The sequence below is a fragment of the Rhizobium mesoamericanum STM3625 genome, from assembly GCF_000312665.1.
Classification (GTDB): Bacteria; Pseudomonadota; Alphaproteobacteria; order Rhizobiales; family Rhizobiaceae; genus Rhizobium; species Rhizobium mesoamericanum.
In genome coordinates this window covers 2,095,744-2,210,171 of record NZ_HF536772.1, presented here as the reverse complement: position 1 = coordinate 2,210,171, position 114,428 = coordinate 2,095,744, and the positions used below count along the sequence as shown (strand labels likewise).

At 59.0% G+C, this 114,428-nt stretch carries 107 protein-coding genes, 1 tRNA gene and 1 pseudogene (2 of these 109 only partly in view); 53 read left to right on the top strand and 56 right to left on the bottom strand.

The window, feature by feature from the left end; all coding sequences use genetic code 11:
* The 3 genes from prfB to BN77_RS10715 all read right to left on the bottom strand — a co-directional run.
* Positions 1-771, bottom strand: a protein-coding gene (gene prfB / locus BN77_RS10725; protein ID WP_155951230.1) for a peptide chain release factor 2 whose coding sequence is annotated in 2 segments (ribosomal slippage) — positions 1-701 and positions 703-771 — 1,131 coding nt in all; it reaches 361 nt to the left of the window's first position. Because the reading frame shifts where the segments join, the coding sequence is not laid out codon by codon here.
* 100 nt (positions 772-871) lie between these two features.
* Complete coding sequence (locus BN77_RS10720) at positions 872-3,319, bottom strand: penicillin-binding protein 1A (protein ID WP_007531518.1); 2,448 nt, start codon at positions 3,317-3,319, stop codon at positions 872-874.
* A 243-nt stretch (positions 3,320-3,562) separates the two neighbouring features.
* Complete coding sequence (locus BN77_RS10715) at positions 3,563-4,684, bottom strand: N-acetylmuramoyl-L-alanine amidase (protein ID WP_425280234.1); 1,122 nt, start codon at positions 4,682-4,684, stop codon at positions 3,563-3,565.
* A gap of 776 nt (positions 4,685-5,460) precedes the next feature.
* Here BN77_RS10715 and BN77_RS10710 point away from each other — a divergent pair.
* Positions 5,461-8,304: an Rne/Rng family ribonuclease gene (locus BN77_RS10710; protein WP_007531514.1), complete on the top strand. Its 2,844-nt coding sequence runs from the start codon at positions 5,461-5,463 to the stop codon at positions 8,302-8,304.
* 382 nt (positions 8,305-8,686) lie between these two features.
* On the opposite strand, the gene BN77_RS10705 is transcribed toward BN77_RS10710, so the two are convergent.
* Positions 8,687-9,790, bottom strand: coding sequence for a COX15/CtaA family protein (locus tag BN77_RS10705; protein ID WP_007531512.1), 1,104 nt, complete (start codon positions 9,788-9,790; stop codon positions 8,687-8,689).
* Between the two features lie 113 nt (positions 9,791-9,903).
* Between BN77_RS10705 and BN77_RS10700 the strand changes: the two genes are divergently transcribed.
* Both BN77_RS10700 and BN77_RS10695 read left to right on the top strand, forming a co-directional pair.
* Complete coding sequence (locus BN77_RS10700; protein ID WP_007531511.1) at positions 9,904-10,113, top strand: DUF2842 domain-containing protein; 210 nt, start codon at positions 9,904-9,906, stop codon at positions 10,111-10,113.
* A 118-nt stretch (positions 10,114-10,231) separates the two neighbouring features.
* Positions 10,232-11,473, top strand: coding sequence for a GNAT family N-acetyltransferase (locus tag BN77_RS10695; RefSeq protein WP_007531510.1), 1,242 nt, complete (start codon positions 10,232-10,234; stop codon positions 11,471-11,473).
* On the opposite strand, the gene BN77_RS10690 is transcribed toward BN77_RS10695, so the two are convergent.
* Positions 11,474-13,615, bottom strand: coding sequence for a GumC family protein (locus BN77_RS10690; RefSeq protein WP_007531509.1), 2,142 nt, complete (start codon positions 13,613-13,615; stop codon positions 11,474-11,476). It lies immediately after the preceding gene.
* Between the two features lie 183 nt (positions 13,616-13,798).
* On the opposite strand from BN77_RS10690, the gene BN77_RS10685 reads away from it, so the two are divergent.
* From BN77_RS10685 to BN77_RS10665, 5 genes are read left to right on the top strand one after another with little or no spacing between them, the layout of a single operon-like run.
* The gene (locus BN77_RS10685) at positions 13,799-14,374 is read left to right on the top strand and encodes a polysaccharide biosynthesis/export family protein (RefSeq protein ID WP_007531508.1); all 576 of its coding nucleotides are present in this window, start codon (positions 13,799-13,801) and stop codon (positions 14,372-14,374) included.
* 6 nt (positions 14,375-14,380) lie between these two features.
* On the top strand, positions 14,381-15,550 hold the full coding sequence (locus BN77_RS10680; protein WP_007531507.1) for a glycosyltransferase family 4 protein: 1,170 nt from the start codon (positions 14,381-14,383) through the stop codon (positions 15,548-15,550).
* Positions 15,551-15,606: 56 nt separating this feature from the next.
* The gene (locus BN77_RS10675; RefSeq protein WP_007531506.1) at positions 15,607-17,169 is read left to right on the top strand and encodes an undecaprenyl-phosphate glucose phosphotransferase; all 1,563 of its coding nucleotides are present in this window, start codon (positions 15,607-15,609) and stop codon (positions 17,167-17,169) included.
* Positions 17,166-18,440, top strand: coding sequence for an O-antigen ligase family protein (locus tag BN77_RS10670; RefSeq protein ID WP_007531505.1), 1,275 nt, complete (start codon positions 17,166-17,168; stop codon positions 18,438-18,440). Before BN77_RS10675 ends, BN77_RS10670 begins: the two co-directional genes overlap by 4 nt.
* 10 nt (positions 18,441-18,450) lie before the next feature.
* Entirely contained in the window at positions 18,451-18,744 is a 294-nt protein-coding gene (locus BN77_RS10665; RefSeq protein WP_007531504.1) for a helix-turn-helix domain-containing protein, read from the top strand.
* Positions 18,745-18,768: 24 nt separating this feature from the next.
* Here BN77_RS10665 and BN77_RS10660 read toward each other — a convergent pair whose 3' ends face one another.
* The 3 genes from BN77_RS10660 to BN77_RS10650 all read right to left on the bottom strand — a co-directional run bounded on the left by BN77_RS10660 (position 18,769) and on the right by BN77_RS10650 (position 19,661).
* Positions 18,769-18,981, bottom strand: a complete 213-nt coding sequence (locus tag BN77_RS10660) for a hypothetical protein (RefSeq protein ID WP_040677691.1) — start codon at positions 18,979-18,981, stop codon at positions 18,769-18,771.
* Between the two features lie 168 nt (positions 18,982-19,149).
* The gene (locus BN77_RS10655) at positions 19,150-19,365 is read right to left on the bottom strand and encodes a hypothetical protein (RefSeq protein ID WP_007531502.1); all 216 of its coding nucleotides are present in this window, start codon (positions 19,363-19,365) and stop codon (positions 19,150-19,152) included.
* Positions 19,366-19,584: 219 nt separating this feature from the next.
* Positions 19,585-19,661 (bottom strand) — tRNA-Pro (locus BN77_RS10650).
* Positions 19,662-20,109: 448 nt separating this feature from the next.
* Between BN77_RS10650 and BN77_RS10645 the strand changes: the two genes are divergently transcribed.
* Together BN77_RS10645 and BN77_RS34105 are read left to right on the top strand one after the other, a co-directional pair.
* Positions 20,110-20,493: a hypothetical protein gene (locus BN77_RS10645; RefSeq protein ID WP_007531500.1), complete on the top strand. Its 384-nt coding sequence runs from the start codon at positions 20,110-20,112 to the stop codon at positions 20,491-20,493.
* Positions 20,494-20,652: 159 nt separating this feature from the next.
* Positions 20,653-20,802 (top strand): hypothetical protein, encoded by a 150-nt coding sequence (locus tag BN77_RS34105; RefSeq protein ID WP_007531498.1) that lies wholly within the window; start codon positions 20,653-20,655, stop codon positions 20,800-20,802.
* A gap of 6 nt (positions 20,803-20,808) precedes the next feature.
* On the opposite strand, the gene BN77_RS10640 is transcribed toward BN77_RS34105, so the two are convergent.
* From BN77_RS10640 to BN77_RS10610, 7 genes and pseudogenes are all read right to left on the bottom strand, one after another.
* Positions 20,809-21,474 (bottom strand): HAD family hydrolase, encoded by a 666-nt coding sequence (locus tag BN77_RS10640; protein WP_007531495.1) that lies wholly within the window; start codon positions 21,472-21,474, stop codon positions 20,809-20,811.
* Between the two features lie 126 nt (positions 21,475-21,600).
* Positions 21,601-22,143 (bottom strand): MerR family transcriptional regulator, encoded by a 543-nt coding sequence (locus BN77_RS10635; RefSeq protein WP_007531492.1) that lies wholly within the window; start codon positions 22,141-22,143, stop codon positions 21,601-21,603.
* 219 nt (positions 22,144-22,362) lie between these two features.
* Complete coding sequence (locus BN77_RS10630) at positions 22,363-22,701, bottom strand: integration host factor subunit alpha (protein WP_007531489.1); 339 nt, start codon at positions 22,699-22,701, stop codon at positions 22,363-22,365.
* Between the two features lie 106 nt (positions 22,702-22,807).
* Entirely contained in the window at positions 22,808-23,779 is a 972-nt protein-coding gene (locus BN77_RS10625) for a beta-ketoacyl-ACP synthase III (protein ID WP_007531487.1), read from the bottom strand.
* Positions 23,780-23,798: 19 nt separating this feature from the next.
* Entirely contained in the window at positions 23,799-24,845 is a 1,047-nt protein-coding gene (gene plsX, locus BN77_RS10620) for a phosphate acyltransferase PlsX (RefSeq protein ID WP_007531485.1), read from the bottom strand.
* A gap of 102 nt (positions 24,846-24,947) precedes the next feature.
* Positions 24,948-25,502 carry a YceD family protein gene (locus BN77_RS10615; RefSeq protein WP_007531483.1) on the bottom strand — a complete coding sequence of 185 codons (555 nt, stop codon included), beginning with the start codon at positions 25,500-25,502 and terminating at the stop codon, positions 24,948-24,950.
* Between the two features lie 9 nt (positions 25,503-25,511).
* Positions 25,512-26,103: pseudogene (locus BN77_RS10610) on the bottom strand (ubiquinol-cytochrome C chaperone family protein).
* Positions 26,104-26,282: 179 nt separating this feature from the next.
* Here BN77_RS10610 and BN77_RS10600 point away from each other — a divergent pair.
* Positions 26,283-26,819 (top strand): outer membrane protein assembly factor BamE, encoded by a 537-nt coding sequence (locus BN77_RS10600; protein ID WP_028746174.1) that lies wholly within the window; start codon positions 26,283-26,285, stop codon positions 26,817-26,819.
* A 65-nt stretch (positions 26,820-26,884) separates the two neighbouring features.
* Here BN77_RS10600 and BN77_RS10595 read toward each other — a convergent pair whose 3' ends face one another.
* The 3 genes from BN77_RS10595 to ribH form a co-directional block, all read right to left on the bottom strand.
* A complete protein-coding gene (locus tag BN77_RS10595; RefSeq protein WP_007531477.1) occupies positions 26,885-29,020 on the bottom strand; it encodes a sodium-translocating pyrophosphatase in 2,136 nt (711 codons plus the stop codon).
* Between the two features lie 207 nt (positions 29,021-29,227).
* Complete coding sequence (gene nusB, locus BN77_RS10590) at positions 29,228-29,710, bottom strand: transcription antitermination factor NusB (protein ID WP_007531474.1); 483 nt, start codon at positions 29,708-29,710, stop codon at positions 29,228-29,230.
* Positions 29,711-29,713: 3 nt separating this feature from the next.
* The gene (gene ribH, locus BN77_RS10585; RefSeq protein WP_007531472.1) at positions 29,714-30,169 is read right to left on the bottom strand and encodes a 6,7-dimethyl-8-ribityllumazine synthase; all 456 of its coding nucleotides are present in this window, start codon (positions 30,167-30,169) and stop codon (positions 29,714-29,716) included.
* Between the two features lie 781 nt (positions 30,170-30,950).
* Here ribH and BN77_RS10575 point away from each other — a divergent pair.
* Positions 30,951-31,454: a cupin domain-containing protein gene (locus tag BN77_RS10575; RefSeq protein ID WP_007531470.1), complete on the top strand. Its 504-nt coding sequence runs from the start codon at positions 30,951-30,953 to the stop codon at positions 31,452-31,454.
* 25 nt (positions 31,455-31,479) lie between these two features.
* Positions 31,480-32,016, top strand: coding sequence for a GNAT family N-acetyltransferase (locus BN77_RS10570; protein ID WP_007531467.1), 537 nt, complete (start codon positions 31,480-31,482; stop codon positions 32,014-32,016).
* Here BN77_RS10570 and BN77_RS10565 read toward each other — a convergent pair.
* The 8 genes from BN77_RS10565 to BN77_RS10530 form a co-directional block, all read right to left on the bottom strand.
* Positions 31,979-32,599 (bottom strand): riboflavin synthase, encoded by a 621-nt coding sequence (locus BN77_RS10565; protein WP_007531466.1) that lies wholly within the window; start codon positions 32,597-32,599, stop codon positions 31,979-31,981. The two genes, BN77_RS10570 and BN77_RS10565, sit on opposite strands and share 38 nt — an antisense overlap.
* A complete protein-coding gene (ribD, locus tag BN77_RS10560; RefSeq protein ID WP_007531464.1) occupies positions 32,599-33,708 on the bottom strand; it encodes a bifunctional diaminohydroxyphosphoribosylaminopyrimidine deaminase/5-amino-6-(5-phosphoribosylamino)uracil reductase RibD in 1,110 nt (369 codons plus the stop codon). The genes BN77_RS10565 and ribD overlap by 1 nt, the downstream gene beginning before the upstream one ends.
* A gap of 3 nt (positions 33,709-33,711) precedes the next feature.
* On the bottom strand, positions 33,712-34,188 hold the full coding sequence (nrdR, locus tag BN77_RS10555) for a transcriptional regulator NrdR (RefSeq protein WP_007531462.1): 477 nt from the start codon (positions 34,186-34,188) through the stop codon (positions 33,712-33,714).
* Between the two features lie 9 nt (positions 34,189-34,197).
* On the bottom strand, positions 34,198-35,496 hold the full coding sequence (gene glyA / locus BN77_RS10550; RefSeq protein ID WP_007531460.1) for a serine hydroxymethyltransferase: 1,299 nt from the start codon (positions 35,494-35,496) through the stop codon (positions 34,198-34,200).
* A 150-nt stretch (positions 35,497-35,646) separates the two neighbouring features.
* The gene (locus BN77_RS10545; protein ID WP_040677023.1) at positions 35,647-36,951 is read right to left on the bottom strand and encodes a L,D-transpeptidase family protein; all 1,305 of its coding nucleotides are present in this window, start codon (positions 36,949-36,951) and stop codon (positions 35,647-35,649) included.
* Between the two features lie 383 nt (positions 36,952-37,334).
* Positions 37,335-38,180: a hypothetical protein gene (locus BN77_RS10540; protein ID WP_007531453.1), complete on the bottom strand. Its 846-nt coding sequence runs from the start codon at positions 38,178-38,180 to the stop codon at positions 37,335-37,337.
* A 183-nt stretch (positions 38,181-38,363) separates the two neighbouring features.
* Complete coding sequence (ldtR, locus tag BN77_RS10535) at positions 38,364-38,879, bottom strand: transcriptional regulator LdtR (RefSeq protein WP_007531451.1); 516 nt, start codon at positions 38,877-38,879, stop codon at positions 38,364-38,366.
* Between the two features lie 131 nt (positions 38,880-39,010).
* Positions 39,011-39,448 (bottom strand): DUF6163 family protein, encoded by a 438-nt coding sequence (locus tag BN77_RS10530; protein ID WP_007531449.1) that lies wholly within the window; start codon positions 39,446-39,448, stop codon positions 39,011-39,013.
* Between the two features lie 133 nt (positions 39,449-39,581).
* Between BN77_RS10530 and hemB the strand changes: the two genes are divergently transcribed.
* The 4 genes from hemB (at position 39,582) to BN77_RS10510 (ending at position 42,975) form a co-directional block, all read left to right on the top strand.
* Positions 39,582-40,595, top strand: a complete 1,014-nt coding sequence (gene hemB / locus BN77_RS10525) for a porphobilinogen synthase (protein WP_007531446.1) — start codon at positions 39,582-39,584, stop codon at positions 40,593-40,595.
* 78 nt (positions 40,596-40,673) lie between these two features.
* Positions 40,674-41,132, top strand: a complete 459-nt coding sequence (locus BN77_RS10520) for an RDD family protein (protein ID WP_007531444.1) — start codon at positions 40,674-40,676, stop codon at positions 41,130-41,132.
* Positions 41,133-41,310: 178 nt separating this feature from the next.
* Positions 41,311-42,087, top strand: coding sequence for an arginyltransferase (locus BN77_RS10515; RefSeq protein WP_007531442.1), 777 nt, complete (start codon positions 41,311-41,313; stop codon positions 42,085-42,087).
* Positions 42,088-42,975, top strand: a complete 888-nt coding sequence (locus tag BN77_RS10510; RefSeq protein WP_007531440.1) for a DMT family transporter — start codon at positions 42,088-42,090, stop codon at positions 42,973-42,975. It abuts the gene before it with no gap.
* Here the strand turns inward: BN77_RS10510 and BN77_RS10505 are convergent.
* Together BN77_RS10505 and parC are read right to left on the bottom strand one after the other, a co-directional pair.
* A complete protein-coding gene (locus tag BN77_RS10505) occupies positions 42,914-43,447 on the bottom strand; it encodes an SRPBCC family protein (protein ID WP_007531438.1) in 534 nt (177 codons plus the stop codon). The genes BN77_RS10510 and BN77_RS10505 overlap by 62 nt on opposite strands.
* A gap of 134 nt (positions 43,448-43,581) precedes the next feature.
* On the bottom strand, positions 43,582-45,837 hold the full coding sequence (parC, locus tag BN77_RS10500; protein WP_040677021.1) for a DNA topoisomerase IV subunit A: 2,256 nt from the start codon (positions 45,835-45,837) through the stop codon (positions 43,582-43,584).
* A 236-nt stretch (positions 45,838-46,073) separates the two neighbouring features.
* On the opposite strand from parC, the gene BN77_RS10495 reads away from it, so the two are divergent.
* Positions 46,074-47,261, top strand: coding sequence for a YdgA family protein (locus BN77_RS10495; protein WP_007531434.1), 1,188 nt, complete (start codon positions 46,074-46,076; stop codon positions 47,259-47,261).
* Between the two features lie 144 nt (positions 47,262-47,405).
* On the opposite strand, the gene aspS is transcribed toward BN77_RS10495, so the two are convergent.
* Positions 47,406-49,196, bottom strand: a complete 1,791-nt coding sequence (aspS, locus tag BN77_RS10490) for an aspartate--tRNA ligase (RefSeq protein WP_007531432.1) — start codon at positions 49,194-49,196, stop codon at positions 47,406-47,408.
* A gap of 260 nt (positions 49,197-49,456) precedes the next feature.
* On the opposite strand from aspS, the gene BN77_RS10485 reads away from it, so the two are divergent.
* From BN77_RS10485 to BN77_RS10470, 4 genes are all read left to right on the top strand, one after another.
* A complete protein-coding gene (locus BN77_RS10485; RefSeq protein ID WP_007531430.1) occupies positions 49,457-50,845 on the top strand; it encodes a multicopper oxidase family protein in 1,389 nt (462 codons plus the stop codon).
* Positions 50,846-50,928: 83 nt separating this feature from the next.
* Complete coding sequence (gene rnd, locus BN77_RS10480) at positions 50,929-52,074, top strand: ribonuclease D (RefSeq protein WP_007531428.1); 1,146 nt, start codon at positions 50,929-50,931, stop codon at positions 52,072-52,074.
* Between the two features lie 145 nt (positions 52,075-52,219).
* A complete protein-coding gene (locus BN77_RS10475; RefSeq protein ID WP_007531426.1) occupies positions 52,220-53,287 on the top strand; it encodes an adenylate/guanylate cyclase domain-containing protein in 1,068 nt (355 codons plus the stop codon).
* A 45-nt stretch (positions 53,288-53,332) separates the two neighbouring features.
* The gene (locus BN77_RS10470; RefSeq protein WP_040677020.1) at positions 53,333-54,691 is read left to right on the top strand and encodes an esterase-like activity of phytase family protein; all 1,359 of its coding nucleotides are present in this window, start codon (positions 53,333-53,335) and stop codon (positions 54,689-54,691) included.
* A gap of 106 nt (positions 54,692-54,797) precedes the next feature.
* Here the strand turns inward: BN77_RS10470 and BN77_RS10465 are convergent, their stop codons facing one another.
* From BN77_RS10465 to BN77_RS10445, 5 genes are all read right to left on the bottom strand, one after another.
* A complete protein-coding gene (locus tag BN77_RS10465) occupies positions 54,798-55,769 on the bottom strand; it encodes a DMT family transporter (protein WP_007531420.1) in 972 nt (323 codons plus the stop codon).
* A 72-nt stretch (positions 55,770-55,841) separates the two neighbouring features.
* Positions 55,842-57,365 carry an exopolyphosphatase gene (gene ppx / locus BN77_RS10460; RefSeq protein WP_007531418.1) on the bottom strand — a complete coding sequence of 508 codons (1,524 nt, stop codon included), beginning with the start codon at positions 57,363-57,365 and terminating at the stop codon, positions 55,842-55,844.
* Between the two features lie 12 nt (positions 57,366-57,377).
* The gene (locus BN77_RS10455) at positions 57,378-59,582 is read right to left on the bottom strand and encodes an RNA degradosome polyphosphate kinase (RefSeq protein ID WP_007531416.1); all 2,205 of its coding nucleotides are present in this window, start codon (positions 59,580-59,582) and stop codon (positions 57,378-57,380) included.
* Between the two features lie 65 nt (positions 59,583-59,647).
* Positions 59,648-60,361 carry a DnaA regulatory inactivator HdaA gene (gene hdaA / locus BN77_RS10450; RefSeq protein ID WP_007531414.1) on the bottom strand — a complete coding sequence of 238 codons (714 nt, stop codon included), beginning with the start codon at positions 60,359-60,361 and terminating at the stop codon, positions 59,648-59,650.
* The gene (locus tag BN77_RS10445) at positions 60,358-61,479 is read right to left on the bottom strand and encodes an AI-2E family transporter (RefSeq protein WP_007531412.1); all 1,122 of its coding nucleotides are present in this window, start codon (positions 61,477-61,479) and stop codon (positions 60,358-60,360) included. The genes hdaA and BN77_RS10445 overlap by 4 nt, the downstream gene beginning before the upstream one ends.
* Positions 61,480-61,725: 246 nt before the next feature.
* On the opposite strand from BN77_RS10445, the gene purM reads away from it, so the two are divergent.
* Positions 61,726-62,799, top strand: coding sequence for a phosphoribosylformylglycinamidine cyclo-ligase (purM, locus tag BN77_RS10440; RefSeq protein WP_007531408.1), 1,074 nt, complete (start codon positions 61,726-61,728; stop codon positions 62,797-62,799).
* Entirely contained in the window at positions 62,796-63,470 is a 675-nt protein-coding gene (gene purN, locus BN77_RS10435; RefSeq protein WP_007531406.1) for a phosphoribosylglycinamide formyltransferase, read from the top strand. Before purM ends, purN begins: the two co-directional genes overlap by 4 nt.
* Before the next feature lie 3 nt (positions 63,471-63,473).
* Here purN and BN77_RS10430 read toward each other — a convergent pair whose 3' ends face one another.
* The 3 genes from BN77_RS10430 to BN77_RS10420 all read right to left on the bottom strand — a co-directional run bounded on the left by BN77_RS10430 (position 63,474) and on the right by BN77_RS10420 (position 67,463).
* Positions 63,474-64,637 carry an alpha-D-ribose 1-methylphosphonate 5-triphosphate diphosphatase gene (locus BN77_RS10430; RefSeq protein ID WP_007531404.1) on the bottom strand — a complete coding sequence of 388 codons (1,164 nt, stop codon included), beginning with the start codon at positions 64,635-64,637 and terminating at the stop codon, positions 63,474-63,476.
* Between the two features lie 97 nt (positions 64,638-64,734).
* Positions 64,735-65,328 carry an NUDIX domain-containing protein gene (locus BN77_RS10425; protein ID WP_007531402.1) on the bottom strand — a complete coding sequence of 198 codons (594 nt, stop codon included), beginning with the start codon at positions 65,326-65,328 and terminating at the stop codon, positions 64,735-64,737.
* Positions 65,325-67,463: a molybdopterin oxidoreductase family protein gene (locus BN77_RS10420; protein ID WP_007531400.1), complete on the bottom strand. Its 2,139-nt coding sequence runs from the start codon at positions 67,461-67,463 to the stop codon at positions 65,325-65,327. Before BN77_RS10420 ends, BN77_RS10425 begins: the two co-directional genes overlap by 4 nt.
* Positions 67,464-67,546: 83 nt before the next feature.
* Between BN77_RS10420 and BN77_RS10415 the strand changes: the two genes are divergently transcribed.
* Together BN77_RS10415 and BN77_RS10410 are read left to right on the top strand one after the other, a co-directional pair.
* Positions 67,547-68,416 carry a 23S rRNA (adenine(2030)-N(6))-methyltransferase RlmJ gene (locus BN77_RS10415; protein WP_007531397.1) on the top strand — a complete coding sequence of 290 codons (870 nt, stop codon included), beginning with the start codon at positions 67,547-67,549 and terminating at the stop codon, positions 68,414-68,416.
* Between the two features lie 57 nt (positions 68,417-68,473).
* On the top strand, positions 68,474-69,076 hold the full coding sequence (locus tag BN77_RS10410; protein WP_007531395.1) for a glutathione S-transferase: 603 nt from the start codon (positions 68,474-68,476) through the stop codon (positions 69,074-69,076).
* Here the strand turns inward: BN77_RS10410 and BN77_RS10405 are convergent.
* Positions 69,043-69,966 (bottom strand): LysR family transcriptional regulator, encoded by a 924-nt coding sequence (locus BN77_RS10405; protein WP_007531393.1) that lies wholly within the window; start codon positions 69,964-69,966, stop codon positions 69,043-69,045. The genes BN77_RS10410 and BN77_RS10405 overlap by 34 nt on opposite strands.
* A gap of 112 nt (positions 69,967-70,078) precedes the next feature.
* Here BN77_RS10405 and BN77_RS10400 point away from each other — a divergent pair, with 112 nt between their 5' ends.
* On the top strand, positions 70,079-70,912 hold the full coding sequence (locus BN77_RS10400; RefSeq protein WP_007531390.1) for an oxidoreductase: 834 nt from the start codon (positions 70,079-70,081) through the stop codon (positions 70,910-70,912).
* A 160-nt stretch (positions 70,913-71,072) separates the two neighbouring features.
* Here BN77_RS10400 and BN77_RS10395 read toward each other — a convergent pair whose 3' ends face one another.
* On the bottom strand, positions 71,073-71,705 hold the full coding sequence (locus BN77_RS10395) for an outer membrane protein (RefSeq protein WP_007531388.1): 633 nt from the start codon (positions 71,703-71,705) through the stop codon (positions 71,073-71,075).
* Between the two features lie 362 nt (positions 71,706-72,067).
* On the opposite strand from BN77_RS10395, the gene BN77_RS10390 reads away from it, so the two are divergent.
* The 5 genes from BN77_RS10390 (at position 72,068) to BN77_RS10370 (ending at position 76,292) form a co-directional block, all read left to right on the top strand.
* Positions 72,068-72,835: an SDR family oxidoreductase gene (locus tag BN77_RS10390; protein WP_040677687.1), complete on the top strand. Its 768-nt coding sequence runs from the start codon at positions 72,068-72,070 to the stop codon at positions 72,833-72,835.
* Positions 72,832-74,871, top strand: coding sequence for an excinuclease ABC subunit UvrC (uvrC, locus tag BN77_RS10385; RefSeq protein ID WP_007531385.1), 2,040 nt, complete (start codon positions 72,832-72,834; stop codon positions 74,869-74,871). The genes BN77_RS10390 and uvrC overlap by 4 nt, the downstream gene beginning before the upstream one ends.
* Before the next feature lie 110 nt (positions 74,872-74,981).
* The gene (gene pgsA, locus BN77_RS10380) at positions 74,982-75,572 is read left to right on the top strand and encodes a CDP-diacylglycerol--glycerol-3-phosphate 3-phosphatidyltransferase (RefSeq protein ID WP_007531383.1); all 591 of its coding nucleotides are present in this window, start codon (positions 74,982-74,984) and stop codon (positions 75,570-75,572) included.
* The gene (moaD, locus tag BN77_RS10375) at positions 75,569-75,823 is read left to right on the top strand and encodes a molybdopterin converting factor subunit 1 (RefSeq protein ID WP_007531381.1); all 255 of its coding nucleotides are present in this window, start codon (positions 75,569-75,571) and stop codon (positions 75,821-75,823) included. The genes pgsA and moaD overlap by 4 nt, the downstream gene beginning before the upstream one ends.
* 1 nt (position 75,824) lies before the next feature.
* Positions 75,825-76,292, top strand: coding sequence for a molybdenum cofactor biosynthesis protein MoaE (locus BN77_RS10370; RefSeq protein ID WP_007531379.1), 468 nt, complete (start codon positions 75,825-75,827; stop codon positions 76,290-76,292).
* On the opposite strand, the gene BN77_RS10365 is transcribed toward BN77_RS10370, so the two are convergent.
* Positions 76,293-77,189 carry a branched-chain amino acid ABC transporter permease gene (locus BN77_RS10365; RefSeq protein ID WP_007531377.1) on the bottom strand — a complete coding sequence of 299 codons (897 nt, stop codon included), beginning with the start codon at positions 77,187-77,189 and terminating at the stop codon, positions 76,293-76,295.
* Between the two features lie 63 nt (positions 77,190-77,252).
* Between BN77_RS10365 and BN77_RS10360 the strand changes: the two genes are divergently transcribed.
* Positions 77,253-77,804, top strand: coding sequence for a CGNR zinc finger domain-containing protein (locus tag BN77_RS10360; RefSeq protein ID WP_007531375.1), 552 nt, complete (start codon positions 77,253-77,255; stop codon positions 77,802-77,804).
* Entirely contained in the window at positions 77,801-78,304 is a 504-nt protein-coding gene (locus tag BN77_RS10355) for a hypothetical protein (RefSeq protein WP_007531373.1), read from the top strand. Before BN77_RS10360 ends, BN77_RS10355 begins: the two co-directional genes overlap by 4 nt.
* Before the next feature lie 70 nt (positions 78,305-78,374).
* On the opposite strand, the gene ndk is transcribed toward BN77_RS10355, so the two are convergent.
* Positions 78,375-78,797: a nucleoside-diphosphate kinase gene (gene ndk / locus BN77_RS10350; protein WP_007531371.1), complete on the bottom strand. Its 423-nt coding sequence runs from the start codon at positions 78,795-78,797 to the stop codon at positions 78,375-78,377.
* A 203-nt stretch (positions 78,798-79,000) separates the two neighbouring features.
* Here ndk and BN77_RS10345 point away from each other — a divergent pair, with 203 nt between their 5' ends.
* The 4 genes from BN77_RS10345 (at position 79,001) to BN77_RS10325 (ending at position 83,986) form a co-directional block, all read left to right on the top strand.
* Positions 79,001-79,516, top strand: a complete 516-nt coding sequence (locus BN77_RS10345) for a DinB family protein (protein WP_007531369.1) — start codon at positions 79,001-79,003, stop codon at positions 79,514-79,516.
* A gap of 144 nt (positions 79,517-79,660) precedes the next feature.
* Positions 79,661-80,710 (top strand): GGDEF domain-containing protein, encoded by a 1,050-nt coding sequence (locus BN77_RS10340; protein ID WP_007531367.1) that lies wholly within the window; start codon positions 79,661-79,663, stop codon positions 80,708-80,710.
* A 193-nt stretch (positions 80,711-80,903) separates the two neighbouring features.
* Positions 80,904-82,790 (top strand): ABC-F family ATP-binding cassette domain-containing protein, encoded by a 1,887-nt coding sequence (locus BN77_RS10330; RefSeq protein ID WP_007531365.1) that lies wholly within the window; start codon positions 80,904-80,906, stop codon positions 82,788-82,790.
* Positions 82,791-83,059: 269 nt separating this feature from the next.
* A complete protein-coding gene (locus tag BN77_RS10325) occupies positions 83,060-83,986 on the top strand; it encodes a Gfo/Idh/MocA family protein (protein WP_007531362.1) in 927 nt (308 codons plus the stop codon).
* 36 nt (positions 83,987-84,022) lie between these two features.
* Here BN77_RS10325 and BN77_RS10320 read toward each other — a convergent pair whose 3' ends face one another.
* On the bottom strand, positions 84,023-84,472 hold the full coding sequence (locus tag BN77_RS10320; protein WP_007531360.1) for a DNA polymerase III subunit chi: 450 nt from the start codon (positions 84,470-84,472) through the stop codon (positions 84,023-84,025).
* The gene (locus BN77_RS10315) at positions 84,469-85,962 is read right to left on the bottom strand and encodes a leucyl aminopeptidase (RefSeq protein WP_007531358.1); all 1,494 of its coding nucleotides are present in this window, start codon (positions 85,960-85,962) and stop codon (positions 84,469-84,471) included. Before BN77_RS10315 ends, BN77_RS10320 begins: the two co-directional genes overlap by 4 nt.
* 228 nt (positions 85,963-86,190) lie before the next feature.
* On the opposite strand from BN77_RS10315, the gene BN77_RS10310 reads away from it, so the two are divergent.
* The 7 genes from BN77_RS10310 (at position 86,191) to rsmA (ending at position 94,635) form a co-directional block, all read left to right on the top strand.
* Positions 86,191-86,916 (top strand): phosphatase PAP2 family protein, encoded by a 726-nt coding sequence (locus BN77_RS10310; RefSeq protein WP_051177179.1) that lies wholly within the window; start codon positions 86,191-86,193, stop codon positions 86,914-86,916.
* Positions 86,917-87,017: 101 nt separating this feature from the next.
* The gene (gene lptF / locus BN77_RS10305; RefSeq protein WP_007531353.1) at positions 87,018-88,196 is read left to right on the top strand and encodes an LPS export ABC transporter permease LptF; all 1,179 of its coding nucleotides are present in this window, start codon (positions 87,018-87,020) and stop codon (positions 88,194-88,196) included.
* Positions 88,193-89,281 (top strand): LPS export ABC transporter permease LptG, encoded by a 1,089-nt coding sequence (gene lptG / locus BN77_RS10300; protein ID WP_007531351.1) that lies wholly within the window; start codon positions 88,193-88,195, stop codon positions 89,279-89,281. The genes lptF and lptG overlap by 4 nt, the downstream gene beginning before the upstream one ends.
* A complete protein-coding gene (locus BN77_RS10295; protein ID WP_007531348.1) occupies positions 89,281-91,638 on the top strand; it encodes an LPS-assembly protein LptD in 2,358 nt (785 codons plus the stop codon). Before lptG ends, BN77_RS10295 begins: the two co-directional genes overlap by 1 nt.
* Positions 91,639-91,826: 188 nt before the next feature.
* Complete coding sequence (locus tag BN77_RS10290) at positions 91,827-92,777, top strand: SurA N-terminal domain-containing protein (RefSeq protein ID WP_007531346.1); 951 nt, start codon at positions 91,827-91,829, stop codon at positions 92,775-92,777.
* A 5-nt stretch (positions 92,778-92,782) separates the two neighbouring features.
* The gene (pdxA, locus tag BN77_RS10285) at positions 92,783-93,808 is read left to right on the top strand and encodes a 4-hydroxythreonine-4-phosphate dehydrogenase PdxA (RefSeq protein WP_007531345.1); all 1,026 of its coding nucleotides are present in this window, start codon (positions 92,783-92,785) and stop codon (positions 93,806-93,808) included.
* Complete coding sequence (rsmA, locus tag BN77_RS10280) at positions 93,808-94,635, top strand: 16S rRNA (adenine(1518)-N(6)/adenine(1519)-N(6))-dimethyltransferase RsmA (RefSeq protein WP_007531343.1); 828 nt, start codon at positions 93,808-93,810, stop codon at positions 94,633-94,635. The genes pdxA and rsmA overlap by 1 nt, the downstream gene beginning before the upstream one ends.
* 101 nt (positions 94,636-94,736) lie before the next feature.
* Here rsmA and gmk read toward each other — a convergent pair whose 3' ends face one another.
* The 7 genes from gmk to fabD form a co-directional block, all read right to left on the bottom strand.
* On the bottom strand, positions 94,737-95,402 hold the full coding sequence (gene gmk / locus BN77_RS10275) for a guanylate kinase (RefSeq protein ID WP_007531341.1): 666 nt from the start codon (positions 95,400-95,402) through the stop codon (positions 94,737-94,739).
* A gap of 3 nt (positions 95,403-95,405) precedes the next feature.
* A complete protein-coding gene (locus tag BN77_RS10270) occupies positions 95,406-96,293 on the bottom strand; it encodes a YicC/YloC family endoribonuclease (RefSeq protein ID WP_007531338.1) in 888 nt (295 codons plus the stop codon).
* 15 nt (positions 96,294-96,308) lie between these two features.
* A complete protein-coding gene (mltG, locus tag BN77_RS10265; protein ID WP_244426210.1) occupies positions 96,309-97,505 on the bottom strand; it encodes an endolytic transglycosylase MltG in 1,197 nt (398 codons plus the stop codon).
* A gap of 156 nt (positions 97,506-97,661) precedes the next feature.
* Positions 97,662-98,924 carry a beta-ketoacyl-ACP synthase II gene (gene fabF / locus BN77_RS10260; RefSeq protein WP_040677682.1) on the bottom strand — a complete coding sequence of 421 codons (1,263 nt, stop codon included), beginning with the start codon at positions 98,922-98,924 and terminating at the stop codon, positions 97,662-97,664.
* A gap of 93 nt (positions 98,925-99,017) precedes the next feature.
* A complete protein-coding gene (locus BN77_RS10255; protein WP_003547058.1) occupies positions 99,018-99,254 on the bottom strand; it encodes an acyl carrier protein in 237 nt (78 codons plus the stop codon).
* 291 nt (positions 99,255-99,545) lie between these two features.
* Positions 99,546-100,283, bottom strand: a complete 738-nt coding sequence (gene fabG, locus BN77_RS10250; protein WP_007531298.1) for a 3-oxoacyl-[acyl-carrier-protein] reductase — start codon at positions 100,281-100,283, stop codon at positions 99,546-99,548.
* A 29-nt stretch (positions 100,284-100,312) separates the two neighbouring features.
* On the bottom strand, positions 100,313-101,254 hold the full coding sequence (fabD, locus tag BN77_RS10245) for an ACP S-malonyltransferase (protein ID WP_007531296.1): 942 nt from the start codon (positions 101,252-101,254) through the stop codon (positions 100,313-100,315).
* A 206-nt stretch (positions 101,255-101,460) separates the two neighbouring features.
* On the opposite strand from fabD, the gene BN77_RS10240 reads away from it, so the two are divergent.
* The 6 genes from BN77_RS10240 (at position 101,461) to rplI (ending at position 107,190) form a co-directional block, all read left to right on the top strand.
* Entirely contained in the window at positions 101,461-102,504 is a 1,044-nt protein-coding gene (locus tag BN77_RS10240) for an aldo/keto reductase (protein WP_040677680.1), read from the top strand.
* Positions 102,505-102,705: 201 nt separating this feature from the next.
* On the top strand, positions 102,706-104,481 hold the full coding sequence (locus BN77_RS10235; protein WP_007531291.1) for an adenylate/guanylate cyclase domain-containing protein: 1,776 nt from the start codon (positions 102,706-102,708) through the stop codon (positions 104,479-104,481).
* 254 nt (positions 104,482-104,735) lie between these two features.
* Positions 104,736-105,194, top strand: coding sequence for a 30S ribosomal protein S6 (gene rpsF, locus BN77_RS10230; RefSeq protein WP_007531289.1), 459 nt, complete (start codon positions 104,736-104,738; stop codon positions 105,192-105,194).
* Positions 105,195-105,206: 12 nt separating this feature from the next.
* The gene (gene rpsR, locus BN77_RS10225) at positions 105,207-105,455 is read left to right on the top strand and encodes a 30S ribosomal protein S18 (RefSeq protein ID WP_007531286.1); all 249 of its coding nucleotides are present in this window, start codon (positions 105,207-105,209) and stop codon (positions 105,453-105,455) included.
* A 155-nt stretch (positions 105,456-105,610) separates the two neighbouring features.
* A complete protein-coding gene (locus tag BN77_RS10220) occupies positions 105,611-106,594 on the top strand; it encodes a DUF2232 domain-containing protein (protein WP_007531282.1) in 984 nt (327 codons plus the stop codon).
* Between the two features lie 20 nt (positions 106,595-106,614).
* Positions 106,615-107,190, top strand: a complete 576-nt coding sequence (gene rplI, locus BN77_RS10215; protein ID WP_007531280.1) for a 50S ribosomal protein L9 — start codon at positions 106,615-106,617, stop codon at positions 107,188-107,190.
* A gap of 61 nt (positions 107,191-107,251) precedes the next feature.
* On the opposite strand, the gene BN77_RS10210 is transcribed toward rplI, so the two are convergent.
* Genes BN77_RS10210 through BN77_RS10200 form a run of 3 tightly spaced genes read right to left on the bottom strand, consistent with a single transcriptional unit; the run spans position 107,252 to position 110,463 of the window.
* Positions 107,252-108,316, bottom strand: a complete 1,065-nt coding sequence (locus BN77_RS10210; protein WP_007531278.1) for an HlyD family secretion protein — start codon at positions 108,314-108,316, stop codon at positions 107,252-107,254.
* A gap of 16 nt (positions 108,317-108,332) precedes the next feature.
* Entirely contained in the window at positions 108,333-110,009 is a 1,677-nt protein-coding gene (locus BN77_RS10205) for an MFS transporter (RefSeq protein WP_007531276.1), read from the bottom strand.
* A 10-nt stretch (positions 110,010-110,019) separates the two neighbouring features.
* The gene (locus tag BN77_RS10200) at positions 110,020-110,463 is read right to left on the bottom strand and encodes a MarR family winged helix-turn-helix transcriptional regulator (protein ID WP_007531274.1); all 444 of its coding nucleotides are present in this window, start codon (positions 110,461-110,463) and stop codon (positions 110,020-110,022) included.
* A 341-nt stretch (positions 110,464-110,804) separates the two neighbouring features.
* Between BN77_RS10200 and BN77_RS10195 the strand changes: the two genes are divergently transcribed.
* On the top strand, positions 110,805-112,301 hold the full coding sequence (locus BN77_RS10195) for a replicative DNA helicase (RefSeq protein WP_007531272.1): 1,497 nt from the start codon (positions 110,805-110,807) through the stop codon (positions 112,299-112,301).
* A gap of 6 nt (positions 112,302-112,307) precedes the next feature.
* On the opposite strand, the gene BN77_RS10190 is transcribed toward BN77_RS10195, so the two are convergent.
* From BN77_RS10190 to BN77_RS10180, 3 genes are all read right to left on the bottom strand, one after another.
* On the bottom strand, positions 112,308-112,610 hold the full coding sequence (locus BN77_RS10190) for an AzlD family protein (RefSeq protein ID WP_007531270.1): 303 nt from the start codon (positions 112,608-112,610) through the stop codon (positions 112,308-112,310).
* Complete coding sequence (locus tag BN77_RS10185; RefSeq protein WP_007531269.1) at positions 112,607-113,311, bottom strand: AzlC family ABC transporter permease; 705 nt, start codon at positions 113,309-113,311, stop codon at positions 112,607-112,609. Before BN77_RS10185 ends, BN77_RS10190 begins: the two co-directional genes overlap by 4 nt.
* A 68-nt stretch (positions 113,312-113,379) precedes the next feature.
* Positions 113,380-114,201, bottom strand: coding sequence for an AraC family transcriptional regulator (locus tag BN77_RS10180; protein ID WP_040677678.1), 822 nt, complete (start codon positions 114,199-114,201; stop codon positions 113,380-113,382).
* 179 nt (positions 114,202-114,380) lie between these two features.
* Between BN77_RS10180 and alr the strand changes: the two genes are divergently transcribed.
* On the top strand, positions 114,381-114,428 hold the start of the coding sequence (alr, locus tag BN77_RS10175; protein ID WP_007531265.1) for an alanine racemase. 1,119 nt of this gene lie beyond the right edge of the window; the window shows 48 of its 1,167 coding nt (coding positions 1-48); the start codon lies at positions 114,381-114,383; the stop codon falls past the right edge of the window.

Sequence of the window (114,428 nt, the reverse complement as noted above, 5' to 3'; positions counted from 1 at the left end):
GAGTCGGTCGTGTTGACGTGCTGGCCACCGGCGCCCGACGAACGGTAGGTGTCGATACGGCAATCGCTTTCGTTGATCTCGATATTGATCGAGTCGTCAACAACGGGATAAACCCAGATCGACGAGAAGGACGTATGTCGGCGTGCGTTGCTGTCGTAGGGCGAAATACGAACAAGGCGGTGAACGCCCGATTCCGTCTTCAGCCAACCGTAAGCATTGTGGCCCTTAATCAGCAGCGTCGCGGACTTGATGCCGGCTTCTTCGCCATCGTGGACTTCGAGAAGCTCCACCTTGAAGCGCTGACGTTCCGCCCAGCGGGTATACATGCGCAGAAGCATGTTTGCCCAGTCCTGGCTTTCCGTGCCGCCGGCGCCGGAGTGGACCTCAAGATAGGTGTCGTTACTGTCGGCTTCGCCCGAAAGCATCGCTTCGACCTGACGGCGGGCAGCCTCGGCCTTCAATCCCTTGAGCGCGTCCTCAGCGTCTTTGACGACGCTTTCGTCACCTTCTTCCTCGCCCATCTCGATGAGCTCGATATTGTCGGTCAGCTCCTGTTCGAGCTGCTTTACGCCATTGATGCCGTCATCCAGCTGTTGGCGTTCGCGCATCAGCTTCTGTGCTTCCTGCGCATCGTTCCAGAGGGTCGGATCCTCTGCCTTGTTGTTCAACCAGTCCAGTCGTCTTACCGCCTGGTCCCAGTCAAAGATGCCTCCTCAGCAGGGTGATAGCCTGCTTGGTTTCATCGACCACGTTCTGGATTTCCGCTCGCATTTTCCTGCTTCTTTGCGTTGTTACGAAGGTTGCCCGTCAGATAATTGTGGCGGCTGCGGATGTAAAGAGCCGCAGCCGCCACAGCAGTTTTGGGGAAGATTTAGTACAGTCCGCCGGCGCCAGACTGAACTGCTTGGTTCGCCTGCGGAGAGGTTCGAAGAATTTCCTCTGGCGCCATCGCATTGTCCATGCCGATGACCGAGAAGCTATCGGCAGGGCCAGTCCCAGGCTTGAAGGCTTCTATGATGGTATTCGGGTCGCCCTGAACGGCAGCCATACCGGTCTTTCGGTCGATAGGAATGAGGTTCATGCCAGCCGGAATGACAAATTTCGATTCAGGCATATCCTTTACCGCGACCTGCATGAATTCATTGAAAATCGGCGCTGACAACGAGCCGCCCGTACCGCCGCGGCCAAGCGTCGACGGCGAATCGAAGCCGATGTAGAGGCCGGCGACAAGGTCCGGCGTGAAACCGACGAACCATGCATCCTTTTCGTCGTTGGTCGTACCGGTCTTGCCCGCGACGTCCCGCCCACCGAGATCGATCTTGCCGGCCGCCGTGCCGCGCTGAATGACGCCCTGCAGCATCGACGTGATCTGATAGGACGTCATCGGATCGAGAACGGTTTCGCGATTATCGACAACGTTCGGCTCGTCTTGGTTTTGCCACTCGCTGGCATTGCAGCCCTCGCAGACGCGCTCCTCGTGCTTGAAGATCGTCTTGCCGTAGCGGTCCTGGATTCGGTCGATCAGCGTCGGCTTGATCTGCTTGCCGCCGTTGGCGATGACCGAATAGGCCGACACCATGCGCATGACCGTCGTCTCGCCGGAACCCAACGACATCGCGAGAACCGGCATCATATGATCGTAGATGCCAAAGCGTTCGGCATATTCAGCAACGGTATTCATGCCGAGGTCGTTGGCAAGGCGGACCGTCATGCGATTGCGCGAGTGCTCGATGGCGAAACGCAGCGTGTTGGCCCCCCCGCCCTCGCCTTCGTAGTTATCAGGTGCCCACACCTGACCATTACCGGTCTGAATCGTGAGCGGATCATCGCTGACAACCGAAGCCGGCGTGTAGCCATTGTCCATTGCCGCCGCGTAGACGAACGGCTTGAAGGACGACCCCGGCTGGCGCATAGCCTGAGTGGCACGGTTGAATTCCGACTGTGCATAGGAGAAGCCGCCGACCATGGCAAGCACGCGACCCGTCTTCGGATCCATCGCCACCAGACCGCCCTCGACCTTCGGCGGCTGACGAAGCCGGTAGGAATTTGCCCCCTCTTCACCAAGCCGCTCGACATAGACGACGTCGCCGGCCGAGAGGACACCCGCGGGCGACTTCGCCGTCTTCCGGCCGGCGTCAGAGCGATACGCCCATTGCATGTTCTTCGCTTCTATAACGCCGCGCTCGCGCTCTGCGGGAATCTTGCCTGCGCCATCCTTCGGCGGCTGCAGTCCGATGTCGACGCTGTCGTCGGATACCGCCAGTACAACAGCCAGCCGCCACTCGGGCACGTCCGTCAGCGCTGGAACATCGGCCAGCGCCTTGCCCCAATCGGCTGTCGTGTCGATCTGCTTGATCGGACCGTGGAAGCCACGGCGCTCGTCATAGTTCGTGAGGCCATCCTGAAGGGCCTTGCGCGCAAAGACCTGCAACGCCGGATCAAAGGAGGTGCGAACAGACAAGCCGCCCTCGTACAGCATCTTTTCACCGTACTGGTCAATCAGCTGGCGCCGGACCGCCTCGGCGAAATAGCCGGATGCAAAGAGCGAAGGCCCGCTGCTACGACCGGTGACACCGAGTGGCTGCTTCTTGGCCTCAGCGCCATCGGACTGGCTGACATAGCCATTCTCGACCATGCGATCGATAACCCAGTTGCGGCGGGTGACCGCTGCTTCGGGATGGCGGAAGGGATGATAATTGGCTGGGCCCTTCGGCAGGGAGGCAAGGTAGGCCGCATCGGCGATCGTCAGCTCGTTCACCGATTTATTGAAATAGGTCAGCGAGGCGCTCGCGATGCCGTAGGAATTCAGGCCGAAGAAGATCTCATTCAGATACAATTCAAGGATCTTGTCCTTGCTGTAGGCCTGCTCGATGCGGAAGGAGAGGATCGCTTCCTTCGCCTTTCGCTCCATCGTCTGCTCGCTGGAAAGCAGGAAGTTCTTGGCAACCTGCTGCGTAATTGTCGAACCGCCCTGTGTCGGGCCACCCGTCAGATAAGCGACCACGGCACGCGCAAAACCGGTAACGTCGATACCGGGATGCTGGTAGAAATTCTTGTCTTCAGCAGACAGGAATGCAGCCTTGACGCGATCGGGAACAGCCTGGATCGGCAGGAAAAGTCTGCGCTCCTTGGCATACTCCGCCATCAGCGCGCCGTTGCCTGCATGGACGCGGGTCGTCACCGGCGGCTCATAACTACTCAGCACTGCGTAATCAGGAAGATCCTTCGTGACAGTCGCCAAGTAGATGGCAACAACAGCCGCCACGCCCAGGAATAGGACGCAAGCCACTCCGAAGAAATATCCAAGAAGTCTAATCATATTTAAGCTACCGGTATCTCAATCATCGATCGGCGCGAGCATAACAATCGCATGGATCGGGGCATCTTGCACGTTGGGCGACTTACTCCATGAGCGTTTTCGCCACAAGCCGATTCCGTTTCACCTTTGGAAACATAAGGCTGAGTAACGGCGTGAATGTGAGTAAAATAGGGCCTTGCAGCGCTATTCCCAGATTGCAATCGCGTTACCCAAGCTAGTGTCACATCTACGCCACGGCTGCAATCAGCCACCATTTGCAACCATCGCCGTGCGATAGTGCTTTACCGCTTCCGTCAGCAGGTCCGCCATCCTTCCCCGCCATGCCTCATCGAGCAGGAGTTTCTCGTCATCCTTGTTCGAAAGGAAGCCTAGTTCCAACAGGATGGACGGCACGTCCGGCGCCTGCAGAACGCGGAAGCCGGCATGGCGGTGCGGATTGTTGATCGTCCCCACCTGATCCCTGAAGGACGCAAGGACGCTCTCCGCCAGAGATATCGAGAAAGCCTGCGTTTCGCGGCGCGTCAGGTCGAGGAGAATATCAGCGACCTCAGGGGGCTCGGCCACGGTCTCCTTGCCGGCAATCTGATCGGAGAGATTTTCGCGATCGGCAAGATCGGCGGCAAGTTTGTCGGAGGCCTTGTCGGAGATCGTGTAGACCGTCGCGCCGCGAATATCCTTCTGTTTCAGGGTGTCGGCATGCATCGAAATGAAGAGGCCCGCATGATTCTGGCGGGCAATCTCCACACGTTCAGACAGCGACAGGAAAGAGTCGTCACTTCTGGTCAGAAACGCCTTGATGCCGTCCTCGCTATTAAGGCGACCGACCAGCGCCTTGGCAAAAGCCAGCGTCACGTCCTTCTCTTGCGTCTTGGTATCGATGCCGATCGCGCCGGTATCGATCCCTCCGTGACCGGCATCGACAGCGATAACGAAATCGCCGTTGGCCGGTTTCTCGGGCGTTGGAATGGCGCTCGTGGTCTGCTGGGAGGAAGGATCGCTCCATGATTGGGCCTTGACCAGTTCGGCAAACTTGTCCTTGTCCGTCATCGCAGCATCGAGCACGAGGCGATGCCCCTTGCCGTTCTCATCTTCCTGAACCTTGGCGACTTCCAGCTTCACAGGCTTTTTGGCCGTCAGCACAATGCGGGCGCTGTCCTCATCCATCTTGCCATAACGGATGTCCTTGAAGAGACCCCTCGCCTCGAGGTCGCCGGCTGGGAACCCGAAGGCCGTTGCCGGAAGATCGATCACGACACGTTCGGGATTGGCGATGTAATGGACAGAAAAGTCCGGGGCGCGATCGAAATCGATAACAATCCGGGTGCGGGCGTCGTCGCCGATGATGCGGGCACCATAAGCGAGCAGCGGATCGAGCTTGGCCGCGTCATCTGCTCTTACGTCCGGAAGATATGCAAATACCGTCGCCGCGGCAGCGATGAATACACCCGAAATTTTTCTCCTCCGCCATCCGGATATCACCGTCGCGGGCCGTACCCTCTTAAACAATTGACCGCCACACCTTAAATAACATTCCGATCAAGTTCTCCCGCTGAGCGCGAAATCGCCGTCGCGGCACCTTTCGCAGCCCGGAGCCCGAGTCGGCGCCGTTAATCCCCAACCTTTGTATGCCTTTTGAAATCCATCAATATTATGGCACATTTGGCTTTTCCCTTGCTATTGTGACAGAGAAAACATACAAGGATTTTTAGGGTAGAAGTGCTGACGGGATAGAGTCGCCTGCACGGCAGCCAAACCATTAAGGAACTGGCGCCACAACCGGCAATCGTCCGCCGTCATATGTGTTTCCACTCGAAATTGGATCCTGAATTTTCCGGCGTATGCGGGAACTTCATCGGTGGATAGCCACCAACCGCTCTTTACAGAGAGAGCAAACTCATCGGACCTGAACAAGGTCTTAGTTTTGTCGATCTCGCTTGGTCTTTGATGGTGTCGCAGCAGGTTTTATCTGAAGTCTACAGGCCCCGGGAGAACATCTCCCCCGCTGCTGTCTGGCTGCTGCCTTCCACACCGCACCAATCGCGACTTTCATTATCCGGCGCTGCAATGGCGAGCCGCACCTCTTCTGTCTCATCGACGCAAGGGGATGCCGACGTTCGGCCGCGCCGAGGAGCACAGCTTACATGGCAGACAAGATGCTTATCGACGCGTCTCACGAGGAAGAGACGCGCGTTGTTGTCGTTCGCGGAAACCGCATAGAAGAATTCGACTTCGAGTCACAGCACAAGAAGCAGATCCGCGGCAATATCTATCTCGCAAAGGTAACGAGGGTTGAACCCTCGCTGCAAGCCGCCTTCGTTGATTACGGCGGCAACCGGCACGGTTTCCTGGCCTTCGCCGAAATTCACCCCGACTACTACCAGATCCCGCTTGCCGATCGTCAGGCACTGCTGCGCGCCGAGGCCGAAGAGCATCGCCGCGACGACGACGTCGAACACGTCGAGACGGCGCCGATCGATCTCTCCGCCCAGGAACAGCCTGACGTTGGCGCGGCCGCAACTGGCGAAGCACCGGCAGCGGAAGCCGCTGCTGAAAACGACGCTGCCGCGGCAACCGAGACGGTCGAGGCCGTTACCGAAGCTGCCGAGGAAACACCGGCCAAGAAGGCAAAGCCCCGCCGCAGCCGCAAGAAGGCTGCACCGGTCGCCGAAGCGCCGGCAAGCGACGAAGCCGCCAGCGAAGTTACGGTCGACAGCGACGACGGAGGCTCGTCGGGCAGCGAGATGGCAGCCATGGTCGAAACGGACTCGATCTCCGAAGAGGTCGACGCCCGCCGCCGTAGCGATGACGACGATGACGACGATCACGACCATGAAGAGGAAGTGATCGAATCTGTCGGCGCCGAAGACGCCATGGAGGAAGTTCCCGATCGCGTCCAGCGCAAGCCGCGCAAGCAGTATCGCATCCAGGAAGTCATCAAGCGCCGCCAGATCCTGCTGGTGCAGGTGGCAAAGGAAGAGCGCGGCAACAAGGGCGCTGCCCTGACGACCTATCTTTCGCTCGCCGGTCGTTACTCCGTCCTCATGCCGAATACCGCGCGTGGGGGCGGCATCTCTCGCAAGATCACGAATCCGCAGGACCGCAAGCGGCTGAAGGAAATCGCGCGCATGCTCGAGGTGCCGCAGGGCATGGGTGTCATCCTGCGCACCGCCGGTGCCAACCGCACCAAGGTCGAGGTCAAGCGTGACTTTGAATATCTGATGCGCTTGTGGGAGAACGTGCGTACGCTGACGCTGCAATCGACGGCTCCATGCCTCGTCTACGAGGAAGGTTCGCTCATCAAGCGCTCGATCCGTGACCTCTACAACAAGGATATCGGCGAGATCATCGTAGCCGGTGAGGAAGGCTATCGTGAAGCGAAAGACTTCATGAAGATGCTGATGCCGAGCCACGCCAAGGTGGTTCAGCCCTATCGCGACATCCACCCGATCTTCTCGCGTTCTGGCATCGAGGCACAGCTCGACCGCATGCTGCAGCCTCAGGTAACGCTGAAGTCCGGCGGCTATCTGATCATGAACCAGACGGAAGCGCTGGTTTCGATCGACGTCAATTCCGGCCGCTCGACGCGCGAGCACTCTATCGAAGATACTGCGCTCCAGACGAACCTCGAAGCAGCGGAAGAAATCGCTCGTCAGCTTCGCCTGCGCGACCTTGCCGGACTGATCGTCATCGACTTCATCGACATGGAAGAGAAGCGCAACAACCGCGCCGTCGAGAAGAAGCTGAAGGAATGCCTGAAGAACGACCGCGCCCGCATCCAGGTCGGTCGCATTTCCCATTTCGGTCTTTTGGAAATGTCGCGCCAGCGCATCCGCGCTTCCGTTCTCGAATCGACAACGCAGGTCTGCTCGCATTGCGGCGGCACCGGCCACGTCCGTTCGCAGTCCTCCGTTGCGCTCCATGTCCTGCGCGGCATCGAGGAGTACCTACTCAAAAACACCACCCACAACATCACGGTTCGCACGACGCCCGATATTGCGCTGTACCTGCTCAACCACAAGCGCCAGACGATTGTCGACTACGAAACACGTTTTGGTGTCGCGATCATTATCGACGCGGACGGCTCGGTCGGGTCGCAGCACTTTGCGATCGACCGCGGCGAACCGGTCGAGAACCCGGTCAAGATCGAAAGTCTGTTCAACTTTGCTGCCATCCCCGATGACGAAGACGACGATATCGTGATCGAAGTCGACGAGGAGGAAGACGCGGAACTGGAGACCAAGCCGGCCGCAGCCGAACGTCCCACCCAGCGCGCCGAAGGCGATGGTGAGGGCCGCAAGCGCAAGCGTCGCCGCCGTCGTCGCGGCCGGAATGGCCATGGAGAGGCCGTCGCTGCCGACAGTTCCGTTGATGCCGCAGAAGGCGACCAAGCCGACAGTGATGATGAGGACCAGGGCGACGAAAGCATTGCCGCGTCCGTTGACATGCGTGACGAAGGCGATGAAACCCAACGCCGCAAGCGCCGCCGCCGTGGCAAGCGCGGCGGTCGCCGCAATCGAGAGGAAGGCAGCGAGCAGGAGGCTTCTGCCGCCGAAGGCGCAAATGACGGTGCTGACGATGGCGAGACAGAATTGACCGCCGTAGAGGTCATCGAATCTGTCGGCGAAGAAGCCGTCGAAGCTCAGCCGGCAATGGCCGCTGTTGAAACCGGCGCTTCGGTCAGGGAGGACGTGAAGCCGAAGCGCGCGCGTCGTAGCCGCGCGGCATCGCCGGTCGAGGAACCTGTGGTGGAAGAGGCGCCGGCGGCAACAGCACCAGCCGCAGAAGCTGAAGCCGAGGCGGCGGCGGCGGCCGCAGACCTAGCCGCGCCGGCCGTGGAAGATGCGAAGCCTGTCCGCGCCAACCGGGAGTCGAACATCTCTTCGTCGGAGCCGACGGTCAAGTCAACGCGCAGCGACGCCGCCGACAGCGACGGTGACGGCAAGCCGAAGAAAGCTGGCTGGTGGCAGCGCCGCGGTTTTTTCTAAGACTGATTTTCGGCGATGAGTAATCCGATCCGGCTGCGGCGACGCAGCCGGATTTTTTAAGGTCTCGTGAGAGAACGCTCATAAGCTATTCGGAAAGGTAACCGCACCGGCTTGCGCGAACTCTGCAAATAACTGCCGCGGCGAACGAGACCATGTCCCTGCCCTCTGGTCGGCTGGGGTGCGAGTAGGCAGCGGTAGGTGTCATTGCGAATCAGCCGCGTATCGCTCCGTCCGGTCCCAGTCATCGTTCGCAGCAATACGATCTTCGGCAAACTGTTCATTCCGTCCCGCGCGATCGGGCTACGTTCTCCGGCAATCCGCTCGGCCAACAGAAGGCTGCTGCTTGACTTTCGAGATGGCGATCTTGACCGCCCCGTCGGGTTCAACCCTTCTCGACGATCATGGTCTCGCGCGGGTACTCTCCGTAGAAACCCCGCCAGTTTGCAATAGCGAAACCAAAGACCACGAGGGCACCCGCTTGATGCAGCAGCCCCCAATGAAGCGGGACGTGCAGCAGTAAGGTAGCAATACCGATCGACGCCTGAACCATCACCAGCCCGAACAGGACGATCGTGCGCCGTGCATGCGTTGTCGACGGTGCTGCCGCGAGAGCGATGATCATGTTGACCAGCGTCAGCGCAAGAAGCGTGTAGGCCCCCAACCGATGGATGAACTGCACCGTCTTGGGATTCTCGAAGAAATTGATCCAGGCGGGCTGCTGGATCAACAGATCAGATGGCACGAGGGCGCCATCCATCAGCGGCCAGGTATTGTAGGTGAAACCAGCGTCGAGACCCGCGACAAGCGCACCGAGATAGATCTGGAAAAGCGCAAATATGGCTATCGCAGCCGCCCATAGATGGGAGCTTTGCGTGGGTGCCGGATCGTCTGAGTGCGGCGAGAGCCCCCGCATAATCCACGTGCAGGACGCGAAGATCAGACATGCCATGACCAAGTGCGTTGCCAACCGATACTGGCTAACGTCGGTTCGAACTGCGAGCCCCGACGACACCATCCACCAGCCGATCGCTCCCTGCAGTCCTCCTAGCATCAGAATCCCGAAGAGCGGCCATCTCAGCCGCCGCTCCACCTTTCCGGCGATCCAGAAATAGAGCAACGGCAGCGCGAAGATGACACCGATGCCACGTGCGATCAGGCGGTGCGCCCACTCCCACCAAAATATGCGCTTGAACTCCTCGACGGTCATTCCGTCGTTTATCTGCTGATACTCGGGAATGCGCTGGTAGAGCTTGAACTCCTCCTCCCATTCGGCAGCATTCAGAGGCGGAATCACCCCGTGAATCGGCTTCCATTCGGTAATCGAAAGCCCCGAATTCGTGAGCCTGGTCGCGCCGCCGACAATCACGAGACAGAAGAGTGCCAGGAGCACAAAACCTAGCCAAATACGAACCGCCCGGCGGTTGCTGTCCTGTCGACGTATCTGGTGCAATATCTGCTGTTCGGTGCTCAAGTTCGCGATCGCCATGACTGCTCCTTACTTCCGGCAGTTGATTTGCCTGAGCGGCTCATGCAAAACAAGCCCCGTACCTTTGCGGCATGCAGTCGCGGCGGTTCGAACACCAGTGTGAAAGATAGTCGATGCCTGTCCGCCTGCGCAAATTCATCGGTACGATTGTGCTCGTCGTGCTCGTGCTTGCTTATGCGGTGCTAGCAAACACGATCGCCGTTGCGACGCTCGGTGACGCGCCATGGTGGGAACAGCTTCTCTATTTTCTCCTGACCGGCTTGCTGTGGGTAGTCCCGGCCATGGTCCTCATCAAATGGATGGCCGGGCCAAAGCAGCGATGATCCATTAACGACGAGCTAACCCTGATCGATGGAAAGCGCCGACAATCTCCGCTTATAAACGAAATGGATGCTCCGTTGGCCTATTCTTCGCGCCGGCAAGTCAGACCGGAGAAGACCCGTGCAGGCGCAGACGCTTCCTGTTTCAGATAGAGCGCAACATCTCACAAGATCCGACGCTGGCATTCCCAAACAGAGCATAGTCGACGGGCAGTTTTCGGCGAGCGAACTTAATATCGTCATCTTGGACAGGATGGAGCCTCTGGAAGCGGTCTGGCGTGAGCTCGATCGGGACAATCTGAACTCCCTGCATCAAAGCTACGACTGGTGCCTATCCTGGACCAGGGCCTTCGGGCACCAATTGTCGATCGTCTGGGGCAGGCTCGGCGACGAGACCGCCTTCATTCTGCCGGTGGAGATTAACCGGTTTCACGGCTTCCGCACCGCTAGATTTGTGGGGGCCGATCACAGCAACATTAACACCGGTCTCTTCACAACTCGCTTCGTCGAGCTGGCGTCCAATATCGAGCCGCAGAAATTCGCCGAGTCCATTCGTCGCGCCTTGGCCGGACGCGCCGACCTGCTTCTGTTGCAGAACATCCCGTTGGACTGGCGGGACCGCCGCAACCCTTTGGCACTGCTTCCGACTGTTCAAAACCAGAATCACGCCTACCACCTTCCACTCTTGGGCGGCATGGAGTCGACGCTCCAGCAGGTAAATGCAAAGGGACGGCGTAAGAAGTACCGCATCCAGACGAGACGCCTGGAGGCGCTCGGCGGGTTCGACTATATTTGTTCGGGAACCGCGGAGGAGCAGCACCTGCTGCTCGATCGTTTTTTCAAGCAGAAGGGCGAACGATTCAAGGCGCTCGGACTGCCAGATGTGTTTGAAGATCCGTCGATCAGGGCTTTCCTGCATGGCGCAATCGACATCCGTGACCGTGATGGCGAGGCGGTCGGACTGGAGATGCACGCAATTCGCCTGAAAGGCGATCGGGAGGGCGATATAGCTGCGCTCGCTGGTCTCTCTCGTAAAGGCGACCACATCATTTGCCAGCTCAGTACGATCGATGAAAGCCTCGCGGCGGAGGCGAGCCCGGGCGAACTTCTGTTCTGGCTGATGATCGCCGGTCAGCATGGCAGGGGTGTCAGCCTCTTCGACTTCGGTCTTGGCGATCAGCGGTACAAGCGTTCGTGGGCGCCCGTAGAGATAGAACACCACGACGTCGTCCTGCCGCTTTGCCTGCGCGGCAGCGTGGGTGGCTGGATCCACTGGGCAATCACCCGGGGCAAAGCCTTCATCAAGTCTCACCAGAAGAGCTACCGCATTGCCCAGCGTGTACGTCGGCTGGTTGGTGTTTGATCACGCGGCGTGCCGAGAGATCGGATTTTCAAGAGGCTGGTCACGGTCGGACATCAAAACGACGCGTTCGTATCCGGCCAATTCGAACTCGGTCATGGCAGTCACGAACTCCTGCTCGACGATTTCAGGCATGGACAGGATGATCTCGACATCCTTGCTCTTTGTCAGCCGCGAAACGCCGGCCACGTCGGCAGCGCCACACTCCACGACCACCAGATCATAGGCAGAGATCAGAGCATCCAGCAGGAGGGACAGGCGATCAGCGCCGCGCATTGCCCGGCGCGGATCACTGATGCCTTGCGGAATTAGGTGCGCATCGGAGCGGCTATCACCATGGATCGTATCGCCGAAGGCGGCATCGCCGCAGAGCAGGTCGGTTATTCCAAGCATGCTGCGATCGCCGGCCATGAGGTTCGTCGGCAGACCGGAGCCGGTCATGTCGACCAGAATGACCCGTGAGCCGTCCTTGGCCAACTTGCGCACGAGGGAGACGGTTGCTGTAGAGCCGTCGTCGCCGGTCGGCGAAATAGCAATCGCAAGAGGCGCCCTGCTGCCACGAAGATAGTCCGAAACAGATGCTATCGAGAACTCGTTCGTTTGCAAGACTTTCTCTTCCTCGACGGGCTCTGCAACCGGCTCCTCATCGACGGGTGCGGCGAGCAGACTCGGCACCCCTCGCTTAACGGAGGCGGCCGTCAGCGATTGAGGTTCCTCTTCGTCGCGCGCTTCCACCGCGGGAGGCGCGATTGGGCGAAGAGCCCGACCGCTGAATAGTTCGGCGAGCATGATTACAATCGACGTCATGATAAAAGTTGCCAAGGTAGCGACGACGACAATTGGCAGAACCTTCGGGAAATAGGGATCGACCGGCTGTATAGCCTTCGACACGATGCGCGCGTCGGCTGGGCTTGAATTCTTGTCGGCGCGCGACGCCGCCTCGCGGTAACGGGAGAGATAAGTCTCCAGCAGCTGGCGCTGTGCCGTCGCCTCACGCGTCAGCGCATTGAGACCAACCTCGTCCTCGCCGGCCTGAGCGCTATTCGCCTTTAGCTTGTCGGCTTGCTGCTCCAGCTCCTTTTGGCGAACGGCGGCTACCTTCGCTTCGTTTTCGATACTTGCGAGGATCTTCTGCGTTTCCTGGCGAATCTGTATCTTGATATCCGATAGCTGCGCGCGAAGGCTCTTCAGGCGCGGATGGTTGTTGAGCAGCGATGTCTGCAGGTCCGATATCTGCGACTGCAGCGCTGATTCCGTGCCCTTAAGCCGCTGAAGCGACTGAGAGGACATGATGTCCTGTAAGGTATCTGATGGTTCGCCGGAGGCGAGAGCATTGCGTACGGACTGGGCCCGCGCCTCAGCATTCGCGCGGTCTGCCCGGACGCGGGTAAGCTCTGCCGAAATGTCGTTCAGTTGCTGGGTGGCGAAATTCGAGCCGCCATTGGTTGGCAGCAACCCGTGCGCGGCCCGGTACTCCGCGACTTTCTGCTCGGCGTCATTCACCTTCTGGCGGAGATTTTCGATCTCTGGCTCCAGCCAGCGCGTCGCCTCGGAATTCGAGTCCAACTTGGCCCCGCTCTGAGTGGCAAGATAAACTGCCGCCATTGCATTGGGGATTGTCGCCGCGAGCTTCGGATCCCTGGAGGTGAAGGTAATGCCTATCACCCGCGATCCTGGCACCTGATAGACCTGAAGCCTCTCCGTGAAGGCGTCGATCACTCGTTCCTCCGGGGGATTCTCATATGGATTCTTCTTCAGGTGCAGGGCCACCAGGATATCGGTCAGTGCCGAACCATTCGCGGCCGCATCGAACTCGGGCAAATCGTAGAGTTTCTGGCTGTTGATGATTTGCTTGATAAGGTCCGCGGACTGCAGAAGCTGCACCTGGCTCGCAATGTTGAGCTCGTCCAGCAGCGGTCCAGCGTTGGTATCGTTCACCTGCGCGTTGGCAAAGGCGGGAGCCCGCGGCTCGATCAGGATGCGCGTTTCGCTTCGGTATTTCGGGGAGATCATCTTGGCGCCGGTGAAGGCGACCCCAGCCCCCATTGCGGCGATTGCCAAAATCTTCAGCCGGCGAGTCCAAATAGCGCGGACCAATTGTCCAAGATCTATGTCCACATCCTGATTACCCGATACGCCGGACATGCTTGCACTCCAAGAACAAACGTGGCCGCGAGGGTAAATGACTATAGTAACTCAACGGTTAACGCTTGCACCGGCACCCCCGGCGCCCCGGCGGCCGCAAAAAAGTAGTGTTTTTTTACCGACCATTAACCCTAACGGATTGATAACGGCTGGGACCAAATTCGTTTCCTATGAGCAGACGCTATGCCTTTCGCACAGCCTAACTTCCTGAAGGCTTTGAGCCTCGCCGCCATGACCGCGGTCGTGAGCGGCTGCAACAGCTACAAGCCGGCCCCTCAGGCCTTCAATCAGGCGACGATCCAGCCGTATTCGCTGGACAGCGGCGACCGGCTGCGCATTACCGTGTTTGATCAGCCAAGCATGACCAACACGTACACGATCGACCAGGCTGGCTACATCGCCTTCCCCCTTATCGGCCAAGTCCCGGCTCGAGGTCGGACGCTGCAGCAGTTATCGGGCCAGATCGCGCAGAAGCTAAGACAAGGCTACCTGCGGGATCCTGATGTCACGATCGACGTCGACCGCTACCGCTCGATCTTCGTCATGGGCGAAGTCGGTCAATCCGGCCAGTACGCCTACGTCCCTGGAATGACGGTGCAGAACGCCGTTGCGATTGCTGGCGGCTTCACCTCACGCGCCAATCAGGGCGCTGTTGACGTGACCCGCAAGGTCAACGGGCAAGTGATCACCGGCCGGGTTAACATCTCTTCGGCGATTGTGGCCGGCGACACGATCTATGTTCGCGAACGACTGTTCTGACCCTCGATGACTGAACAGCGCCCGCTCCGCATCCTCCATTGCTTCAGGTCACCGGTCGGCGGGATCTTCCGCCACGTCCGCGATCTGGCGGTTGAGCACAGCAAGGCGGGACACGAGGTCGGAATCCTATGCGACAGCTCCACGGGCGGCGAGCATGAAGACCGCCTATTCGACGATATTCGTCCCTTCCTGGCGATGGGTTTGACACGAATGCCAATGCGGCGGCACGTCAGCCTCTCCGACCTCGGAATGCTCTGGGACACCTACAAGAACATCAAAAGTTTGCGGCCGGATGTGCTGCACGGTCACGGCGCCAAAGGCGGTGTGCTCGCGCGGCTTGCCGGCTCAGCCCTGCGGGTAAACAGGTATCGCGTAGCCCGCCTCTATACCGCGCATGGGGGCAGCCTCCACTATTCCCGCAGATCGCTGCTGGGGCAGTTCGTGCTCCGCATGGAGCGCTTGCAGGAGTATTTCACGGATGCCCTCGTCTTCATCTGCGAATACGAGCGCGATGCCTACACGAAGAAGGTCGGTCGACCACGGACGGAAACGCGGCTGATCTACAACGGAATCGGCGAGCGTGATTTTGAGCTTATCCCAACCCGTTCGGACGCGGTCCACTACCTCTATGTCGGCATGCTCCGGGACCTTAAGGGTCCCGATCTCTTTGTGGAGGCCTTCGCGAAAGCTGAGCGCATTCTCGGGCGTCCGCTTTCGGCCGTGATGGTCGGCGACGGACCAGACCGCGACAGATACCGGGACATGATGATCGAACGAGGCCTGGGCAAGCGGATCAGCATGCTGCCAGCAATGCGCGTCCAGCAGGCCTTTGCCATGTCGCAGAACCTCGTCGTACCATCGCGCGCCGAAGCCATGCCCTACATCGTGCTCGAGGGCCTCGGCGCCGGCAAGACCATCATCGCAACTCGCGTCGGCGGAATTCCCGAGGCATTGGGCAGAGAGAGCCCCGCCCTCGTCAACCCCGACGATTCTGACGATCTCGCACGTGCGATGGCGGATGCAATCCGCATCCCGGGCTGGCATGATGCCGCGATGCCAGCCACGGAGCAGGTGAAGTCGGTCTTCTCAGCCTCCGTGATGGCCAACGATGTCCTGAAATTGTACCAGGATCTGCTTGAACCTCGATCCAAGCAAGCTCTTGGGGCTGCTTCGTAAACGTTTCTTAGGGGCTTCCTGCTATTGCCGTATCAACAACCAGCGGCGGTAGCCTCATGAACAAGGCAGAGAGAAGCGATCAGTTTGACCTGGAAGCGCTGCGCAAGCAGGTTTCAGACATCAGTCGACCCAGCCAAGACACGGATGAAGGGGCCCAGTCGCCGGAGCCCATCAACAGCTATGCACGTCAGATTGCCGAGCAATTCAGCGCGGGAAATCGCTCGCCTGCCATCATCATCGGTCAGTTTCGCCTTTTCGAATTTCTTTCGCAGTTTCTGATCGGGTTGCTCGTATTCTTTTTCTGGCCGGGGAACGGGGCGGAAACCCTACTGGCACGCGGCATCGCCGCCGCGATTGTCGCAGCTCTCCTCATCTGCGGGCTTCAAACGGCCGACACTTACACCATCCCTGCCCTGCGCTCGCGGCTGCGCCTGCTGCCACGCGTCCTGGCCGTGTGGGGTTCGGTCTTCGTGATCGTCACTGGTGCAAACGTACTCGCCGGCAATGTCAGTTCTGCAGAGATGAAAGGCTTCGTTGCCTGGTTCGCTACTGGCGCAGTCTTCCTCCTCGCATCTCGCTTCCTGATGGCTTACGGCATCCGCAACTGGTCGCGTAACGGTATTATGGAGCGCCGCGCAGTGATTGTGGGCGGGGGAGCACCAGCCAAGGAGCTGATCAGGGTCCTCGAACAGCAGCCCGACAACGATATCCGGATCTGCGGCATCTTCGATGATCGCGGCGAGAAACGGTCGCCGATCATGGTCGCAGGTTATCCGAAGCTCGGAACGGTCGCCGAACTGGTCGAGTTCGTCCGTATCACGGGCATCGACATGCTGATCATATCGCTTCCGCTCAGCGCCGAGGCGCGCATTTTGCAGCTGTTGAAGAAGCTCTGGGTTCTGCCGGTCGACATTCGCCTTGCCGCTCACGCAAATCGCCTGCGTTTTCGCCCACGGGCCTATTCGCGCATCGGGGCGGTCCCGATGCTCGATATCTTCAACAAGCCGATTCGGGATTGGGACTCGGTTGCCAAGCGCTGCTTTGACATCTTCTTTACGTTGCTTGCGCTGGCGCTTTTGTGGCCGATCATGCTGGCAACGGCAATCGCCATCAAGCTGACGTCGAAGGGCCCGGTCTTCTTCATGCAGAACCGGCATGGCTTCAACAATGAGATCATCCGGATCGTCAAGTTCCGGTCCATGTATGCCGACAAAGGTGATCCCACCGGTCGGGCTGCCGTCACCAAGGGCGATCCTCGCGTTACTCCTGTCGGACGCTTCATCCGCAAGAGTTCGATCGACGAGTTGCCGCAGCTGTTCAACGTACTGAAGGGCGACATCTCCTTGGTCGGGCCGCGCCCGCACGCCATTTTGGCCCAGGCGCGGGATCGCCTCTTCGGCGACGTCGTGGAAGGCTATTTCGCGCGCCATCGCGTGAAGCCCGGAGTGACAGGCTGGGCGCAAATCAATGGCTGGCGCGGAGAGGTCGATCACGACGACAAGATCAAGTTCCGGACGGCCTACGACCTCTACTATATCGAGAACTGGTCGCTCTGGTTCGATCTGAAAATCCTGTTCCTCACGCCCTTCCGACTGTTCAATACGGAAAACGCCTATTGACCGCGAACGAGGCAACACCTCTGCGCGTTGCCCAGCCGCAACGAGCAACGTTTCGTCTGCTTGGTTCGGCGATGGTCGCCTTTGGCATCTTCCTCTCCGGCTTCGTCATCGACGAGCCGGCGCCATACGAGCTGTGGATGGCCGCTCTTGTCGGCATCTGGTTCATCCTCGGTCTTAGGATTTCGCGCTTCACGGCGCCACTTCTCGTATTGCTGCTTGCCTTCAACGTTGGCGGCATGCTTTCGCTGACGCAAATGAAGGATCTCGGGACTGGACCGATGTATGTCGCGGTCTCGACCTTCCTTGCCCTCACAGCGATCTTCTATGCGGCGATTATCGAGGATAGCCATCGGCGCCTTGCGCTCATTTTCAATGCCTGGGCGTGCGCTGCCGTTATAACCTCTCTGCTCGGAGTGCTCGGTTATTTCCACGCCTTCCCGGGCGCGGAGGTCTTCACGCTCTACGATCGCGCGAAAGGCGCCTTCCAGGATCCTAACGTTTTCGGGCCATTCCTGGTCCCCCCATCCCTCTACCTCGTTCATGGCATTCTTGTCGGCAATTTGAGGACATCCCCGGTAAAAGCTTTTGCATTGTTGATCCTGGCACTCGGTGTCTTTCTGTCTTTTTCGCGCGCTGCCTGGGGCCTCTTTTCTGTCGGCATCGCCCTATTGATCTTTTGCATGTTGCTCAAGGAGCGCAGCGGCGCATTTCGCCTGCGTATCCTCGTCCTGTCACTTGCAGCGATCATCTTGCTCGTGGCGTCGCTGGTAGTTGCATTGCAGTTTCCAAAAGTCAGCGCTCTCTTTACTGCACGGGCCCAGCTCGTACAGCAGTATGACGGCGAGCACCTTGGTCGCTTCGATCGCCACCGCATTGGCTTCACGATGATGATGGAACGGCCGCTCGGAATCGGTCCGCTGGTCTTTGGTACGATGTTTCCGGAAGATGAGCACAATGTCTGGCTGAAATCACTGACGAGCTACGGCTGGCTCGGCTTTGTCAGCTATGTCGCGATGCTTTGCTGGACGATCTACCTTGGGTTCAGGAATCTTCTCAAGGATCGTCCGTGGCAGCCCTATCTGATGATTGCATGGATTGGTGTGCTGGGGCATGCCGCGATCGGGAACGTCATCGACATCGATCACTGGCGCCATGTCTACGTGCTTTTCGGCGTCGTCTGGGGCTGCGCTGCGCTCGAACAGCGCCATCGACGTTCAATCGCGCAGTGCACGAGCACACATCGGCCTTGCGAACCGGCGTCGGCGCGCTAGTCTCTGATTCATGATCACAGCAACACAGATACGCGGCGCCCGGGCCATGACAGGGATGAGCATTGAGCAACTGGCAGCCGCTGCGGGACTGCCAGTTGCCACTATCGAAACGATGGAGCGAGACGAACAGGAGGGCGATCCGCACGCGCTGCTCGCCGTCAAGCAATCGCTTGAAGCAGCAGGCATCATCTTCATCGCCAGCGGCAACCACGACGAAGGCGGACCGGGTGTCCGGCTACGAGCGCGCAGCTGTATTGACGAGGGCATCCGCCCGGAAAATCTTAACGCGGCAAACGACGATTAGTCCGTCGTTTTTGAATGTTCAGGATCACAAGTAGGCCTTTGCAAGAGCCGCTAGCTTGCCCTGGTCCCTAACGCCCTGTCGGTAAAGCTGGATCAGGAGCGCGCCGATGCTTTCGGCGGCAGTGGTGTTCCGATCGAACCCCCTGTCCTTGCAGACATTGTCAAGCACCCCGGACAGAAGATCGAGGTCGTCCGAGAAAAGCGGCAGGTCACGTGGAAGAACCGGGGAGTTGAGCATGACGCCATAGGTCCCATCAGGGGCTATCATCACCATCGTCGAGCGCCCATCCAAAGCCGACAATATGGTCACTATGCGCGCGAGCCGTCGAATTATCAACCGAACATTTCCCACCGAAACATTCATGTGAGTGGCGTTGAAAAAGTGCCATGATAGCAATGGCTCGCCTCAGTTTTTCAGCCGCTCCGAGGCAAGCTGCGACTGGAGCGAGCCCTCGATGATGATCCTTGCGCTGACCTTCACGACTAAGGCCTCGGCCAATTCAGTCAAAGCCAGCGCGACGTCATGCTCTGGCCAGCCCGACGAAACGGCTTTCGCGACCAGAGCAGCAAAGGGCTCCGTCAGAGATTCTCGGCATGTTTCGATGGTCTCACGGTCGGTCATACGTCATCCACCCCTATTTGCGGGACGTATATTACATAAAACTAATAATAATTCGAGTTGCCGCCACGAATTTCAGCGGCACTGTTTCCGCTGACCTCCGCCTGTGTCCGTCGGTATCAATAGCACTGCCGGGAAGCGTGGCGTGTCGGCACGAACCGCTTCTCAATTAAGGGGAGATGGCCTTCTGGCTGCTGGGGGTGCCGAAGGTTTGGTTGTAAATGGTCGGGGCGACTGGACTTGAACCAGCGACCCCTTGACCCCCAGTCAAGTGCGCTACCGGGCTGCGCTACGCCCCGACCTGCCTAAACGGCCCGATCCTGTTAGTATTTTGAGATTTCTGGCGCAAGGGAAAAATCATTCGGGAGGAATAAAAAGGAACGAAAGGCGGGGAAAGGTATGCCTATAACTAAAGTTCTACGGTACCGAGCCAGAACTTTGTGCTCACCTGGTCAGGGCAAAGTCTCGGGGGTGGGAGTTGTTCCTTGTGGCTGACAAGCCGCTTCAGCGCGCTTTTTCATAGAAATGACCACGCAGATTTGACTGCCGACAGGAAAACCGCGCTCGCTGACCCGATTTGATGTGAGAGATGGGCTCTGACCTAACGCAGCGGGAACGATAGCCAATCTCCGAATCCCGCTCATAGTTCATTTCGGTATACGTCGAAATACTGGCTTGCTTTAGCACCTGCTAGAAGAGATTTTCTCGACGGGGGCTATGTCGTTCAGCGACCCGTGGGGGGAGCACATGAGGAGAATCTCGATTGCCGGCATTTTGGTGCTGAGTTCCTGCGCGGGCCTCACTCAGCGGGAACAGACGATCCCGTATACGCTCTCGGAGGGCGAGGTTTCTGCCGTCCAGAACGTCGTTCGAAGCTTTCTTAAAGACCCCTCCAGCGCAATGTTTGGTAACATGATGGCGGCACAGACACAGCCAGGGGTCGCCAATGTGTGCGGCATCGTCAACTCCAAGAACAAGGCCGGCGTCTTTACCGGCGGTGAGCCCTTCGCTGGCGTTTTGAAAAACACGAGCGCAACGGGTAGAGGCGCATTTACGTTCACCCTGACTGCCCAAGGTAGCGCACAGACAAACCTCAACGACATGTGCCGGCAAAATGGGATCGTCAGCTGATACTCATTCTTTCGGGTCCTGAGAAACTGGCATAGGTGGCCCTAGGGTCGAAAATGCTTGCTCGATTTGCACTACGCGAATAAGAGACCTGCGAAGCACGATACCTTGGATAAGAGCATGCAGATTGAGATCCCCTGCCCGAAATGCAGGAATACCCGAATGAAATTCGAGCGACCCGAGCCGCTCGACACCGATATCCTTGTCTGCTTCACCTGCGGGCACGAACTCGGAACACTCGGTTCGGTGAAGGCGAAAATGATTGCCGCCTTCGAACGCATGAAAAAGCAGGCGCAGCAGCGCAAGCACTAGCAGCCGCTATCTGACGAGCGCAATGCGGCTGTCGGGGCCGGTCTCGACACGCCAGCCCCGATAATCGGGGATCGAAAAGTGGGGCGTTGCGAACGGCGTCGTATGCGTCTCGGTAATGACTGTTACGTCGGCGCCGGCCGCTTCACCTGCGAGAATTCCGGCAACGGCGTCTTCAAACACCAGGCATTTCGTCGGATCGACGCCGAGGCGCCTGGCGCCAAGCAGATAGCATTCCGGGCTCGGCTTGCCAGCCGCCACTTCTTCACCGCTTACCATTGCCACCGGGGCCGGTATGCCCGCCGCCGCCATGCGGCGCCTTGCGAGTTCGATAGGTGCGGAGGTGACGATCGCCCATTTTTCCGGCGGAATGCTGTTCAGGAAATCGACCGCGCCGGGGATCGCGACGATACCTCCGACGTCCGCCATCTCCTCGATCAGCAATTGCCTTGCCTCATACTCCGGATCGACGCCCGGAAGCGCCAACTGGCGAATGACGTCGGATGCGCGAATGCCGTGGATCGTCTTTAGAAAGACCTCCGGCTCGAAGCCATGCCGTATCGCCCATTCGCTCCAGACACGTTCAACGACCGCAATGGAATTTAAGAGCGTGCCGTCCATGTCGAACAGGAATGCGTCATAGAATTTGCCCGGAACGGAATGAGACGCGGTCACGAAGGGTTTCCTTGATACTGACTGATATCGAACGCGATGCGAACGGACGAGCACGCTACAGAGGCTGCGCGCCTCGCGCCGGCGAGGCTCCTCTCACGAAGCAATCGCCCCGCTCAGCAAAAAGGGTTACCGCACCTGATCCAACAGGCGCTTGCACTCGAGGAGATCGTAGAGCGCCTCCTGAAGCAGCGCCCGGTCCTCCTTGCCGACGCTCGATTTGCCGATCGAGATCTCGGGAGAGTCTTCGTCACCGCCACCGAAATTGAAGAAGCGGCGGGTGATCGGAGGTTTTGCGCGGCCGACAACCTGATCCTCGTCCGACATTGCGACCCGTGGTTCGGTCGGATCGGCACCATCCTGCTGGCCGCCTGTCAAGGCCTGGACACTCGCAAGGTCGCCATGTCCGATCGCGATAACGAACTTGTTGCCATTGGTCTTCAGAAGCTTCTGCACGCCCTTGATCGTGTAGCCATGATCATAGAGCAGGTGGCGAATGCCCTTCAGAAGATCGATATCCTCGGGTCTGTAATAGCGGCGGCCGCCGCCGCGTTTCATCGGTTTGATCTGCGGAAATCGAGTTTCCCAGAAGCGCAGGACATGCTGTGGAAGGTCTAGGTCGTCCGCCACCTCGCTGATGGTGCGGAACGCATCGGGGCTCTTGTCCAACATCCTTACTCCCTACGCGGTCTCGGGGTGCGCCGCGCGTCTGTTCGGCTGATAAGGCGCAGCTGTGTCTCACGAACGTCAGAACCGAGCCGCGACTCATCATATTTCAACGGTTTGACGCCGCGAATTCAAGTCACGTCTTGAATACCGCACAGATCGTTCAGGGAATGCTGGAAATCGTCGCCGATTGGGGAAGAGCGCAGCTCCCCTTTCAGGGCTTCCCTAGGAAGCCGGATTGGCGGCTTTTTGCTTGGTCTTGCGCAGCGTATGCGCCTTCAAAATCCGCGTCTTCAGGACGTTCGACGCCTTGAAGGTCATGACGCGCCTGGGAGAGATCGGCACTTCCTCGCCGGTCTTCGGATTGCGGCCAATGCGTTCGTTCTTGTCGCGGACCTGGAAGGTCGCAAAGGAGGAGAGCTTGACGGTTTCGCCGCGGACGATCGCGTTACAAATCTCGTCGATGACAGTTTCTACAAGCTCGGCAGATTCGGTTCTTGAAAGGCCGACCTTACGAAAAACTGATTCCGCCAGGTCTGCTCGCGTCACTGTCTTTCCGGTCATGGTTCCCCACCCATCTGCCAATTATATTATGAAAGCGAACGAAGAGTATTTGTCTTGCGCCTCACGGTCAAGCTCTTGTTCGTCGGTAGTTTTTTGGATTTTCGGATTACCAGCGCAGGAGTGCGGCGCCCCAGGTAAAGCCGCCGCCCATCGCTTCCAACATCACCAGATCGCCTTCCTTGATCCGGCCATCCCCGGCCGCCGTGGCCAGCGCGAGCGGAATCGAGGCCGCAGAAGTGTTGCCGTGAAGATCAACCGTAACGACTACTTTCTCAGGCGCGATATGCAACTTCTTGGCGGAGCCGTCAATAATGCGGCGATTGGCCTGGTGCGGCACGAGCCAGTCGAGATCGTCCGCGCTCGTTCCGGTAGCGTCGAAGGCAGCCTGAATGACGTCGGTGATCATGCCGACCGCATATTTGAAGACTTCGCGACCTTCCATGCGAAGCTTGCCGACCGTGCCTGTCGTCGAGGGGCCACCATCCACGTAGAGCTTTTCCTTGTGGGAACCGTCCGAGCGGAGATGCGCCGTCAGCACGCCACGGTCCGCAGTCGTGCCCTCACCTTCCGCTGCCTCGAGCACGATCGCGCCGGCGCCGTCACCAAAGAGGACGCAGGTCGTGCGATCGTTCCAGTCTAGAATGCGCGAAAAGGTCTCGGCACCGATCACCAAAACGCGCTTGGCGAGGCCACCGCGGATGTAGGCATCGGCCGTCGTCACAGCATAGACGAAACCCGTGCAAACGGCCTGTACGTCGAACGCAAAGCCATGGTGCATGCCGAGGCGGTTCTGAATGTTGACGGCGGTCGCCGGAAACGTGTTATCCGGCGTCGAGGTAGCGCAGATGATAACATCGACGTCGGCAGGCGTAAGGCCGGCCCTGTCAAGGGCAGCGCGTGCGGCAGCTTCACCGAGCGACGAGGTCGTCTCCCCTTCGCCGGCAATGTAGCGCTGGCGGATGCCGGTGCGCTGGACAATCCATTCGTCCGATGTGTCCACGACATCTTCCATGTCGCGATTGGTCATAACGCGTTTCGGAAGTGCGGCTCCGAACCCGCGAACAACTGAACGGATCATATTGCTTAAACCTCGTTGCTCATGCGGCTTCCGGCCCGATCGGGGGCAGCCGCTTGGCATGATACTTTTGAAGATCGTTTTCTATTTTCTGATTGAGGCCATTCTTGGCCATGTCGTAGCCGACCTCGATGGCGGCTGCTATGCCTTCGGCGTTGGCGCCGCCATGGCTCTTGATGACGACGCCGTTGAGGCCAAGGAAAACGCCGCCATTCACACGGCTCGGGTCCATCTTTTCGCGCAACATGTCGAAGGCGCCCTTGGCGAAGAAGTAGCCGATCTTGGCAAGCAGCGTACGCGACATGGCCGAGCGCAGATATTCGCCGATCTGGCGCGCCGTGCCTTCGGCGGCCTTCAACGCGATATTGCCGGAGAAGCCTTCGGTGACCACGACGTCGACGGTTCCCTTGCCGAGATCGTTTCCTTCGACGAAACCGTAGTACTCGAGCGAGTCGACGTTGGCCTCGCGCAGCAGGCGACCCGCCTCCTTCACCTCTTCCTGGCCCTTGATCTCTTCTACACCGACGTTCAGCAAACCGATCGACGGACGTTCGATCTCAAACAGCGCGCGGGCCATTGCCCCGCCCATGAGGGCGAAATCCAACAGCTGTTGCGAGTCCGCGCCGATCGTTGCACCGACATCAAGCACGATGCTCTCGCCCTTGAGCGTCGGCCAGATCGCAGCGATCGCGGGTCGCTCGATATTGGCCATCGTGCGTAGACAGAACTTGGCCATAGCCATGAGCGCGCCGGTATTGCCGGCAGATACGGCGACGTCGGCTTCCTTCGTCTTTACCGCTTCGATTGTTCGCCACATGGTGGAGATGTATCGACCGCGGCGCAGCGCCTGGCTCGGCTTCTCATCCATGCGCACGGCGAGCTCGCAATCGTGGAAGACACTCTTTTCCTTAAGCGTCGGAAATCTGTCAAGAACCGGCTCGCACTGTTCCTTCAAACCATACATCACGAATGAAATATCGGGATGTCTTTCCAATGCCTTAGCGGCCCCGGGGATGACAACCTGGGGACCAAAGTCGCCACCCATGAGGTCGATAGAAATTCTGATCACGCGTCCCTGATCCTTATTTTTCGCCTCGGCGGGCGAAATTTCGGCCAAAATACCGGTTTTCCCATCGCTTACAACTGAATTGTGTCAAATCCCCAATGGCGTTCAGTCCTTTTTCCAATCCTTCAGCACGGCAAAGGCGGAGGGCTTTTTATCGCCTTCTCCGGCATCTTCTATGTGACCGGCAAACTCGACCCCGGGCTTGCGCGGATAGGGATCGATGGCGAGAGCTGCGAATTCCGTGACGACCTCACCCACGTCGATGGCATCCCCGGTAAAGCTTTCGGGAAGGTCTGGACCGTCGGGATCAAGCACCATTTCGCCGGCATCATTGGCAGGTCGACGCGCAAGTTTCGAATTCTCAGGCACGAAGATCTGCTCGAAGGATTCGTCGATCGCGGACGGGACTGGATCGAGGGTTACGACACAGGACTGGACAATCGTGGCCCGGACCCTGCCCTTGATGCGGATGCCATCCCGTTTCCAGCGGCCGATCTGCAGTTCCGCACTGAGGCTGTCCACCGAAAGGACGCTCCAGCTCTCGGCGAGCGCCGCCAATTCCCGCTTGTCGGCCTCCAGACGCACCTCGACAGGATTGGCCGATATATGACCGATATTCACGAGGTAGGAGAATGGTACATCATCTCTCTTGTTCTTCATCGTCCTCTCCTAGCCAACCTTCGGAAGCATCGCCGAACCTGTCGCTATGACCTCTTCCGACTGGGACAAAAGATAGTCCTCAGCCTCAAACATCCAGCTCGCGAGACCGCCCATATCAACGGGCTCGTTTGCCTTGGGATGGATGTTTCGGACAAGCGCAGCGGCAAGCCCTTCGGCATCCCTGGTGTCCATTGCCTTGGAGTAAGCCTCCAGGCGACCATAAAACATGCCGGCAAGCTTCTTCATGCGCTTCGGCACGCTATTGTCACCAATCCCCAACTCACGAATGGAGTAGTCGATGTCCTGGAAGAAGGCGTCGACAATTTCCTGGGCGATCTCCTGACCGCTGGTCCCCGATACTCGGGTGCGTCGGAAGAAGAGGATCATCACCGCCGAGAGCATCTCGAAGCGCCCCATGACGGTATCCGGGACATTCAAGCGCTCGTAGAGTTCTGGCATGCGCGCGGCCGATGTTAACGCCTGATATTGCCGATCTACGATTGCCTGGTTGTTGTTTTTCTTGCCAAAGAGCCCGAAGATCATCGTTTTTTCCGGAAAGGCCTCATTTCTTGACGCCAAGCAGCGTCCGGCCTTGTTGCATGATTTCGAAAGCTGGTTTACCGAAGCAGGCGCGAATTGCAATGCCGAAGGTGGCCACTTTCGGGACAGCACCACATCTGTCCGCACGAGCCAACGGGACGTCTCTCCCCGGAATGGCCACAATGGTTTTGCATCAGCGATCTGAGGCCGGTGGCTGCCATTTATAATTTTAGGGAGTAGATGTCGTTGACGAAACGGTATTTCAAGTCTGACAAAAAATTCCTCAGCAATGCCGCCATTGCCATTATGATCGCCTCCGCCGGACTTTCGGGCTGCCAGACAGGAACCGTCCTCAACGGCGGATATGTCGCCGACGAGCAGTCACTGAACCTCGTCCCAGAAGGATCGAGCCGCGAGCAGGTTCTCCTATCCCTTGGCACTCCCTCCACAACGGCGACGTTCGACACCGAGGTCTTCTACTACATTTCGCAGCGCCGCGAACGATCCATGGCCTTCCAGAAGCTGAAGGTCGTCGATCAGAGCGTTTTGGCTATCTATTTCGACAAGGATGGCATCGTAACGCGTCGCGCGAACTACACGCTCAAGGATGGCAAGGTATTCGATACGATTAACCGCGTCACCCCAACAGGCGGCAAGGACTTCACCTTCCTGCAGCAACTTCTGTCCGGCGGCAGTGCCGCGAACGCTGCCAAGGGCCTCTTTGGTGGCGGCACCTCGCAGCCGGCCTCGCCACAGAACCCGGCCAGCTTGCGCTAGTGGCACCAGAACTTAAAAAAAACCGCCGGATCGCTCCGGCGGTTTTTCTGTGTTCGACCTTAGCCTCAGGCCAGGACCGCAAGAAGCAGAAGGGCCACGATATTGGTGATCTTGATCGCCGGGTTGACGGCCGGTCCGGCTGTATCCTTGTAAGGGTCGCCGACAGTGTCGCCGGTCACCGAGGCCTTGTGAGCGTCGGACCCCTTCATGTGGCGAACACCGTCCTTGTCGACGAATCCATCCTCGAAGGATTTCTTGGCATTATCCCACGCACCACCGCCAGAAGTCATCGAGATCGCAACGAACAGGCCGTTGATGATGACGCCGAGCAACGATGCGCCCAATGCCGCAAAGGCAGAGGCTTTCGAGCCGGAGATGATCAATACGCCGAAGTAGACGACAATCGGCGCCAGCACCGGCAGGAGCGATGGAATGACCATCTCGCGGATGGCAGCCCTCGTCAGCAGGTCTACGGCCCGGCCGTAGTCAGGACGCTCCGTCCCAGCCATGATGCCCGGCTTTTCGCGGAACTGCCGGCGCACTTCCTCGACGATCGATCCGGCCGCGCGCCCGACAGCGGTCATCGCGATGCCGCCGAAGAGATACGGAATCAATCCACCGAACAGCAGGCCGGCGACGACGTACGGATTCGACAGCTCGAACGAGATCGTACCAATATTGGCGAAGTACGGATACTGGTCGCCATGCGCCGCAAAGTACTGCAAGTCATTCGAATAAGCTGCAAACAGCACGAGCGCGCCGAGACCGGCAGAACCGATCGCATAGCCCTTGGTTACTGCCTTCGTCGTGTTGCCGACCGCATCTAGCGCGTCGGTCGACTTGCGCACCTCGGGCGGCAGATGGGACATCTCGGCGATACCGCCGGCGTTATCCGTGACCGGACCAAAGGCGTCGAGGGCGACGATCATGCCTGCAAGCCCGAGCATTGCGGTTACCGCGACACCGGTTCCGAAGAGACCGCCGAGCTGATAGGTTGCCAGAATACCGCCAACGATGACGATCGCGGGCAGCGCCGTCGATTCCAACGAAACCGCAAGACCCTGAATGACGTTGGTGCCATGGCCCGTCACCGATGCCTGAGCAATCGAGTTAACCGGGCGCTTGTTGGTGCCGGTGTAGTATTCGGTGATGACGACAATCAGCGCCGTAACGACAAGACCGACCAATCCGCAGACGAACAGATTGGTTCCCGTAACCTCTGCGCCGCCGACGGCCCCAACAGGGCCCCAGCCGATCGTCAGCGACGTGGCAGCACCCAGTCCGATGATCGACAGCAGGCCGGTGACGATGAGGCCCTTGTAGAGAGCGCCCATGATCGAGCCATTGCTGCCAAGCTTGACGAAGAACGTGCCGATAATCGAGGTGATGATGCACGCGCCGCAGATTGCGAGCGGATACAGCATCGCCGATTGCAGAAGGGGTGCGCCGGCAAAGAAGATCGAAGCGAGGACCATCGTCGCGACGACAGAGACAGCATAGGTTTCGAAAAGGTCGGCTGCCATGCCGGCGCAATCGCCGACATTATCACCGACGTTATCGGCAATCGTAGCGGGGTTGCGCGGATCATCTTCCGGAATGCCTGCTTCCACCTTGCCGACGAGGTCACCGCCGACGTCTGCGCCCTTGGTAAAAATACCACCGCCTAGACGGGCAAAGATCGAAATCAGCGACGCACCGAAACCAAGAGCGACAAGTGAATCGATGACTTCTCGCGAGCTGCCTTCGTGCCCAAGCACGACAGTCAGAACGTAGTAGTAGATGGACACGCCAAGAAGGGCGAGGCCGGCCACCAGAAGCCCGGTGATGGCACCCGACTTGAAGGCGATCTCAAGTCCGGCAGACAGGCTCTGGGACGCGGCCTGAGCCGTGCGAACGTTGGCGCGCACCGAGACGTGCATGCCGATGAAGCCTGCAGCGCCGGACAGAACCGCGCCGATGAGGAAACCGATTGCAGCCGTGCCGGAGAGCAGCAGCCAGGCTGCAATGAAAACAACGATGCCGACGATTGCGATTGTTTTGTATTGGCGCGTCAGATAGGCCTGCGCACCTTCACGAATATATCCTGCAATTTCCTGCATGCGTTTATTGCCCTGATCGGCGGCAAGCACCGACCGGGTTGCCCAGATGGCATAGACCACCGAGAGCAGACCGCATGCTATTACCAATAAAAGAATGCTCATTTCGCTCTTTCCTCCAAAAGAGCCGGAGCTCACTCCCTCTCCGGCTGCGAACACGCCGACTCGATTTCCTCCCACAGAAATGCTGCAACGTCGGCCGGAGATTGCTTGGAGGAAAACGGCGCGTCAAGCCCGCAAGGACCAAAAGCCCTTGCAGCACAACGGGAACAGAGAGTTTGTGGAGGTCTAGCCTGTCGGCCCGGCAGAACGCTACTTCTTGGCTTCGCCGCGGACCTGCTTTGCAATGCGGTCGAGCACGGCGTTGACGAGCTTGGGCTCATCATCGCTGAAGAAGGCCTGGGCGATTTCGACGTACTCCGTCACGATGACGGCAACGGGAACATCCCTGCGATCCAGGATTTCGAAGACACCGGCACGCAGAATCGCGCGGACCGTGCTATCGAGGCGTGACAGTGCCCAGTCGTCCTGCAGAGCGGATGCAATCATCGGATCGAGCCGACGCTGCTCTCGCACGACACCGGAAACGATGGAGCGGAACCAGGAGGGGTCGGCCTTGAGATAGGTCTCGCCGTCGAGTTCCTGCCCGAGGCGATGCGCCTCGTATTCGGCCACAATCTCCAGGACGCCGGTGCCACCAATATCCATCTGATAAAGCGCCTGAACAGCAGCCAGGCGCGCAGCACCTCGCTGGTTTGCAGTCTTGACCGGCCGCTCCGAGTTCTCGTTGTTCATTCGTTATGCACCCAACTTCTTCTTCAGCTCGATCATTGCGAGAGCTGCACGGGCGGCAAATCCGCCCTTGTCCTTGTCCGAACGACGGACGCGAGCCCATGCCTGATCGTCATTCTCAACAGTCAGGATACCATTGCCAATTGCAAGAGATTCGCTCACGGCGAGATCCATCAGAGCACGCGAGGATTCGTTCGACACAATATCGAAATGGTAGGTCTCGCCGCGGATGACCATGCCAAGGGCAACATACCCGTCATACTGCGTCCCATCATTATCTGCTCCGTCGAGCGCCATGGCAATTGCCGCCGGAATTTCGAGAGCGCCTGGAACGGTGACGACCTCGTAGGTGGCGCCGGCCTCTTTCAAGGCGAAGGTCGCGCCTTCAAGCAAGGCATCGGCCATGTCATCGTAGAAGCGTGCTTCAACGATCAGAATGTGGGGAGCGGTTTCTCGCGCCATGCTTCACCTTCAGTAGCTAGAGGACTTCACCTTTCGGCAGGCCGCGGTCAAAACACGCCGCGACCCGAATGGCAAGCAAATTCCGAACATGGCTGGATGCGGAAGCCGAAATCACGGCAGCGGCATGCCGGGCAATCCTTGCGTAATTTTGCGCCAGCGTCGGACCGGCGCCTCGAAAATGGCAAATGACGGGCAATTTTCATGAACAATTTGCGATTAAATTCCAAAGACTTATGAATTGAAGGTGACCGATCCGGACACCAATTTCGTCTGGGTAACGCTGACGATCCACCGCCGACGGCCGATCGTCAAAGCAGATAAAAGGATACTCCCATGAATCGCGTTACCGCCATAGCCTTCGCAGTCGCTAGTCCTGCCTTCGCAGATGCCAGCCGTGCGGAAAGTCTCGACATGACCACCGGGAATTGAACGAACGCTCCGCAGCTTCAGTGGCGCAAATCTCGATATTCGGCAGGTGGGCGATCATGGTGGATCGAAAGATATCGGACGCCACAGCGCGTTTGCCGTACACAGTGTCAACGACATCCAAATGATCCGTGCTGCGATCGCCGCCAACAAACCTCTCATGCATCAGCTCAAGGCTACTAGAGGCGCGCTGCTCGGAAACATCGTCAACGTTGATCAAGCTTCCAACGGCCGTATCACAGTCTACTATCTACGAAAGCAAGTGCGGCAGCGGAAGACTGTCGCCCGCTACGCTGCTTCGAGGTTGTATTTTCTCGCGGGATGGTGCCTTTTCTCTAGAAACAGGAGGGAGACAATGTCCAGCGTATCGAAGGCCGTGATCAACATCGCCGATTTGAAGCTTGAGCACTGGAAGCAAGGAGCTTTGTACGAAGGCACGGATGTCTCGTTCGGCTCGCTTCTCGGCCTTGAAGGCCTCGGCATAAGTTACAACGAAGTTCCGCCCGGAAAATCCAGCTGTCCGTTCCACAACCACCACGTGGAGGATGAGCTGTTTTTCGTCATCGAAGGCACTGGCGAGTACCGTTTCGGTCCTGACCGCTACCCGATCCGGAAAGGTGACACGCTCGGCGCGCCATCCGGAGGACCAGAGACCGCCCACCAGATCATCAACACGGGCTCGACGCCGCTGATCTATCTCGGTATCTCGACCAAGGCGAAAACCGAAATTGTCGAATATCCCGATTCCGGCAAATTTCTCGCCAAGACCAATCGCGACAAGGGACAAGCGAACGGCTTTCGCTTTATCGGCAGCGAACGTGGCAAGTTGGACTATTGGGATGGCGAGCCTGGCGCATGACATCCGTCCGAGAGAACACGTCAACATGACCAACATTCCGACCATCGAGACCGCGCGGCTACTGCTGCGCCCGCACACTGTCGACGATTTTTCGGACTATGCGACGATGTGGAGCGACGAAGCGGTGGTGCGCTTCATCGGGGGTGTGCCCTCAACTCGCGAGCAAACCTGGGCACGCATGCTGCGCGTTGCAGGCATGTGGCATCACATGGGCTTCGGCTTCCTGGCGATCGAAGAAAAGCAGTCAGGGCGCTTTATCGGGGAAGCCGGCTTCCTCGATATGAAGCGGGACATGCATCCCGTCTCCACGGAAGGCACTTTGGAAACCGGTTGGGGACTAATGCCCTTCGCGCAGGGACACGGCTACGCCAGCGAAGCGCTAACGGCACTGATCGCCTGGGCGCAAGAACGGTTCCCCGCCAAGCCAATGACTTGCATTATCGACCCGGAGAATGGCGCCTCGCTGCGGCTTGCCCGCAAGCTCGGCTTCCACGAGGTGCAGCGATGCAACTACAACGGAGACGTTATTCTGCTTTCGCGGCCGGAAACTCTGCCAGCCTAGCGGCATAGCGGGCCATGGTATCGACTTCGAAATTGACGAAGTCACCTGCCTTGCGATCACCCCAGGTCGTAACCTCAAGCGTGTGACGGATCAGCAGCACGTCGAAATCCGTGCCGTTGACCACATTGACGGTAAGCGACGTGCCATCCAGAGCGATCGAGCCCTTGGGAGCGACGAACTTGGCGAGATGCTCGGGCGCACGCAGGCGGAAGCGTGTTGCGTCGCCCTCTTCGGTGACGGAGAGGATTTCGGCCTTGCCATCGACATGACCGGAAACGATGTGACCGCCAAGTTCGTCACCGATCTTCAGCGAGCGCTCGAGATTGATGCGGCTGCCTTCCTCCCACGTCCCGATCGTCGTCAGGCGCAGGGCCTCTTCCCAGGCTTCGACCTCGAACCAGCGACCGTTGCTGCCATCGCTCGGCAGGCCGGTCACGGTCAGGCAGATGCCCGAGTGCGAGATCGAGGCACCCATGTCGATGGTCGCCGGATCGTAGGCAGTGGCGACGCGCAGCTTGATGCCTTCCTTGAGCGGGGAAATGGATTCGATCGTGCCAACGTCGGTGACAATTCCGGTAAACATCAAAGCTCTCTTTCGTATTCATCCAGGCGATCGTCGCGGAACGTGACGGTGCGCCTGTGCAGGAAACCCGATGGCATATCGGTCTTCGTCACCGGCGATTCAATACCGCCCTGCCCGATCACCGCAGGACCTTGATAAAGCAGAATGCGATCGACGTATCCGGCATCAAGGAAGAGCTTCGCCGTCCGCGCGCCACCTTCGACGATTAACGAGGAAATGCCGCGCGAGGCCAGCGCTGGCAACAACTCATCCGGGCGGTTGGAATTGCATTGGACCACCTCGACGCCCGCTTGATCCAGAGCGACACGGCGCGCAAGAAAGGTTTTGTCCTCGCTTTCATCGAAGCGGGGCGGCTCGGTCGCAACGACGATCAGCGGCACCTGCTTGGCAGTCGCAACCAGCTTGCTGTCCAACGGCAAGGAGAGTTCTTCATCGAGCACGATACGGATAGGCGAGCGGATCTCCAGGCCAGGGGTACGAACTGTCAGCAAGGGATCGTCGGCAATCGCCGTACCAATCCCAACCAGAATCGCATCAGTTTCCGCCCGCAGTTTCTGCACATCGGCGCGCGCGGCAGGCCCAGTAATCGCAATCTGCCCCTCGCCCTTTTTCCCGATCATGCCGTCGGCTGAAATTGCAAGCTTGAGAGTCACATACGGCCGGTTCTTCGTCTGCCGGGTGAGGTAGGCCGCGAGCGATCGCTTGCCTTCGTCTTCGAGAACACCGGCCTCGACCTCGATCCCGGCATCGCGCAGCATGGCAATACCCCTGCCGGAGACACGAGGGTCCGGGTCCGTCACGCTTATGACGACGCGACCGACGCCACAAGCAATCAGAGCCTCCGCGCACGGCGGCGTCTTGCCGTGGTGCGAGCAGGGTTCGAGCGTCACATAGGCGATGGCACCGCGTGCCAGTTCGCCGGCCTCCGCCAGTGCTTGCGGCTCGGCGTGCGGGCGCCCGCCTACTGCGGTCACGCCGCGGCCGACGATCTGTCTGTCACGCACGATGACGCAGCCGACCGAAGGATTGGTGGATGTCTGGCCGAGATGCAGGAGACCCAGGCGGATCGCCTCTTGCATAAAACGCGCGTCGTCTTCCGAAGCGCTCATGAGTTAGTTGTCCAGGGGATCGCGGGCGATCTTGGCGTTGATCTCGGAGATGACCTTCTCGAAATCCTCGGCATGCGAAAAATCCCGATAGACCGAAGCGTAGCGAACGAAGCCGACATCATCAAGGCTTTTCAACGCTTCCAGCACCTGCAGGCCGATCTGTTCGGAGCTGATCTCGACCTCGCCGGAGCTTTCCAGGCGCCGGACGATGCCGGAGACCGCACGCTCGATACGGTCGCGGTCGACGGGGCGCTTGCGCAATGCGATCTCGAAAGAGCGCACCAACTTGTCGCGGTCGAACGGCACCTTGCGGCCGGTCTTCTTCGACACCATCAGCTCGCGCAGTTGCACGCGCTCGAAGGTCGTGAAGCGGCCGCCGCAATCAGGACAAATACGCCTGCGGCGGATGGACGTGTTGTCCTCCGCCGGGCGTGAATCCTTGACCTGTGTGTCTTCCGATCCGCAGAATGGGCAGCGCATGCGCTACTCTTAGCCCATGTAATCGTACATTGGGAAGCGGTTGGTAAGGTCGACCACCTTGCCGCGAACGGCTGCTTCCACAGCTGCGTTCCCCTCATCGGAATTGGCGACCTTCAGGCCGTCGAGAACCTCAACGATGAGGTTACCGATTTCCTTGAATTGCGCCTCCTTGAAGCCGCGCGTCGTGCCGGCCGGCGCGCCAAGGCGTACACCTGAGGTGACGAAAGGCTTCTCAGGGTCAAACGGGATACCGTTCTTATTGCAGGTGATGTAGGCGCGGCCGAGCGCTGCTTCCGCGCGCTTGCCGGTTGCGTTCTTCTTGCGAAGATCGACAAGCATAAGGTGGTTGTCGGTGCCGCCGGAGACGACGTCGAGGCCGCCGGCGATCAGCGTTTCGGCAAGTGCCTTGGCGTTCTTGACGATCTGAGCCGCGTAGTCCTTAAACTCCGGCTGCAGCGCTTCGCCGAAGGCGACGGCCTTGGCAGCGATGATGTGCATCAGCGGACCACCCTGCAGACCCGGGAAGACGGCCGAGTTGAACTTCTTTGCCAGATCCTCGTCGTTCGTCAGGATCACGCCACCGCGTGGACCACGCAGCGACTTATGGGTCGTCGTCGTGGCGACATGGCAATGCGGGAATGGCGACGGATGCTGGCCACCGGCAACGAGACCGGCGATATGCGCCATGTCGACCATCAGGTAGGCGCCGACAGAGTCAGCAATCTCGCGGAATCGCTTCCAGTCCCAGATACGGGAATATGCGGTGCCGCCGGCGATAATCAGCTTCGGCTTGTGTTCTTCGGCCTTTCGGGCAACTTCGTCCATGTCGAGGAGATTGTCGCCTTCGCGCACGCCGTAAGACACGACATTAAACCACTTGCCGGACATGTTGACCGGCGAGCCGTGCGTCAGGTGACCGCCCGAGTTGAGGTCGAGGCCCATGAAGGTATCGCCGGGCTGCAGCAGTGCCAGGAAGACTGCCTGGTTCATCTGTGAACCGGAGTTCGGCTGAACGTTGGCGAAATTGACGCCGAACAGCTTCTTGGCGCGTTCGATCGCGAGTTCTTCAGCAATATCGACGAACTGGCAGCCGCCGTAGTAGCGCTTGCCCGGGTAGCCTTCGGCATACTTGTTCGTCATGATGGAGCCCTGGGCTTCCAGCACCGCACGGGAAACGATGTTTTCCGAAGCGATGAGTTCGATCTCGTGCCGTTGACGGCCGAGTTCCTTGCCAATCGCGCTGAAGATTTCCGGATCGGTATCGGCAAGCGAGCGATTGAAGAAGGTCTGGGTGGAAGCATTTGTCATGGGCGGGCTCCTCAACTGGAATGCGCGAAGGTATTAGCGCCCCGCCCTGCCAAGGGCAATACGGAGAACGACATTTGCTAGGCAATCTACGCGCAACAAAAAACCGCGCCTCGAAAGACGCGGCTTTGAAAGCAACGTGCGGCTGAAGCCTCACTGAACCGGCTGCTCCGTCCCCGCCGTGGTGTCGAGCGCTAGCTCTGCATTGCCATCGAGCTGATAGATATCGTCACGGAACTGCACGACGCCATCCGGCATGCCCCACGCAGAAATGTAAACGAAGTAAACTGGCACCTCTTCAGCAAGCTTGATCGGCGTGTTTACGCGGGTCGTGATGACCTGTTCCATCTGCTGACGCGACCAGGGCGGGGTCTCGCGCAGCAGCCATGTCGTTAGATCGCGAACGTTCTGAACGCGAACACAGCCGGATGATTCAAAGCGCATCAGCTTGTTAAAAAGGCCCTGCTGCGGCGTGTCGTGCATGTACTCGCCGTTCTTGTTATAGAAATTGATCTTCGTGGAGGCCATAGCATTGATCTTGCCTGGGTCCTGTCGGAACATCAGGTTCGGTGCCTTCTCGGCATTCCAATCGACCGTTTCAGGCGCCACTTCGTTGCCCTTGCCGTCGATCAGGCGAATGGCATTCTTCTCCAGGTAGGTCGGATCCTTGCGCATCAGCGGCACGATGTCCTTCTCGACGATCGAGCGCGGTGCCGTCCAATACGGATTGAGGATGACCTCGTAAATCTTCGAGTTGACGAGATGCGTCGGACGGCTGAGGCGACCTACGACGGCAGCGTGGCGCGTCGCAACGCTGCCATCCTCCACCGCCTCGACGTAAGCGGCCGGAATGTTCACCATCACATGTCGCCGTCCCAGTTCCTCCGGGAAGGTCTGAATGCGGATGAGGTTGGTGTTCAGCTGCTGCAGACGAACATCGGCCGTAATGTTCATGGCCTTCAAGGTGAACTCGCCGATAACACCGTCAGCCGGGAGACCATGGCGCGCCTGGAAGCGCTTGACCGCGCCGTCGACGTAGGAATCGAAAGCACTGGAAATGCCTGCTTCGCGGGGAAGGTCGCCGGTGATGATCAGGCGTTGACGAAGGCTCTGAACGGCGGGATCGGTCACGCCGATCTGCAGACGCTGCTGGCTTGGGCTCACTTCCGGCCAACCGCCGGCCGACGCGATCTGTTGATACTCAGAGATTGCCTGCTGGATGCTCGGCACTGACTGTGGTCCGAGAATGGGCGTGTTAGAAACAACCGCCGTCGCCGTACGGGATGCCGCCTTCGCATCGAACTGATCATCCCAATCGCCACGCTGCGGAGCATTGATGAGCGAATCGATCGCCGACTGCGCGAATACGGGGGCAGCCAAAGCGCCCGCACCAACCATTGCCGCGGACGCCAGAAACGCCCGGCGAGAAAAAGCTTCAGTTCCGATTTTCTTCGACATTCATCCCAACCACTAAATTGCCGCTGCTTGCGAGACCGGCGCCCTTCGCTATCCCTGCGAGGACGCAAGTCTCTACCAACCCGTCTCTACGGCGCATCGCACAATGTCTCTGCCGGCAATCACATGATTGCAGGCAGGGAGGCGAGGTTATCGGACCTCAATTGGGAAGCGCCATTTGCCGTGTATTTCCGCTGACATGCTAATATGGCCAATTCGTGTCGTCCTGCACAACGCTCAACCGTTGGTAGCGGGGCGGTACGCAAAAACCATACCAATCCACAGAATGTGGCGGTTAATAGCGGCTAAAAAACGGCTTGAATACAGGCGATTACGCTTGTCTGCCATGCGTTGCAAAGATGTCACGACAGCGTGGCGCGAGCCAGCTACTCGCGCCAGTGGTCGGCCACCCAAGGCGTTGGGCGGATGTAGTGGCGCAGATAACGAAACAGGGGCCTGTTGCGTCTCCGTTCGGGATCAAACATGTGTCGGATATGGTCCAGCGGCGGCGCCGCGCGGCCCTTCAACCCGAACCGTCCTTCGACCGCGAACTGCGGATGGAAGTCGCGTGGAAACAGGATCACCCGCGCATCGGCCGGCAGGCGTGGCGTCAGGAAATAATTGAGCGGGAATGGCCAGCGGCAATCTTGCCTGAAATGCAGCACCCACCGGCGCGGAAAGAACTTTGCGCCACCGGGCGCGTTTCTCGTCACAAATCGCTGCTCGAATTGATACTTGTCAGCAACGCCTTGGGGATCGGCGCGGAATTTTTCTTGCAGCGGAACAAGCTTGCCCACAGGAAAGCGGAAGAGTGATGTCTGTCCGAGACGTTCAAACGGCGTCGTCTGGTTGCGCGACAGGATGACGTCGTTAGGACCGCCGACCTCGAAGAATGAGTCGAGGGAACCGACGATCACCAGATCGAGGTCGAGGAACAGCACCGGACCACTCAAATTTCCAAGCTTCGGCCCCCAAAGCCGCCCCTTGGGCCAAATGCCCTTCGTTCTCACCGGCATGTTTTCGACATCCAGCGGCGGCAGGTCCTCGCAAACGATTTCAGGATTGAGATCGCCGCGATTGTCAGTGAAGCAGGTAAAGGTGAAGGGAGGCGTGATGTTGCGCTTGACCATGGCGTAAAGGCGGTTGATGAAGGGGGCACCATATTTCGTCCCCCAACTGATGCAGATGACCTGCTTCACCCCATCGCTCGCCGCCAAGACGGCTGACACCATGACCTGCAACTCCTGATTCTCGCAAGAACCCCGAAGGCTCGTGCGAAGTCATTAGCAAGTTGTCGACCGAATATGTAACCCAAGCCGTGGGCAGAAAATAGCGAAAAGGGCGCTACGGAATACCGTTGCGCCCTTTCGTGCCTTGGAGGTCTGATAAGCCAGCAGGGAAGTTGGCTTAAGAGATTACAGGCGGTAGAGGATCTGGTCGTTCCAGAAGCGGTCCAGACGTGTCAGCAGCTTGTTCATCTGCGTGAATTCGTCGGTACCGATGCCGCCGACCTTGTCGATCGAGCCGATGTGGCGCTCGTAGAGCTTGGCGACCGTCTCGGCGATGTCCTGGCCGGTTTCCGTCAGGCTGATGCGAACGGAGCGACGGTCGATGCGCGAGCGCTGATGGTTGATAAAGCCGAGGTCGACGAGCTTCTTGACGTTGTAGGATACGTTGGAGCCGAGATAGTAACCACGGGAGCGAAGTTCGCCCGCCGTCAGCTCGGAGTTGCCGATGTTGAAAAGAAGAAGTGCCTGGACGGCATTGACGTCGCTGCGACCCTGACGGTCGAACTCGTCCTTTATGACATCGAGGAGACGGCGGTGAAGACGTTCAACAAGATGAAGGGATTCCATGTAAAGATCGCGGATGCCCTGCTCCTGCTGGTCACGGAAGTTCGGTACCGCCTGCGGCTTGATTTTCGTGTTCATGATGACTGCCTCACTGTTTTGTTTGGCGGTGTTGGTTTTCTTCCCGCCTTGAGACAGACCCTATCGAATACAAATAAAATTCTACTTAAACCGCAGGCTTAACAGTGCCTTACCGGAAACCCCGCGTTGTATCAGGGTAAATCAACGCTTACCTGCTGGCGCCGCTTGCGCTTCTCGTACCAGAGCGTGGCGCGGAATCCGACGTAGACCAGGGCTACCGCAACATGCAGCAGAACGACCAACCGATTGGGCCCAAACACCTCCGGCATGAAGCCGTACATGATAATCTGGCCACCTGCTGCGAGTACCCAGATTACCGGCCCCCAGGAGACGGCAATCCACAGGCCAAGAGATGCGACAGGGAAGAGAACGGCGAGGCTCGTGCTTGCGACTTTCCAGGGAAGGCTGAGCAGATCGAAGCGGCCTGCCCCCACGAGCGAATAGCCGACGAGCATCGCCCAATACTGCAATCCGAACCAGAAGCAGGATATCGCGACAAGCCGCAAGAACAAGATGAACAGAACGCTGGTCAGCGTCGGCTTCGGTATCGTCGGAGAATCAGCGTCCATGTGTCAAACAATAGGGTTGCGGTTAAGACTTCGCCAGCGCTCGATCATTGCGGCCAATCGTCAGGTTTGGATTTCGGCCATGCCATGATAATGAGCGCTTCGACAATTGGAATGGCAGAAAGCTTTAACGACCATGCAGGATAAGACCCATCTCGTCGACGAAATCACCGGCCATCGGCGCATGCGCCGCAACCGCAAGGCCGACTGGACCCGGCGTCTCGTGCAGGAAAACCGGCTGACGGTCGATGACCTGATCTGGCCTGTTTTCGTCGTTGCGGGCTCCGGCATCGTCGAACCGATACCGGCGATGCCCGGCGTCAACCGGATGAGTGTGGATCAGCTCGTTGAAGCCGCCAAGGAAGCGGCGGATCTTGGCATTCCCGCGATCGCGACCTTCCCGAACATCGAAATGGCACTGCGAGACGAAACCGGCTCGAACAGTCTCGACGCCAACAATCTGATCAATCAGGCGACGATGGCGATCAAGAAGGCAGTGCCCAATATTGGGGTGATCACGGATGTCGCGCTTGATCCGTTCACAAGCCACGGGCATGACGGAATCCTGCGACAAGGGGAGATCGTCAACGACGAGACAGTAGATCAGGTTGCCCGCGCGGCCGTCATGCAGGCTGATGCCGGGGCGGACATCATTTCGCCCTCGGAGATGATGGACGGCCGAATTGGCGCCATCCGCCGCGCCCTTGACGCCGCCGGACACCAGAACGTCGGCATCATGAGCTACGCCACAAAATTTGCCTCGGCTTTCTATGGTCCCTACCGCGAGGCGATCTCGACCGGCGGACTGCTCAAGGGCGACAAGAAGACCTACTACATCGATCCGGCAAATGGCGCGGAGGCAATCCGGGACGCCGCGCTCGATGTAGAGGAAGGCGCCGACATGCTTATGGTCAAGCCGGGACTGCCCTATCTCGACATCTGCTGGCGCATGAAGGAGGCTTTCGGTCTCCCCACGTTCGCCTACCAGGTTTCGGGTGAATATACGCAGATCAAAGCCGCAGCCATGAACGGCTGGATCGATGGCGAACGGGCCATGTTGGAAACCCTGCTTTCCTTCAAGCGCGCAGGGTGCGACGGTGTCCTCACCTATTTCGCTGTCGAGGTGGCTCGGATCCTCGCGAAGCGCTGATCCCCACGCGCCAATATTGCATTTGAGGAAAGCGATACCATATCAGCGGCATCGCTTTCTCGAAAGGAGACCGCAGAGATGACGCTCACTCCCAACCCGCTCTATGCCGCACCGGACGACTGGCGCGCCTATACGGGTACGCTGAGCCGTCGCGTCTTCGCATTCATCCTCGACTACGTGATCATCCTGCTGCTTTGCATCCCGGCGGCGGTTATCCTGTTCTTTCTGTCGATCGTCACACTCGGCTTGGGATTCTTTCTTTATCCGGCACTGTTCGTGATTGTTGCTGGCCTCTATTTCGGCTTCACCGTCGGCGGCTTCAGCCAGGCCTCGCTGGGGATGCGCGCAATGGGGATCGCAATCATGCGGGTCGATGGTCAGCCGATGGACTTTTTGACGGCCATCGTTCACCTGGCCCTTTTCTGGATCCTGAACTCCGTTCTGACGCCACTGATTCTGTTGGTCGGCCTGTTTACCGAGCGCAGCCGGCTGATCCACGATTTCCTGGTCGGTACGGTGACGGTACGCACCGTCTAACAAGATCCTTGCACGCTAAAATAAACGCTGCTCCTGGCCTTTGCCGGGAGCCTTTTGGCGCCATATCCAAAAGTATGACGGGCGACATCGGACCGGAGAATGGCCTAGCTGTTGACGTTTTTCATTCTTAAGTCATCCTGTCAGATACGCAGCTAACCGAAGGAAATCTCCACAACAGATGAATACGCAGACGACGCCATCACCGCAGTTTTACCTGACTGCTCCGGCTGCGTGCCCTTATCTGGCCCACGAGATGGAACGCAAGGTCTTTACTCATCTCGTCGGCCCTCGCGCAGCGGAGATGAACGATATCCTAACACAGGGCGGCTTTCGCCGGTCGCAGAACATCGCCTATCGGCCGGCCTGCGAGTCTTGTCGCGCTTGCATTTCCGTCCGGATCCTGGCGCAAGAGTTTCTGCCAACGAAGTCGATGAAACGAGTGCTGGCAGCGAACGACGATATTATCTCCACGGAGTTCCCTGCCCAACCTTCCAGCGAGCAATATTCGCTGTTCCGACGCTATCTCGATTTTCGCCACCAACAGGGCGGAATGTCGGACATGACGGTGCTCGACTACGCCATCATGGTCGAGGATACGCATGTGAACACCAAGATCATCGAGTATAGGCTTCGAAAGGAAGGGGCTGGCATCGAAGAACGCCCGACGGGTGAGCTCGTGGCCGCCGCCCTCACGGATACCATGAGCGACGGCTTGTCCATGGTCTATTCCTACTTCAACCCTGACATGGATCGGCGTTCTCTTGGGACGTTCATGATCCTTGACCACATTAGGCGAACAAACGCTTTGGGGCTTCCGCACGTCTACTTGGGCTATTGGGTTCAAGGATCGCGTAAAATGGACTACAAGACACGCTTCCAGCCGCAGGAGCACCTGACTTCGCGCGGGTGGGAACGCTTCGATCCCTCCGCATTGCCCGAAAGCACGCGCTACTAGATGCCACTCCCCGTTTTTTCCGATCATCGGAAGGGTCTGCTGCTGACCACAATCGGCGGCTTGGCACTTTCCATGGACATTCCGTTGGTACGCCTTGCCCACGGAGACATGTGGTCGATCCTCGGCGCACGTAGCATCACAACCGTTGCCGTGACGCTCGTCGTGATCTGCTTCATTCGGACCGTCAAGGGAACATGGCCCATGCTCGTCCCTGGCAAATACGGCCTTGCGGCTGGTCTGCTCTATGGCTGCTCAACGCTGACATTCGTGCTTGCCGTTTTCAACACGGCAACGGCAAACGTGGTCTTCATCGTCGCCTTTAATCCGATGTTCGGCGCGCTCCTGTCCTGGATGTTTCTCAAGGAACGCCCTTCGCTCTCCACGCTCGCAACCATGGCCGTCATGGTGTTCGGTGTTGGCTTGATCGTCCATGACGGATTGTCCAGCGGCCATGTCTTCGGCGACGCCATGGCACTGCTCAGCGCCTTCATCCTCGCATCGGCAATCACGGTAGGCCGCGCATCGCGGCGAGACATGGGGTTCGTGCCACTTCTTGCCACCGCCCTGCCTGCCATCCTCGGCTTTGCGAACGCATTTCCCGCCGGGCTCGCCATAGAACATCCAGCCTGGATTGTCCTGAACGGGGCGCTCCTGATGCCGATTGCGTTTTGGTGCCTCGCCACGGGGCCACGTTACCTCTCGGCGGCCGAAGTCGGCATGTTCTACCTCCTCGAAACCATCCTGGCTCCGATCTGGATCTGGCTAATCTTCGCAGAAACCCCGCCGACGATGACGCTCATCGGCGGTGCGATCCTGGTTTGCGCAATTATGGCGCACTCGCTTTGGATGGTTCGGGGACAGCCTGTGCAACAATCTCTGGCGCATTGACCACCTGCATCGCATCAAGCTCGCGTTCAAGCCCCTGCATGACGTGGACCCAACCCTGCCGCGTCTGCTCCTCGAATTGCCCCCATTCGGCGCACATTTCGTGTGAGAGCGTCAGCCGAGTGCCTTCGGCGAGTGGTTCGATGTCGATCTGGATTCGATCCGCATTATGATCATGCTCGGCAGAAGAGAAGCAGAACACCATCCGCCGCGGCCGACGCAATTCCAGAAACACGCCGTAATGGACCGCATCACCTGTCGGACGCCGGTCGATGACGAGAAAATGCCCGCCAACCTTCGGATCGATGTCAGCGCGGATGACTCGGCCTTCGTCGCTCGCGAAGAGAAAGCGTTTTGCAATCTGAGGGTTCAGCCATGCGTCGTAGACGGCGCAGGGCGAGGCATTGAAAGTATGCGCAACGTTTACGGTGATAGTATTGCAAGCACTCATCAACATTCCTCCGTGATCGGACATGACACTCTCCCAAAGCGCCACATTCGATCATTCCGTCCGCCTGCGGAATGATGTCTGTCCATGTTGTGATTATCGGTCAGACATAGAGGAGTTGCCTCGCCCGCCAAGAGCGAGGCCCGGATTTATTTTTCGCCTCAGCCGGCAAACTTACCGCTGCGCGGGAAGCCCTTCGGAACCGTTCGACCAGCCGTGGCACGATCGGCAAGCCATTCGGCAAGCTCATCCTTGTTTTTGGTGAAGGTGCGACCTGCACTATCTTCCCAGACGAGGCCCTCAGCAATCGCAAAGCAGCGTACGTCGGAAATGCCACCATCCTTGTAACGCTGCAGGCGGACACCCTTGCCGCGCCCCATTTCGGGCACTTGCGCCAATGGGAACACAAGCAGCTTGCGGTTCTCGCCGACGACAGCCACATGGTCGCCGCTGACGGGAACGATCAGCTTCGTCTCGTCAGGCATGGAGACGTTCATGATCTGCTTGCCCTTGCGGGTATTGGCGACCATGTCGGCCTCGGCGACAACGAAGCCATTGCCGGCCGTCGAGACGATCATCTGCTTGCGCGTCGGATCGTGCACGATTGCAGTCAGCACGTCCTGATCGTTCTCCATGTCGATCATGATGCGCAGCGGTTCGCCGTGGCCGCGACCGCCCGGCAGCTTGTCGCCCCCAAGGGTGAAGGCCTTGCCGCCGGTAGTGATGATGAGAATCTTGTCCGTTGTCTGCGCCGGGAAGGCAACCTTCAGCCCATCGCCTTCCTTGAAGGTCAGGGTCGCGGTGTCGGAGATGTGCCCCTTCAGCGCGCGGATCCAACCCTTTTCGGAGACGACGACGGTGATCGGTTCCTTCTCGATCATTGCCTGCTGAATGGCTTGCTCGTCGGCCTCGGGCGCCTCGGCGAATTGGGTGCGACGGCGGCCGAGCTCGGTCGCTTTCGCGAACTTCTTCTTTACCTCACCAATTTCCCAGGCAACCGTCTGCCATTGCTTGTCCTCGGACGCCAGCAGAGCCTCAATCTCACCCTTCTCCTTGGTGAGTTCATCGAACTCGGTGCGGATCTCGAATTCCTCGAGCTTGCGCAACGAGCGCAGGCGCATGTTGAGGATCGCTTCGACCTGAGTGTCGGTCAGCGACCAGCGGGCGATCATCACCGGCTTCGGCTCGTCCTCTTCGCGGATGATGCGAATGACCTCGTCGATATTGAGGTAAGCGATCAGCAAGCCGCCGAGGATTTCCAAGCGACGGTCGATGGCCGCAAGACGGAAGCGCGAGCGACGCTGCAGCACTTCGCGGCGGTGGTCGAGCCACTCCTTCAGCACCTCGTTCAACGCCATGACGCGCGGGATGCGGCCCATAGAGAGAACGTTCATGTTCAGCGGGAAACGGCTTTCCAACTCCGTCAGCTTGAACATGGATTCCATGAGGATCGTCGGATCGACCGTCCGGTTCTTCGGCACCAGCACGACACGGACGTCTTCGGCGGATTCGTCGCGGATATCCTCGAGCAAGGGCAGCTTGCGCGCCAACAACAGTTCCGCGATCTTTTCGATCAAGCGGGACTTCTGGACCTGGAACGGAATTTCAGTAACGACGATCTGATAGCCGCCGCGACCGAGATCCTCAGTTTCCCACTTGGCGCGCACGCGAAAGCCGCCACGACCCGTGCGGTAGCTCTCGATGATACTATCCCTGCCATCGATGATGATGCCGCCCGTCGGAAAATCCGGACCGGGAATAAACTCGACGAGCTTCTCGACGGTAGCATCGGGATGCTTGATAAGATGGAGCGCAGCGTCACAGAGTTCGTGGACGTTGTGCGACGGGATCGACGTCGCCATGCCGACGGCAATACCAGACGAACCGTTTGCCAGCAGGTTCGGGAAGGCGCCTGGCAGGACGATCGGCTCTTCGTCTTCTTCGTTATAGGTCGGCCGGAAATCGACTGCGTCCTGATCGATGCCCTCGAGCAGCAGCGCGGCGACTTCGGTCATGCGCGCTTCGGTGTATCGGTAGGCTGCAGCGCTGTCCCCGTCGATATTGCCGAAGTTGCCCTGCCCGTCTACGACCGGATAGCGCTGCGAGAAATCCTGCGCCAAGCGTACCAACGCGTCGTAAACCGACTGGTCGCCATGCGGATGGAACTTACCGATGACATCGCCGACGATACGGGCACACTTCTTGAAGGCGGAATTGGGACGGATGCCCATTTCGCTCATGGCGTGAATGATACGGCGGTGCACCGGCTTCAGGCCATCGCGTACATCCGGAAGCGCTCGGTGCATGATAGTCGATAGCGCATAGGCGAGGTAACGCTCTTCAAGCGCCGCCTTCAGGTCGACCGGAAGGATACTGTCGTCGTCTCCGCCAGAGGGCGGCAAAATCTCTTGTCCCATATGCTCTGACTAGCCGAGATGTCCCATTTGAGCAAGGAATCCAGGCATTCGGACTGTGGATGAAGTCTTTGAGCGGCGAGAAAAGAATGACAGTAGCCGCTTTGCCCGAATTTGGTCGTTCTTTCATTTTCCCTTCAACACAAATTTAGAAATCCACAAATATAAACCGCGATCGAACCGCAGTAGATCGGCTAAGAACAGGGCCGCCTCTACGCACCACCACCAAGGGACCCCAGATGACTCTTTACCGGACGACACGGCTGATGCTTTCGGGCGCTGCTTTTCTTTCTCTCGCCGGCTCGGCCTTCGCCCTCGATGGCCAGGATCTGCTGACGAAGATCAATGCCGCTTATAGCCAGCAAGGCGGCACGATCATTGCCGATGGCGTCGATGTCGACGGCACGAGCGTGACGCTGAAGAAAGCGAGCTTCAAGACCAACAGCGGCGAAGCGGTGTCGATCGGTGACATCACGATGAAGGGTGTCGAGGAAGACGAAGACGGTGGCTACTATGTCGAGGAGGCGTCCTTCCCGAACATCAGCGCCACGAACGAAGGCGCCACGTTCACAGCAACCGACCTGACTCTGAGCGGCATTTCGATCCCTGCCGATCCGAAGGGCGAAGGGCTTAACTCTATGTTGCTCTACGAGAACGCCCACAGCGGCCCGGTGAAGGTCGTCCAGAACGGCGCCGAGCTATTCTCGCTTGCCGAAAGCGACATGAACCTGACACTTCGCGAAGACGAGTCCGGCTTCGATTTCGATGGTGCCTTCAAGGGCCTAAAGGCCGACCTCAGCAAGGCAAGCGACGCGCAGAGCAAGGAAGCGATCGACAAGCTCGCACTCCAGCACATCCAAGGCGACATCACGATGAAGGGTGCCTGGGAGCTGACGCCCGGCACCATCGACATTTCCGAATTCGCGTTCGATTTCAATAACGTCGGCAAGCTGAACCTCGCCTTCAAAATCTCGGGCTACACGATGTCCTTCATGAAGTCGCTGCAGGACGCGGCCAAGCAGGCTGAAGCCAATCAGAACAAGGAAGAAGCCCAGCAGGCCCTCGGCCTTTCGATGCTCGGACTTATGCAGCAGCTGTCGTTCGAAAGCGCCCAAATCCGCTTCGATGACGCGTCCATCACCAAGCGCGCGCTCGATTACGCCGGCAGCCAGCAGAACATCTCCGGCCAGCAGATGGCGGACTCGCTGAAGGCGATGACGCCGATCATGCTCGCACAGCTCAACATTCCGGAGTTGCAGAACGCAATATCGGCGGCGGTCAATACTTTCCTCGACAACCCGAAGAGCCTGACACTTGCCGCCGCTCCGGCAAAACCTGTTCCATTCCCGATGATCATGGGCGCGGCGATGGGGGCACCGAATACGTTGCCGCAGGTGCTTGGCGTGAAGGTTTCGGCCAACGATTGATGTGCCAAGCTTGAGTATTGGAAACCCGGCGCGCGAGCCACCGGGTTTCTCTATGTTTGGAAGCGGCGCCTGATCTGAGCAGCCATCCGAGAGGCAAAAAGCCGGCGAAATCGATCGCCGGCTTTTCTTGTGCAAGCTGATTGTTCAGTCCTTCTTGACCGGCGGGATCGGGCGGATCGCCAGCTCGCGCAGTTGCGTCGGCGTTGCCGGGGTCGGTGCACCCATCAGCAGGTCTTGTGCCTGCTGGTTCATCGGGAACAGCGAGATCTCGCGCAGGTTCTTGGCGCCTACGAGCAGCATGACGATGCGGTCAATACCGAAGGCCGCGCCGCCGTGCGGAGGGGCGCCATACTGGAAGGCGCGGTAGAGGCCGCCAAAGCGATCTTCCACGTCCTGCTGGCTCAGTCCAACCTTTTCGAAGGCAGCAACCATCGTTTCCGGCGACTGGTTACGGATCGAGCCGGAAGCAATTTCGAAGCCGTTGCAGACCGCGTCGTACTGGTAAGCCTTGATCGTTAGCGGATCCTGGTTCGTCAGCGCGTCGAGGCCGCCCTGCGGCATCGAGAACGGGTTGTGGGCGAAGTCGATCTTCTTTTCTTCTTCGTTGTATTCGAAGAACGGGAAGTCGACGATCCAGCACAGCTCGAAGCGGTCGCGGTCGATGAGATTCAGTTCATCGGCAGCGCGGTTACGGGCTTCGCCTGCGAACTTATAGAACTTGGACGGCTCGCCGGCGACGAAGAAGCAGGCATCGCCAACGTCAAGCCCGAGCTGCGTGCGGATCGCCTCGGTTCGCTCCTCGCCGATATTCTTGGCGAGCGGACCGGAGCCGCCGATCTTGCCGTCTTCTTCTTTCCAGAAGATGTAGCCGAGGCCCGGCTGACCCTGGCTCTGGGCCCAGGCGTTCATGCGGTCGCAGAATGCGCGCGAACCGCCGGTCTTGGCCGGGATTGCCCAAATCTCGACCTTCGGGTTGGAGGCGATCATGCCTGCGAAAACCTTGAATCCGGAGCCGGCGAAGTGATCGGTGACGGCTTCCATGACGATCGGGTTGCGCAGATCCGGTTTGTCGGAGCCGTACTTGCGGATCGCCTCGTCGTAAGGGATACGCGGCCATTCCTTGGTGACCGGCTTGCCTTCGGCGAATTCCTCGAAGATCGAGCTCATCATCGGGCCGATGGTGTTCCAGATGTCTTCTTGGGTGACGAAGCTCATTTCGAGGTCGAGCTGGTAGAATTCACCCGGCAGACGGTCGGCCCGCGGGTCTTCGTCGCGGAAGCACGGCGCGATCTGGAAGTAGCGATCGAAGCCGGCGACCATCAGCAGCTGCTTGTACTGCTGTGGCGCCTGCGGCAGCGCATAGAAGGTGCCGGGATGGATACGTGACGGGACGAGGAAGTCACGCGCACCTTCGGGCGAGGAGGCCGTCAAGATCGGCGTCGTATATTCGGTAAAGCCGACATTGGTCATTTCGCGGCGCATGGCCGAGATAACCTGCGTGCGCTTGACTATATTCTTGTGCAACGTCTCGCGGCGGAGATCGAGGAAGCGATACTTCAGGCGCACGTCTTCCGGGTAATCCGGCTCGCCGAAAACAGGCAAAGGCAGTTCCTTGGCAGCGGAGAGAACTTCGATCTCCTGGGCGTAGAGCTCGATTTCGCCGGTCGCCATGTTCTTGTTGACAGTGTCTTGCGTGCGAGCCTTCACGAGGCCGTCGATGCGGATGACCCACTCGCCGCGAACCAGTTCGGCTTGCTTGAAAGCGGGCGAATCCGGATCTGCAACGACCTGGGTGATGCCGTAATGGTCGCGCAGATCGATGAACAGAACGCCGCCATGGTCACGAACACGATGGACCCAGCCGGAAATCCGGACATTGGCGCCGACATCCGACTTGCGGAGGGCTGCACATGTGTGGCTGCGATAGCGATGCATAATCTCAATTCCCGGTATCTGGCTTAAAGACGGCAGCAAGGGGCTCTGATGGCTCTCCCGCACCGACAAGAAAATCGGGCGGAAAAGCGCATGGACGGTCTGATTTGTCAAGGGTTAGCGCGCGTTGCGAAGGCTTTGTGGCAAGCATGCAACCGTGTCATCGGCAAAAGCCATGCGGCAGTTTGGCAACCTTGTACCGTATTGCTGAAGTCTGCGGTCAACTTTAAAGAGGAGCCATAACGTTCGCGCGGAGTCTTGGCATGCCCCTTCTTACTCGCCGTAATCTCCTGAAAGCCTCGGCTGTGGCAGGCGCTTATGGCGTCGGGATCGGGATCGCTGGAAAGTTCGGGCTGGCGGAAGCAGCGCCGGAGGCGCAGGTTTTGAAAGCGGTGAAGACCACGGCCAATATTACCGATGCCGGCGTCACGAAAGACATCATGACTTGGGGCGATGGCATGCCCCCCGTGCTCCGGATGACCAAGGGCAAACCCTACGCGGCTCGACTAACGAACACGCTCGACGAGCCGACCACGATCCACTGGCACGGTTTGAGAATCGCCAACAAGATGGATGGCGTGCCCTTCATAACGCAGCCCTACGTTTATACCGGCGACAGCTTCGATTATGCCTTCACGCCACCGGACGCGGGCACCTTCTGGTACCATCCGCACTGCAACACGCTGACGCAGATGGGTCATGGAATGACGGGCGTCCTCGTGGTCGAGGATCCTGATGATCCGACATTCGACGCCGAGGTGGTGCTCAATCTGCGTGATTGGCGCCTCGGCGGCGACGGCCAGTTCATTGCGCCTTTCAGGCCGCGGGACGCGGCGAAGACAGGTACATACGGAACGGTCAGGACTGCCAATTGGCACCAGGAGCCGCAATATGATGCGCCAGCTGGCGGCCTCATCCGGCTCCGCATTGCCGTGACCGATGTCACCCGAATCTTCTCGCTGAAGATGGAAGGTGCCGAGGCGACGGTCATTGCAATCGACGGGAATCCCGTACCGACACGTTTTCAGCTCGATCTGCTGCTGATCGGCCCTGGCCAGCGCCTCGATCTCGCTGTGCGGATGCCGGACAGCGAGGGTGCCATTGCCACGCTCGAGGACATCAGGGGCACAACACCGAAAACGGTCGCCAAACTTAGAGCTGTCGGGACATCGTTGAAGCGCAATGTCGGCGACCTTGCGGCGCTTGGCGAAAACCCGGTCGCCAAGCCTGATCTTTCTTCGGCACAGAAGATTCCGCTCATCCTCAGCGCCACCGCCGAAAGTGCTCCTTCCGACAGCATCTGCGGTACACTCGGCTACAGCTTCTGGGCCATCAACAAGGTACCGTGGCCGGGCGACACGGCGGATCCGACCGCGCCGCTAGCGGAGCTGAAGCTTGGCAAGAGTTATATCCTGCAGCTTGAGAATGTAACGCCACACGCGCATCCCATCCATCTGCACGGCATGAGTTTCACCGTACTCTCGTCATCGAGTCGGGAGGTCAGGCCACTTGTCGGCGATACCTATCTCGTCCAGCCCGACGAAAAGGTGCAACTCGCCTTCGTGGCCGACAATCCAGGCGACTGGGTGCTGCATTGCCACATCATCGAGCACCAAAAGACTGGCATGACCAGTTATGTCAGAGTTGTTTGATGGCTCTTTACGGGTTCTAGTTGACATATCCGGCCGAAAGGAGAAGGAAGGTTCAACTATGTTTATCCTGCGAATGAATTGAGATGATCGAAACAACCGCCGATTTGGAGGCGGCCTGCAAAGAGCTGGCCAAGTCAGAATTCATTACCATCGACACCGAGTTTCTCCGAGAGACCACGTTCTGGCCGGAACTTTGCTTGATCCAGATGGCAAGTCCGACGACGGAAGTGCTGGTCGATCCGTTGGCGAAGGGTCTCGACCTGAAGCCGTTCTTCGAACTGATGGCCAATCCTGCCGTGCTCAAAGTCTTCCATGCCGCGCGCCAGGATATCGAGATCATCTACAACCGCGGCGGTCTCATCCCGCATCCGATTTTCGACACGCAAGTCGCCGCGATGGTTTGCGGCTTCGGAGACTCCGTCTCCTACGATCAGCTCGTCAGTCGCACCAAGGGTGTTCAGATTGATAAATCGTCGCGCTTCACCGACTGGAGCCGCCGGCCGCTTTCGGAAAAGCAGCTGGACTACGCCCTTGCCGACGTGACGCATCTGCGGGACGTCTACCTCTACCTCAAGGCCGAACTCGCGCGCGAAGGCCGCTCGTCCTGGCTTCGGGAGGAAATGGATATCCTTGAGGCCCGCGACACGTACGACATGCATCCTGATGATGCCTGGCAGCGGCTGAAAATGCGACTGCGCAAGCCACAGGAGCTCGCCATTCTTAAATTTGTGGCCGCCTGGCGCGAGCGGGAGGCCCGCTCCCGCAACGTGCCGCGCTCGCGCGTGCTGAAAGATGATGCGATCTACGAGATCGCTCAGCAGCAGCCGAAAGACGCCGAAGCGCTCGGTCGCCTGCGAACCATCCCCAAGGGCTGGGAGCGGTCGGCAGCCGGTATCGCCGTCGTCGAAGCCGTCAATGCCGCACTCGCCTTGCCAAAGGCCGAGATGCCACATGCCCCACGACAGACGCAGCCGCCGGAAGGCGCTGCCGCTGCCGCGGAGCTGCTGAAGGTCTTGCTGAAGCTGATCTCGGAAAAACACGGCGTCGCACCGAAGGTCATCGCCAACAGCGAGGATCTCGACAGAATCGCGGCGGAAGGTGAGAGGGCCGAGGTCGCGGCGCTGCACGGCTGGCGGCGGGAGCTTTTCGGCGAGCCAGCGCTGCAACTCATCCAGGGCCAGGTCGCTCTTCGTTTCGTTGGCAAGAAGGTCGAGACGGTGGCGCTCTAGCGCCGTCAAGGGACTTTTTGCGCACATAGTCATCTCCAGATCGATTCGATCCGAGGAAAACCGATACAGCGCCTTTCGGAAGCGCCTTACGTTTCCTATATGCCCGAGGTATCCCCGACGGACGGGGCACCACGAAAAGGACTACATGAGGGAAATATCTCCCGTCCAGAACTGGCTGTTGATCGCGCTTGTCATAGCCGCGAGCGGCGTTCTCTATGACATGCGCTTCTACGGCGGCCACCCCTTCGTCGGTGCGACCTTTGCCCTGTTCATCGGCATGCCGATCATCGCCTTCGAGCGCAAAGTGATCCTACGCGGCCTCTATCGGCGCATGCAGGCGTTGCCGACGGTAACGTTCTTCCTCGCTGAGATCTTCGTCTACGAAATACTGATGAGCGCAGGATTTGCGGTTGCTGGCCTCCTGATGTGGTGGCTCGGAACCTTTCGCCCAGACAGATGGATCGACGCCGTTATCCTTCCATTCGACACCTTTCTTTACGCTCTCGCCGTGTGTGCGCTTATCATCTTCGTACTACGCATCCGCGAACTTTTGGGCCGCGACATCTTCCTCAGCATGCTTTTCAGCCGTTACCGGAAGCCGATCAGCGAGGAGCGCGTCTTCCTGTTTATTGATCTGGTGGATTCGACCTCCTTTGCAGAAAAACACGGCGACCTTCGGGCTCAGCAGATGCTGAGCTCGCTCTTTGCCGCCTTCGCTGAGCCGGTGCGGAAATACAAAGGCACCATCGATGACTATGTCGGAGATGCCGCGATCATCAGTTGGCCGTTAGAGCGCGGGATCAAGTTCGCACGATGCGTGAACTGCATCTTCGAGATCGTCAGCGCGATAGAGGCGGACGCCGAGAACTGGCTGAAGACATACGGCCAGGTTCCCCGCCTGCGCGCCGCTTTGCACGGTGGTAGCGTTATTACGGCTGAAATAGGCGTCGACCATCACAAGATCACCTACTTCGGCGACACCGTGAACACTACATCCCGCCTTGAATCGCTCTGCAAGAGTTTGAACCGATCGGTCCTGATTTCATCCGACCTGGCGCAGCGGATTAAGTTGCCGGAGACGGTCTCGGCACAGGATCTGGGGAGCCACGCCGTCAAGGGCCGCGGCCAGAGCCTCGGCGTCATCGCGCTCGTCAAGGCGGACAACCGGGTGGCGTCACCAAAGCTTCACGCAAGCGTCAACGCGCCGACATGAAAGCCTTGCTAATCGAGACCCGCATTCCAATCCTTGGGGGTTTCGATGAAAAATTCTCTTCTTGCTTCTGTTTCATTTCTGCTTTTGATCGTCGGTTCGGCCGCAGCCGACCAGCAGGAATTTCCAGTCAAGCTTGCGGGCCAGGCCATTCTGCCAGCCAACACGCTCGTCGCGGCCCCGTCCAACTCGCCTGAGTTCCTCAAGCATTCGGGCAAGTTCACCACCACCGACCGCAAGCGCGCCGAAGCGCTTGGCAGCGTTCCTGGCAAGGACGGCGCTCGCGTCACTGACCTCAAGCTGCCATTCGACGGGCAGCCGATTCAAGGCTTCTCGGGCATCAAGACGATGCCGGACGGCACCTTCTGGACGCTCTCCGACAACGGCTTCGGCTCCAAGGCCAATTCCAGCGATGCGATGCTCTTCCTGCACCAGGTAAAATTCGATTGGCAGACCGGTAAGGTCGACGTCGTCAAAAACCTGTTCCTTTCCGACCCCGACAAGAAGGCACCCTTCCCGATCGTGCTCGAAGGCGCTGAAACGCGGTATCTGACAGGTGCTGACTTCGACATCGAATCCGTACAGCCTGTCGCCGATGGTTTCTGGATCGGCGAGGAATTCGGTCCCTACCTGCTCAAATTCGACACCGATGGCCGCCTGACCGACGTGATCTCGACCACGGTCGACGGCAGGCCGGTCATGTCCCCCGACAATCCGACGCTTTCCGTTCCGGCAAACCCGACCGCCAAGATGCCGGTCTTCAACCTGAAGCGCTCGGGTGGTTTCGAAGGACTTGCCATGTCTAGGGACGGCAGCAAGCTCTATGGGCTGCTCGAAGGCGCACTGTATCAAGACGACGGCAAGATGGAATCGGTCGACGGTCATACCGCGATCCGCGTCATCGAATTCGATACAGCTTCAAAGGCCTGGACCGGCCGTACCTGGTTCTATCCGTTCGAGGATAAAGGCGTTTCGATCGGTGACTTCAATATGCTCGACGGCACGACCGCGCTCGTTATTGAACGCGACAACGGCGCCGGCACGAAGGACAAGGCCTGCGCCGATCCCAAACAGCCGAAGCCCGATTGCTTCGAGGCGCCGGCTGAACTGAAGCGAATCTACAAGATCGAGTTCAACGATGCCAATGTCGGCAAAGCTGTCCGCAAGATCGGCTACATCGACCTCCTGAACATCAAGGACCCGGACAATAAAAAAAGGGCCGGCAGCAAGAACGGCGTCTACGATATGCCGTTCGTGACCATCGAGAACGTCGACCGCGTTGATGCCACCCATATCGTCGTCGGCAACGACAATAACCTGCCCTTCTCGGCCGGGCGCACACTCGACAAGGCCGACAACAACGAGTTCAGCTTGCTCGAAGTCGGCGAACTGCTGAACGCGAAGTAAGTCTGCGCTTCCACAAAAGAGGGCCCCGTTCGCAGGAGCGGGGCTTTCTGCGCCATGTGTCAACGCATTCGTGAGTTTGATTCGTCGAGCTGCACTCGAGCGCCCCTCAGGCTTTTGCCGCCTCAGCCATCGTCTTCGGTTTCAGCAAGATGATGAGGAGCAGACCGGCGATGATGAGTGCCGCTCCTTCCAGGTGATAGCGTTGCAGTTGCTCGCCGAGGATCAGATAGGCGAGCACGGCGATAAAGATTGTCTGGATATAGAGGAGGACGCCCGCCCGGGCTGCGCCGAGAGCCTCGATGCTGCGGTTGAAGAGGTAATACATAACCGCCCCGCCGGGGATCGCGATATAGGCGAGCGCGAGAAGGCCGCTGCTAGTGAGCGTAGAGCGTTCGTCAGAGACAAGCTCGAAGAGATAGAAAGGCAGCGCCGTCAACACCGCCGCACCGAGGAGCAACACCAGAAGCGCAAGACGGTTCATATCGAATTTGGCTCGCCGAAGCAGGACGGTATAGAGGCTGAAACAGAATGCGCCTGCGACGATCCACAGTTCACCGGGATTGAGGTCGAGACGCATCAGCGCGGCCGGGCTGCCCTTGACGATAATGACCACGATCCCGAGAAAGGCCAGGATCGATCCGATCACTTGCCAGCCTCCCATCGGCTCAGCCAGCATCACGCGGGCAAGGATCATGGTGATGATCGGGATGAGGGCGATGATGATGCCGGCGGTGGTGGCGTCGGCATGTTCAAGTCCGACGAAAATCATTCCCTGGCAGACCGCCAATCCCATGCCGCCGATGGCAAGAAGTTCGAGGGGGCGCGCCCGTACCAGTGCGACCATGTCGCTAAAATGCCGGTGTACGATCGGCATCAGAATTGCCCAGGCGATCAGCACCCGCCAAAAGCAGAGCGCCCACGGCGGCATCTCTGGAGAGACCCATTTGGCGGCGATATAAACCCCGGCCGACAGCAGCCAGCAGAGAAGCCCCACGGCATAGGCGGCGGCAAGCGAATTGCCCGCCGCCTGCTCCGTCCCGACCGTGTCGCGGTGGATCACCAAGCCATGTATCGCCATGGCCTAGTTATGCCATAGTTCTCATGGGCTGCACAGATGAAGACGGCGCTCGCCCTTATGAGGAGATGAACCCTATTCGAAACGGAAGGCCAAACGGTGGTTGGTCAGCTTGGCAAGTTGTTGCAGCCGACCTTCGAGGCGCTCGCCGGCAAAGTCACGATATTCCGCGGGAACCACGAACTCCAAATCGAGATCAGGTTTGGGGGATTTCTGGAAGGTGAGATTGCGAACGACGCCGGGCATAGATGCCGAGAAGAGGTAGACCACACGCAGCAAGCCGCCGAGCAGCTTGGCGCGCTCGACAAATCGCGGCGTGGCGATCGCGGCGAGAGGACTGGTCGCACCGTCGTCATACGGCCCTTCGAACCGATAGTAGTTCGTCAGCGCGATGAAGGCACGACCTGGGTGACTGATGCCGACGAAAGATGAGTGGGCGATGATGTTCAGCGCCTGCAGGCCGCGGTAGTCAGGATGCGCACGCCAACTGATGTCGGCAAGCAGACAGGCAGCCTGACGATAACGCGCCTCCTCCTCCGTCTCGGTAATGCCGAAGTAGGGCATCATGCGGCCAGTCCAGTCGGCCAGTTCTCGCGCATGTTCGGGCGAGCGCGCGCGCAGTATGGCGAGTTCGCCAGCAGCCGCAAGCAGCGGATCGCTGCGGCGCTCGCTCTCGGAAAGCAACGAATAGAGGTAGCCTTCTCGAACGCCCTGTCCCGAGAACGAGATCACAAAGGGCTTCATCGCGCTCAGGACTTCCTTCATGGCGACCGCGCCGAACGGCAGCAACGCGCGGCGATGCTTTGAGACGGCCATCCAGGCAGGGTCCTTCGAGTCCCTGGCAATCTCCACTTGATCGAGGAACTGCATCATCGCCTCGAGCGAGACCTCGTAGCCCTGCATCATGTGCAGCGGATACTGCGTCAATTCCATGTGCAGCTTTGCAATGTTTCGCCAGGTGCCCCCGACGGCATAAAAGGTCCGCCCGGCACCCTTCGCCAGCAGCTTGGCACTTGTTCTCACATGCTTGCGCGCGAAGGTTCTAGCCTTCTCCATCGAGCCGCCGGCATATTCCGAAAGGCGAAGGCCGCCGAGCGGCAAGGTGATCCCCTTGCCGATTTCCTTGCCCTTGATGTCGATCAGTTCGAGCGAACCACCGCCCAGATCGCCCGCAATACCGTCCGGATCGTAGAAACCGCTGACAATGCCGAGGGCGGAAAACTTCGCCTCTTCTTCACCGGAGAGAACGCGGACCTTGCGCTGAAGAATGGTTTCGGCCTTATGGATAAAATCGGGGCCGTTGGATGCCTCACGTGCGGCCGCCGTCGCCAGAACGTACATGGTGGCGGCGCGTGCCTGATCGGACAAAGCTTTGAACCGATGCAAGGCGGCCAGCGCGCGTTCAACACTCGCCTCATCCATCTTGCCGGTCAGCGCGATTCCTCGACCGAGGCCGCACAACACCTTTTCATTGAAAAGTATAGTCGGCGAACGGGACAAACCTTCATAGATGACCACGCGGATCGAGTTCGACCCGATATCGACAACGGAGACCGGGGCAATCCCTGGAAGGCGCCCCTGGGCTTCTGATTCAACCATGCAGGTCCAATATTACTTGTTGTTTCGGCCGGAAAGCAGGCCGGCGATCAGCTTGGGCGCACTGGATTTCAAGGCTTCGCCACGGCCGGACAGGCTGGGGTTGGTCATGAAATACTGCTGCGCGTTGAACGGCTCCTCGCCCTTGCGCACCTCCATGCGCCTGGACGTCCCGTCGGGCAATATCTCGTAGCTTTGCTGATTGTCAATGATATTGCCGAGCATAATCTGTGAGAGAACCTGCTCGTGGACCGTCGGGTTGGTCAGCGGAACCAACGTTTCGACCCGTCGATCGAGGTTGCGCGGCATCATATCGGCCGAGCCTATATAGACCAAAGCCTTGTCGGACGGCAGCCCGTGACCATTGCCGAAGCAGAAGATACGGCTGTGTTCCAGGAAGCGACCGACGATCGACTTCACACGGATATTGTCGGACAGGCCCGGCACCTGCGGGCGGAGGCAGCAGATGCCACGGATGACGAGATCGATCTCGACGCCCGCGCGGCTTGCCGTATAGAGCGCGTCGATGATCTCGGGGTCGACGAGCGAATTCATCTTCATCCAGATCGCCGCTGGCGCGCCGTTCTTGGCATGCTTTATCTCCTCTTCGATGTGGCGAACGATGCGCGAGCGCAGCGTGTAGGGAGAAACCGCGAGTTTCATGCTCTCTTCCGGCTCGCCATAGCCGGTGATGAAGTTGAAGATATTCGCCATGTCGTGGGCGACCACCGGATTGCAGGTGAAGAACGACAGGTCGGTATAGATCTTCGCGGTGACCGGATGATAGTTGCCGGTGCCGAGATGGCAGTAGCTGCGTAGCTTGCCCTCTTCGCGGCGGACAACAAGCGACATCTTGGCATGAGTCTTCAACTCTATGAAGCCAAAAACAACCTGTACGCCGGCGCGCTCCAGATCACGTGCCCAGCGAATATTCGCCTCTTCATCGAAGCGAGCCTTCAGTTCCACTAGAGCTGTAACCGACTTGCCCGATTCAGCTGCGTCGATCAGGGCACGGACAATCGGGCTGTCATTCGAGGTGCGGTAGAGCGTCTGCTTTATCGCCAGAACGTCGGGATCGCGCGCAGCCTGGAGCAGAAACTGGACGACCACATCGAAAGACTCGTAAGGATGGTGAACCACCATATCCTTTTCGCGAATGGCAGCGAAGCAGTCGCCGGCGTGCTCTCGGACCCGTTCGGGAAATCGCGCATTGTAAGGCTGAAAGCGAAGGTCTTCGCGCGGCGCCTTGGTTATCTCGGACAGCGTATTTAGCGCGAGAAGTCCCGGCAGAACCGCAACCCGGTTTTCCGGAACACTGAGCGCCTGCACGACAAACTGGCGCAACGACGCTGGCATCTCTGAATCGGTCTCGATGCGGATCACTGACCCGCGGCGCCGCCGCTTCAGCGCGGTTTCGAAGAAGCGCACGAGATCTTCGGCTTCTTCCTCGACTTCGATATCGCTGTCGCGGATGATTCGGAACGTACCCGACCCCTGCACCTCGTAACCGGGATAGAGCCTGTGGATGAAGATGTTGGTCACGTCTTCAAGGGTGATGTAGCGGATCGTGTTCCTATCATCCGGTAGACGAACGAAGCGGTCGAGCGCCGGCGGCAGGCGCAGCAGCGCCGTCATCGGCTCGCGGCCGTTCTTGCTGACGAGCTGCAGGCCGATCGAGAAGCCGAGGTTCGGAATAAAGGGGAACGGATGCGCCGGATCGATCGACAGCGGCGTCAACACAGGGAAGATCGCCTGCTCAAATTCCGCCGCGAGCCACGCGCGATCGGATTCGCTAAGGGCTCCAGGACGCACGATGAGGATATCTTCCTTGGCGAGATACTGCTGAAGGACGGCAAGCGAAGCCTGTTGCTCCATCTGCAGATTGTCGATTTCCTGAAGGATTGCGTCGAGTTGTTCGGCGGGCGTCTTTCCGTCGGGCGCGCGCACAACGATATTCTGGCGCACCTGCCCCTCAAGACCGGCAACGCGGACCATAAAGAATTCATCGAGGTTTGCGGCCGAGATCGAGAGGAAGCGGACGCGCTCAAGCAGCGGATGCTCGGTGTTCAGCGTCTCCTCGAGAACACGCCGATTGAATTGCAACCAGGAGAATTCGCGATTGATGAAGCGCTCGGGACTGGCGAGCAACTCTTCAAGCGATGGCACAGTCTCAGTGGTTTCCGGAGTAGTTTCGTGATGCTCCGCGACTGCGCTATCCATGGTCTGATTGTCCCGTTTCATTCGGTCAAGGGAATTATATCAGTTTCACGACGGAACTGTGACAGTCAATCCGATGGTTCGGAATTACCCAATTCATTCAACACTTCAGCGGTAAGAACTCGGGTAATCTTCGTGCCTCGAGAAAGGGCCAGCCGGTCCAACCTGTCAACGATCATCTGGGCTGCGTTTAACGACCGCTCCATCCGGTTAACGATATAGAGGACCAGTTTGTCATCTATATTAAGCTGGCGGTCGGCAAACAACTTAACAATGACCTGGGACAAAAGTTCCTCATCCGGTTCACCGATCTCGACAACCGTCGCCGCTTTCAGGCGCGAGCGAAGATCCGGCAGTTCCACCGGCCAGGACATCGGCCAAATGCGACTGGTCATCAAAAGGCTGTGGCCATTTTCCCGTACGCTGTTGATCACATGGAAGAGCTCGGTGTCGTCGAAGCCAAGGCGGTCGACGTCTTCGAACAGCACCGAACCCTTGGCTGCATCGACAGCCGCGTTGGCGCCGGTCTTCGGATGGATTTCTGCGGCGCCGCTGCGATCTTTCCAGATCCTCGCCAGATGCGATTTTCCGGAGCCGACAGGCCCGGCGAGAATCACAATGGGTGAGGGCCAATGCGGCCATGCATCGACGATCGAGACAGCCGCAGCAAGCCGTTCAGATATCAACAGATCGTCGCGTCCCGTCGCGGCATCGTGCGAAAAGGCCAGGGGAAGCTGTTCGACGGCATAGCGCCTTGGGCCAGCGTTTTTCACATCGGTCATTTGGGGTCGGCTTTTGTCTTACCGACCTGGCCGTTCTTCGACCCGCCGGCATAAAGATCGCTCTGAAGGTAGCGTGAAAGCGCAAAACGGACAAGCACCCCAACGGCGGCGGCGGCCGGCACGGCAACCAGCAGACCAACGAAGCCGAACAACGCGCCGAAAGCAAAGAGCGCGAACATCAACCAAACAGGATGCAGACCGACGCTGTGTCCCACCAGCTTCGGCTGGAGGATATTTCCCTCCATGAACTGTCCGCTGAAGAAGACCGCGAGCACAGCGCCGACCCAGATGTAATCGGGCCAGAACTGAACGATTGCGACGCCAACGGCGAGGACGAGCCCAACCAGCGAGCCTACATAGGGAATGAAGCTGATCATGCCAGCGAACAGACCGATGAGCAGGCCGAAGTTCAAACCAACCAGCGACAGGCCAACGGCATACCAAATGCCCAGGATAAGGCAGAGCGAGCCCTGCCCGCGGATGAACCCGGCGATCGCCTGATCGATTTCCCGCATGATCTGGTGGACATTGGCTACATAGTCGCGCGGAATGTACTGATCGACCTTGGCGATCATGCGATCCCAATCAAGCAGCATGTAAAAGGCCACGACGGGTGTTACAATCATCAGCGAGATCAGGTTGACAACGGCAAGACCGGAGCTCCAGACCTGACCGAAAAGGCCGGTCAGCAGTCCCAATCCTTGTGTTAGGATTTCAGAGAAATTGTTCTTGATCGTCCCGAGTTGGTTCCTCACCCAGTCTGGTATGAGGGAATTCTGCGACTTTGTAATGAACGTCTGCAACTGATCGATGTAACCCGGCAGGCGACCGGCAAAATCGCTGAACTGGCTTGCCAATACCGGTATCAGGATCATCAAGGCCAATACGATCACGACGATAAAGGCGATCAGAATGACGATCGTGGCCATGAGGCGGCTCAGCCCAAGGCGTTCCAGCCGGTCCGCGACCGGATCGAGGAAATAGGCCAGCGCCATACCAGCAAGGAACGGCAGGAGGATCGAACTGAAGATGAAAAGGAAGCCGATGAAGAAGGCAAGCACGATCAGCCAGAAAATGATCTGGCGCTTCAGACCTGCCCCGCTAACCTGCTGCGGCATCACGTTCCCCGCTGATCGACCGTCTTGATTTTCTGCATCGTCGCGATGCAATCTTTCGAGCACATAGGATGTGGCTGAGAGAATGGTCAACCCCGCCGCTAAAAATCCCGAGGACCTGCGTCAAAAGAGCGGGAAATTGGGGCTTTTTCCATGCAATCCCTTGCATGTAGGCCCGTGTCATGCAATGGCGACCCCCATATTCAGGCGGTGACATTTCCCGCCCCCGCAAAGCCATCGGAGAGCAGCATGAGCCAGTCTGGAAGAAACGGCCTGACCTATAGCGACGCAGGCGTCGACATCGATGCCGGAAACCTTCTGGTGGAGAAGATCAAGCCCGCCGTGCGCTCGACGCGCCGCCCAGGGGCGGACGGCGAAATCGGGGGCTTTGGCGGCCTGTTCGACCTGAAAGCCGCAGGTTTTACCGATCCGGTTCTCGTCGCCGCCAATGACGGCGTCGGGACCAAGCTGAAGATTGCGATCGACGCTGATTATCACGACACGGTGGGCATCGATCTCGTTGCCATGTGCGTCAACGATCTGGTTGTCCAGGGCGCTGAGCCACTGTTCTTTCTTGATTACTTCGCCACCGGCAAGCTCGATCCCGATCAGGGTCAGGCGATCGTCGAGGGCATTGCTGCCGGCTGCCGTGACGCGGGCTGTGCGCTGATTGGCGGCGAGACCGCCGAGATGCCGGGCATGTACTCGTCAGGCGACTACGACCTTGCCGGCTTTGCCGTCGGCGCCGCTGAGCGCGGCCAACTGCTGCCGTCAGGCAACATCGCCGAAGGCGACGTGATCCTTGGCCTCGCCTCCTCGGGCGTTCACTCCAACGGCTTTTCGCTCGTGCGCAAGATCGTCGGCATTTCGGGCCTCGCTTGGGATGCCACGGCTCCGTTCGCGGAAGGCAAGAGCCTCGGCGAAGCCCTGCTGACGCCGACCCGCATCTATGTAAAGCCGCTGCTCAAGGCGATCCGGGAAACGAAGGCGATCAAGGCACTGGCACATATCACCGGCGGCGGCTTTCCGGAGAATATTCCGCGTGTTCTGCCAAAGCACCTCGCAGCCGAGATCGATCTTGCCGCCGTCAAGGTTCCGGCGGTCTTCTCCTGGCTTTCCAAGACCGGCGGCGTTGAGGCCAAGGAAATGCTGCGCACCTTCAACTGCGGCATCGGCATGATCGCCGTGGTTTCGGCTGAGAACGTCGCGACCGTCACCGCGGCGCTCGAAGCTGAGGGCGAGACGGTCGTGACGCTTGGCCGGATGATCGCCCGCGCCGAGGGTGCAGCCGGTACGCTCTACAAGGGCACGCTCGCCCTATGACGACGCCGCGCAAACGTGCCGTCGTCTTTATCTCCGGCGGCGGTTCCAACATGATGGCTCTGGTCGCTGCTGCCAAGGCTGCCGACTATCCGGCGGAGATTGTCGGCGTAATCTCCGACAAGGCCGATGCGGGCGGGCTCACCAAGGCGGCAGCCGAGGGCATCCCGACATTTGCCTTCGCGCGCAAGGATTATGCGAGCAAGGAAGCGCACGAGGAGGCAATCTTTGCCGCGCTCGATCAACTTTCCCCGGACATTCTTTGCCTTGCTGGCTACATGCGGCTTTTGAGCGGCACCTTCATTCAGCGCTACGAAGGCCGGATGATCAACATCCATCCTTCCCTGCTCCCGCTGTTTCCCGGCCTGCACACCCATCAGCGCGCGATCGACGCCGGGATGCGGATCGCCGGCTGCACCGTGCATTTCGTCACCGAAGGCATGGATGAGGGACCGGTGATCGGCCAGGCGGCCGTTCCAGTCCTTTCCAGCGACGATGCTGACAGCCTGGCAGCACGTGTGCTGACCGTCGAGCATCAGCTTTACCCGCAAGCGCTGCGGCTCTTTGCCCAGGGTAAAGTCAAGATGGCGGGCGGCAAGGCCGTTAGCACCGAGGCTGTGGCAGCGCCGGCGGAACGTAACAGCATTATCTCGCTGATCGGCGAAGGCGCCTAAGCCTCAGGCGGCAAGCCCCCGCGGCTGGTGCAGCGTGCCATCGCTGTAGACGAAACGGCCTTTGCGGAACGTCGCTCGGATGCGGTGTACGTCGCCCGCTTCGATGACTACAAGATCCGCCTGCTGACCGACGGCAATTTCACCGCGATCCAGAAGACCGGCGGAACGCGCTGCATTGCGGGTCGCCATGGCGGCGGCATAAGGCAGGTTGGTGCGGTCGGCGATCTTGAAGATGCCGGGCACGAAAGCAGCGGGATGATAGTCGGCGGCAATGACGGTCAGAAGGCCGGCGGCGGCGGCATCCAATGCGCTGAGATTGCCGGACATCGACTGGCCGCGCAGCGCGTTAGGCGCGCCCATCAGCGTCCAGAGACCGCGGCGCCGCGCTTCTTCCGCTGCCGGAAGCGTCACCGGAAATTCGCTGATCGTGACACCGAGATCGTGCATTTTCGCAACCTTCTCCACGCTATCGTCATCGTGGGAGGCGAGCGACAGCTTGTGCTTCAGAGCGAGATCGACGACATGTTTCAGCTTGGTCTCGATTGCCGGATTGTTGCGCAATTCGATGCGCTTGGCGACCATCTCGGCGGCCACCTCCTCGGAAATTGCACGGCGCTCAGCAATGCTCAGGATGTAGCTCTCAATGTTGTTGTACTGCCCCTGCCCCGGCGTGTGATCGGTCAGAGAGATCATGTCGACGTGGCCGGCATCGAGCAGCTTTTCCAATGCCGGCGCAGCACCAAGATTGGTGATTTCGTAGCGCGCGTGTACGCGGTGATCGATCAAAAGATTGTTCTTCAGCCGGTTAATGCTTTCGATCACGGCCGACGTGGTCTCGAGTGAGCGGACATGACCGTAGACGCTTTCCGTTGCGAATGAGACGGCCGCGAATGCAGTCGTGACACCTGCGGCAGCCAGCTTCTTATCCAGTTCGTGGATGCTGAAATCTATCGGCATCGGTGCATTCGGACGAGGCGCGATCTCGCGCTCCACCATGTCGCCGTGAAGGTCCACGAAGCCCGGCGCCAGAAGGCGCCCGCCACCATCGATCGCGGCATTGGCGACTGGCTCGGGTCTGATTTCAGCGATTGCGCCGTCCTCGACATAGACCGACCCGTGGCTCACGATCTCATCTGGGAGGACAAGCGTAAAATTGCTGAGCCACATCGGTCTTCTCCAGACAGGAATCTATGATAAGGCGGAGCGCATAGCGCTGATTCATGACATCAGAGTGAACGATTAGCCTCGCAAATTGGCCTAAACGCTATCGCAACGTGTCGCGGTTCATGATCGCCCATTGCAGGAGCGTAATTGTCTTCAGATCGACGATCTCGCCATGCTCGATCATCGCCATCACTTGGTCGAGCGGCACTTCCAGAACTTCGATGTCTTCGTGCTCGTGAGAAAGCCCACCCCCCTCCGATACCCGGTCCGTTGAATCGATCGTTGCGGCGAAGAAGTACTGCAATTCCGTGCTCGAACCCGGCGCGCTGTAGGCTTTGAAGAGGAAGCGCACGTCGCGGATGCGGAAGCCGGTTTCCTCTTCTGCTTCCCGGCGGATCGCCGCTTCCGGGGCATCACCATCCAGCAGCCCTGCCGGTGCCTCGACGATCCAGGCCGGCTCGCCATGAAGGAAGACCGGCAGCCGGAATTGCCGTACGAGGATGACGATGTCGCGTCTGGTATCATAGAGCAAGATCGTTGCGGCCGGCGTACGATGGTAGACCTCGCGCTGAAGCCGATGTGTCTCGCCGTCGGAATCCGTGTAGTCGATCTGGAAGTTGCTCAGACGCGTCCAACCGTCAGCGAGGATCCTTTCATCGACGATCTCGGCTTTTGCCTTGTCGAACTTCGTCATGCGATATCCCTGCGCAACCAGACCTTGTTGTCGTGAACCGCCGCGCCACCATATGGCGCGACAGGATCGGCTCCGGTCAGCACGTTGATGCCCTCGCCGTCGACATGCGCCTTATTCGGCCAGAGGCCTTCGGCAATCAACACCCCCGGCTTAACCTCTTCGGTGATGCGCACATGGATGCGCAGGTCGCCGCGACCATTGCCGATCCGCACGAGATCGCCATGCCCGATGCTTCCCGCGGCCGCATCGATCGGGTTCATCATCAGCTCCGGCCGCCCCTCTTTTTGGCGCGAAGTCTTCGTCTCCGAGAAGCTCGAATTCAGGAAGTTGCGCGCCGGCGACGTTGCCAGACGGAACGGATGCTCCACATCGGCGACCTCGATGACGTCGACCTGATCCGGGAACGCCGGTAGCTGCTCGTGCGGGCCGAGAGCCCCAACGGCAGCCGGCGGCTTGTTCGGCGCGGGACCATCCACCCAGTTCGGCCGGAAATGGAACTTGCCATCTGGATGCGCGAAGCCCTTGAGAAAATGGGCATCCTCGAAATCCGGCTGGCGGTCGAACCATTTATGCTCGAGGAAATGATTGTAGCCCGGAAGATTGCTGCTCTCGAGAACCCGATCGATCATTTCGCGTGCCGTCAAGCCGAAGCCGGGGCGGTTGGCGACGCCGAGACGTTTTGCCAGTTCCTCGATCACGAACAGGTTCGTTCGCACCGTCTCTGGCGGCTCGACCAGCTTTGGGCCGAGCAGAATGTGGTTCTGGCCGCCGGCACGATAGATATCGTCATGCTCAACGAACATCGTTGCCGGGATGACGATATCGGCCATCTCAGCCGTCTCCGTCATGAACTGTTCGTGAACTGCAACAAATAGGTCGTCGCGAGCAAAACCGCGCTTCACCAGCCGCTGCTCGGGGGCAATATTCACGGGGTTCGTGTTCTGCACCAGCATGGCCGTGACTGGGCCGCGATGGCGTAGCGCGACGGCATCGCCTGTCAGCGCGCGGCCGATCTGCGACTGGTCGATCATGCGGATATCAGCATCCTTCATCGATTTGCCCGTCAGTACCGCATTATCCATGCGGAAGATATCGCTGTTGGAATGGAAAGCCCCGCCGCCTTCATACTGCCACGAGCCCAGGACTGTCGCGATGGAGGCGGCCGCATGCATGGCGACCGCGCCGTTGCGCTGGCGGGTGAAGCCATAGCCGAGTCGAAAATAGGTCTTCTTCGTCGTGCCGACGAGCCGCGCGAAGCCTTCAATCTCATCGACAGAAAGGCCGGTGATGGCAGCCGCCCACTCCGGGGTCTTCGTCTTCAGGTGCATTTCGAGACCGGCCGAGTCGTCGGCATACTTCGCCATGTAGTCGCGATCGGCGTATCCATCGCGGAAAGCAATGTGCATGACCGCGCATGCGAGAGCCGCGTCCGTGCCCGGTTTGACGATCAGTGCCATGTCGGCCTGCTTCATCGTCGGATTGTCATAGATGTCGACCACGACGATCTTCGCACCGCGCTCCTTGCGGGACTTGATGGCATGGGTCATGACGTTGACTTGCGTGGACACCGCGTTCGTGCCCCAGATCACGACGCAATCGGTGCGGCCCATCTCGCGCGGGTCAGGTCCCCGCAGAGTCCCCGTCGCCATGGTGAAGCCGGTCCAGGCCGGATTGGTGCAGATCGACGAGAAGAAACCGGAATAACGCTTGGCGTGGCGCAGGCGCTCGATCGAGTCGCGCTGGACCCAACCCATGGTGCCGGCGTAGAAATAGGGCCAGACCGCTTCACTGCCATCCCTGGCTTCGGCCTTAACAAACGCCTCGGCGATTTCGTCCAGCGCATCGTCCCAGGAAATCTGCTGCCACTGCCCAGCCCCCTTGGCGCCAGTTCGGCGCAGAGGATGCATCAGCCGGTCCGGATGATAGAGACGCTCGGCGTAGCGCGCGACCTTGGCGCAGATGACGCCCGAGGTGTAGCTGTGGTCGTTTGCGCCGCGAACACGGCCGATGCGGCCATCGTCGCCGATTTCCACATCCAGCGCACAGGTGGAGGGACAGTCGTGCGGACAGGCCGTGTGACCGACCCTGACGTTCGACTTGGCGGAATTGGCGTGAATGGGGGTCGCATTGTTCATGGCTTTTCTATATTCGAACCGGAAACCGGCCAAAAGTCACAAATGACGTCCATCAGGCGAATTCATCACGGGCATCAGCGAAAATGAACTACCGCCACATCTACCACGCGGGCAATTTTGCCGATGTACTGAAGCACACCGTTCTGGCGCGCCTGATCCGCTACATGCAGAAGAAGGATGCTGGCTTCCGCGTGCTCGACACACATGCCGGCATCGGGCTTTACGACCTCTCCTCCGAGGAGGCGCAAAAGACTGGGGAATGGAGCGAGGGCATTGGCAAACTCCTTGAAACAGAGCATGCCCCACAGGTCGCCGAACTGCTCGAACCGTATCTTTCCGCTGTCCGCGACCTGAACCCGGAGGGCGGCATCCGTTTTTATCCAGGCTCTCCGAAGCTTTCTCGTATGCTGTTTCGTCCGCAGGACAGGCTTTCGGCGATGGAATTGCATCCGGAGGATTTTGCACGGCTGCATCGGCTGTTCGAGGGCGATCACCAGGTACGGGTCACCGAACTCAACGGCTGGCTTTCGCTCGGCGCGCACCTGCCGCCGAAGGAGAAACGCGGCATCGTCCTCGTCGATCCGCCGTTCGAAGAGGATGGCGAATACGAGCGTCTGGTGGATGGTTTGGCAAAAGCCTATCGCCGCTTCCCCGGCGGAACCTATTGCTTGTGGTATCCTTTGAAGAAGGGAGCGCCGATCAAGGATTTCCATGAGGCACTACAGGCCCTTGGTATTCCAAAGATGCTTTGCGCGGAACTCAGCGTGCGCAGCGACCGGGGGATGACCGGCCTGACTGGTTCCGGCCTGATCATCGTCAATCCGCCCTTCACGCTGAAGGACGAGCTGCATGCCTTGCTGCCCGCGCTCAAGGATCAGCTCGCTCAGGATCGATATGCCTCGCATCGAGCGTTCTGGTTACGCGGCGAAAACAAGGTGGCAAGGGACGGTTGACCGACTCTTGCCGCCGCGAAATAGTCGCGCTGAAAAACGACCAATGGAAGAGCCGCCATGAAGATCCTCTGCGCACCGACATCTCCCTACTCAAGCAAGGTCCGCATGGCCGCGCGCTATCTGGAACTTGATGTCATCGAAATTCGCGTGGATACCAACACCGGTCCGGCAATCCTGGTCGACAACAATCCACTTGGCAAAATTCCAACACTGCTGACCGACGACGGCCAGTCGATCTTCGATAGCGTCGCCATCATGCATTATTTCGACCGGCTGAAAGGCAAGAAGCTCTACCCCTCCAAGAATGGCAAGCGGACGGAGGCCGAAATTCTCGAAGCGCTATGCGATGGGATTTGCGATTGCCTGCTCGCAATTGTCTACGAACGGCGCTTCCGCGATGAAGAAAAGGTGCACCAGCCCTGGATCGACCGGCAGTGGAAGAAAGCAGTCAGCGGCTTGAATCATCTCAGCGTGCATCTACCGAAGATTGGCAAACGGCTGCACGGCGGTCATTTTGCCCTCGCCGCGACGCTGGGTTATCTCGAGTTACGCTTCAAGGGGCAGTGGGAAGCCGATCATTCCGAACTCATCGCCTGGGGTCGTGAATTCCAGAGGAAGTTTGCCGCCTATGGCGAACTGAAGGCCCAGGTCGGCGGCTGAGCCCTGTCGGTCTTCACGAAATCGATGAAGGCACGCAGCGCAGTTGGCAGTTGCCGGCGGCTTGGATAATAAAGGAAGAAGCCCGGATAGAAGGGGCACCAGTCTTCCAGCACGCGGATCAGCGTGCCCTCTTTAATCGCCATCTGCACCTGCTCTTCGAAAAGATACCCGAGACCGCAGCCGTGCATCACCGCATCGAGGATGATGTCCTGATCGCCCAAGGTCAACGGACCGCTGACGTCGATCTCTAGTTCTATGCCGCCGCGCTCGAACTCCCATCGATAGAAGGAACCGCCGGCAAAGCGGTAGCGCACGCATTGGTGGTCTCGTAGATCATGTGGGGTAAGCGGCCGCCCCCTGCCCTCGAAATAGCCCGGCGCAGCAACCACCGCAAAACGGTGGCGTGGGCCTATCGGCATCGCAACCATGTCGGCCGCGATGCTCTCCCCGAACCGAACGCCGGCATCGAAGCCGGATGATACCATGTCGACCAGCGCGTCATCGATGACAATCTCGACCTCGACAGAGGGATAGGCTTTCAGGAAACGAGAGACGATCGGCAACAACACCAGCCTGGTGGAGGCGCGCGCCGCGTTGATGCGCAGCTTGCCATGTGGCTGACCTCGGAAGCTGTTGAGGTCGTCAAGGGCGGCATCGATATCGAAAAATGCGGGGCGGATGCGATCGAAAAGCCGCTCGCCGGCCTCGGTCAAGGCCACGCCGCGGGTCGTGCGATTGACCAGGCGAACCGCCAACCGGTCCTCAAGCGCCCGCAGTGCATGGCTGAGGGCGGATGGTGTAACACCCAATTCGACCGACGCCTTCCGGAAGCTTCGGTGGCTGGCGATCGCCAGAAAGATCGCAAGATCGGTCGAGCGCACACGTTTCATTGATGAATTTTTCTCAAGAACCTGTGAAACACAAGGTAAATTCTCTCAGCTATCCCAATACGCTACCTTCACTCCGTAAGCAAATCGCACCGCAACGGACAAGGAGATCGTCATGCGTGTTTGGTTCATCACAGGGGCTTCGCGTGGTTTCGGCGCCCTCATTGCTCAGGAAGCCCTCAATGCCGGCGACGCCGTCGTCGCGACGGCGCGTAACCCGACGGGTCTCAACGACAAGTTCGGCAATCACCCGAACCTGCTCGCAGTGTCGCTCGACGTAACCGACGAAGCCTCTGCACACAAGGCGGCGGAGTTAGCCGTCAAGCGCTTCGGCAGGATCGACGTGCTACTGAACAATGCCGGTTTCGGCTTGCTCGGTGCCGTTGAGGAAGCGACCACCGAGGAAATCGAGAAGCTCTATGCGACAAACGTCTTCGGCCTGCTGAAGGTCACCCGTGCCGTGCTGCCGCATATGCGCCACCAGCGCTCGGGGCACGTTCTCAACATCTCGTCCATCGGTGGCTACAAGTCGCACGCCGGATGGGGCATCTATTGCTCGACGAAATTCGCGGTCGAGGGCATCTCCGAAGCTCTCGCCGCCGAACTGGCTCCGCTCGGTATCAAGGTGACAGTCGTCGAGCCCGGCTTCTTCCGCACCGACTTTCTGGACGAGAGCTCGCTCGCCGTCAGCCCGAGTTCGATTGCCGACTACAAGGAAACGCCTGTGGGCGCGATGCGCGAGTTTGCTGCAGGCCATAACCACCAGCAGCCTGGCGACCCTGCCCGCCTTGCGAAGGCGATGGTCACTCTGGCGCATGCGGAAAATCCGCCGTTACGCATGCCGTTCGGGAGCGACACCGTGGCGGTCATCGAGGCGAAGAATGCGCATGTCGCGCAGGAACTGGCTGCATGGCGGGAGCTTGCCGTTTCGACCGACTTCCCCAAATAGGCGCTAAACTGCTCAATGCAAAAACGCGAGCGCGAAGCGCTCTCAACAGTTCGACGCAGCCGCGAGCGATGCAAAGAGGCCGGAACATCATATCCGATGTTCCGGCCCCTGATATACAAGCCGGGCTGAGGCCCGACCTTTTCCTTATTCGATGTTCGGCTTAGAACTTGACGCCGATACCGACCTTGACGCTGTGCTCGTCGTAACCACGAGAGATGTTCGCGCCGCCGACGTGGAAGTCGCTGTCAGCGTAATTCGTGTAGCGATACTCAACACGGGCCGTGATGTTGTTGGTGACGAACGTTTCTGCACCCGCGCCAACCGTGTAGCCGAGCGACGTATCGGTGTCAGAGCCGGCGGCGTTGCTGAACTTGTTCTTTGTAGCAGCGAGACCGGCCGTGCCGTACAGCAGGAACGGGTTCAGGTCGTAGCCGATACGGCCGCGAATAGAGCCGTTGAGCTCGTTCGTGCCTTTGCCACCGCCAGCAGCCCCATCCGCGCCGGAATAGCCGATGTCGGCTTCCGCACCGTAAACGATCTGTCCAGCCTGCCAGTTGTAGCCGGTGTAGATCTGGCCACCGAGCGCGCGCGCGTTGTACTTGTTGCCAAAGCCGCCCATGTTGTAGGTGCCGGCGCCGCCGAGGTAGAAGCCCTGCCAGTTGGCAGCGGGAGCCGGCTCATTCTGTGCAACCGGAGCTTCCGGGATCTGATCCACGGCATCGGCTGCATAAGCGGCGGAAAACCCGCCAAGGGCAACGGTCGAAACCAACAGGCTAGCAATAAACGTACGCATACTCGTCTCCTTTCAGACCCGCGCCCTTCGTCAACTGTCCTACAGCGAAGCATTCGCGGGCTATTACAAATGTCCCTTGCGGTTCGGAAGGGAAATTGATGCGCAATTGAGGATTTGAAAGAGCCAAATTGTGATTTGATTGTGGCGCCTGGATGGCTGAAATTCGATGTTGCTTTGCCGCAACAGAATACTTGTTAACCATAATGAATGGTTAAATTATGAATACTTATTTTACTGAATTATATTCTTAACTAATACATACAGTAATTCCGAAATCGCCGCAATCAAAACGGCTATTTATCTCACCTTCTCTCGCGCCTATATAAGCAGCAAACAGAATTCTGCGGCGAAAAGGCATGATTTTGAACGGGAAAAGACTTCGGACGGCGCTCGTGACCGGGGCGGCCAAAAGAATAGGCAGGGCGATAGCTGAGGATCTGGCTGCGAATGGCTTTGCGGTTGCGATTCATGCCAGCCGTTCGATTGAAGCGGCCGAGAACCTCGCGGCGAAATTGCGGCAAAGCGGTTCCCGGGCGGTTGCCACGCAAGCTGATCTCCGGAACATTGACGAGACCCACGATCTCATAAGAAGAGCATCGGAGGCCATCGGGCCGATCGATCTGCTCGTCAACAACGCTTCCGTTTTCCACGAAGATTCGGTTCGCCAAATCGATGCCGAGGCATGGGACGAGCATTTCGCCGTCCATGTCCGCGCCCCGTCCATTCTCGCGGCGAACTTCGCGGCGCAACTGCCTGAGAAGGCGGATGGTCTGGTGGTCAACATCATCGACCAGCGGGTCTGGGCACTGCGGCCGAGCTTCTATTCCTATACGCTGTCGAAGTCGGCCTTATGGACCGCAACACAGACCATGGCGCAGGCGCTCGCGCCGCGCATCCGCGTCAATGCGATCGGACCTGGCCCCTCGATGCCGAGTGAACGGCAATCGCAACAAGACTTCCAAGCGCAGGTCTCAGCGCTTATCCTCAAGCGGGGGCCGCAGCTTGAGGAGTTCGGCAAAACGATTCGCTTCCTCTACGAAACGCCCTCGATCACCGGTCAAATGATTGCCCTCGACGGCGGCCAGCACCTTGCCTGGCAGACGCCCGATGTGGCGGAGATTACGGAATGAATTCAAGAAAGCTGCCGGACGGTGGCATTCTCTACGACGAAACGGACGATGCAGACGACGATATCGACGTGGAGAGCGACACTTCTCCGGCGCAGATTTCGACTGCGATCGATTGGAACGAAGGCGGGGTCAACGAGACTGGCCTTGTCGGCGCGGATCTCATCGCCGAATTCGTTAAGCGCCTACCGAACAGCCCGGGTGTCTATCGTATGTTCAACGAGGCCGGGGACGTCCTCTATGTCGGCAAGGCCCGCAGCCTGAAGAAGCGCGTCAGCAACTACGCGCTCGGGCGCGTCCACTCCAACCGAATCGCACAAATGGTACGCCTGACCGCGAACATGGAGTTCGTGACGACGCGCACCGAAACCGAAGCGCTGCTCCTCGAAGCGAATCTGATCAAGCGTTTGCGGCCACGCTTTAATGTGCTGCTGCGCGACGACAAGTCGTTCCCCTACATTCTGATAACGGGCGACCATCGCGCTCCGGCAATCTTCAAGCATCGCGGTGCTCGCGCCCGCAAAGGCGACTATTTCGGTCCTTTTGCGTCAGCTGGCGCCGTCGGTCGCACGATCAACTCGCTGCAACGCGCCTTTCTCATCCGGACTTGTACCGACAGCGTATTTGAGACGCGTACCCGCCCCTGCCTTCTCTACCAGATCAAGCGCTGTTCCGGGCCGTGTACACATGAGATCAGCGACGAAGGCTATGCCGAGCTCGTGCAAGAGGCCAAGGATTTCCTTTCCGGCAAAAGCCAGAAGGTCAAGGAGCATATGGCCAAGGCGATGAACCTTGCGGCCGAGGACCTCGATTTCGAGCGCGCAGCCGTCTATCGCGACCGTCTCGCGTCGCTCTCGCACGTGTCCAGCCATCAGGGCATAAACCCGGCCGGCGTGGAAGAGGCGGATGTCTTCGCGATCCACCATGAGGGTGGGATCTCCTGCATTCAGGTGTTCTTCTTCCGCACGGGGCAGAACTGGGGTAACCGCGCCTATTTCCCGAAGGCCGACCCTCAGCTGTCGGCCGCCGAGGTGCTGAATGCCTTCCTCGCTCAGTTCTACGACGACAAGCCAGTGCCGAAGCAGATCCTTTTGTCGGAGACTGTCGAAGAACTCGAACTCCTTGCCGCTGCACTTGGTGAAAAGGCCGGACATAAGGTGTCCATACTCGTGCCGCAGCGCGGAGAGAAACGCGACCTGGTCGAGCACGTGATCGCCAATGCGCGCGAGGCACATGGCCGCAAGCTCGCGGAAACGGCGTCACAATCCAGGTTGCTCGAGGGTTTCAAGGAAACCTTCAAGCTTCCCTATGTGCCGCAGCGCGTCGAGATCTACGACAACTCGCACATCATGGGCACCAACGCGGTCGGCGGCATGGTCGTGGCGGGGCCGGACGGTTTCGTCAAGAACCAGTACCGAAAGTTCAATATCAAATCGACCGACATCACGCCGGGAGACGACTTCGGGATGATGCGCGAAGTGATGACGCGGCGCTTCTCGAGGTTGCTCAAGGAAGAAGGTCTGCCCGACCGCAGCCAGCCGATATCGCCGGCGGATGCCGCGGACATGCCCTTCCCCGCTTGGCCCGACGTCATCCTGATCGACGGCGGACAGGGACAGATGACGGCCGTGCGCGCGATCCTCGAGGATCTGGGAATCACCGACAGCGTTACCGCAATCGGCGTGGCCAAGGGTGTCGACCGCGACGCCGGGCGCGAGCGCTTCTTCCCGCCGGGACGCGAGAGCTTCACCCTGCCCCCACGCGATCCGGTCCTCTATTTCGTCCAGCGCATGCGCGACGAGGCGCACCGCTTCGCAATCGGCTCGCATCGCGCCCGGCGCAAGAAGGAGATGGTTAAGAATCCGCTCGATGAGATCGGCGGGATCGGGCCGTCGCGAAAGCGCGCCCTGCTGCAGCATTTCGGAACAGCGAAGGCGGTTTCCCGCGCCGCCTTGTCCGACCTGATGGCGGTCGAAGGCATTTCGGAGACAGTCGCCAAGCAGGTTTACAATCATTTTCACGACGACGCCGCGAAATAGGTGGCGTCAGTCGCAAATTCCACGCAAAGGCAGCGAAAAAATAGAAAGAATGTTGACGCTTTAAGGTCAAAGCCGTCATCTACGGGCTCATCACTTCAGAGACAAGTTTCATGGCATCGCGCGCTTATAATATCCCGAACCTGCTGACCTACGGCCGCATTCTGGCGGTGCCGCTGATCGTGCTGTGCTTCTTTCTCGAAGGAAAGCTGGCGATCAGCAATACGGCACGATGGGTGGCGCTGTGGATCTTCATCATCGCGTCGATCACCGACTTTCTCGACGGGTACCTCGCCCGGATCTGGAACCAGACGTCGAACATCGGGAGAATGCTCGATCCAATCGCCGACAAGCTGCTGGTCGCCTCCATTCTTCTGCTGGTCGCCGCCGATCAGACGATTGCCGGCTGGTCGATCTGGGCGGCAATCACCATTCTCTGCCGCGAGATCCTGGTATCGGGTCTGCGCGAATATCTGGCTGCTCTGAAGGTCAGCGTCCCCGTGACGCGGATCGCCAAGTGGAAGACGACGGTGCAACTCGTCGCGATCGCGTTTTTGCTTGCCGGCCCTGCTGGCGACGAAATTTTCCCGTATACGACGAAGGCTGGCATCGGCCTTCTCTGGATTGCTGCTATCCTGACGATCTACACGGGTTACGACTATTTCCGGGCTGGCCTGAAGCACATTGTGGATGATGAAGAATGACAAAGCTCGTCTATTTCGCTTGGGTACGCGAACGGATCGGCAAGTCCGAAGAAGAGATGGCCCTGCCCGCGTCCGTTGTCACAGTTGCCGATCTTCTGAATCATTTGAAGACGATGGGCGAGGAATATGAGACCGCGCTTCAGTTTCCCGATGTCATTCGCGTTGCAGTCGACCAGGAGCATGTCGAGCATGACGAGCCAATCGGCAACCCCAAGGAGATCGGCATTTTCCCGCCGATGACCGGAGGCTGACGTGAGCAGCAGGGTCGAGCCCGACATCCGCGTCCAACGCGAGGATTTCGATCTTCAAACGGAAGTCGACCGGCTCGCCAATGGCACGAGCGGGATTGGCGCGATCGTGACATTCTCGGGTTTGTGCCGCGACGAAGGCGGCAGGCTCGCAGCGCTCGAACTGGAACATTATCCAGGAATGGCCGAAGCAGAGATGAACCGGATCGCCCGCCTCGCGATCGAACGCTTCGGGCTTCTCGGCCTGACCGCCATTCACCGCTACGGCAAGATCGCGGCGCGTGAGCATATCGTGCTCGTTATCGCTGCGGCACCGCATCGGCAGGCCGCATTCGACGGCGCGAACTTCGTGATGGACTTTCTGAAGACGGCCGCTCCTTTCTGGAAGAAGGAGCACGCCAAGAATGGTTGCACGGGCGAATGGGTCAGGGCAAAGGACGCGGATGACGCCGCCCGTGACAAGTGGAAATAGTCAGGGTATCGCCCGCTCCCTCCTGCTAAGGATGAGCAGAAGCACAAGCAGCGAGAAAACTACGAAATCGCGCCAAAGATACGGACCGTAAGCGCTCCACATCGTCTCCGCGACACCGAGCCCGGCCGCACCCCCAGCCGACTTCAAAGGGTTCGAATATCCGCCGACAGCTGCGACCATAAGGACCTTGAGGCCGAACATGAGGCCGGCGCCGAAATCCATGGTACCGTAGTAGAAGGTTGCGAGGATGCCGCATGCCGTGGCGACCAACGCAGCCGCCGCGTAGGCAACAAGAAAGACGCGGTCGGCGCTGGTGCCGCACAGTTCCGCGGCCAAAGGGTCGTCGGTTACAGCCCGCCAGAGGCGCCCCCAGGAAGTAAGCCGCATGACGGCAACGCCAAGCGCGATCATGGCACACATCAATCCGGTATTGATGAGCTGGATCTCGGTCAGCGTCACCTTGAACACCCCGTCATTCCAGAAAATGACGACGCTGTTCAGGAACGGTGACAACCATAGGCTCTTGGTGTCCGATGCAAGTCTCGCCGTTTCCATCAGCACGATCGTAATGCCGAGCGCTGCCACGATCACAGTGTTCGACGATTTCCGCACCAGCGGCAGCATGATGGAGCGCCCGATCCAGACTGCTGCGAGCATCGAATAGACGACCGAGAACAAGGCTCCCAGCGCCAGCGCCGCCGGCAGGATCAGCCAGAGCCTGTTGTAGCCGAGATCGGTGAAAAGCAGCAAAATTTGGCCCGAAAACGCGAAGATCGCCCCATAGGTAATATCGGCACGCTTGGTCACTCCAAAAGCCACGGCGTAGCCGAAGGCGAGCGCAGCATAGAGTGCAGCCAACGGTACCGCGTTTGCCAATTGCTGCAGCAGATAGGCCATGAAATACTCTCCGATGCTGAAATAATAACTGGCAAAACTAATTTTACCAGTTATATTTTGAACATGAGCTTTGCCTGGACCCCGCACCGCTTTTCCGGAGGCGCATTGGCGCTGGATGTCGCCAACAGCGTCGTCCTTCGTCATGACGAAACGCGACGGATCGATCGTTTCGAAACATCCGCCCAGCTAGAAGCCTTTCCGCAGGCTGCCTCAGCGTTCTGCGCAGAGCGGGAACTCTTCGGTGACATGGTTGGTCCTGCCCCACAGAACAAAGGAAATTTCCTTGAGTTGCGCGAGGCGACGGACGGATATTTCCGGGCCCGTGTTACAGGCGAAAGCGATGACCAGCTGCTCGCCGCCCTTTTGGAGGCATTGGCGCGCACGTTGCGTGGCGCCAATGGAGCGAACGGCCTTGATGCGGCAACTGCGCATTCGGTGTTGCGGCTGATCGCCATGCCGGATCCCGAACGCATGAAGATCTGCCGAAATTGTGGCTGGCTCTTCCTTGACCGCAGCAAGAACAGAAGTCGCGCCTGGTGCGACATGGCGGTGTGCGGCAATCGCGCAAAAGCGAGCCGCCATTATCGCCGGAGGAAAGAGGAGGAAGCGCCATGAAAGCGCTATCGACGGCGGTTCTTGTTGCAGCCTTGGTGCTTGCGGGATGTCAGCGAGAGAACGACGGGCTGGTCGAGATCAGCGGTCGTGTCTTTGTGTTCAACTACCGGATCGCCGTCGCGACCTATGTCGTGACCTTGAACAAGAAGGCCCCCATTCCGGAAGGCACGGTGGCAATCGCGGAATTCGAAAACCCGGCGGGCGGTGACGTGCTGGTGACCAATGAAAAGGTCTATCCGTTCTGGGACAAGATCACGCTTCAGAGCCCCGCAATTCATTGCGTCAAGAAGGACAAACCTTACGTCGTGAACGTTCGCCTGGTCGATGCCAAGGGAGAGACCTTGCAGAGCCTGAAGACCGAGGTGATCTCCAGCCTCGACCAATCGGTGATGCCCGGCAAGCCATTGGTCATCGGGCCCCTCTACACCAAGAACCCCGAGGTCTTCAAACCGGATGGCACGGTCGACTACGATTCCGCCGGCACCTGCCCTTCAACGTAAAAAAGCCGGAGCAGAGCCCCGGCTTTCAGAGTCAATTCAAAGACTTCAGCGGTTTCGCTGAGGGCCTGATTCAGCCGACGATTTCGGTGTCGGAGAACCAGTACTTGATTTCCTGGGCAGCGGTTTCCGGAGCATCCGAGCCGTGAACCGAGTTTTCGCCGATCGACAGGGCGTGAACCTTGCGGATCGTGCCTTCGTCAGCGTTAGCCGGGTTCGTCGCACCCATGACTTCGCGGTTCTTTAGGATGGCGCCTTCGCCCTCCAGAACCTGAACGACGGTCGGGCCGGAGGTCATGGTTTCGACGAGCTCGCCGAAGAACGGGCGCTCCTTGTGGACGGCGTAGAAACCTTCGGCTTCGCGCTTGCTCATCCAGACGCGCTTGGAAGCGACGACGCGCAGGCCGGCGTCTTCGAGCATCTTTGTGATGGCGCCCGTCAGGTTGCGCTTAGTTGCGTCCGGCTTGATCATCGAGAAAGTGCGTTCAGTCGCCATTGGTCAAATTCCTTTATTCCGTGGGAAAAGTGGGCGGTGTTTACCCGTCCGAGGGCCTGAAAACAAGGGGGCTCTGGTAATTTCACGCCGCTGTCATGGTCCGGCGCATTTACGTGCGACGATCATCAACTTTCATGATTTCATCAAAGATGATTGCCTCAAATTGCTTTAACATCGGCTGCGGAATGGACGCAGGAGAGAAAATGCTGAAGCAATATAGGATGTTTGCGGATTACAATCGTTGGGCCAACGCGATCGTCTACGCCGCCGCATCGGAACTGACAGAGGCGGAATTTCGGGAAAATCGAGGCGCCTTCTTTGGTTCGCTGCAGAGGACGCTCAACCATCTGCTGGTGGCCGACCGGGTCTGGATGAAGCGCTTTACCGGTACTGGCGAGGCGCCTTCAACGCTCGATCGCGTGCTTCACGAGGATCTTCCGTCACTGCTTGGGGCCCGCTGCGTCGAAGACCAGCGGATCATAGACTGGGTAGACACACTCGATGAGCCCTCGCTTGCTGCGAACTTCACCTACATGCCAATTACCCAGTCCATCGAGATTACGCAGCCGCTGTGGGCAGGCCTCTCACATTTCTTCAATCACCAAACCCATCACCGTGGCCAGTGCCACATGACGCTGACAGCGCTCGGAAAACCCAGTCTCGGCCTCGACCTCGCATACTACCTGCGTGCCGACGGCAAACGATGGCTTGACAACTGAGCATCAAGCACCCGTTAACCGAGTCACAAGAACCACCGTGGCGCGCCTCGCCTCAGACGGTCAGATTCAACCTATCTTAAGCCATTGCACGCATAGGAAGAACAGCGCTGGGCCGAACTGGGCCGACGAGCGGAGGGGACTGTCATGCGACGTGCAGCATCGGATTCACAGGTGCAACGGGAGGCCTCGCGGCAAGGCTCTGGAACCGACATCCAACGCGTCAGCCAGCATATCAGTCGCCTTGGCATCGCGGGCCTGCCTCGCAATTATGAGCTCCTATATGATGCAATCATCGGGCAGAACGCCGCCTTGGCGCAGGATATCGCGTCCCTTGGCTCGGCACCGAACCAGGCTGCGCTCGACGATCTCGGCCTGAAATATCGTCTTATCGGCCATTGCGGTATGATCGACCATGCGTCGCAGGCCGAGGCGCTCAAACTCCTGCGAGAGGCCATGGAGCATCTTGCCGAGTGCCTTCTCCACAGACGAGCGTTTACGCGGGCGGCAGAAACCGTATTGAACTCAATCGTCGGCGATCCGGAACAGAGCCTGTCCTCTCTGATGAACGAGATGGAGTACCTCTCGCAAGCGCTTGAGGACGCGACAAATGGAGAAACGGCGCTGCAGAACAAGCTGCAAGTCGATCTCGAACGGCTTGAGACGCTGGCCCGTGGGGTGGCGGCAGCTCAGGTTGCCTCCACGACCGACAAACTGACGGGCCTCCCAAACCGGATCGCCCTCAACAGGGCAATCGCTGATCTTTATGAACGCGAGGAAGGCTTCGCCGGCAGCGCTCTCATCATGGTCGATATCGATGACTTCAAGACATTCAATGGTCGCTACGGCACGCACACAGGAAGCCGGCTATTGAAGAAGCTGGCTGACATCTTCCGTAAATCAATCAAGAAGAACGACGTCGTCGCGCGAACGGACGGTGACGAATTCTCCTTTCTGTTTGCCAATGTTGGCATGCAAGAGGCCGTCGTGATTGCCGAACGCCTGCGCACGTCGGCGGAGGACAACCTGATCTTCGCAACGTCCGACAACATCGTGCCCGCCCGGCTCACGATTTCGCTCGGAATCGCACTGAGCGCCGATGCGACGACGGCATCGCAATTGCAGGCAAATGCGCGCGTCGCACTCTACGCGGCCCAATCAAACCGCCGACAGCCTATACAAGCATTCGGGCGCTGAGCGTCAGGCTTGGAGTTGGATCCGAAGAAGGTCGCGATGCCTTTGCGCAAGGAACGGCGCATTCATTCTCCGTCGCAAGCCGAAGGACTGGCTGTCTTCCAACCATCGAAAAGCGACCGAGGATATCCTCGAGGCTCCCCGCTTCCGTTCGTGGCCCTTGCCTTCTCCAAAGAGTTCCGCCAAAACCCGGCCCATGATCACGATTTCCGATATTTCCGCACGTATTGCCGGCCGCCTGCTTCTCGATCACGCCAGCGTTTCGCTGCCGGCCGGCACGAAGGCCGGTCTGGTCGGTCGGAACGGAGCGGGCAAGTCCACGCTCTTTCGAGTGATCACCGGCGATTTGGCTTCGGAAAGCGGCTCGGTATCGATCCCGAAGAATGCGCGCATCGGACAGGTGGCGCAGGAAGCACCGGGAACGGAAGACGCACTGATCGAAATCGTGTTGGCTGCAGACAAGGAGCGCTCAGCGCTCCTGGCGGAAGCGCAGAACGCGACAGATCCGCATCGCATCGCCGAAATCCAGACGCGGCTAGTGGATATCGATGCGCACTCGGCAGAAGCTCGCGCCGCCAGCATCCTGGCAGGCCTCGGCTTTGACCAGGAAGCACAGTCGCGACCGGCCTCATCGTTCTCCGGCGGCTGGCGGATGCGCGTTGCCCTCGCTGCGGTTCTATTTTCCGAGCCCGACCTGCTGCTCCTCGATGAGCCAACCAACTACCTCGATCTCGAAGGCACGTTGTGGCTTGAGGATTATGTCCGTCGCTATCCGCACACGGTCATCATCATCAGCCACGACCGTGACCTGCTAAACAACGCCGTCAACTCGATCGTTCATCTGGACCAGAAGAAGCTCACGCTCTATCGCGGCGGCTACGACCAGTTCGAAAGGCAGAAGGCCGAAGCCGACGAGTTGCAGACGAAGGCACGGGCGAAGAACGAGGCGGCGCGCAAGCATCTGCAGAGCTTCATCGACCGGTTCAAGGCGAAGGCCTCCAAGGCGCGGCAGGCGCAGAGCCGTGTCAAGGCGCTGGAGCGCATGGGAACGGTGGCTGCGGTCATCGAGGACCACGTACAGCCGATCATCTTCCCGGAGCCCGAAAAGCAACCCGCCTCCCCGATCGTTGCCATTAGCGGCGGCGCCGTCGGTTACGAGCGTGGCAAGCCGATCTTGAAGGGCCTCAATCTGCGCATCGACAATGACGATCGCATCGCGCTGCTCGGCTCCAACGGCAATGGTAAATCCACCTTCGCCAAATTCATTTCTGGTCGCCTCTCGGCGGAGGCGGGCGAGGTCAAACTCGCGCCAAACCTGAAGATCGGGTTCTTCGCGCAGCATCAGCTCGAGGATCTCATTCCCGACCAGTCGGCTGTCGAGCACGTACGCCGTCTGATGCCGGAGGTCCCGGAAGCGAAGGTGCGGGCGCGTGTCGCCCAGATGGGCCTCGCGACAGAGAAGATGTCGACGGCGGCAAAGGATCTCTCCGGCGGTGAGAAAGCGCGTCTGCTGATGGGCCTTGCTGCATTTCACGCACCTAATCTCCTGATCCTCGACGAGCCGACAAACCACCTCGACATTGACAGCCGGCGAGCCCTCATTGAGGCTCTGAACGACTACGAGGGCGCTGTTATCCTGATTTCGCACGACCGCCACCTAATCGAGGCGACCGTCGATCGATTGTGGCTCGTCAACAAGGGTACCGTCACGACCTTCGAAGGCGATATGGATGAGTATCGCGACCTCATTGTCGCATCGGGAAAGAAGAAGGACGAAAAGCCTCCGATTGCAGAAGAGTCCGCCTCGAAGGCGGACCAGCGCAAGCTGAATGCCGAGAAGCGCGCATCGCTGGCGCCACTCAAGAAAAAGATCAACGAAATCGAATCCTTGACCAGCAAGCTGGAGAAACTGATTCAGGTGCTTGACGCAGAGCTTGCAGACCCGCTGCTGTACGAGAAAGCGCCCGCGAAAGCTGCCGAGAAAGCCAAGCAGCGTGGCGAAGCTGCTGCAAAGCTTGCCACGGCAGAGGAGCAATGGCTGGAGCTTTCGTCGAAATACGAAGAAGCCATGGCAGCTGGATAGTCATCGTGCCAAGCCGTGCATGGTCATTTCGCGCATGCGCCGATCTTTTTAGCTCCGCCCCATGCATCAAGTGCAGCCCGGTCCGCACTGTCGATATTTTGGCGCCATTTCTCGCTGTCAAGGCTTGCCATTGCGGCGCAGCAAATCTCAACGACTTATTCGAAATGGAATTGAAGCGTTGCCTTGCATCCCACTTTCGGTATCTGATAGGGATCACGCCTGAAATAAATCATACTTTTTGAGCAAAACACCGAACGCGAGCCACTAGCATGTCACCTATCAACCTCGCCATCGTCGGCGTCGGCAAGATCGTCCGCGACCAGCACCTTCCCTCGATCGCCAAGAACCCCGACTTCAAGCTCATTGCGACGGCGAGCCGTCACGGCACCGTCGAAGGTATCCAGAGCTTCACCGCGATCGATGCGATGCTCGACGCCGTTCCGCAGATCGACGCGGTTTCGCTGTGCATGCCCCCGCAGTATCGTTACGAAGCAGCCCACAAGGCTCTTTCAGCCGGCAAACACGTGTTCCTCGAAAAGCCTCCAGGCGCGACGTTGAGCGAAGTGGCCGATCTCGAAAGCCTTGCGGCAAGCAACGGCGTATCGTTGTTTGCCAGCTGGCATTCGCGCTACGCGGCAGCCGTTGAAGCCACCAAATCCTTCCTCGCGTCGACGACGATCAAAAGTGTTCATGTCATCTGGAAAGAAGACGTTCGCCACTGGCATCCGAACCAGGACTGGATCTGGCAGGCCGGCGGTCTCGGCGTCTTCGACCCGGGCATCAACGCCCTTTCGATCGTTACCCATATTCTGCCGAAGGCCATCTTCCTGACGGGTGCAACCCTCGAATTCCCGGAAAATCGCGACGCGCCGATTGCCGCGGATCTGCACTTCCAGAATGCTGACGGCGTGCCTGTCCATGCCGAATTCGACTGGCGACAGACCGGCAAGCAGAGCTGGGACATCCTTGCTGAAACCGAAGCTGGCCATGTGGAGCTTGCTGAGGGCGGGTCGAAGCTGTCGATCAACGGCGAACTGAAGTTTTCGGCGCCTGAAGAGGAATATCCGGCGCTTTACCGTCGCTTTGCGGAAATCGTCAAAGCCGGCAAATCCGATGTCGATCTGGCGCCGCTTCGCCACGTCGCCGATGCCTTTATGCTCGGCAGGCGCAAATTCGTCGCCGCTTTCCACGATTGACTTCAAATTGAAAAAGCCCGCTTGGTGCGGGCTTTTTCACGCTTTCTTTTCCCAACGGCCTTCCGGCGTCTGCTGCCAATAGGTGAGATTGTGTCCCTCGCCTTTCAGCTTCTTCCACTGCGCGCGGGCGCCTTCGAGCTGCTCCTGGTCGTAACCATCGAACATGAAGACGATCCGCTGATAGGGGTCGACCGGTGGCGGCTCAGCGCCATCGACGATGAATCGCACCGTTGCAGCGTTGGCATTCCCTTCGGAAATCGTAAGGAGAACGGGCTGATTTGCCGCCAGGTCCTCTTCGTCAATGCCATGCGGCAAGAAACTATCTTCCCGAAATGTCCAGAGATGCTGATTGAGCATGTCGCGCCGCCCCACCTCTTTCATTTGCACAGCGACCCGCCAGCCGCGCTCGACGCTCTTTTCGAGCAGCGGCGGGAGGGCGTCCTCCAGCTTGGCTTCCGTCAGATGGTAAAACAGGATTTCCGTCATGATTCGTAATTGGCACGCACCAGCTCGTCGAGCAGGCGCACGCCGAAGCCTGAACCCCATGACTGATTGATTTCATCCTGCGGCGAACCCATCGCCGTTCCCGCGATGTCGAGGTGCGCCCAGGGCGTCTCCTGGACAAACCGCTTCAGGAAATGCGCAGCGGTGATCGAACCCGCATGACGTCCGCCAGTGTTCTTCATGTCGGCGAACTTGCTGTCGATCATCTTGTCGTATTCCTTGCCGAGCGGCATGCGCCAAAGCTTCTCGCTCGTCGTAAGGCCGGCTGCGGTCAGCTGCGCCGAGAGCTCGTCATCGTTCGAGAACAATCCCGCATGGACATTGCCGAGCGCAACCAGAATGGCGCCTGTCAACGTTGCCAAATTGATCATGAACTTCGGCTTGAAGCGGTCGTTGCAATACCAAAGCGCATCACAAAGGACGAGCCGACCCTCAGCATCGGTATTAATGACCTCAATCGTCTGACCAGACATCGAGGTGACGATGTCGCCGGGACGTTGGGCGTTTCCATCGGGCATGTTCTCGACCAGGCCTATGATGCCAACCGCATTCACGGCAGCCTTGCGGGTCGCGAGAACCTGCATCAGACCGGTAACGGCTGCGGCGCCACCCATGTCGCCTTTCATTTCCTCCATGCCGGCAGCGGGCTTGATCGAAATGCCGCCTGTGTCAAAGACGACGCCCTTGCCAATGAAGGCGATGGGAGTTTCGCCGCTCTTGCCACCCTTCCACTGCATGACCGCCAGCCGCGGAGGCCGGACCGATCCCTGCGCCACGCCCAACAGGGCCCCCATGCCAAGCTTTTGCATCTCTTTCTCGGTGAGAATTTCCACCTCGACGCCGAACTTTTCCAGTCCGCGTGCCCTGGCGGCAAACTCCACAGGTCCCAGAACATTCGGTGGTTCATTAACGAGATCGCGCGCAAGGTTGACGCCGGCGGCAACTGCTTGAGCGGCCTTGAAGGCTTCTGCGGCCTCGGTCGCCTTAGCGGTAACGATCTTGATCACAACCTGTCCGTTTCGGCTATTGGCGTCCTCATCCTTCTTCTTGGTCTTGTAGGTGTCGAAGCTGTAGGCGCGCAAAAGCATTCCAAGCGCGAAATTAGCTGCTTCCTTTGCTCCGACGCGGGCACCGGGCGCGTCGACGAAGATCACGACCTTTTCGGCCTTATTGACCTTCGATGCGGCGACACCACCCGCCTTGAGCCACTCGTGCGCAGTCAGATCCTCTGGTTTGCCGAGCCCAACAACGATCAGCCGCTCGGCGGCCGAACCCTCCGGAGCAACGAGATCCAGTACACTCGTCGATTTGGCGGAGAAGCCGGCGATCTTTGCCGCTCTCGCGATAATACCGGTGGCGTCCGCGACCTTGGCTCCTGCGGCGAGATCGGCTCCGCTTGCCTGTAGCAGCAGCGCATAGCCACCGGCGATCTCGGCGGACGTCTCAAACGAAATATCGAACTTGGCTGACATGTCTTCTCCAGTGGGATTTCTCTAAGTCCACTCCACCCGATCATTTCGGGTTTCGCCGCCGAAGACAAGTCTTCGGCCAATGATGTGGCTGCTTAGCCAACTGCCACATCGTTGACGGGATGTCATGTTCGGCGCATATTCCTCAGGTGGTATCGAGTCCACAGGAATTGTTAGTTGATTTCGGCATTGAGATTATCGAGCGCACGACAACTTTGGCGCATTGCGGCATTGAATGGCGCTCCCGCCAGAGCGTTTATTGGCCTGTCGTGTCTCTGGTGGTTGCTGCTTCTGCTGTTTTATACCTTTCCCCAGATCGATCTCTACGTATCGACACATTTCTTCGTGCGGCAAAGCTGTAAAGCCGCCGCACTCGGGGAAAGCTGCGGCTATTTTCCATACCGGCACGAGACCTATCTCCGTCTCATCAGAGTTTTCTTGTTCCGGCTGCCCTACGTCATCGCCATCGTGATGTTGTGGAAGCTGGTCGCATGTTACTGGCACTCCGGGGCGACCTTCAATGCCGCGCGCGCCCGCGCACTGAAACTCGCTCTCGGCTCTCTGATCATTGGCCCGGTGATCTTAGTCAATCTCCTCCTCCAGGCAAATTCGGGCAGACCGCGACCATGGCAGACCCTCGAATTCGGCGGCCACCTCAATTTTGTGCAAGCCGGGTCCTGGGCCGGAAGATGCTCGTCGAACTGTTCCTTCATTTCCGGCGAAGCGGCAAGCGCTGGCTGGATGTTCTGTCTCATTTTCCTGATACCTCAGCCGGCGCGTTCCGCGCTTGCCTTCCCCCTTGTGGCAATCTCCTTTCTGTCACCGGCCATACGCGTCGCTTTCGGCGCGCACTATCTTTCAGACGCAGTTCTCGGATGGCTATCGTCTGTTGTCGTCTTCACCGGTCTTGTTGCTCTTACCGTTTCGCCACAGCCAGAAAAAAAAACTGAAAATTGAATGAATTTTCGACCCCGGCTTGTCGCAAAAGCGAACCAAAGAGCGTAGATGGATTTCGCTGCGCAGCGGCATAGGTTCGCAAATGGCGTTCAAGGGCACGCATGAAACTGCTTGAAACATACATATTCCGGCGTGTTGGCCAGATGTTTCTCGTTGCCCTTTTGCCGGTGCTCGCGATCATTTGGACGACTCAGGTTCTGCAGCGCGTCAATCTGGTTACCGACAGCGGCCAGTCGATGGGGTCATTTGCGAAGCTTGCGACGCTGATCCTTCCATCGATCATTCCGATTGTGCTGCCGTTTGCAATTGTCATTGGTGTCACACAGACGCTGACGACCATGAACAACGATTCGGAGCTGACCGTCATCGATGCGGCCGGTGCCAAGCGCAGTATCATCCTGCGCCCCATCCTCATCCTCGCCGCCGTCGTCAGCGTCTTTTCTTTTCTGGTAGACAATGTTGTCGAGCCGAAGGCCAAGACCGGCGTCCGCCAGATGGTGGCGGCTGCGTACGCGGACTTGCTCTCTACAGTGATCGAAGAGAAGAATTTTCGGCGAATCGATACCGGCCTTTATGTGCAGATATCGGAGCGATTGGCCGGGCGTGTGCTCAAGGGCCTGTTCGTGGTCGACGAACGCGACCCCGCGTTCGAGCTTATCTACTACGCACGCGAAGGTGCTGTTGATGACAAGGGCACCTCACTCATCATGCATGACGGCGAGGTTCATCGCAAAACGCCAAGCGGGGAAGTATCCGTCATTCGCTTTGATTCCTATTCGTTCGACCTCTCCGACCTGACGCAGAATCGCGGGCAGGCAACGCTTCGCGCCTCCGACCGCGAACTGCCGTTCCTGTTGAACCCCGATCCGAACGACAAGGACTACATCGACAAGCCGGGCAGCTATCGTGCGGAATTGCACCGCCGCCTGACGGACTGGGTTCTGCCGATGGTATTTGCGTTAATTTCTCTCGCTATAGCTGGCGACGCGCGCTCCCACCGCGAGGCCCGGCTACATCCGATGGTGGCCGCGCTCGTGTTTGCATTTGCAATTCGTTGGGCATCATTTTACGCAGCCAATCAGATCGACAAGGATCGGGAATATATCGGTGTGCTCTATGCGATTCCAATTGTGGCGAGCCTTCTTGCCATCGCATCTCTAGCGCACCACAAGCGTTTATCGGTGGTGTCCACAATAAGCGACCGCATCGGCGAATCTTGGCAGAGACTGTTGCGACGCTTCGCGCGCTCGCCCGACTCCTCTGCGGGAGGCGGCGCATGATCTTTGGAACACTTGGCCGTTACTTCTTCCGCCGCTATCTGCTGACCACCATGTGGTTCTTCCTCGGCGTAATTGGGATTGTCTACCTCGTCGATTTCAGTGAGACGGCCGGTCGGCTTTCTGGCCTTCCCGGCTATACCGTTACCAGTGGCCTCGTAATGACGGCCGTACGTCTGCCGCTCATCCTGCAGCAGACTATTCCCTTCATCGCCCTCTTCGTGGGGATGACTGTTCTGATCGGTCTCAACAGAAAATACGAACTGGTCGTGACGCGAGCTGCCGGCATTTCAGTCTGGCAGTTTATGTCGCCATTCCTTGCCGGCGCCTTTTTGCTCGGCGTTCTTGTCATGACGGTCCTCAATCCACTGGCTGCATGGGGACAACGCCAGGCCGCCATTGTCGAGAGCAACTTGCGCGGAGAAATTTCGACCCCCAACGCCGCGCCACAGGTTCCTTGGATCCGCCAGATCAGCGGCCAGGACGACGTGATCATCGGAGCACATACTATTCTGGAGAACGGTACGGCGCTCATGGACGCCGTATTCGTCCATTTCGATTCGACTGGTCACATCATCCTCCGACAGGACGCCGCGTCGGCAAAATTGGAAGATGGTTACTGGCTTCTTAAGAGTGTGGTCGAGCGCAAGCCGGGTGAAATCGCCGCCCGCAAGGATGAGGTGCGAATCCGCACCAATTTGAAACGAGATTTCCTGCAGCAGAGGCTTACGGCCCCTGAAACCATTGGTTTTTTTGATCTTTCGAGCCGAATCGATGCAGCGAAGTCTTTCGGCATCCCGACCAAGGCTCTGGAGACCCAATTTCACTCATTGTTGTCCCAACCACTGCTGCTTGTCGCCATGACTCTCATTGCTGCAACAGTGTCCCTAAAATTTAGCCGGTTTAACCAATCGAGGTCGGTGATTCTGGGTGGAATCCTTTCGGGCTTCGTGCTTTATGTCGTTACCGTGCTTGTAAAAGCATTCGGAAGCAGTGGGGTTGTCCCGCCTTTCGTGGCGACGTGGATTCCGGTCATCGTTGCCTTGGCTTTGGGTGCAACAATTCTGCTTCATCAGGAGGATGGCTAGTGGCGGCAGGCGACCGCAAGACTTTTAGTAAACAGTTGGTTGCCCTGTTCGTAGGCGCGGCCCTGTCTACCTATTCCAACGGCTTTCCTGCTGCTTTTGCCCAGGATGCCTTACAAAATCTGAGGCCCAACGTATCGGGCGACGCGCGGCTGATTCTGTCGGCAAACGAACTCGTCTATAACAAGGACGCACAGATCGTTTCCGCCATCGGCGGCGTGCAGATCAACTACGCCGGCTACAAAATGGTAGCGCAGCGCGTCGAATATAATCAGCAGACCGGTCGCCTGATGGCGCTTGGCAACGTCGAGCTCGTGGGGCCCGACGGAAACCGCATGTACGCCGACAAGCTCGACGTCACAGACGATTTTGCAAACGGCTTCGTAAACGCCCTCAGAATAGAGACCCCCGACAATACACGCCTGGTTGCGGAAACCGGCGAGCGCGTCGGCGGCACGCAAATGATCCTGAACAAGGGTGTGTATACCGCCTGTTTGCCTTGCGCCGAGAACCCGGAACGGCCTCCCTTCTGGCAGGTCAAGGCGGAGCGCGTCATCCAGAACGGCGAGAAGCATACGATTCGGCTCGAGAAGGCGCGCTTTGAGCTCCTCGGCCATCCACTCGCCTACGTCCCTTGGATCGAGGTTCCTGACAATACCGTGAAGCGGAAGTCCGGCTTTCTCTTCCCTAGCTTCGTCACGGCACAAAACCTCGGCTTTGGCGTATCTGTCCCCTATTACTACGTCATTTCGCCGAGCAGCGATGTCACGGTGACGGGAACGGGTTTCACCACCCAAGGGTTCCTGCTCGACGCAGAATATCGTCAGCGATACGAAAATGGCACGCACATCCTGCGGATGGCGGGTATCAACCAGCTCAGCCCGGGTACCTTCACGGAAGGCACCAGTGACGCTGAAAATGACTTCCGTGGCGTTGTAGCGTCCAAGGGAGATTTTAGAATCAACCCCCGCTGGACGTTCGGCTGGGATGTTATGGCGCAGAGCGACAATAACTTTGCTCGCACCTATAAGCTCAAAGGGCTGGACAACTCCACGCAGACAAATCAGGTCTATCTGACGGGCCTCGGCAAGCGGAATTTCTTCGATCTGCGATCGTTCTATTTCGACGTGCAGAATGCCGATCCGAACAACGTCGCCGAGAAACAGCAGGCGATCGTCTATCCGGTGATAGATTACCATTTTGTCGCGCCGCAGCCGCTTGCTGGCGGTGAGCTCTCGGCAGATGTCAATCTCACAAACCTCTCACGCACCCACGATGATTTCTACAGTGTCGCGGGCTTTGACCGATTCCGCGGTCTCGAGGGCCAGACCTCCCGCCTGACCGGCGAACTGGAATGGAAGCGTACGTTTGTCACGCCACAGGGATTCCTGATCACGCCGTTGCTCGCCGCGCGCGGCGATGCCTTGGCATTGAACATGACGCCGCCGCCGACTTCCGGAACGTTCGCCTATGATGGCAATTATGACGACAGCAGTTCAGCGACGCGTTCAATGTTTACCGCCGGGTTGGAGATGCGTTATCCGATCCTCGGGACGACGGAAAACAGCACACACCTGTTCGAACCTATCGTGCAGATCTATGCACGCCCCGACGAACGCCTTGCCGGTGCGCTTCCGAACGAAGACGCGCAGAGCTTCGTCTTCGATGCAACCAATCTCTTCGAGCGTGACAAATTCTCCGGCTACGACCGCATTGAAGGCGGCACTCGCGCGAACGTAGGTTTTCAGTACACTGGCACTTTCGACAACGGCTACAAGTTGCACGGTATCTTCGGCCAGTCCTACCAGCTCGGCGGTCAGAATTCGTTTGACACTGCCGATCTCGTGAATGTTGGCGCAGATTCCGGCCTCGAGAGTGACGTCTCAGACTTCGTCGGTCTCGGTGGGATTGAAACGCCGCAGGGCCTTGCTCTCGCTGCTTCTTACCGGCTCGATGAAAAAGACCTGGCTTTCCGCCGTGGCGATGTGACAGCCGGTTTCCAGACCGACAACTTCCAAAGCCAGCTCATTTACACGCATATTTCAGCGCAACCGGAATACGGCTTTGCTGAAAACAATGATGAGATCCAGGCCAAGGGGACTGTCAAGCTCAAAGATTATTGGTCGGTATTTGGCGGCGTGGCTTGGGACCTCCAGGACAACTCCCTCGTGAGGGAAACATTCGGTCTTTCCTATGAGGACGAGTGCACCATCTTCACGATCGCATATACGAGCAAACGGGACACCAGCTCCGAATCCGCTAGCGATTGGACTATTGGCGCCAGGTTGACCTTCCGAACGCTCGGCGACATCAATCTCGGCAATGCGGTGGACACCAGCACAACCATTTACCAGAATTGATCGACAGTTCTTTGGTACGGCGAAAGAGAGGGCCTTTCTTTCGCCGTAAGGCTATGCAGGACATTGTCGTCAGTTTTGATCCAGGGCATATGCTGAATTTTCAATTTAGAGCGGCAATGCCCGTTTGGTCTCGGGAAGGTATGCGCGCCGCGACGTGAATGCGCGGCGTCAATGGGAAGGGTCGATAGATGATTGGCGCAAGAAAAACCGTAACGACAATGATTGCCGGCGCGGCTTTCGCGATGCTGGCGGCTTTTGCCTCGCCTGAGGCCGGCTCAGCGTTCGCGGCAAGCGAAGTGAGGGTGGTCGTCAACGGTACTGCAATTACAAGCGGTGATGTTGCCAAGCGTCAGGCCTTCCTCAGGCTGCAACATCAGAACGCCGACGCCAAGGCCGCCGAAGAGCAACTGATCGACCAGACACTGAAGCAGCAGGAAATCGCGCGCGTTCGAATGTCGGTTTCCACAGACGACGTCAATGCATCGTTCGCGCGGTTTGCCGCCGGCAACAAGCTGACGACAGATCAGATGACGCAAATTCTCGATCGCGCCGGCGTTGGTGTCGATCACTTCAAGGCCTTCATCGCCGTGCAGATGAGCTGGCCACGCCTTGTCAACGCGCGTTACGGCGCGAACAATCGTATGTCGAACGCCGACCTCGTCTCGCGCATGATGGAGAACAAGCAGAAGCCGGAAACCACCGAATATATTCTGCAACAGATGATTTTCGTCGTCCCTGCCAGCAAGAAGGGCATCGTCGGCCAGCGCAAGAGCGAAGCCGAGGCATCGCGTTCGAAGTATCCGGGTTGCGACCAGGCCAGGGTGTTTGCCGCAACGATGCGCGATGTATCGGTGCGCGACCTAGGTCGCGTTCTCGCACCGGAACTTCCGGCAGAGTGGAAGCCGCTTGTCGAGCAGGCCAAGGGCAATACGACGGCGACGCGCGTAACAGACAGGGGCGTCGAATACATCGCAATCTGCAGCCAGCGCCAGGTTTCCGACGACCAGGCTGCCGAAATGGTGTTCCGCCAGGAGGACCTCGACAAAGCGAAGGCTGGCAAGAATGCGCCTCCGGAGAACCCGAACGCCAAGAAATACCTCGATGAGCTGCGCAACAAGGCGCAGATCATGCGTCCCTGAACGAGATGACGATCTCGTTCTCGCGCCCGCTCGCGCTTAGTCAGGGCGATCCGGCCGGAGTCGGCCCCGACATCACACTACTGGCATGGATGCGACGGCGGGAGCTGGGGCTCCCTCCTTTCGTGTTTATCGGCGACCCTGATGTATTGGCGCAGCGTGCCAGGCTGCTTAGCCTGACAGTTGCCATTCGCGAGACAGATTGTGCCGGCGCCAACGACATCTTTGCCAATGCCCTCCCCGTGCTTCCGATCCCTGCAGGCATCGAGGTTGTGGCAGGCGAGCCCCATGTCGCCACCGCGAGGACAACGATCGCGGCAATCGAAAAGGCCGTGTCGCTGACGATCTCGAATGAAGCCCTTGGCGTTGTCACCAATCCGATTGCCAAGTCTGTTCTTTACGAGTCCGGTTTTCCTTTCCCAGGGCACACGGAGTTTCTGGCAGATCTCGCAGCACGCGCGACGGGACAAAGTACCATACCGGTGATGATGCTCGCTGGTCCAAAGCTGCGTGCCATTCCGGTAACCATCCATATTCCTCTCAAGGATGTGCCGAAGGCGTTGACAGCCGAGCTTATCATCCAGACCTGCCGGATCGCGGATGCAGACCTCAGGCGTCGTTTCGGGATCGAGCAGCCGCGGCTTGCGATTGCCGGTCTCAATCCGCATGCCGGAGAAGACGGCACGATTGGCAAGGAGGATGAAACGGTCATCAAGCCGGCCATTCAATTCTTGAGATCCGAAGGCATCAATGCGATCGGGCCCCTACCCGCCGACACCATGTTTCACGACGAAGCCCGGGCACGCTACGACGTCGCGGTCTGTATGTACCACGACCAGGCCCTGATCCCGGCCAAGGCGCTAGGGTTCGACGATACCGTAAACGTAACGCTGGGATTGCCATTCGTGCGCACCTCGCCCGATCATGGCACTGCCTTCGGCATTGCCGGGAAGGGGCTTGCGCGCGAAGGTAGCCTCGTCGCTGCCCTGAAGCTTGCCGGTCACCTCGGGCGGACCGCGGAAGGGCGCCTTTGATGGCTGCCTTGGACGGGCTTCCACCGCTTCGCGACGTCATTCAACGCCATGGCCTCGATGCAAAGAAGGCCCTTGGGCAGAACTTTTTGCTCGATCTCAACCTGACGCAGAAGGTTGCCCGAACCGCCGGCTCCTTGGAAGGCGTCACCGTTTTTGAGGTCGGCCCGGGTCCCGGCGGCCTGACGCGCGCCATCCTTGCGCTGGGCGCAAAGAAGGTCATCGCCGTCGAGCGCGATTCTCGCTGCTTGCCGGCGCTTTCGGAAATTGCCGAACACTATCCGGAGCGGCTCGAGGTCCTTGAAGGAGACGCGTTGAAGACCGACTTCGAAGCCTTGGCGACCGAGGGCCCGGTGAAGATCATTGCCAACCTGCCCTACAATGTCGGGACGCAGTTGCTGGTCAATTGGATCCTGCCGAAACAGTGGCCGCCTTTCTGGGAATCGCTGACGCTGATGTTCCAGAAGGAAGTAGGCGAACGCGTCGTCGCGACCGAAGATGGCGATCACTATGGACGGCTTGGCGTGCTCTGCGGATGGCGTACGAACGCGCGAATGGCGTTTGACATACCGCCGCAGGCGTTTACGCCACCACCGAAAGTCACGTCGACGGTCGTCCATCTGACACCGAACGAGAACCCGATCCCTTGCTCGGTGGCCAATTTGGAAAAGGTCACTCAGGCAGCCTTTGGCCAGCGCCGCAAAATGCTGCGGCAAAGCCTCAAGGCCCTCGGGGGCGAAGCCTTGCTCAACAAGGCGGACATAGATCCTCAGCGACGGGCCGAGACGCTTTCAGTTGCCGAGTTCGTACGGCTGGCTAATTGTCTCTAGGCTATGTGCCGGTCCTTCGGCAGCCCTAAACGATAGCTTTGACCTTTGGACATAAATGGAGGCGCGCCGCTGTCAGGGGGGCCGCCCGTCGACTGCTGATCTTAAAGCTTCGGCTCTTCAGTCAGCAATCCGTTGACGAAATCGAACAGGCCATGGCGCCGGTCGCGGCGGACGCGCTCTGCATTGACGATGCAGCTCACGTTGCGAAAAGCCTCGTCGAGATCGTCATTCACGATGACGTAGTCATACTCGCGCCAGCGTTCGATCTCCGCGCGGGAATTCAGAAGACGCGTACGAATGACCTCTTCCGAATCCTCTGCGCGACGATGCAAGCGTGACTGCAGTTCGGTCATGGTGGGGGGCAGCACGAAGATCGAGACGATATCGGCCTTCATCTTGTCCTGAAGCTGCAGCGCGCCTTGCCAGTCGATATCGAACAGCATGTCGCGACCTTCGGCCATCGCCGATTCTACAGGCTCCCGCGGTGTGCCGTAGAAATTGCCGTGCACCTCCGCCCACTCGAGCAGATCACCCGCGTCGCGCATCCTCTCGAACTGTGGGACGGTGATGAAGTGGTAGTGCTTACCAGCGATTTCGCTTGGTCGCTTGGCTCTTGTCGTAACGCTCACAGAGATTTCCAGGCTATGATCGTCCCTGAGGAGATTGCCTGCAATCGTCGACTTGCCTGCCCCAGACGGCGAAGACAGGACAAGCATCAGCCCGCGCCGGGCGATTTTGGTGGGTGTGCTCGACTGGGCCGGGCTCATGTATCACTCCAGATTCTGGACCTGCTCGCGGAACTGGTCGATGACGACTTTCAGCTCGATACCGGCGGCTGTAACCGCCGCAGCATTCGATTTCGAGCAGATCGTATTCGATTCTCGGTTAAATTCCTGTGCAAGGAAATCGAGTTTACGCCCGACGGGGCCGCCCTTGCCGAGGAGGTCGCGGGCGGCAACCACATGCGCCTTCAGGCGATCGATCTCTTCACGGAGATCCGCCTTCGTAGCGAGTAGAGCAGCCTCAGCATGCAGCCTCTCGCGATCCAGCGTTCCCGACCCATCCATCAGCATTGCTACCTGCGCAGCCAACCGGGTAGCAATCTCCTGCGGAGAGCGGGAGGGATCACGCTCGATCATCAGTGTCAGTCCCTCGATCGTCGAGACATGGTCGAGCAGTATGCGCGCCAATGCGGCACCCTCAAGCTCCCTCATCTGACGCAGATCGGAAAGGGCTGCAATCAAACCTGCCACGACGTCGGCATCGCGCGCCGCGATCGCTTCGTCGCCGTCTTCGCTGTCCCGGAATTCGATAATGCCTCGGATGGAGAGCAAAGTATCGAGTTGCAACGGCGCGGGATCGATGATGCCGCCAAGCTGGTCACGCAAAGCGAGCACTGCGGAGAGGGCTTCCTGGTTGAGAACGGTTTCGGTGCGGCTCTCGCCAGCAGAGAGGGAAAGCGACGCCTGCATATTGCCGCGGCTAAAGTGCTCGCCGGCAAGACGGCGCACGTCATTCTCCATGCGCTCTAGCCCCGGCGGGAGACGCAACCGCAGATCCAGGCCTTTGCCGTTAACCGAGCGCAGTTCCCAGGCCCAACGCCAACGGCCGCTGGTGCCTTCACGACGCGCAAAACCAGTCATGGACTGCAAAGCCATGCGAGTCTCCCAAAATCAGTTCGTCTTCTTTTTCTTCTGTGCAGCAGGCGCGGCGGGCGTGTCCGGCTGCGTCGGGCTCTCGGGCTGTCCGTCCACTATGATATTCGGGTCGGCGCCCTTGGCGGCTTCCAGTTGGCGCCAGCGTTTAACGTTGGCATTATGCTCTTCAAGGGTGGCCGCGAAAACATGACCGCCAGAACCGTCGGCAACGAAGTACAGATCCTGCGTCTTCCACGGATTGGCGACAGCCTCAAGCGCATCTCGGCCCGGATTGGCGATCGGCGTCGGAGGAAGCCCCTTGATGACGTAGGTGTTGTAGGGCGTTTCCTTCTTGAGGTCCGATTGATAGATAGGGCGATCTGTCGGCTTTCCATCGCCACCGAATAGTCCGTAGATGATCGTCGGGTCGGATTGAAGGCGCATCCCTTTTGCCAACCGGTTGAGGAAGACAGAGGCAACATGGGCGCGCTCGTCGGCAACGCCGGTTTCCTTTTCGACGATCGAAGCAAGGATGACCAGTTCGTCCTTTGACTTGAGCTGCAAGGACGGGTCGCGCTTTTCCCAAACCTGATCGACCAGCTTCTGCTGTGCCGCAGCCATCTGCTCGATCAGCTCAGCCCGCTTCGTTCCGCGCGAGAACTTGTAAGTATCGGGACGCAAGCTTCCTTCGGCCGGGACAACTGCTGGCAGGTCGCCTTCCAGCACAGCATCCTCGTTCAGGCGGTTGAACATCTGGCGGACGGTGAGCCCCTCCGGAAACGCGACGGAATAAAGGATTGACTTCCCCGATTTCAGCAGTTCCATGATGTCGTTCATGGAAGCATGTGCCTTGATCTCGTACTCGCCCGCTTTCAGGCTCTCGCCGTCATCGAGATGAGTCGCCGTGAGGTAACGGAAGATACGCGCGTCCGAGACGATGTTGTTGCGTTCCAGGCTTGCGGCAATCTCGGCGACGCCCGCACCGTTTCGCACGATGAAATTCGTATTCGTCTCGAGCGGGCCGGGATTCTGGTAGGCAGAGATTGCGTAATAAAAGAGGAAGACGGCCGCTGCACAGCCGAGTACAATCAGCGTCATCAGGAAGTTCAGGAAAATGATCACCTGACTGCGCGCCTTTTTCGACCGCTTCGGCGGCTCAGGCACGCGCTCCGGCCGAAGCGCCTCGCTTGGCGACTTCGGAATGATCGGCCCGCTCTGCGTCTGCTGGCTCATCTCGCCGACCGTCCCGTTGTTCTGGTTCGTATCGTTCACCGGCAATCCCCTAAACTTGGCCTCAAGTCCCGCTTCTTGCTAAGCAATGCGGCAAAATGCAGGTGGGGCCGCGCCGCGCAAGGTGCAACCCCACTGTCGGAACGTCAATGCCTGCACTCAGGCGACGTAACGGCGCAGCACTAACGAGGCATTCGTGCCGCCGAATCCAAAGGAGTTCGACAAGGCGACATTGACTTCTCGTTGCCGCGCCTTGTGCGGCACGAGATCGATCGCGGTCTCGCGCTCAGGATTGTCGAGATTGAGTGTTGGAGGCGCAACATTGTCTCGGATCGCAAGCGTTGCAAAGATCGCCTCGATCGCACCGGCGGCGCCGAGCAGGTGACCGGTCGCAGACTTCGTCGACGACATGGAGATCTTGGAGGCCGCATTGCCGACCAGCCGCTCGACAGCGCCAAGCTCGATCGTGTCGGCCATCGTCGACGTACCATGTGCGTTGATGTAGTCGACATCGGCGGGCGTCAAGCCGGCACGCTTCAACGCCATCGTCATGCAGCGCTGCGCGCCCTCGCCATCCTCGGAGGGCGCCGTAATGTGATAGGCGTCGCCGGAGAGGCCATAGCCGACAACTTCGGCATAGATCTTTGCGCCGCGGGCTTTGGCATGTACCAGCTCTTCAAGAACGACGATACCTGCCCCTTCGCCCATGACGAAGCCGTCGCGGTCCCTATCGTATGGACGCGATGCCTTGGTCGGGTCGTCGTTGTGCTGGGTCGAGAGCGCCTTGCAGGCGGCAAAACCGGCCAACGAGATACGGCTGACCGGGGATTCCGTGCCGCCGGCGACCATCACGTCGGCGTCGCCGAACGCGATGAGGCGGGCAGCGTCGCCAATCGCGTGAGCGCCGGTCGAGCATGCCGTGACGACCGAGTGGTTCGGACCGCGAAGCTTGTGGCGGATCGATACCTGACCCGACACGAGGTTGATCAGGCGACCGGGAATGAAGAATGGTGAAATGCGGCGCGGTCCCTTGTCACGCAGAGTGTAGCCAGCTTCGACAATACCTTCGATGCCGCCGATGCCGGACCCGATCAACACGCCAGTCGCGACCTGGTCCTCATCGCTTTCAGGATGCCAGTTCGCATCATTCAGCGCCATGTCGGCGGCTGCCATGCCATAAACAATAAAAGGATCGACCTTGCGCTGTTCCTTCGGCTCCATCCAGTCGTCGGCATTGAAGGTACCATCGCTGCCGTCGCCAACCGGAACACGGCAAGCAATCTTTGCGGGAAGATCGTCGACTTCGAACTCAGTGACCAGGCGGGCGCCGTTTTGACCCGCAAGCAAGCGGGACCACGTCACTTCCGTTCCGCATCCCAAGGGCGATACCATACCGGTACCTGTTATAACGACCCGTCTCATCGACTGCATTCCCCCGCCTTTTATGTTTTTGGAGAACCATGCCAGAAATAAAAAGGGCGGACTCCGGGTCCGCCCTTTCTCAAATGCTCAGGATTAAGCCTGAGCCTTTTCGATAAACTTCACGGCATCGCCAACCGTCAGGATCGAGTCTGCAGCATCGTCGGGAATCTCGACCCCGAATTCTTCTTCGAACGCCATGACCAGTTCGACGGTGTCGAGAGAGTCGGCGCCCAGATCGTCGATAAAGCTGGCGCTTTCGACAACCTTGTCGGCATCGACGCCAAGATGATCAATAACAATTTTCTTTACGCGTTCTGCGATATCGCTCATGTCGGTTTCCTCGACCTTATGTCCTGATCAGAATGCCTTTTGACATCCCTACCCTGTTTCAGCCTGCGGCGCCCCTTGAAGCCACCCTCGGCAAACTCTTTGAACCCGGCTACCAGAAATGTCCCAGGCTTGCACAAAAGCCCGCCGGTCCGTCTGCTTTCTCGGGAGACTGTTCACAGTCATGGCCCGCTTAACACGGTTTAAGTCTGCCGCAAAGCCAGAAAATCAACCCCATCGGGTTGGTCAACACGCTATTGCGGCGAAAACCGCCTCGACGGGCAGTTTCCTGTTTCAGATCATGGCCATGCCGCCGTTTACGTGCAGCGTCTGGCCTGTCATATAAGCGGCTTCCGACGAGGCAAGATAGGCAACCGCGGAGGCGACTTCCGCGCCTGTGCCCATGCGCTTCATCGGGATCGCTCCCATGATCGCTTCCTTCTGCTTGTCATTCAGCTTGCCGGTCATTGCGGACTCGATAAAGCCCGGCGCCACGCAGTTTACGGTGACGTTGCGGGTCGCAATCTCCTGTGCCAGCGACTTCGTGAAGCCAATCATGCCTGCCTTGGAGGCGCAGTAGTTGGCCTGGCCTGGATTGCCGGTGACGCCGACGACCGAGGTGATGTTGATGATGCGGCCATAGCGGCGGCGCATCATAGGATGCGTCAGCTCGCGCGTGAGGCGGAACATTGCGGTCAGGTTCACTTCGATGACGCTATCCCAATCCTCGTCGCTCATCCGCACGAACAGTCCGTCTTTGGTGATCCCGGCGTTGTTGACAAGGATATCGATGCCTTCGAGATCAGCCTCGGCCTTGACGCCGAGAGCCTTGACTTCGTCGCGGTTCGCGAGGTTGGCCGGGAAGATCTTTACGCGGTCGCCAAGCTCGTTGGCCAATGCCTCGAGCTTCTCGACGCGCGTGCCGTGCAGGCCGACGATGGCACCCTGCTTGTGCAGGATGCGGGTGATTTCTTCGCCAATGCCGCCAGAGGCGCCGGTAACCAGAGCCTTGCGGCCGGAAAGATCGAGCATGGAAGTGTTCCTTGTATTCGTTAAATCTGTCAAGCCAGGGCGGCAACGGCAGCGTCGATATCGGCGGGCGTATTGACGGCGATGCCGTTGACGGTCTTGTCGATGCGGCGTGCGAGGCCAGTCAGGACCTTACCAGAGCCGAGCTCATAAAGCGTTGTTGCGCCATTGGCCGCGAACCACTCGACGGTCTCGCGCCAGCGGACCTGGCCTGTCACCTGCTCCACGAGCAGCTTGGCGATCTCGTCGGCATCGCTAACCGGTGCGGCGCGCACGTTGGCGATAAGTGGCACGATCGGATTTGACTTCTCCACATGGGCCAGAGCATCGCGCATAGCTTCCGCAGCGGGTGTCATCAGCGAAGAATGAAAGGGAGCGGAGACCGGCAGCAGGATCGCGCGTTTGGCGCCCTTCGCGGTCGCGATTGCGGCGCCCTTTTCGACGGCTGCCTTCTCGCCCGAGACAACGATCTGGCCACCGCCATTGTCGTTGGCGATCTGGCAGGAGCCGACGGCAGAGACTTCTTGGCAAATGGCGATAACATCGGGATGCTCAAGACCGATGATGGCAGCCATGGCGCCGACGCCGACCGGCACGGCTTCCTGCATGGCGTTGCCGCGGATGCGCAGCAGTCGCGCGGTATCGGCCAGCGAGAAAGTGCCAGCGGCGCAGAGCGCGGAGTATTCGCCGAGCGAATGACCAGCGACGTAGGAGATCTTCGCCTTAAGATCGATGCCCTTGGCTTCGAGAACCCGGACCACTGCCATCGACACTGCCATCAGGGCCGGCTGCGCATTCGCCGTCAGCGTCAGCGTATCTTCCGGCCCGTTGAACATTGTCTCGGACAACTTCTCGCCCAGCGCTTCGTCGACTTCTTGGAAGACGGCGCGTGCCTCTGCGAAGTTTTCGGCGAGCTCCTTGCCCATGCCAACAGCCTGGCTGCCCTGACCGGGAAATGTAAAAGCGATGGTCATCCTATGTCCTTTTTAAATGGACCTCTGGTTATTTCGCCTCCAATTGACATTCTTTACTGCAGAGTCAAGTGCCGGAGCCCCGCGTTCCAAGGCTTTTGCTGGTGCGAGAAAGCCTCGCGATCCCTCTTGCGCTTGCGCAATTCCGGTCTAAATTTGCGCCGCCCTTTCAGACCGTTTCTTTTCCAGATCACTTTCAAGGCTTTCAGATGAAATACAGGAAACTTGGCCGCACGGATATTTCCGTGTCCGAAATCTGCCTCGGTACCATGACCTGGGGCACGCAAAACACCGAGATCGAAGCGCACGAGCAGATGGACTATTCCGTCGACAAAGGCGTCAACTTCTTCGACACGGCCGAGCTCTATCCGACTACGCCCGTTTCGGCGGAAACGCAGGGGCTGACCGAAGACTACATTGGCAGCTGGTTCCAGAAGACGGGCAAGCGCAAGGATATCGTGCTCGCCACGAAGGTTGCAGGCCCCGGCCGTTCGTACATCCGCAACGGTGACGGTGCCGATGCGAAGAATATTCGCCTCGCGATAGAGGCAAGCCTGAAGCGCCTGCGGACCGACTATGTCGACCTCTACCAGATTCATTGGCCGAGCCGCGGACATTTCCATTTCCGTCAGGCTTGGCACTACGACCCCTTCAAGCAGGACCGTGCCAAGTCCATCGCCAATATCACCGAGATATTGGAAACGATGGGTGCCCTTGTAAGAGAAGGCAAGGTTCGCGCCTTCGGCCTTTCCAACGAAACGACCTGGGGCACCCAGAAGTATCTGACGCTCGCAGAACAGCTCGGCCTGCCGCGCGTCGCCACGATCCAGAACGAATATAATCTGCTCTACCGCCACTACGATCTCGATCTGGCGGAGCTGTCGCATCAAGAGGATGTTGGTTTGCTCGCCTATTCCCCCCTCGCCGGCGGCATCCTGAGCGGCAAATATATCGACGGCGCCAAGCCGGAAGGCTCTCGTGGGGCGATCAATGGCGATCTCGGCGGTCGGCTGCAGCCTTTGCAGGAAGCACCGACGAAGGCTTATCTCGACATCGCCGCACGGCACGGACTCGATCCTGCTGCGATGGCGCTCGCCTTCTGCCTGCACCGCCGCTTCATGGCATCGGTGATCATCGGCGCGACGACGATGAAACAGCTCGAGACGGACCTGAGCTCCGTCCATCTCAAGCTGTCGCACGACGTTCTAGCGGAAATCGAGGCGGTCCATCGCCAGTACCCGATGCCGATCTAAGGCAACCGGACGGTGCATCACGATCTGGCCGTCGAGGGCCAGATCACTGCCGTGAAACCCATTGCATCGGGGGCCGCCTACGCAAGGGGCCACAACGACAAGTTTCGAGAACTTTGCCCGCGCGGCAATTTCCGCTTCTCCGTCCTGCGCAATTCAGCTAGGTTTACAGGGCTCTGTGTAGGGCCCCGGGGAGCTCATTCCGTGGAACGGAAGCTCGCAGTCATACTTGCCGGCGACGTGGCCGGTTACAGCCGCCTTGTTGCAGCCAACGAGGAGGATGCGCTTGCGACACTGAGCGTCTACAGCACAACGATTGGTGACCTCGTTTGCGAGCACGGCGGGCGGATTTTCGGCAGCTCCGGAGACAGCGTGGTGGCGGAATTCCACAGCGCAGTGCAAGGCGTTCGCGCAGCGGTCGCCATCCAGCGCGCGCTCAATCGTCGAAACGCCGATTTGCCTGTGGATCGCCGAATGGAGTTCCGCCTCGGGCTCAATCTCGGGGACGTCGTGGTTTCCGGAGACAACCTGCTCGGCGACGGGGTGAATGTCGCCGCCCGACTTCAGGAGGTGGCGCTGCCTTCGGGCATCTGCATCTCCGGCGCCTTGCGCGAGCAGATCGAAGGGAAGCTGGACTTCCCTCTCGTGCCGATGGGCGACCGTACGCTGAAGAACATTCCGCGCCCGGTGCCTGTGCATAAGGTCGATTGGACCGGCGAGGACCCTGTCGAGGGTGGCGCGCTTGGGGGGCCGCTCAGACTGCCTGACAAACCATCGATTGCGGTATTGCCCTTCGTCAACATGTCGGATGACCCCGAGCAGGAGTTTTTCGCCGATGGCTTGACCGAAGACATCATCACCGCGCTTTCGCTGTACCGCTGGTTTTTCGTCATCGCCCAGAATTCTTCCTTCGCCTATAAGGGGCGGGCTGTCGACGTGAAGCAGATTGGACGCGATCTCGGTGTCCGCTATCTCGTTGAGGGTAGTGTGCGTAGGTCCGGAACGCGGGTCCGCGTAACGGGGCAGCTGATCGAAGCGGAGAGCGGCGTTCACCTCTGGGCACAGCGCTACGACCGCGAGATCGCCGACATCTTTGTCATCCAGGACGAGCTTACCCAAAACGTCGTGGGCGCCATCGAGCCGGAAATCCTGATAGGCGAGAGCCGCCGGGCATTGCTCAGAACGACCGACAATCTTGATGCCTATGAAAGCCATATGCGCGGCACTTGGCTGCACAATGCGCAGGATACCGCCGAGCATTTCATCGAATCCATAGCATGGCATCGCCGAGCCATCGAGCTCGATCCCGAATTCGCACGCGCTCACATGATGCTGGCTCGCTCGCTCTACGCGCGCTGTTTCCACGGCTTCAGCGACGATGTCGACAGGGACAGCACGGAACTACGGGCGGAGGCAGAGCGCGCGGTGGCGCTCGATCCGCGCGATCCCTATTCCCACTACGCCATGTGTCTTGGCCACTTCGTCGCTCACAACGCCCAGGCGGCCGTCGAAGAGGCGCAGCAGGCGATCGATCTCAATCCCAATTTCGCCCTGGCGCATATGGGACTTGGGTGGGCCAGAATCTTCACCGGCCATTTCCCGGCAGCTTGCGATCCACTCCATATGGCCCTCCGGCTCAGCCCGCATGATCCCCTAGCCTACCTCATCCTCGACCGGCTGGCGCTGTCGAACTACCATCTCGGCAACTACGAGGAAGCGATTCACTATTCCGAACGCGGGCTTTCCCTGCGCCGCGCCTATTTCAATCGCGTCGTTCTTCTTGCGAGCCTGGGGCAACTGCAGCGGCACGAGGAGGCACAGCGCCTGATCCCCGAAATTCTTGCGAATGTGCCTGCCGATCTCGAGCACTACTGGCGGATGCTGACGCCTTATGTCATGCGTGACCACTACGACCATTTCGTAGACGGGCTGCGCAAGGCCGGGCTACCCTCGTTGAACTCGCAGCGAGAACATTGCTGACTGTCCCTTGCGTTTTCGCCAAAAATCCGTATAAGCCGCCCTGTTCGCAAACCCGGTCTTCTGGCTGGTGGCTGAACGGAGGGCCGGTTTCCCACTGGAAATCGTTCGGAACGGAAGCGTTCCAGCCTCCCGTGTCTCCGCTCTCGACCGTCTCGGAAACGCTTTTCTTGCCTGGGTCCGCCCATTCAGGAGCAGTCGTTGAGGCTTAGCCGCCGAATATCGGGTTGAATAAACGCAAGAAAGGCAAAGCTGTCATGGCTCTTTATGAACATGTATTCCTTGCCCGACAGGATATTTCCGCTCAGCAGGTCGATGCCCTCGTAGAACAGTACAAGGGCGTGATCGAAGCTAACGGCGGCAAGGTCGGGCGCATCGAGAACTGGGGCCTCAAGTCCCTCACCTACCGCATCAAGAAGAACCGCAAGGCTCACTACGTCCTCGTGGACATCGATGCACCGGCAGCTGCCGTCCAGGAAATGGAACGCCAGATGCGCATCAGCGAAGACGTCCTGCGTTACATGACGATCGCCGTTGAAAAGCACGAAGAAGGCCCGTCTGCCATGATGCAGAAGCGCGACCGCGACGACCGCGGCCCGCGTGATGGCGCCGACCGTGGCCCGCGTCGCGAATTTGGTGACCGTCCGCCGCGTCGTGACGGCGACTTCCAGCGCGGCCCGCGTCCGGACCGCGCTCCCCGCGAAGACCGTGCATAAGGAGAACTGAGAATGTCTGAATCTTCCTCCGCACCGGTTCGCCGCCCGTTCCACCGTCGTCGCAAGACTTGCCCGTTCTCCGGCGCAAACGCTCCGCGTATCGACTACAAGGACGTTCGTCTCCTGCAGCGCTACATTTCCGAGCGCGGCAAGATCGTTCCTTCCCGTATCACAGCTGTTTCGCAGAAGAAGCAGCGCGAGCTCGCTCAGGCGATCAAGCGCGCTCGTTTCCTCGGCCTGCTGCCGTACGTCGTCGCCTAACCGGCTGACGAAACCAAATCGAGGGAAGGCAGCGATGCCTTCCCTTCTCCCTTTCGCGATGGGCGCGGATCGGAACTCTTAAAACCCATGTTGAGGCCTTTCTGAAAACGATTCAGAAGAACCCTCTAACTGCTTGATGAAGCAGGACAGCGACCGTGAGCCAACTGAACACAAAAACGCTAGGCATCGGCGCGCTCGCCGGATTGACCGCTGCACTTCTGGTGCTCGGCGCGAGCCTGCAGCCGTCGTTCAGTGCGGTCCTTTATGCCGCTTCGGCACTTCCCATTCTTCTCGTCGGCCTCGGCTGGGGCAACATGGCGGCAATCGCTGCCGTCGTCACCGCCGCTGCAGTCGGCGCGATCGCCATCTCGCCCTCCTTCGCGCTGATGATGACGCTGGTCACGCTGTTGCCGGCCGGGTGGCTGAGCCACCTTGCAAACCTTGCCCGCCCGGCCTCCGAACTTGGCGGCCCCGAACATCTGATGGCTTGGTATCCACTTTCAGATATCCTGCTGCACCTCTGCGGCCTCGTTACGATCGCCGTGATCGTCGTCGGCGTGATGATCGGCTACGGTCCTGAACTCATTGATCGCCTGGTCGATGTCCTGTTCGGCTCGCTTGCACAGCAGCAGCCCGAGTTTTCGCCTGATCCGGCAGTGACGACGCAAACCAAATCGCTCGTTCTGCTCATGCTGCCTGCCATCCAGGGCGGCATGTGGGTGGTCATGCTGTTTGCTGCCTACTACATCGCGGCCCGGATCGTCAGTGCATCCGGCCGTAGCCTGCGTCCACGCGAGGATATCGCTTCGGCGCTGCGCATGAACCGCAATTCGATCTTCGTTTTTCTCGTTGGTCTTGCCGCCACTTTCTTCGGCGGCATGCCGGCGATGATCGGAGCAACCGTCGTTGGCACCTTCGGCGCCGGCTTCCTGCTTTCCGGCTTCGCCGCGCTGCACTTCCGCACGCGCGGCAAGGATTGGCGCCTTCCGGCGCTCATCCTCTGCTACCTGGCATCGCTCGTCCTGATGGTGCCAGCCCTTTTCATCCTCGTGGTGGGCTTGAGTGATACCCGCAAGGCGATCGCGCTGACCCCGAACAAGGATGTCGATGCCCCCAAACAGACAAATTCGAAAATCTAGAGACACGAAAGGAAACGAACATGGAAGTTATTCTTCTTGAACGCATCTCCAAGCTCGGCCAGATGGGCGAAACCGTAAAGGTTCGCGACGGCTTCGCTCGTAACTACCTCCTGCCGCTCGGCAAGGCACTTCGCGCCAACGATGCCAACAAGAAGCGTTTCGAGTCCGAGCGTGCAACGCTCGAAGCTCGTAACCTCGAGCGCAAGTCGGAAGCACAGAAGGTCGCCGACGTTCTCGACGGCAAGTCCTTCATCGTCGTTCGCTCCGCCGGCGAAACCGGCCAACTGTACGGCTCGGTTGCCGCTCGCGACGTCGTTGACATCCTTGCTGCTGAAGGCTTCAACATCGGCCGCAACCAAGTTCACCTGAACACGCCGATCAAGGCCATTGGCCTGCACAAGGTTGAGCTGCAGCTCCACGCTGAAGTCGAAATCCACGTCGAGCTCAATGTTGCTCGTTCGGCTGAAGAAGCGGGCCGTCAGGCCAAGGGCGAAACCCTCACCTCGGTCGATGCCATCTATGGTGTTGACGAAGACGCCCTGCGGCCGGAAGACTTCTTCGATCCAGAAGCCGACCTCGAAGGCGACGAAGCTTAATTTTTCCGAGAAGATCCTCTCTGGAAATGGACGAAAGCCCGGCTCGCGCCGGGCTTTCTTCCTATTTGGCGGCTGTGTTCTGCTGCGGTGGAGCGCTCTTGTCGACGTCGACGACGACGGAGAGCCCCGGCCCCAGATCCTTGACGACCGGCTGGTCGGGATCAAAACGGATGCGCACGCCGACGCGCTGTGCGATCTTCACAAAATTGCCCGTCGCATTGTCGGCCTTGATGACCGCGAACTCCGACCCGGCTGCGGGGGAGAAACGCTCGATGTATCCCCTCAGTTTCTGCTTACCGAGCGCATCGACCGTGATGGTCACCGGCTGCCCGACCTGCATACCGTACAGCTGCGTCTCCTTGAAATTCGCGACAACCCAGACATCCTCCGGCACAACCGCCATGAGCTGCGTTCCCGCTGTGACATATTGCCCGACTCGTACACCGACTTCTCCGAGGTGACCGTCACGCGGCGCGACAATCCTGGTATTCTGCAGGTCGATTTCCGCCAGATGCACCGCCGCTTCCGCGCTTGCGACATTGGCTTCGAGAAGCGAGCGATTGACGATGATCGTTACAAGGTTCTGCTTGGAAACCTCAAGCGCAGCCTTTGCCTGGCTTAAGGCCGCCTTGGCCTGGTCGAGCGTCGCCTGCGCGGCCTCTATCTCACTCTGCGATGCAATGCCGCGGTTGCTGAGGTTGTTCACGCGATCCCAGGCCTGCTGCGCGCGCGTCAACGCTGCGTTTGCGCTATCGATCTGCGCCTCGCTGGAGGCGATGCTCGCCTTTGCCGCAAGCTCGGACTGGCGGGAATTCTCCAGCGACGCCTTCTGCCCATCGAGCGCCGCACGCGCCTGGGCAAGCCTTTGGGCGTAAATGCGGTCGTCGATCTGCACAAGCGTATCGCCCTGCTTGACCTGCTGATAGTCCTTCACGAGCACATCGACGACATATCCACTGACCTGCGGGCTCATAATCGTAACATAGCCCCGAACATAGGCGTTGTCTGTGGTTTCAACCGACGTGACAAACGGCGGCAGGCGCCATGCATAGAGAACAAGAAGGATACCGGCGATGCCGGCGAGGATTGCGATGATAGTCGTGGGAGACCGAGGAAACTTCAACATGCTGGGACCCCTGAGATCACGATTGAGCGGGCATTGCATCGGGCTGGCTTGACCGTGGCCAAGGTAGCCGGCGCCACGCTTGATGGAGAAGAATGACGATCAGGCCGAAGACGGAGGAGTAGCCGATGATGAGGAAAGTGTCGTTGTAGGCGAGAATATAAGCCTCGCGGCTGACCTGCTGAGCGAGCAGCACCAAACCTTCGGCGTTAAGCAGCATCTTGTCGCCGAGCACCTTGCCATACGCCGCGCTCAACTGGGAGACGCGCTGCGCCACGATCGGGTCCTGTAGCAGGATATGCTCGACGAGCACGTTCGAGTGGAACTTCTCCCGAATTGTCACGAACGTCCCGAGCATCGCGGAGGCGAAGAGCGAGCCAATGCTTTGCGTGAACACGAAGATTACCAGGAAGTTAACAATATATTGCCCGCCTCGGGAGATCGCGGCCCTAAAGCCATTCGCCATAACAGGCGGCAGGAACATCGCCGCGCCCGCGGCGACCATCGCCTGGCTTAGAAACATCTGAGGCGGTCGCGTCAGGCTCGTCGACTGGCTGTCGAGAAAGGCGCCGCCCGCAATGAGGGCGAGCGCCAGCACATGGGCGGTCTCGACATAGCGTGTCGTCATCAGAAACGCGCAAAACAGCCCACCAACCAAAGAGGCGAATAGAATGATCGCATAAAGGGTCACTGTCTGATCGTTTAGAAGCCCCAGCTGCTGATAGAAGCTGGCTGCCGATGAGGACTGCTCCGAGGAGACGAAGCGGAAGAGAAGCAGGACGCCCGCCATGCGCATATTGGCGCCCGAAAACAGCCAGCGGAAATCGATCAAGGGACTGGTGCGGGGCAGCTCGATCGCCAGCATGAGTGCAAGCGAGCCGACCGATATCGCCAGCAAAACGCCGATCCAGGGCGCCTCGAACCACCAATAGAGCCGGCCCAGTGTCAGTACAACGGCAAGACAGCCAAAGCCGACTGCAAGCAAGAGATAGCTCAGTATGTCATGTCGTTGAATGACGTTTGCCCGAGGCGGCGCCGTGAGCGGCAGTAGGTAGATGATCGGAAAGACAATGAGCGCGAGCCCCATCTCGAACATATAGAGCGCCCGATACCCGCCGAAGTGCAACAGTGTGGGTGAGACGATGCGCGCAATGGGAGACGCAAACAGCGTGCTCATCAAGGCGAAACTGATCCCAAGCGAGAGCTTCTTTTCCTGAGGAAAGGGTTCCAACATGTACAGGAAGCCGAGCGTCGAAAGAGGTGCAGCTGCCATGCCGCTCAGGGCGCGCACGACGATCGCGGAATGCAGGTCGGTGATGAGGAGATTGAGTACCGCCGCAACGACGAAACAGATAATGCCGAGTTCCGCGAAACGCCGAAGACCGTACTGGGTTCGGATCTTGAAGAGTGCAATCGACATGCTGGCGTAGGGTGCCATATAGGCCGCCGAGAGCCAGGATATTTCGGTCGTGGTCGCGGAAAACGAGCCTTGCAGCTGATAGATGTTGGCGGTCAGCAGGTTCATGCCAAGGCCCTGCGTCAGAAAAAGCAGAACCGAGGCGCCCATGTAAAGCGGCCTCTTCCAGGCTGGCATCGCCACGCCCGCTATAGGTGGCTGCTGCTGTTGTGCGTCCAGCTTCGCCGTCTCGGCGAGCCTTGGCGCCACAGTGTCGTTGTCGGTTTGGGCGAGGCTCATCGGCAGGACCTCAAATTCCGCGAATGCCCTGTAGGTTGGCTTGCATGGCGCGTATCACGTCCAAGGTAGTCTTCAGATCATTTTCGGGAATACCGGCGATGACCTGCGCCCGCACTTTCACGGCAATGTCGTCGATCTCACCGGCCACGACCTTGCCGGTTTCGGTGATGTAGATTTCCTTGGCGCGCCGATCCGAGCCCGCGACACGCCTCTGGACGTAACCCTGCCCTTCCATCGCATCGAGAATCCTGACGAGCGTTGGCGTCTCAAGCTCCAGCTTGTCGGCCAGTTCTCGCTGGTTGATCCCGTCCTTCTTGTTGAGCGTGAAAAAGACGCGGGCACGCGGCAACGTCATATTGCGCTCCCGCACTATCTTGTCGAAGACGGCCCTGAGCTTGCGATTGAACGCTGCAAGGTCTTCGATGAGCTCACGTCCGAGAACGGGATTTCCCATATATTCCAGCCCTATTTTGTTAGTGCACTAATTATATCGTTGCTACCTATACTGTTTTCCAGTCTTTTTCAAGAGGCGACGGCCTCTGTTCGGGTGCAAGTCTCCCCCTGCAGGCTTACACTACCACGTGAGGCACGATGGAAGTGAGTCGTTTCTCGCCGTGTTCCGCAGGTGACACTTTCGGTATTTTTGTACCGACCACAAGTGCAGCTGTGGAGAAGTCGAACAACGGGCAAAGCCTCCCGGTATCGACGGTGGCGTGGATGGGACCTCGTTTCCGCCCTTGATTTTGTTGCTTCTACGCGCCACACCCGAAGCTGAAGAAGACAGAACGGATTACGATGAACGACGTCGCTCGAAAGATTGCCGCCGTTGCTCCCGCGGAGCAGCACTACCGGGAAGCGCCCAACAATATCGAAGCCGAACAGGCGCTTCTTGGCGCGATCCTGATGAACAATGACGCCTATTACCGGGTGTCAGACTTCCTGAAGCCGATCCATCTTTACGAACCACTGCACCGCAAGATCTTCGAAGTCGCGGGCGACATCATCCGCATGGGCAAGATCGCCAATCCGGTGACGATCAAGACCTTCCTGAAGGCCGACGAGAAGGTCGGCGATATGACCGTCTCCGAATACCTCGCACGCCTTGCCCGTGAAGCCGTCACAATCATCAACGCAGAGGACTACGGCCGGGCGATCTACGACCTGGCACTGCGCCGCGCGCTGATCACGATCGGCGAAGACGTCGTCAATATCGCTTATGACGCGCCGCTCGACATGCCGCCGCAGGCGCAGATCGAGGATACCGAGCGCCGTCTATTCGAACTTGCCGAAAATGGCCGCTATGACGGTGGCTTCCAGTCGTTCAACGACGCGGTGGCGCTGGCGATCGACATGGCCGCCGTCGCCAAGGAACGCGATGGCGGCCTGTCGGGTATCTCGACTGGCATTCTCTCGCTAGACAGCAAGATGGGCGGTCTGCAGCGCTCCGACTTGATCGTGCTTGCCGGCCGTCCTGGTATGGGCAAGACTTCGCTCGCCACCAACATCGCCTACAACATTGCCGCCGCCTACGAGGGCGAGGTGCAGCCGGACGGCAGCATGAAGGCAAAGCAAGGTGGCGTCGTCGGTTTCTACTCGCTTGAAATGTCATCCGAACAGCTGGCCACCCGTATCATCTCCGAGCAGACGGAGGTCTCCTCCTCGAAGATCCGCCGCGGCGACATCAACGATGCCGATTTCGAAAAGCTCGTCGCCTGCTCAATGATGATGCAGAAGGTGCCGCTCTACATTGACCAGACCGGCGGCATTTCAATCGCCCAGTTATCGGCACGCGCCCGCCGGCTGAAGCGCCAGCGCGGCCTCGACTGCCTGGTGGTTGACTATATCCAGCTGATGACCGGCTCGGGCAAGTCGGGCGAAAACCGCGTGCAGGAAATCACCCAGATTACCACCGGCTTGAAAGCGCTCGGCAAGGAACTCAACGTCCCGATCATTGCGCTCTCTCAGCTCTCGCGTCAGGTGGAAAGCCGCGACGACAAGCGCCCGCAGCTCTCCGACCTTCGTGAATCGGGCTCGATCGAGCAGGACGCCGACGTGGTGCTCTTTGTGTTCCGCGAGGAATATTACGTCAAGAATCTCGAGCCTCGCGATCCGAACGATCCCAAGTATGCAGAATGGGAAGCGCAGTTCGAAAAGTGCAAGGGCACAGCCGATGTCATTATTGCCAAGCAGCGCCACGGACCGACTGGAACGGTGAAGCTCGCCTTCCAGTCGGAGTTCACGCGATTTGCCGATCTCGCCGACCCCTCCTTCATCCAGTACGAAGAGCACTGACGAGACCTAGAAGCCGGCGGCTCGCAGAATGGCAACGGTTGCCACGCCGACGGCAACACTTGCGAGCATCGGCAGGCGGCGCGCCGCAAGTGCCGTCCCAAGACAAGCAGCCGTTTCGGCCCAGCCTGTCGCAAAGGCCGTCGGTGCGATCACCGCCATCAGGACTGCAGGCGGTATCGCCTCGATGGCCGTTCGGGTCTGTTCGGTCATTGCGACGTGGCGAATGAGGAGCAGGCCGCTCATGCGGGTCAGCACCGTTGCGACCGCCATGGCGAGGATCGCGAGAAGCGTATTGATGTCCAGGGTCATGCGGTGACCGCCTTTGTCCTTCTCGTCCACAGTGCCGCAGCTAGTCCAGCAAGCGCACCGGCTGCGATGTACCAGACACCTGGCACGAACTGGTGAACCATGACGGCCGCTAAAGCGCTCGCCGCCAATACCGACCCCGTCTCGCGGCCCTTCCAGAATCCCATCGCCAACACGACAAAGACCGCGGGAAATGCGAAGTCGAGCCCGATGGCGGCTGGGCCACGAAGGAACGCACCGAGAGAGGCGCCGATCAGCGTGGAGGCGACCCAAGCCAGATAGAATGGCATGGCAATGCCTGCGAACCATGAAGGCGTCAAGCGCGCAACGCCTGTTCGGAATTCCGCGATCGCCCATATCTCGTCGGCGAGGACCAGCATGGCCGCGTATCTTCGCCAGCCCGAGAAGGCCTGCATCTTTGTGCCGAGGGACGCGCTCATCAGGACATGGCGGATATTGACGAGCAGCGCAGCGAAGCCGACGCCTTCCCAGCTAGCCGGGTGCGTCCATATATCCATCGCGACGAACTGCGAACCACCAGCGAATACGAGCGCGCTCATCAAGGTCGCCTCCAGCGCCGACAGGCCTTTCGTGACCGAAACCGCGCCGAAGACGAGACCGATCGGAACAACGGCGACGACGAGCGGCAGAATTGCCTTCGCGCCGTCAAGAAAGTCCCCGACAGGTTGTCTTTGAGTAAGCATTGGAACCTCCAGAACTGCTAGCCCGGAGCTGTAAGCCGCCACACTGGAACCGTCTTGAACGAAAGTGATCAGCCCGCGCGATATTGTCCCGGGGTAACACCGGTGCGCGCCTTGAAGTGTCGGGTGAAATGCGCCTGGTCGGCGAAGCCGCACTGGATCGCCACATCGGCTGGTGCCTGTCCCGCCTGCAACAGTTTGCGCGCCTCGCGCACCCGTTTGTCGGTGAGGAAGGCATGTGGGGTGATGTGATATTCCCGCCGGAACGCCCGGATGAGATGCGCGCGGCTCAACCCTGCGACATCGGCCAATTCGTCAAGGCCGATGTCACTTTCGAAATTGTCGGTCAGGTAGTCGCGCGCACGGCCAACTGCGGTACGTTCCTTTGTGTCCACCGGCACGACGATCGTGCTGCCGTAACGCTGGAAGATTGCCACAAGTACACGAAACATTCCTTCCTCTGATTCCAGGGCACCGGCACCCCTTTCCAGCACGCGATGGGCGGCATGGAAGGCCGCGGCCATCTCGGGATCGTTGAGGAGTTCCTTCGGGAAGGACGGCGTGTCGTTGAAGGCCTTGCCGGTCACGTCTTCGAGGATATCGATGAAGAGTGTGGTATCCGGGTAGATCATTCTATAGCGATACCCGTCGCCACCCGGGACACCGTCATGCACGACGCCTGGATCGATGAGATAGAGGTCGCCTGCGCCCGTCTCCTCCCGGACGCCCTTCATCGTTGCGATCTGCGTGCCGCTTTCGATCGCGCCGATGGAGAAGGTGTCGTGGGCATGAGGCGCATATTCATGCGTCAGAAAGCTTGCGCTCAGGCATTCCATGTTGCGGAATCGGCGGTCGCGCCAGAAGCGCGCGCGTTCCGGACCTGCCAGCGGCATGGCGTCGGCCGCCTGTTTCTGCGATACATTCTCCATCAAACCAATTTACTGCGACCGCTACCCTGCGTCTTGAACAAAAGTGATCGCCATGCCGATATCTCCTTGGCTTGCTTTCACTTTGCGTTACTGATCTTTAGACTGCCACGCGACAACCGCTCTCCTCACTTTTGTGAACCACGATGACTGATTTTGTTGATAGTTTCGAAGACGAAGATCCATTCGACTCC

What these genes read in the sequence shown, in the direction of transcription:
- BN77_RS10330 (WP_007531365.1), top strand. Translation starts at nt 80,904, where the DNA reads ATGATCACGATTTCCGATATTTCCGCACGTATTGCCGGCCGCCTGCTT.
- fabG (WP_007531298.1), bottom strand. Translation starts at nt 100,283, where the DNA reads ATGCTCGATCTTTCCGGCCGCAAGGCTCTGGTTACCGGCGCCTCTGGC.
- BN77_RS10540 (WP_007531453.1), bottom strand. Translation starts at nt 38,180, where the DNA reads ATGGTGTCAGCCGTCTTGGCGGCGAGCGATGGGGTGAAGCAGGTCATC.
- BN77_RS10405 (WP_007531393.1), bottom strand. Translation starts at nt 69,966, where the DNA reads ATGAAACGTGTGCGCTCGACCGATCTTGCGATCTTTCTGGCGATCGCC.
- BN77_RS10255 (WP_003547058.1), bottom strand. Translation starts at nt 99,254, where the DNA reads ATGAGCGATATCGCAGAACGCGTAAAGAAAATTGTTATTGATCATCTT.
- BN77_RS10340 (WP_007531367.1), top strand. Translation starts at nt 79,661, where the DNA reads ATGCGACGTGCAGCATCGGATTCACAGGTGCAACGGGAGGCCTCGCGG.
- BN77_RS10270 (WP_007531338.1), bottom strand. Translation starts at nt 96,293, where the DNA reads ATGGCTTTGCAGTCCATGACTGGTTTTGCGCGTCGTGAAGGCACCAGC.
- BN77_RS10410 (WP_007531395.1), top strand. Translation starts at nt 68,474, where the DNA reads ATGAAGATCCTCTGCGCACCGACATCTCCCTACTCAAGCAAGGTCCGC.
- BN77_RS10420 (WP_007531400.1), bottom strand. Translation starts at nt 67,463, where the DNA reads ATGAACAATGCGACCCCCATTCACGCCAATTCCGCCAAGTCGAACGTC.
- BN77_RS10205 (WP_007531276.1), bottom strand. Translation starts at nt 110,009, where the DNA reads ATGAGCCTCGCCCAAACCGACAACGACACTGTGGCGCCAAGGCTCGCC.
- BN77_RS10520 (WP_007531444.1), top strand. Translation starts at nt 40,674, where the DNA reads ATGACGCTCACTCCCAACCCGCTCTATGCCGCACCGGACGACTGGCGC.
- BN77_RS10195 (WP_007531272.1), top strand. Translation starts at nt 110,805, where the DNA reads ATGAACGACGTCGCTCGAAAGATTGCCGCCGTTGCTCCCGCGGAGCAG.
- BN77_RS10510 (WP_007531440.1), top strand. Translation starts at nt 42,088, where the DNA reads ATGCCACTCCCCGTTTTTTCCGATCATCGGAAGGGTCTGCTGCTGACC.
- mltG (WP_244426210.1), bottom strand. Translation starts at nt 97,505, where the DNA reads ATGAGCCAGCAGACGCAGAGCGGGCCGATCATTCCGAAGTCGCCAAGC.
- BN77_RS10705 (WP_007531512.1), bottom strand. Translation starts at nt 9,790, where the DNA reads ATGGCGATCGCGAACTTGAGCACCGAACAGCAGATATTGCACCAGATA.
- BN77_RS10690 (WP_007531509.1), bottom strand. Translation starts at nt 13,615, where the DNA reads ATGTCCGGCGTATCGGGTAATCAGGATGTGGACATAGATCTTGGACAA.
- rsmA (WP_007531343.1), top strand. Translation starts at nt 93,808, where the DNA reads ATGGCTGCCTTGGACGGGCTTCCACCGCTTCGCGACGTCATTCAACGC.
- BN77_RS10665 (WP_007531504.1), top strand. Translation starts at nt 18,451, where the DNA reads ATGATCACAGCAACACAGATACGCGGCGCCCGGGCCATGACAGGGATG.
- pdxA (WP_007531345.1), top strand. Translation starts at nt 92,783, where the DNA reads ATGACGATCTCGTTCTCGCGCCCGCTCGCGCTTAGTCAGGGCGATCCG.
- BN77_RS10325 (WP_007531362.1), top strand. Translation starts at nt 83,060, where the DNA reads ATGTCACCTATCAACCTCGCCATCGTCGGCGTCGGCAAGATCGTCCGC.
- BN77_RS10345 (WP_007531369.1), top strand. Translation starts at nt 79,001, where the DNA reads ATGCTGAAGCAATATAGGATGTTTGCGGATTACAATCGTTGGGCCAAC.
- BN77_RS10720 (WP_007531518.1), bottom strand. Translation starts at nt 3,319, where the DNA reads ATGATTAGACTTCTTGGATATTTCTTCGGAGTGGCTTGCGTCCTATTC.
- ndk (WP_007531371.1), bottom strand. Translation starts at nt 78,797, where the DNA reads ATGGCGACTGAACGCACTTTCTCGATGATCAAGCCGGACGCAACTAAG.
- nrdR (WP_007531462.1), bottom strand. Translation starts at nt 34,188, where the DNA reads ATGCGCTGCCCATTCTGCGGATCGGAAGACACACAGGTCAAGGATTCA.
- ppx (WP_007531418.1), bottom strand. Translation starts at nt 57,365, where the DNA reads ATGGTTGAATCAGAAGCCCAGGGGCGCCTTCCAGGGATTGCCCCGGTC.
- BN77_RS10505 (WP_007531438.1), bottom strand. Translation starts at nt 43,447, where the DNA reads ATGTCCGATCACGGAGGAATGTTGATGAGTGCTTGCAATACTATCACC.
- uvrC (WP_007531385.1), top strand. Translation starts at nt 72,832, where the DNA reads ATGAATTCAAGAAAGCTGCCGGACGGTGGCATTCTCTACGACGAAACG.
- BN77_RS10395 (WP_007531388.1), bottom strand. Translation starts at nt 71,705, where the DNA reads ATGCGTACGTTTATTGCTAGCCTGTTGGTTTCGACCGTTGCCCTTGGC.
- BN77_RS10210 (WP_007531278.1), bottom strand. Translation starts at nt 108,316, where the DNA reads ATGTTGAAGTTTCCTCGGTCTCCCACGACTATCATCGCAATCCTCGCC.
- pgsA (WP_007531383.1), top strand. Translation starts at nt 74,982, where the DNA reads ATGGCATCGCGCGCTTATAATATCCCGAACCTGCTGACCTACGGCCGC.
- lptF (WP_007531353.1), top strand. Translation starts at nt 87,018, where the DNA reads ATGAAACTGCTTGAAACATACATATTCCGGCGTGTTGGCCAGATGTTT.
- BN77_RS10655 (WP_007531502.1), bottom strand. Translation starts at nt 19,365, where the DNA reads ATGACCGACCGTGAGACCATCGAAACATGCCGAGAATCTCTGACGGAG.
- ribH (WP_007531472.1), bottom strand. Translation starts at nt 30,169, where the DNA reads ATGGCGCGAGAAACCGCTCCCCACATTCTGATCGTTGAAGCACGCTTC.
- ldtR (WP_007531451.1), bottom strand. Translation starts at nt 38,879, where the DNA reads ATGAACACGAAAATCAAGCCGCAGGCGGTACCGAACTTCCGTGACCAG.
- rpsF (WP_007531289.1), top strand. Translation starts at nt 104,736, where the DNA reads ATGGCTCTTTATGAACATGTATTCCTTGCCCGACAGGATATTTCCGCT.
- BN77_RS10320 (WP_007531360.1), bottom strand. Translation starts at nt 84,472, where the DNA reads ATGACGGAAATCCTGTTTTACCATCTGACGGAAGCCAAGCTGGAGGAC.
- rpsR (WP_007531286.1), top strand. Translation starts at nt 105,207, where the DNA reads ATGTCTGAATCTTCCTCCGCACCGGTTCGCCGCCCGTTCCACCGTCGT.
- glyA (WP_007531460.1), bottom strand. Translation starts at nt 35,496, where the DNA reads ATGACAAATGCTTCCACCCAGACCTTCTTCAATCGCTCGCTTGCCGAT.
- BN77_RS10660 (WP_040677691.1), bottom strand. Translation starts at nt 18,981, where the DNA reads ATGCTCAACTCCCCGGTTCTTCCACGTGACCTGCCGCTTTTCTCGGAC.
- BN77_RS10685 (WP_007531508.1), top strand. Translation starts at nt 13,799, where the DNA reads ATGCCTTTCGCACAGCCTAACTTCCTGAAGGCTTTGAGCCTCGCCGCC.
- BN77_RS10495 (WP_007531434.1), top strand. Translation starts at nt 46,074, where the DNA reads ATGACTCTTTACCGGACGACACGGCTGATGCTTTCGGGCGCTGCTTTT.
- BN77_RS10455 (WP_007531416.1), bottom strand. Translation starts at nt 59,582, where the DNA reads ATGGATAGCGCAGTCGCGGAGCATCACGAAACTACTCCGGAAACCACT.
- BN77_RS10545 (WP_040677023.1), bottom strand. Translation starts at nt 36,951, where the DNA reads ATGTCGAAGAAAATCGGAACTGAAGCTTTTTCTCGCCGGGCGTTTCTG.
- rnd (WP_007531428.1), top strand. Translation starts at nt 50,929, where the DNA reads ATGATCGAAACAACCGCCGATTTGGAGGCGGCCTGCAAAGAGCTGGCC.
- BN77_RS10680 (WP_007531507.1), top strand. Translation starts at nt 14,381, where the DNA reads ATGACTGAACAGCGCCCGCTCCGCATCCTCCATTGCTTCAGGTCACCG.
- BN77_RS10290 (WP_007531346.1), top strand. Translation starts at nt 91,827, where the DNA reads ATGATTGGCGCAAGAAAAACCGTAACGACAATGATTGCCGGCGCGGCT.
- BN77_RS10315 (WP_007531358.1), bottom strand. Translation starts at nt 85,962, where the DNA reads ATGTCAGCCAAGTTCGATATTTCGTTTGAGACGTCCGCCGAGATCGCC.
- BN77_RS10445 (WP_007531412.1), bottom strand. Translation starts at nt 61,479, where the DNA reads ATGCCGCAGCAGGTTAGCGGGGCAGGTCTGAAGCGCCAGATCATTTTC.
- aspS (WP_007531432.1), bottom strand. Translation starts at nt 49,196, where the DNA reads ATGCATCGCTATCGCAGCCACACATGTGCAGCCCTCCGCAAGTCGGAT.
- BN77_RS10360 (WP_007531375.1), top strand. Translation starts at nt 77,253, where the DNA reads ATGAGCTTTGCCTGGACCCCGCACCGCTTTTCCGGAGGCGCATTGGCG.
- BN77_RS10475 (WP_007531426.1), top strand. Translation starts at nt 52,220, where the DNA reads ATGAGGGAAATATCTCCCGTCCAGAACTGGCTGTTGATCGCGCTTGTC.
- hdaA (WP_007531414.1), bottom strand. Translation starts at nt 60,361, where the DNA reads ATGACCGATGTGAAAAACGCTGGCCCAAGGCGCTATGCCGTCGAACAG.
- BN77_RS10240 (WP_040677680.1), top strand. Translation starts at nt 101,461, where the DNA reads ATGAAATACAGGAAACTTGGCCGCACGGATATTTCCGTGTCCGAAATC.
- fabF (WP_040677682.1), bottom strand. Translation starts at nt 98,924, where the DNA reads ATGAGACGGGTCGTTATAACAGGTACCGGTATGGTATCGCCCTTGGGA.
- BN77_RS10200 (WP_007531274.1), bottom strand. Translation starts at nt 110,463, where the DNA reads ATGGGAAATCCCGTTCTCGGACGTGAGCTCATCGAAGACCTTGCAGCG.
- BN77_RS10190 (WP_007531270.1), bottom strand. Translation starts at nt 112,610, where the DNA reads ATGACCCTGGACATCAATACGCTTCTCGCGATCCTCGCCATGGCGGTC.
- BN77_RS10415 (WP_007531397.1), top strand. Translation starts at nt 67,547, where the DNA reads ATGAACTACCGCCACATCTACCACGCGGGCAATTTTGCCGATGTACTG.
- BN77_RS10570 (WP_007531467.1), top strand. Translation starts at nt 31,480, where the DNA reads ATGACCAACATTCCGACCATCGAGACCGCGCGGCTACTGCTGCGCCCG.
- BN77_RS10625 (WP_007531487.1), bottom strand. Translation starts at nt 23,779, where the DNA reads ATGATCCGTTCAGTTGTTCGCGGGTTCGGAGCCGCACTTCCGAAACGC.
- BN77_RS10635 (WP_007531492.1), bottom strand. Translation starts at nt 22,143, where the DNA reads ATGTTGGACAAGAGCCCCGATGCGTTCCGCACCATCAGCGAGGTGGCG.
- fabD (WP_007531296.1), bottom strand. Translation starts at nt 101,254, where the DNA reads ATGACCATCGCTTTTACATTTCCCGGTCAGGGCAGCCAGGCTGTTGGC.
- BN77_RS10575 (WP_007531470.1), top strand. Translation starts at nt 30,951, where the DNA reads ATGTCCAGCGTATCGAAGGCCGTGATCAACATCGCCGATTTGAAGCTT.
- ribD (WP_007531464.1), bottom strand. Translation starts at nt 33,708, where the DNA reads ATGAGCGCTTCGGAAGACGACGCGCGTTTTATGCAAGAGGCGATCCGC.
- BN77_RS10675 (WP_007531506.1), top strand. Translation starts at nt 15,607, where the DNA reads ATGAACAAGGCAGAGAGAAGCGATCAGTTTGACCTGGAAGCGCTGCGC.
- BN77_RS10710 (WP_007531514.1), top strand. Translation starts at nt 5,461, where the DNA reads ATGGCAGACAAGATGCTTATCGACGCGTCTCACGAGGAAGAGACGCGC.
- BN77_RS10465 (WP_007531420.1), bottom strand. Translation starts at nt 55,769, where the DNA reads ATGGCGATACATGGCTTGGTGATCCACCGCGACACGGTCGGGACGGAG.
- gmk (WP_007531341.1), bottom strand. Translation starts at nt 95,402, where the DNA reads ATGAGCCCGGCCCAGTCGAGCACACCCACCAAAATCGCCCGGCGCGGG.
- BN77_RS10645 (WP_007531500.1), top strand. Translation starts at nt 20,110, where the DNA reads ATGAGGAGAATCTCGATTGCCGGCATTTTGGTGCTGAGTTCCTGCGCG.
- BN77_RS10630 (WP_007531489.1), bottom strand. Translation starts at nt 22,701, where the DNA reads ATGACCGGAAAGACAGTGACGCGAGCAGACCTGGCGGAATCAGTTTTT.
- nusB (WP_007531474.1), bottom strand. Translation starts at nt 29,710, where the DNA reads ATGAACAACGAGAACTCGGAGCGGCCGGTCAAGACTGCAAACCAGCGA.
- rplI (WP_007531280.1), top strand. Translation starts at nt 106,615, where the DNA reads ATGGAAGTTATTCTTCTTGAACGCATCTCCAAGCTCGGCCAGATGGGC.
- BN77_RS10430 (WP_007531404.1), bottom strand. Translation starts at nt 64,637, where the DNA reads ATGTGGCTCAGCAATTTTACGCTTGTCCTCCCAGATGAGATCGTGAGC.
- BN77_RS10615 (WP_007531483.1), bottom strand. Translation starts at nt 25,502, where the DNA reads ATGAAGAACAAGAGAGATGATGTACCATTCTCCTACCTCGTGAATATC.
- BN77_RS10180 (WP_040677678.1), bottom strand. Translation starts at nt 114,201, where the DNA reads ATGCCGCTGGCAGGTCCGGAACGCGCGCGCTTCTGGCGCGACCGCCGA.
- lptG (WP_007531351.1), top strand. Translation starts at nt 88,193, where the DNA reads ATGATCTTTGGAACACTTGGCCGTTACTTCTTCCGCCGCTATCTGCTG.
- BN77_RS10515 (WP_007531442.1), top strand. Translation starts at nt 41,311, where the DNA reads ATGAATACGCAGACGACGCCATCACCGCAGTTTTACCTGACTGCTCCG.
- BN77_RS10565 (WP_007531466.1), bottom strand. Translation starts at nt 32,599, where the DNA reads ATGTTTACCGGAATTGTCACCGACGTTGGCACGATCGAATCCATTTCC.
- purM (WP_007531408.1), top strand. Translation starts at nt 61,726, where the DNA reads ATGAGCCAGTCTGGAAGAAACGGCCTGACCTATAGCGACGCAGGCGTC.
- BN77_RS10600 (WP_028746174.1), top strand. Translation starts at nt 26,283, where the DNA reads ATGTCGTTGACGAAACGGTATTTCAAGTCTGACAAAAAATTCCTCAGC.
- BN77_RS10355 (WP_007531373.1), top strand. Translation starts at nt 77,801, where the DNA reads ATGAAAGCGCTATCGACGGCGGTTCTTGTTGCAGCCTTGGTGCTTGCG.
- BN77_RS10425 (WP_007531402.1), bottom strand. Translation starts at nt 65,328, where the DNA reads ATGACGAAGTTCGACAAGGCAAAAGCCGAGATCGTCGATGAAAGGATC.
- BN77_RS10700 (WP_007531511.1), top strand. Translation starts at nt 9,904, where the DNA reads ATGCCTGTCCGCCTGCGCAAATTCATCGGTACGATTGTGCTCGTCGTG.
- BN77_RS10530 (WP_007531449.1), bottom strand. Translation starts at nt 39,448, where the DNA reads ATGGACGCTGATTCTCCGACGATACCGAAGCCGACGCTGACCAGCGTT.
- BN77_RS10470 (WP_040677020.1), top strand. Translation starts at nt 53,333, where the DNA reads ATGAAAAATTCTCTTCTTGCTTCTGTTTCATTTCTGCTTTTGATCGTC.
- BN77_RS10185 (WP_007531269.1), bottom strand. Translation starts at nt 113,311, where the DNA reads ATGCTTACTCAAAGACAACCTGTCGGGGACTTTCTTGACGGCGCGAAG.
- BN77_RS10595 (WP_007531477.1), bottom strand. Translation starts at nt 29,020, where the DNA reads ATGAGCATTCTTTTATTGGTAATAGCATGCGGTCTGCTCTCGGTGGTC.
- purN (WP_007531406.1), top strand. Translation starts at nt 62,796, where the DNA reads ATGACGACGCCGCGCAAACGTGCCGTCGTCTTTATCTCCGGCGGCGGT.
- hemB (WP_007531446.1), top strand. Translation starts at nt 39,582, where the DNA reads ATGCAGGATAAGACCCATCTCGTCGACGAAATCACCGGCCATCGGCGC.
- BN77_RS10400 (WP_007531390.1), top strand. Translation starts at nt 70,079, where the DNA reads ATGCGTGTTTGGTTCATCACAGGGGCTTCGCGTGGTTTCGGCGCCCTC.
- BN77_RS10365 (WP_007531377.1), bottom strand. Translation starts at nt 77,189, where the DNA reads ATGGCCTATCTGCTGCAGCAATTGGCAAACGCGGTACCGTTGGCTGCA.
- moaD (WP_007531381.1), top strand. Translation starts at nt 75,569, where the DNA reads ATGACAAAGCTCGTCTATTTCGCTTGGGTACGCGAACGGATCGGCAAG.
- parC (WP_040677021.1), bottom strand. Translation starts at nt 45,837, where the DNA reads ATGGGACAAGAGATTTTGCCGCCCTCTGGCGGAGACGACGACAGTATC.
- BN77_RS10485 (WP_007531430.1), top strand. Translation starts at nt 49,457, where the DNA reads ATGCCCCTTCTTACTCGCCGTAATCTCCTGAAAGCCTCGGCTGTGGCA.
- BN77_RS34105 (WP_007531498.1), top strand. Translation starts at nt 20,653, where the DNA reads ATGAAATTCGAGCGACCCGAGCCGCTCGACACCGATATCCTTGTCTGC.